Source organism: Streptomyces platensis (assembly GCF_008704855.1).
Lineage (GTDB): Bacteria > Actinomycetota > Actinomycetes > Streptomycetales > Streptomycetaceae > Streptomyces > Streptomyces platensis.
Genome location: NZ_CP023691.1, coordinates 1,203,684 through 1,319,026, shown reverse-complemented (window position 1 = coordinate 1,319,026; position 115,343 = coordinate 1,203,684). Strand labels below are relative to the sequence as shown.

General features: G+C 73.1%; 91 protein-coding genes and 1 pseudogene (2 of these 92 cut by a window edge). 46 read left to right on the top strand and 46 right to left on the bottom strand.

What is annotated here, in order from left to right; genetic code table 11:
* Positions 1-634: the 5' portion of a hypothetical protein gene (locus CP981_RS05420; protein ID WP_085924066.1), read on the bottom strand. It extends 203 nt beyond the left edge of the window; the window shows 634 of its 837 coding nt (coding positions 1-634); the start codon lies at positions 632-634; the stop codon falls past the left edge of the window.
* 662 nt (positions 635-1,296) lie between these two features.
* Between CP981_RS05420 and ligD the strand changes: the two genes are divergently transcribed.
* Entirely contained in the window at positions 1,297-2,229 is a 933-nt protein-coding gene (gene ligD / locus CP981_RS05410; RefSeq protein ID WP_085923991.1) for a non-homologous end-joining DNA ligase, read from the top strand.
* 40 nt (positions 2,230-2,269) lie between these two features.
* Here the strand turns inward: ligD and CP981_RS05405 are convergent, their stop codons facing one another.
* The gene (locus CP981_RS05405) at positions 2,270-3,358 is read right to left on the bottom strand and encodes a cation diffusion facilitator family transporter (protein ID WP_244329563.1); all 1,089 of its coding nucleotides are present in this window, start codon (positions 3,356-3,358) and stop codon (positions 2,270-2,272) included.
* Positions 3,359-3,575: 217 nt separating this feature from the next.
* On the opposite strand from CP981_RS05405, the gene CP981_RS05400 reads away from it, so the two are divergent.
* Positions 3,576-4,235: an endonuclease gene (locus CP981_RS05400; protein WP_085923989.1), complete on the top strand. Its 660-nt coding sequence runs from the start codon at positions 3,576-3,578 to the stop codon at positions 4,233-4,235.
* A gap of 101 nt (positions 4,236-4,336) precedes the next feature.
* Here the strand turns inward: CP981_RS05400 and CP981_RS05395 are convergent, their stop codons facing one another.
* The 19 genes from CP981_RS05395 to CP981_RS05310 all read right to left on the bottom strand — a co-directional run bounded on the left by CP981_RS05395 (position 4,337) and on the right by CP981_RS05310 (position 28,207).
* Positions 4,337-6,184: a complex I subunit 5 family protein gene (locus CP981_RS05395; protein ID WP_085923988.1), complete on the bottom strand. Its 1,848-nt coding sequence runs from the start codon at positions 6,182-6,184 to the stop codon at positions 4,337-4,339.
* Positions 6,181-6,528 (bottom strand): sodium:proton antiporter, encoded by a 348-nt coding sequence (locus CP981_RS05390; RefSeq protein ID WP_042160297.1) that lies wholly within the window; start codon positions 6,526-6,528, stop codon positions 6,181-6,183. The genes CP981_RS05395 and CP981_RS05390 overlap by 4 nt, the downstream gene beginning before the upstream one ends.
* Positions 6,525-7,283 carry an MnhB domain-containing protein gene (locus CP981_RS05385; RefSeq protein ID WP_085923987.1) on the bottom strand — a complete coding sequence of 253 codons (759 nt, stop codon included), beginning with the start codon at positions 7,281-7,283 and terminating at the stop codon, positions 6,525-6,527. Before CP981_RS05385 ends, CP981_RS05390 begins: the two co-directional genes overlap by 4 nt.
* The gene (locus CP981_RS05380; protein ID WP_085923986.1) at positions 7,280-7,549 is read right to left on the bottom strand and encodes a Na(+)/H(+) antiporter subunit B; all 270 of its coding nucleotides are present in this window, start codon (positions 7,547-7,549) and stop codon (positions 7,280-7,282) included. The genes CP981_RS05385 and CP981_RS05380 overlap by 4 nt, the downstream gene beginning before the upstream one ends.
* Entirely contained in the window at positions 7,542-8,033 is a 492-nt protein-coding gene (locus CP981_RS05375; protein ID WP_085923985.1) for a monovalent cation/H+ antiporter complex subunit F, read from the bottom strand. The genes CP981_RS05380 and CP981_RS05375 overlap by 8 nt, the downstream gene beginning before the upstream one ends.
* A complete protein-coding gene (locus tag CP981_RS37555) occupies positions 8,030-8,206 on the bottom strand; it encodes a hypothetical protein (protein ID WP_167536058.1) in 177 nt (58 codons plus the stop codon). Before CP981_RS37555 ends, CP981_RS05375 begins: the two co-directional genes overlap by 4 nt.
* 118 nt (positions 8,207-8,324) lie before the next feature.
* Positions 8,325-10,733, bottom strand: coding sequence for a phosphoketolase family protein (locus CP981_RS05370; protein WP_085923984.1), 2,409 nt, complete (start codon positions 10,731-10,733; stop codon positions 8,325-8,327).
* A 36-nt stretch (positions 10,734-10,769) separates the two neighbouring features.
* Positions 10,770-10,964 carry a hypothetical protein gene (locus CP981_RS05365; protein ID WP_085923983.1) on the bottom strand — a complete coding sequence of 65 codons (195 nt, stop codon included), beginning with the start codon at positions 10,962-10,964 and terminating at the stop codon, positions 10,770-10,772.
* 136 nt (positions 10,965-11,100) lie between these two features.
* Complete coding sequence (locus CP981_RS05360) at positions 11,101-15,357, bottom strand: bifunctional nitrate reductase/sulfite reductase flavoprotein subunit alpha (protein ID WP_085923982.1); 4,257 nt, start codon at positions 15,355-15,357, stop codon at positions 11,101-11,103.
* A gap of 144 nt (positions 15,358-15,501) precedes the next feature.
* Entirely contained in the window at positions 15,502-16,734 is a 1,233-nt protein-coding gene (locus tag CP981_RS05355; protein ID WP_085923981.1) for an NAD(P)/FAD-dependent oxidoreductase, read from the bottom strand.
* 116 nt (positions 16,735-16,850) lie between these two features.
* On the bottom strand, positions 16,851-18,098 hold the full coding sequence (locus CP981_RS05350; protein WP_085923980.1) for a type III PLP-dependent enzyme: 1,248 nt from the start codon (positions 18,096-18,098) through the stop codon (positions 16,851-16,853).
* Positions 18,095-19,876, bottom strand: a complete 1,782-nt coding sequence (locus CP981_RS05345; RefSeq protein WP_085923979.1) for an IucA/IucC family protein — start codon at positions 19,874-19,876, stop codon at positions 18,095-18,097. Before CP981_RS05345 ends, CP981_RS05350 begins: the two co-directional genes overlap by 4 nt.
* Positions 19,864-21,174, bottom strand: coding sequence for an MFS transporter (locus CP981_RS05340; protein WP_085923978.1), 1,311 nt, complete (start codon positions 21,172-21,174; stop codon positions 19,864-19,866). The genes CP981_RS05345 and CP981_RS05340 overlap by 13 nt, the downstream gene beginning before the upstream one ends.
* Entirely contained in the window at positions 21,171-22,967 is a 1,797-nt protein-coding gene (locus CP981_RS05335) for an IucA/IucC family protein (protein ID WP_085923977.1), read from the bottom strand. The genes CP981_RS05340 and CP981_RS05335 overlap by 4 nt, the downstream gene beginning before the upstream one ends.
* Positions 22,964-24,154 carry an ATP-grasp domain-containing protein gene (locus CP981_RS05330; protein WP_085923976.1) on the bottom strand — a complete coding sequence of 397 codons (1,191 nt, stop codon included), beginning with the start codon at positions 24,152-24,154 and terminating at the stop codon, positions 22,964-22,966. The genes CP981_RS05335 and CP981_RS05330 overlap by 4 nt, the downstream gene beginning before the upstream one ends.
* Before the next feature lie 91 nt (positions 24,155-24,245).
* Entirely contained in the window at positions 24,246-25,256 is a 1,011-nt protein-coding gene (locus tag CP981_RS05325; RefSeq protein ID WP_085923975.1) for an ABC transporter substrate-binding protein, read from the bottom strand.
* 64 nt (positions 25,257-25,320) lie between these two features.
* A complete protein-coding gene (locus tag CP981_RS05320) occupies positions 25,321-26,133 on the bottom strand; it encodes an ABC transporter ATP-binding protein (protein WP_085923974.1) in 813 nt (270 codons plus the stop codon).
* Positions 26,130-27,200 carry a FecCD family ABC transporter permease gene (locus CP981_RS05315; RefSeq protein WP_085923973.1) on the bottom strand — a complete coding sequence of 357 codons (1,071 nt, stop codon included), beginning with the start codon at positions 27,198-27,200 and terminating at the stop codon, positions 26,130-26,132. Before CP981_RS05315 ends, CP981_RS05320 begins: the two co-directional genes overlap by 4 nt.
* Positions 27,197-28,207: a FecCD family ABC transporter permease gene (locus CP981_RS05310; protein WP_085923972.1), complete on the bottom strand. Its 1,011-nt coding sequence runs from the start codon at positions 28,205-28,207 to the stop codon at positions 27,197-27,199. Before CP981_RS05310 ends, CP981_RS05315 begins: the two co-directional genes overlap by 4 nt.
* 327 nt (positions 28,208-28,534) lie before the next feature.
* On the opposite strand from CP981_RS05310, the gene CP981_RS05305 reads away from it, so the two are divergent.
* The 6 genes from CP981_RS05305 (at position 28,535) to CP981_RS05280 (ending at position 35,810) form a co-directional block, all read left to right on the top strand.
* Positions 28,535-29,683: an FAD-dependent oxidoreductase gene (locus CP981_RS05305; RefSeq protein ID WP_085923971.1), complete on the top strand. Its 1,149-nt coding sequence runs from the start codon at positions 28,535-28,537 to the stop codon at positions 29,681-29,683.
* 201 nt (positions 29,684-29,884) lie between these two features.
* The gene (locus tag CP981_RS05300) at positions 29,885-30,649 is read left to right on the top strand and encodes a VOC family protein (protein WP_085924065.1); all 765 of its coding nucleotides are present in this window, start codon (positions 29,885-29,887) and stop codon (positions 30,647-30,649) included.
* A gap of 176 nt (positions 30,650-30,825) precedes the next feature.
* A complete protein-coding gene (locus CP981_RS05295; RefSeq protein WP_085923970.1) occupies positions 30,826-31,245 on the top strand; it encodes a hypothetical protein in 420 nt (139 codons plus the stop codon).
* 213 nt (positions 31,246-31,458) lie between these two features.
* Positions 31,459-32,673, top strand: a complete 1,215-nt coding sequence (locus CP981_RS05290) for an acyl-CoA dehydrogenase family protein (RefSeq protein ID WP_085923969.1) — start codon at positions 31,459-31,461, stop codon at positions 32,671-32,673.
* Positions 32,674-32,692: 19 nt separating this feature from the next.
* Positions 32,693-33,610: an oxygenase MpaB family protein gene (locus tag CP981_RS05285; RefSeq protein WP_085923968.1), complete on the top strand. Its 918-nt coding sequence runs from the start codon at positions 32,693-32,695 to the stop codon at positions 33,608-33,610.
* A gap of 34 nt (positions 33,611-33,644) precedes the next feature.
* Positions 33,645-35,810: a serine/threonine-protein kinase gene (locus CP981_RS05280; RefSeq protein ID WP_085924064.1), complete on the top strand. Its 2,166-nt coding sequence runs from the start codon at positions 33,645-33,647 to the stop codon at positions 35,808-35,810.
* Here the strand turns inward: CP981_RS05280 and CP981_RS05275 are convergent.
* Positions 35,797-37,104, bottom strand: a complete 1,308-nt coding sequence (locus tag CP981_RS05275; protein ID WP_085923967.1) for a glycoside hydrolase family 27 protein — start codon at positions 37,102-37,104, stop codon at positions 35,797-35,799. The two genes, CP981_RS05280 and CP981_RS05275, sit on opposite strands and share 14 nt — an antisense overlap.
* Positions 37,105-37,284: 180 nt before the next feature.
* On the opposite strand from CP981_RS05275, the gene CP981_RS05270 reads away from it, so the two are divergent.
* The 5 genes from CP981_RS05270 (at position 37,285) to CP981_RS05250 (ending at position 44,224) form a co-directional block, all read left to right on the top strand.
* Positions 37,285-38,871, top strand: coding sequence for a phytoene desaturase family protein (locus CP981_RS05270; RefSeq protein ID WP_085923966.1), 1,587 nt, complete (start codon positions 37,285-37,287; stop codon positions 38,869-38,871).
* Positions 38,872-38,958: 87 nt separating this feature from the next.
* Positions 38,959-40,062 (top strand): NAD(P)H-dependent flavin oxidoreductase, encoded by a 1,104-nt coding sequence (locus CP981_RS05265; RefSeq protein WP_085923965.1) that lies wholly within the window; start codon positions 38,959-38,961, stop codon positions 40,060-40,062.
* Positions 40,063-40,081: 19 nt separating this feature from the next.
* Positions 40,082-41,641, top strand: a complete 1,560-nt coding sequence (locus CP981_RS05260) for an acyl-CoA synthetase (RefSeq protein WP_085923964.1) — start codon at positions 40,082-40,084, stop codon at positions 41,639-41,641.
* A 106-nt stretch (positions 41,642-41,747) separates the two neighbouring features.
* Positions 41,748-43,301 carry an acyl-CoA synthetase gene (locus CP981_RS05255; protein ID WP_085923963.1) on the top strand — a complete coding sequence of 518 codons (1,554 nt, stop codon included), beginning with the start codon at positions 41,748-41,750 and terminating at the stop codon, positions 43,299-43,301.
* A gap of 122 nt (positions 43,302-43,423) precedes the next feature.
* A complete protein-coding gene (locus CP981_RS05250; protein ID WP_085923962.1) occupies positions 43,424-44,224 on the top strand; it encodes a VOC family protein in 801 nt (266 codons plus the stop codon).
* Between the two features lie 110 nt (positions 44,225-44,334).
* On the opposite strand, the gene paaK is transcribed toward CP981_RS05250, so the two are convergent.
* Positions 44,335-45,651: a phenylacetate--CoA ligase PaaK gene (paaK, locus tag CP981_RS05240; RefSeq protein WP_085924063.1), complete on the bottom strand. Its 1,317-nt coding sequence runs from the start codon at positions 45,649-45,651 to the stop codon at positions 44,335-44,337.
* A gap of 122 nt (positions 45,652-45,773) precedes the next feature.
* Between paaK and CP981_RS05235 the strand changes: the two genes are divergently transcribed.
* Positions 45,774-46,472 carry an alpha/beta fold hydrolase gene (locus CP981_RS05235; RefSeq protein WP_085923961.1) on the top strand — a complete coding sequence of 233 codons (699 nt, stop codon included), beginning with the start codon at positions 45,774-45,776 and terminating at the stop codon, positions 46,470-46,472.
* A 211-nt stretch (positions 46,473-46,683) separates the two neighbouring features.
* Positions 46,684-47,310: a chorismate mutase gene (locus CP981_RS05230; RefSeq protein ID WP_085923960.1), complete on the top strand. Its 627-nt coding sequence runs from the start codon at positions 46,684-46,686 to the stop codon at positions 47,308-47,310.
* Positions 47,311-47,375: 65 nt separating this feature from the next.
* Here CP981_RS05230 and CP981_RS05225 read toward each other — a convergent pair whose 3' ends face one another.
* The gene (locus CP981_RS05225) at positions 47,376-49,004 is read right to left on the bottom strand and encodes an acyl-CoA synthetase (protein ID WP_085923959.1); all 1,629 of its coding nucleotides are present in this window, start codon (positions 49,002-49,004) and stop codon (positions 47,376-47,378) included.
* Positions 49,005-49,166: 162 nt separating this feature from the next.
* On the opposite strand from CP981_RS05225, the gene CP981_RS05220 reads away from it, so the two are divergent.
* The 5 genes from CP981_RS05220 to CP981_RS05200 all read left to right on the top strand — a co-directional run bounded on the left by CP981_RS05220 (position 49,167) and on the right by CP981_RS05200 (position 53,547).
* Positions 49,167-49,967: a crotonase/enoyl-CoA hydratase family protein gene (locus tag CP981_RS05220; RefSeq protein WP_085923958.1), complete on the top strand. Its 801-nt coding sequence runs from the start codon at positions 49,167-49,169 to the stop codon at positions 49,965-49,967.
* A 15-nt stretch (positions 49,968-49,982) separates the two neighbouring features.
* Positions 49,983-50,954, top strand: a complete 972-nt coding sequence (locus CP981_RS05215; RefSeq protein ID WP_085923957.1) for a Zn-ribbon domain-containing OB-fold protein — start codon at positions 49,983-49,985, stop codon at positions 50,952-50,954.
* Positions 50,954-52,003, top strand: coding sequence for a thiolase domain-containing protein (locus tag CP981_RS05210; RefSeq protein ID WP_085923956.1), 1,050 nt, complete (start codon positions 50,954-50,956; stop codon positions 52,001-52,003). The genes CP981_RS05215 and CP981_RS05210 overlap by 1 nt, the downstream gene beginning before the upstream one ends.
* Entirely contained in the window at positions 52,003-53,169 is a 1,167-nt protein-coding gene (locus tag CP981_RS05205) for a thiolase domain-containing protein (protein ID WP_085923955.1), read from the top strand. Before CP981_RS05210 ends, CP981_RS05205 begins: the two co-directional genes overlap by 1 nt.
* 138 nt (positions 53,170-53,307) lie before the next feature.
* Positions 53,308-53,547 (top strand): DUF397 domain-containing protein, encoded by a 240-nt coding sequence (locus tag CP981_RS05200; protein ID WP_085923954.1) that lies wholly within the window; start codon positions 53,308-53,310, stop codon positions 53,545-53,547.
* A 57-nt stretch (positions 53,548-53,604) separates the two neighbouring features.
* Here the strand turns inward: CP981_RS05200 and CP981_RS05195 are convergent, their stop codons facing one another.
* Together CP981_RS05195 and CP981_RS05190 are read right to left on the bottom strand one after the other, a co-directional pair.
* Positions 53,605-54,345, bottom strand: coding sequence for a leucine-rich repeat domain-containing protein (locus CP981_RS05195; RefSeq protein WP_208852896.1), 741 nt, complete (start codon positions 54,343-54,345; stop codon positions 53,605-53,607).
* A gap of 31 nt (positions 54,346-54,376) precedes the next feature.
* Positions 54,377-55,105 (bottom strand): maleylpyruvate isomerase family mycothiol-dependent enzyme, encoded by a 729-nt coding sequence (locus tag CP981_RS05190; protein ID WP_085923953.1) that lies wholly within the window; start codon positions 55,103-55,105, stop codon positions 54,377-54,379.
* Between the two features lie 219 nt (positions 55,106-55,324).
* Between CP981_RS05190 and CP981_RS05185 the strand changes: the two genes are divergently transcribed.
* From CP981_RS05185 to CP981_RS05175, 3 genes are all read left to right on the top strand, one after another.
* Entirely contained in the window at positions 55,325-55,933 is a 609-nt protein-coding gene (locus CP981_RS05185; RefSeq protein WP_085923952.1) for a CGNR zinc finger domain-containing protein, read from the top strand.
* A 9-nt stretch (positions 55,934-55,942) separates the two neighbouring features.
* Positions 55,943-56,338 (top strand): ACT domain-containing protein, encoded by a 396-nt coding sequence (locus CP981_RS05180; RefSeq protein WP_085923951.1) that lies wholly within the window; start codon positions 55,943-55,945, stop codon positions 56,336-56,338.
* 98 nt (positions 56,339-56,436) lie between these two features.
* The gene (locus CP981_RS05175) at positions 56,437-56,937 is read left to right on the top strand and encodes a hypothetical protein (RefSeq protein WP_042160224.1); all 501 of its coding nucleotides are present in this window, start codon (positions 56,437-56,439) and stop codon (positions 56,935-56,937) included.
* A gap of 87 nt (positions 56,938-57,024) precedes the next feature.
* Here the strand turns inward: CP981_RS05175 and CP981_RS05170 are convergent, their stop codons facing one another.
* Together CP981_RS05170 and CP981_RS05165 are read right to left on the bottom strand one after the other, a co-directional pair.
* On the bottom strand, positions 57,025-59,031 hold the full coding sequence (locus CP981_RS05170) for an N-acetylmuramoyl-L-alanine amidase (protein ID WP_085923950.1): 2,007 nt from the start codon (positions 59,029-59,031) through the stop codon (positions 57,025-57,027).
* A 336-nt stretch (positions 59,032-59,367) separates the two neighbouring features.
* Positions 59,368-60,501, bottom strand: a complete 1,134-nt coding sequence (locus CP981_RS05165) for an aminoglycoside phosphotransferase family protein (RefSeq protein ID WP_085923949.1) — start codon at positions 60,499-60,501, stop codon at positions 59,368-59,370.
* A gap of 285 nt (positions 60,502-60,786) precedes the next feature.
* Here CP981_RS05165 and CP981_RS05160 point away from each other — a divergent pair, with 285 nt between their 5' ends.
* Positions 60,787-62,316 carry a DNA-binding protein NsdB gene (locus CP981_RS05160; protein ID WP_085923948.1) on the top strand — a complete coding sequence of 510 codons (1,530 nt, stop codon included), beginning with the start codon at positions 60,787-60,789 and terminating at the stop codon, positions 62,314-62,316.
* Positions 62,317-62,480: 164 nt separating this feature from the next.
* Here CP981_RS05160 and CP981_RS05155 read toward each other — a convergent pair whose 3' ends face one another.
* Positions 62,481-63,947: a PP2C family protein-serine/threonine phosphatase gene (locus tag CP981_RS05155; RefSeq protein ID WP_085923947.1), complete on the bottom strand. Its 1,467-nt coding sequence runs from the start codon at positions 63,945-63,947 to the stop codon at positions 62,481-62,483.
* 311 nt (positions 63,948-64,258) lie between these two features.
* Between CP981_RS05155 and CP981_RS05150 the strand changes: the two genes are divergently transcribed.
* The 5 genes from CP981_RS05150 to CP981_RS05130 all read left to right on the top strand — a co-directional run bounded on the left by CP981_RS05150 (position 64,259) and on the right by CP981_RS05130 (position 73,201).
* Complete coding sequence (locus CP981_RS05150; RefSeq protein WP_085923946.1) at positions 64,259-65,674, top strand: HEAT repeat domain-containing protein; 1,416 nt, start codon at positions 64,259-64,261, stop codon at positions 65,672-65,674.
* A gap of 606 nt (positions 65,675-66,280) precedes the next feature.
* Entirely contained in the window at positions 66,281-67,408 is a 1,128-nt protein-coding gene (locus tag CP981_RS05145; RefSeq protein WP_085923945.1) for a glycosyltransferase family 4 protein, read from the top strand.
* Positions 67,405-68,634, top strand: coding sequence for a glycosyltransferase (locus CP981_RS05140; protein ID WP_085923944.1), 1,230 nt, complete (start codon positions 67,405-67,407; stop codon positions 68,632-68,634). Before CP981_RS05145 ends, CP981_RS05140 begins: the two co-directional genes overlap by 4 nt.
* Complete coding sequence (locus CP981_RS05135; protein ID WP_244329562.1) at positions 68,631-69,590, top strand: SGNH/GDSL hydrolase family protein; 960 nt, start codon at positions 68,631-68,633, stop codon at positions 69,588-69,590. The genes CP981_RS05140 and CP981_RS05135 overlap by 4 nt, the downstream gene beginning before the upstream one ends.
* Positions 69,587-73,201 (top strand): hydantoinase B/oxoprolinase family protein, encoded by a 3,615-nt coding sequence (locus CP981_RS05130; protein WP_085923942.1) that lies wholly within the window; start codon positions 69,587-69,589, stop codon positions 73,199-73,201. Before CP981_RS05135 ends, CP981_RS05130 begins: the two co-directional genes overlap by 4 nt.
* A 47-nt stretch (positions 73,202-73,248) precedes the next feature.
* On the opposite strand, the gene CP981_RS05125 is transcribed toward CP981_RS05130, so the two are convergent.
* On the bottom strand, positions 73,249-74,121 hold the full coding sequence (locus CP981_RS05125) for a helix-turn-helix transcriptional regulator (protein WP_085923941.1): 873 nt from the start codon (positions 74,119-74,121) through the stop codon (positions 73,249-73,251).
* A 156-nt stretch (positions 74,122-74,277) separates the two neighbouring features.
* Here CP981_RS05125 and CP981_RS05120 point away from each other — a divergent pair, with 156 nt between their 5' ends.
* The gene (locus CP981_RS05120) at positions 74,278-75,678 is read left to right on the top strand and encodes an MFS transporter (protein WP_085923940.1); all 1,401 of its coding nucleotides are present in this window, start codon (positions 74,278-74,280) and stop codon (positions 75,676-75,678) included.
* 29 nt (positions 75,679-75,707) lie between these two features.
* Here CP981_RS05120 and CP981_RS05115 read toward each other — a convergent pair whose 3' ends face one another.
* Genes CP981_RS05115 through CP981_RS05105 form a run of 3 tightly spaced genes read right to left on the bottom strand, consistent with a single transcriptional unit; the run spans position 75,708 to position 78,054 of the window.
* Complete coding sequence (locus CP981_RS05115; protein WP_244329561.1) at positions 75,708-76,637, bottom strand: 5-oxoprolinase subunit C family protein; 930 nt, start codon at positions 76,635-76,637, stop codon at positions 75,708-75,710.
* On the bottom strand, positions 76,634-77,257 hold the full coding sequence (gene pxpB, locus CP981_RS05110) for a 5-oxoprolinase subunit PxpB (RefSeq protein WP_085923939.1): 624 nt from the start codon (positions 77,255-77,257) through the stop codon (positions 76,634-76,636). Before pxpB ends, CP981_RS05115 begins: the two co-directional genes overlap by 4 nt.
* Complete coding sequence (locus tag CP981_RS05105; protein WP_085923938.1) at positions 77,254-78,054, bottom strand: LamB/YcsF family protein; 801 nt, start codon at positions 78,052-78,054, stop codon at positions 77,254-77,256. Before CP981_RS05105 ends, pxpB begins: the two co-directional genes overlap by 4 nt.
* A 351-nt stretch (positions 78,055-78,405) precedes the next feature.
* On the opposite strand from CP981_RS05105, the gene CP981_RS05100 reads away from it, so the two are divergent.
* The 7 genes from CP981_RS05100 to CP981_RS05070 all read left to right on the top strand — a co-directional run bounded on the left by CP981_RS05100 (position 78,406) and on the right by CP981_RS05070 (position 89,670).
* A complete protein-coding gene (locus CP981_RS05100) occupies positions 78,406-79,149 on the top strand; it encodes a GntR family transcriptional regulator (RefSeq protein ID WP_085923937.1) in 744 nt (247 codons plus the stop codon).
* A 158-nt stretch (positions 79,150-79,307) separates the two neighbouring features.
* Complete coding sequence (locus CP981_RS05095; protein WP_085923936.1) at positions 79,308-80,018, top strand: DUF969 domain-containing protein; 711 nt, start codon at positions 79,308-79,310, stop codon at positions 80,016-80,018.
* The gene (locus tag CP981_RS05090; protein ID WP_085923935.1) at positions 80,015-80,983 is read left to right on the top strand and encodes a DUF979 domain-containing protein; all 969 of its coding nucleotides are present in this window, start codon (positions 80,015-80,017) and stop codon (positions 80,981-80,983) included. Before CP981_RS05095 ends, CP981_RS05090 begins: the two co-directional genes overlap by 4 nt.
* Before the next feature lie 93 nt (positions 80,984-81,076).
* The gene (pcp, locus tag CP981_RS05085; RefSeq protein WP_085923934.1) at positions 81,077-81,721 is read left to right on the top strand and encodes a pyroglutamyl-peptidase I; all 645 of its coding nucleotides are present in this window, start codon (positions 81,077-81,079) and stop codon (positions 81,719-81,721) included.
* A 179-nt stretch (positions 81,722-81,900) separates the two neighbouring features.
* Positions 81,901-83,424: a hypothetical protein gene (locus CP981_RS05080; RefSeq protein ID WP_208852895.1), complete on the top strand. Its 1,524-nt coding sequence runs from the start codon at positions 81,901-81,903 to the stop codon at positions 83,422-83,424.
* A gap of 136 nt (positions 83,425-83,560) precedes the next feature.
* On the top strand, positions 83,561-84,607 hold the full coding sequence (locus CP981_RS05075) for a hypothetical protein (RefSeq protein WP_085923932.1): 1,047 nt from the start codon (positions 83,561-83,563) through the stop codon (positions 84,605-84,607).
* Positions 84,608-84,993: 386 nt separating this feature from the next.
* Positions 84,994-89,670 (top strand): coiled-coil domain-containing protein, encoded by a 4,677-nt coding sequence (locus CP981_RS05070; RefSeq protein ID WP_085928515.1) that lies wholly within the window; start codon positions 84,994-84,996, stop codon positions 89,668-89,670.
* A 28-nt stretch (positions 89,671-89,698) separates the two neighbouring features.
* Here the strand turns inward: CP981_RS05070 and CP981_RS05065 are convergent, their stop codons facing one another.
* The gene (locus CP981_RS05065; RefSeq protein WP_085928516.1) at positions 89,699-90,784 is read right to left on the bottom strand and encodes an S-(hydroxymethyl)mycothiol dehydrogenase; all 1,086 of its coding nucleotides are present in this window, start codon (positions 90,782-90,784) and stop codon (positions 89,699-89,701) included.
* A 225-nt stretch (positions 90,785-91,009) separates the two neighbouring features.
* Entirely contained in the window at positions 91,010-91,816 is an 807-nt protein-coding gene (locus CP981_RS05060; RefSeq protein ID WP_085928517.1) for an IclR family transcriptional regulator, read from the bottom strand.
* Positions 91,817-91,976: 160 nt separating this feature from the next.
* Here CP981_RS05060 and CP981_RS05055 point away from each other — a divergent pair, with 160 nt between their 5' ends.
* Positions 91,977-92,306, top strand: a complete 330-nt coding sequence (locus tag CP981_RS05055) for a bifunctional 3-phenylpropionate/cinnamic acid dioxygenase ferredoxin subunit (RefSeq protein WP_085928518.1) — start codon at positions 91,977-91,979, stop codon at positions 92,304-92,306.
* A 10-nt stretch (positions 92,307-92,316) separates the two neighbouring features.
* On the opposite strand, the gene CP981_RS05050 is transcribed toward CP981_RS05055, so the two are convergent.
* Positions 92,317-92,760 carry a hypothetical protein gene (locus CP981_RS05050; RefSeq protein ID WP_229894227.1) on the bottom strand — a complete coding sequence of 148 codons (444 nt, stop codon included), beginning with the start codon at positions 92,758-92,760 and terminating at the stop codon, positions 92,317-92,319.
* 313 nt (positions 92,761-93,073) lie between these two features.
* Here CP981_RS05050 and CP981_RS05045 point away from each other — a divergent pair, with 313 nt between their 5' ends.
* The 3 genes from CP981_RS05045 to CP981_RS05035 all read left to right on the top strand — a co-directional run bounded on the left by CP981_RS05045 (position 93,074) and on the right by CP981_RS05035 (position 96,828).
* Positions 93,074-95,893: a sensor histidine kinase gene (locus CP981_RS05045; protein WP_085928520.1), complete on the top strand. Its 2,820-nt coding sequence runs from the start codon at positions 93,074-93,076 to the stop codon at positions 95,891-95,893.
* Positions 95,890-96,330, top strand: coding sequence for a roadblock/LC7 domain-containing protein (locus CP981_RS05040; RefSeq protein WP_085928521.1), 441 nt, complete (start codon positions 95,890-95,892; stop codon positions 96,328-96,330). The genes CP981_RS05045 and CP981_RS05040 overlap by 4 nt, the downstream gene beginning before the upstream one ends.
* A gap of 84 nt (positions 96,331-96,414) precedes the next feature.
* On the top strand, positions 96,415-96,828 hold the full coding sequence (locus tag CP981_RS05035) for a DUF742 domain-containing protein (RefSeq protein WP_085928522.1): 414 nt from the start codon (positions 96,415-96,417) through the stop codon (positions 96,826-96,828).
* Positions 96,829-96,841: 13 nt separating this feature from the next.
* Here the strand turns inward: CP981_RS05035 and CP981_RS05030 are convergent, their stop codons facing one another.
* Together CP981_RS05030 and CP981_RS05025 are read right to left on the bottom strand one after the other, a co-directional pair.
* On the bottom strand, positions 96,842-97,843 hold the full coding sequence (locus CP981_RS05030; protein ID WP_085928523.1) for an MASE1 domain-containing protein: 1,002 nt from the start codon (positions 97,841-97,843) through the stop codon (positions 96,842-96,844).
* Positions 97,844-97,879: 36 nt separating this feature from the next.
* A complete protein-coding gene (locus tag CP981_RS05025) occupies positions 97,880-98,707 on the bottom strand; it encodes a PP2C family protein-serine/threonine phosphatase (protein ID WP_085928524.1) in 828 nt (275 codons plus the stop codon).
* Positions 98,708-98,921: 214 nt separating this feature from the next.
* Here CP981_RS05025 and CP981_RS05020 point away from each other — a divergent pair, with 214 nt between their 5' ends.
* The 3 genes from CP981_RS05020 to CP981_RS05010 all read left to right on the top strand — a co-directional run bounded on the left by CP981_RS05020 (position 98,922) and on the right by CP981_RS05010 (position 101,295).
* A complete protein-coding gene (locus CP981_RS05020; protein WP_085928525.1) occupies positions 98,922-99,791 on the top strand; it encodes an alpha/beta fold hydrolase in 870 nt (289 codons plus the stop codon).
* Between the two features lie 60 nt (positions 99,792-99,851).
* The gene (locus CP981_RS05015; protein ID WP_085928526.1) at positions 99,852-100,463 is read left to right on the top strand and encodes a TetR/AcrR family transcriptional regulator; all 612 of its coding nucleotides are present in this window, start codon (positions 99,852-99,854) and stop codon (positions 100,461-100,463) included.
* Positions 100,464-100,683: 220 nt separating this feature from the next.
* The gene (locus CP981_RS05010; protein ID WP_085928527.1) at positions 100,684-101,295 is read left to right on the top strand and encodes a GTP-binding protein; all 612 of its coding nucleotides are present in this window, start codon (positions 100,684-100,686) and stop codon (positions 101,293-101,295) included.
* A 65-nt stretch (positions 101,296-101,360) separates the two neighbouring features.
* Here the strand turns inward: CP981_RS05010 and glpK are convergent, their stop codons facing one another.
* From glpK to CP981_RS04985, 6 genes and pseudogenes are all read right to left on the bottom strand, one after another.
* Positions 101,361-102,899: a glycerol kinase GlpK gene (glpK, locus tag CP981_RS05005; RefSeq protein WP_085928528.1), complete on the bottom strand. Its 1,539-nt coding sequence runs from the start codon at positions 102,897-102,899 to the stop codon at positions 101,361-101,363.
* A 79-nt stretch (positions 102,900-102,978) separates the two neighbouring features.
* A complete protein-coding gene (locus tag CP981_RS05000) occupies positions 102,979-103,746 on the bottom strand; it encodes an MIP/aquaporin family protein (RefSeq protein ID WP_085928529.1) in 768 nt (255 codons plus the stop codon).
* A 267-nt stretch (positions 103,747-104,013) separates the two neighbouring features.
* Positions 104,014-105,192 (bottom strand): lipid-transfer protein, encoded by a 1,179-nt coding sequence (locus CP981_RS38095; RefSeq protein ID WP_280117066.1) that lies wholly within the window; start codon positions 105,190-105,192, stop codon positions 104,014-104,016.
* Between the two features lie 306 nt (positions 105,193-105,498).
* Positions 105,499-105,912 (bottom strand): annotated as a pseudogene (locus CP981_RS38090) (Zn-ribbon domain-containing OB-fold protein); the annotation flags it as partial.
* Between the two features lie 518 nt (positions 105,913-106,430).
* Positions 106,431-107,270 (bottom strand): M15 family metallopeptidase, encoded by an 840-nt coding sequence (locus tag CP981_RS04990; protein ID WP_150522312.1) that lies wholly within the window; start codon positions 107,268-107,270, stop codon positions 106,431-106,433.
* Positions 107,271-107,496: 226 nt separating this feature from the next.
* Positions 107,497-109,902, bottom strand: a complete 2,406-nt coding sequence (locus CP981_RS04985) for a glycoside hydrolase family 31 protein (protein ID WP_085928678.1) — start codon at positions 109,900-109,902, stop codon at positions 107,497-107,499.
* Between the two features lie 387 nt (positions 109,903-110,289).
* Between CP981_RS04985 and CP981_RS04980 the strand changes: the two genes are divergently transcribed.
* Both CP981_RS04980 and CP981_RS04975 read left to right on the top strand, forming a co-directional pair.
* Positions 110,290-112,320: an acetoacetate--CoA ligase gene (locus CP981_RS04980; RefSeq protein ID WP_085928677.1), complete on the top strand. Its 2,031-nt coding sequence runs from the start codon at positions 110,290-110,292 to the stop codon at positions 112,318-112,320.
* 146 nt (positions 112,321-112,466) lie between these two features.
* On the top strand, positions 112,467-113,384 hold the full coding sequence (locus CP981_RS04975; protein WP_085928676.1) for a hypothetical protein: 918 nt from the start codon (positions 112,467-112,469) through the stop codon (positions 113,382-113,384).
* 87 nt (positions 113,385-113,471) lie between these two features.
* Here the strand turns inward: CP981_RS04975 and ptsP are convergent, their stop codons facing one another.
* Both ptsP and CP981_RS04965 read right to left on the bottom strand, forming a co-directional pair.
* Positions 113,472-115,142 (bottom strand): phosphoenolpyruvate--protein phosphotransferase, encoded by a 1,671-nt coding sequence (gene ptsP / locus CP981_RS04970; protein ID WP_085928675.1) that lies wholly within the window; start codon positions 115,140-115,142, stop codon positions 113,472-113,474.
* A 77-nt stretch (positions 115,143-115,219) separates the two neighbouring features.
* A protein-coding gene (locus tag CP981_RS04965) for a PTS sugar transporter subunit IIA (RefSeq protein WP_018090628.1) crosses the window boundary here: on the bottom strand, positions 115,220-115,343 show its 3' end. It continues 326 nt past the right edge of the window; only the last 124 of its 450 coding nucleotides appear in the window; its start codon lies off the right edge, out of view; its stop codon occupies positions 115,220-115,222.

The window sequence follows — 115,343 nt, the reverse complement described above, 5'->3', positions numbered from 1 at the left end:
ACGGCCGGCCGTGGCAGATCTCGGCGATCGCCAGATGACCCGAGATCAGGAACAGCAGACAGCCGATCATGTCGGGCGCCCAGACCAGCCGGTCCAGCTGGCGGCTCGTGAGCCCCTGGAGAAAGGAATCCAGCAGATTGACGCCGAACACCAGCGTCCCTGCGAACAGCACGAACGTACTGAGCCAGTCGATCCGGCCCGGCTCGTAGCTCCACCACCGGAAGCGGTGCGTGGTCAGCGAACCGGCCATGCTCTCCCGCCGCGGCGCGTTGATGGCCTGAACGAGTGAGGCATAGCCGCCCAGGGTGAAGAACACCCCGCCGGTGAAGTAGATCGTGGCGCTGGTGGCCGGGCCCGAACTCCACTGGGCGAGCGCCGCGCCGAGGGCGAAGAGGGCCCCGCCGATCGTGAAGGAGACCGCGGCCACGCCGTTGAGCCGGCGCAGCCGGTCGAGCGCCGGGGCGCCGGCGCGCTGCGCACTGGTCTCGGCGGCGCCCTCGGGCCGTACGGCGAGCGTCCCGCGCTTACGGGCCGCCCGCGACTCCCAGACGGCGGTGCCGCCCTCTTCGAGGCGCCAGGTCAGCCGGGTGATGAACGGTCCCGCGCCCTCGGCACGCTCCTCGGAATTCCGCACCCGCCGAGCGTAGAACCTGTCCGCCGGGTCGGCGCGGGCCACACCGACCCATGGGCAGGCCCTGGCGATCCGCCGTGGGATGGCCAGGGCCTGCCTTGTCAGCGTGGTGCGGGTGTACCCCGCAGCTCCGGGGCCGGCGGTCCGGAGCTGCCCGGTGGCGCGGCCCGTCCCACGCCCGGGGCCGGGAGCGGATCGGGCGCGGGGCCGGGCTCCGGCCCCGGCGGCGCCGGATGGGGCGGGACCGGGTCCGGCTCGGGACGTGGTGGCTGCGGGGGCACCGGATCGGGGCCCGGTGCGGGGATCGGGCCGGGGACCGGCCCCGGCGTGGGTCCTGGTGGCCCGGGGCCCGGGCCCGGGGTGGGCGGGACCGGGTCCGGATGGGTGATGCCCGGCGGTCGTGATGGCTGTCGCACCGTCATGAGCTCCTCACACGTCGCTCCTCCGCGGCCGGACGCCCGGCGCCCGCTCCGCGCGGCATGCTGGTTCTCCTTGCCGATCCCGCGCCGGCCATGCGGCATACGGCGTACGGACTCCGCGAGGTACCTCCTCACTGTGCGGCGCCCCGGATCGCCCGGCGACACGGACGGCGAACGGCCGCGCCGCGCCCCGCACCACCCGGACGCGCGAGCGTACGGCGGCCCGGAGCGGGTACCCCCGCCCGCATGAACGCCACAGACAGCGGCACCGGCACGGACACGGTGCGCGCCGGCCGCCGCACCGTGCGGATCCACCGGCCGGAGAAGGTCCTGTTCCCCGACGACGGGCTGACCAAGGCCGAGGTCGTCGGCTACTACCGCCGGGTGGCCGCGGCGATGGTTCCGCAGCTCCGGGGGCGGCCGCTGATGCTGGAACGGCTTCCGGAGGGCCTCGGCGGCCCGCAGTTCATGCAGAAGGACACCCCCGGCCACTACCCCGACTGGATCCGCCGGGCGGAGGTCACCAAGGAGGGCGGCACCGTCACCCACACCGTCTGCGACGACAAGGCGACCCTGCTGTTCCTCGCCGACCAGGCCTGTCTCACCTTCCACCGCTGGCTGTCCCGGGCCGGCCGGCCCGACCACCCCGACCGGCTGGTGTTCGATCTCGACCCGCCCGGCCCGGACTTCGAAGCCGTACGGGAGGCCGCCCGGCAGCTCTGCGGACTGCTCGGTGAACTCGGGCTGCCGGCCGCCCTGATGACCACGGGGTCCAAGGGCCTGCACGTCATCGTGCCGCTGGACGGCAAGAGCGACTTCGACACGGTCCGCGGCTTCGCCCAGGACGCCGCCGAGGTGCTGGCGGCGCGTCACCCGGACCGCCTCACCACCGCCGTACGCAAGAAGTCCCGCGGCGACCGGCTCTACCTCGATGTGCAGCGCAACGCCTACGCCCAGACGGCCGTCGCGCCCTGGTCGATGCGGGCGAAACCGGGCGGGCCGGTCGCCACGCCGATCACCCGTCAGCAGCTCGACGATCCCCAACTCACCGCGCAGAGCTGGACGGTGAGGGATGTCGAGGGTGTGCTGGAGCAGATGGCGGCGCGGCCGTGGTCCGGGGCGCCGGCCCGTGGGCGGTCCCTGCGTACGGCGCGCCGGCGGCTCGACGCACTGCGGTGAGCGGTGCGGCGGCCGTCGGGAGCAGACCTCCGGCGCCACCTCACCCCTGATCCTCCTGCGGCGTCGCCTCGCGCCCGTCGCCGCCCGCGGTCACCGCTTCGTCGAGCTGCCGCCGCTCCCGCCGCGCCCGCGCCCGGTCCCTGGGCGTCGCCTCCGTGACGTCCAGGAAGACCTGGTCGGCGATCGGCCACTGCTCACGGACGGCCGACTTCACCCGCACCAGGACCTCTTCGACCTCCTCGCTGTCCAGCCCGGCGACGAGATCGACCCGGGCCGCGATCAGCGTGGAGCGGGTGCCCAGCCGCATGGTCAGCAGGGTGGTCACCGTGTCGATCTCCGGCTGCTCCTCCAGGAACGTCCTAAGGGCCCGGCGCAGCGCCGGGTGGGCCGCCTCGCCGATGATCTGGCCACGGGACTCCTTGGCGAGCTGATAGGCGACGAACACCAGCAGCGCGCCGATGAGCATGGAGGCCCAGGCCTCCCACTGCACCTCGCCGGTGATCATGTGAAGTCCCACGCCGGCCATGGCGACCAGCACACCGAAACACGCGGTGGAATCCTCGGCCAGCACCGTCCGCAGCGCCGGGTCGTCGGCCGTCCGGACGGCCTTCCGCATGCTGAGCCCTGCTTGCCGTGCCTGGCCACGGACCTGGAGCAGGGCGCGGACCAGCGAGGATCCCTCGGCGAACAGCGCGACGGCCAGCACGACGAGGCCCGCGACATAGCCCGCGAAGGTCTCCGAGTGGTGCGAGCGCAGCGCCTCGATGCCCTGGAAGAAGGAGAAACAGCCGCCCATGACGAAAATGCCGACCGCGGCGAGCAGGGACCAGAAGTACCGCTCCTTGCCGTAGCCGAAAGGGTGCCGGCTGTCGGGCGCGCGGGTGCTGCGCTTGAGCGAGGCGAGCAGGAACAGCTCGTTGAGGCTGTCGGCGACCGAATGCGCCGCCTCGGACAACAGCGCGGGCGAGCCCGCGAACAGCCCGCCGGCCAGCTTGGCCACGGCGATCACCAGATTGGCGCCGAGCGCCACGAAAACCGTGACCGCCGTCCTGGCGTCCTCCGCGTCCTTCCCGTCCTGCCGGTCCGGCCGGCCGGTGGAGTGCGGTGCAGCGTCTGCGTGCCGGGACAAGCGTGGCCTCCCCGTCGTCGGTCGGACCGCCGTCGCGAGCGTAGCCGCCCGGACCTGGGCGCGCATACGGTGCGGTGCCGTTGCGCCCCTCGGAGCAGTGGCTGTTTCCCGCCGTGCGGACCGGGGAGGGTGACTGCGGACCCCACCGGAACAACGGAGGACAGGACGTGGCCGACACTTCCCGCAAGGACGTGGTCCGCCGGTACGGGCGCGCGCGATGAGCCCCCGCGGCGGGCAGCGGGCGCTGGCCCGCACCCTGCTGGAGCGGCACGGCGAAACGTTCGCCGCGGAGAGCGGCATCCGGCTCGCGAACACCCCGCAGCCGCTGTACCAGACGCTGGTGCTGGCCGGGCTGCTCAGTGCGCGGATCCGCGCCTCGGTGGCGGTGGCGGCCGCCCGGGCGCTGTTCGGCGCGGGACTGCGCACTCCCCGGCGGATGGCGGACGCGACCTGGCAGCAAAGGGTCGACGCCCTGGGCGAGGGCGGCTACCGGCGCTACGACGAGCGCACCGCCACCCAGCTCGGGGACGGTGCCACGCTGCTGCTGGACCGGTACGGCGGCGATCTGCGGCGGATGCGGGACGCGGCCGACGGCGACCTCGGGGCGCTGCGCAGTGCCCTGCGGGAGGTGCCCGGCCTGGGGCCCGCGGGCTGCGACATCTTTCTGCGCGAGGTCCAGGGCGTCTGGCCCGAACTCGCCCCGTATCTCGACGCCAAGGCGGTCCAGGGGGCGGAGCGGCTGGGCCTGCCGGGCGACAGCGGGAAGCTGGCCCGGCTGGTCGGTGCGGACGAGACCGCGGCGTTCGCCTCGGGGCTGGTGCGCGCGGCGCTGGACCGGTCCGTCGCCGAGGAGGTACGGGAGGCCGCGGGAGCCTGAAACGGGCGGGGCACGGCCCGGAGACGCGGCCGCGGGCACGGCCGCCGCGGGCACGGCCCGGCACGTGGCCGTGGGCAGCGCCGGGCCCGCGGCCCCGCCCGTCACACGACCAGCACCCCCAGCAGGGTGATACCCGCCAGGAACCAGGCGACATAGTCGCCGACATGGCCGGAGTGCAGCCGGCGCAGCGGTGTGGTCCAGCGGGCGGGTTCGGCGCCCAGGGGACGGCGCACGGCGAGCAGGGCGAGTCCCACGGCCAGCGCGGTGGCCAGCAGGTCCCACAGCACCCCGGCCGTGGACCAGTGCGGCGGGGGAGTGGCCGCGGGCTCCGTCGCCCGGCCGTGCAGCACGGCCGCGAGGTAACCGGACTGGTCGGTGAAGGCGTCGGCGGCCTGGCCGGTGCCGGTGCGCAGGCCCGGGACCAGTCCGACCGCCAGAGCCGCGGCGAGCAGCACGGCGGGCACCGCGAGCATGCTGCCCGGGACCCGGATGAGCCGTCCGCCGCGGGTCTCCGGCTCCTCCGCCTTCCCTGTGGTCTCCTCGACGGACTCGTCCTCGGCGGCGTCGCCCTGTTGGGACGTGGCGGCGCCGCTGCCCGCGACCGGCCCCAGGCCCAGGAACACCCGCGCCCCGGCCCGCAGCACCGCGCCCCCGGTGGCCGCCGAGACCACCACGAACAGCGCGGTCGCCCAGCCGCCCGCCGCCTCCTCGGTCACGGCCTTGCCCAGCGCGGTGCCGAACGGCGGCAGCCCGGCCAGCGCCAGCCCGCCGATCCCGAACAGCGCGCCCACCCACGGCAGTTCCCGCCCCTTGCCGTGCAGCTCGGGCTCGTCGACGCTGCCGAACCGGTCCAGCAGAATCCCCACACAGGCGAAGAGCGCCGCCTTCACCCCGGCATGCGCCAGCACGTACAGCGCGACACCGCCGAGCCCCTCCGGGGTGAGCACCGCGAGACCGATGAGGAACAGGCCGGTGTGCGCGACCGTGGAATAGGCCAGCAGCCGCTTGAGATGGCGCTGGAGCCCGCACATCACCGCACCGAGCACCGCCGTCAGCGTCCCCAGGGCCAGCAGCGCCCGCTGCGCGTCGGGCGCCGGGATGCCGCCGGGGCCCGTGAAGACCGTCCAGTAGACCCGGGCGATGCCGTACACGCCCAGCTCGACCATGACCCCGGACATCAGCATGCACACCGGTGTGGGGGCCACCGCATGCGCGTCGGCCAGCCAGAAGTGGAACGGCACCGCCGCGGCCTTGACGAGCAGTCCGGTGGCGATGAGGACGAAGGCGGCGATCACCAGCGCGTCCGGGCCGCCGGGGTGCGCGTCGAGGGCGCTGCCGATCTGGGCGAGGCCGAGTTCGCCGGTGCGGGCGTAGAGCAGAGCGATGCCGGACAACGTGGTGTAGGCACCGAGAGAGTTGACGACGCCGAACACCAAGGCCCCCTGGACGGCGCGGGCCTCCTCGACGCGGTAGCCGGTCAGGGCGTAGGCGACGACCCCCATCAGCTCGAAGAAGACAAAGGCGTTGAACAGGTCCCCGGCCAGTGCGAAGCCGCACATGCCCGCCTGGAAGAGCAGCACCAGGGCGGGGAAGGAGGCCGCGTGGCGCCGTGGGGGCTCGTCGAAGTACCGCCAGGCGTAGGCGAGTGCGGCCACCACCAGCAGCGAGACCAGGGTGGCCAGACCGAGGCCGATACGGTCGCCGACCAGCACGATGCCCACCCCCGCCCCGCCGTGCGGCCGCCAGCCGCCCAGCCATTCGAGGGGCCGGGCGGTGGACGAGGGGGTACCGGCCGACGCGGCCAGCGCGAGTGCCGCCGTGGCCGCGGCGAAGAGACACCCCAGCACCTCGGCGGCGGACCGCGGCAGCCGCCGGCCCGCGCCCACCAGCAGCGCCGCCCCGAACAGCGGGACGGCCACGATCAGCGGAAGCATCCGGTCGACGCTCACCCCCGCAGCTCCGAGAGCTCGTCCGGGTCCACCGTCCGGTGCCGTTTGGCGACCTGGATGACCAGGGAGAGCAGCAGCGCGGTGACGGTCGCCCCGATGACGATGTCCGTGAGGGTGAGGGCCTGCACGACGGGGTCGACGACGGGGCGGGAGCCCGGCGCGATGTCGGAGAAGACCGGGGCGGTGCCGCCGTCCCGGTAGCCGATGGCGAGCAGCAGGACATAGGTCGAGGACTGGCAGACGGCGAGACAGCCCACCGCGTGGATGAGGTTGCGGCTGGTGGCCAGCCCGTAACAGCCGATCAGGAACAGCCACCCGGCGATCAGATACGGCAGCACACTCATGTCCCGGCCTCCGCCCCGTCGTCCCGGTCCCCGCTCTCGATCTCCACGGCCTGGTCCAGGAAACGGGCCAGCAGAACGACCACCCCGCAGGCCACCTCCACGCCGATGGCGGCGTTGAGCAGCGGGACGGTGCCGCCGGAGGAGAGCGTGTTGAAGGTGCCGTAGGGAAGGAAGTTGGTCAAAAACGCCGCCCCCGTCACCAGCGCGGCCGTGCCCACCAGCAGATAGGCGGCCTCCCCGGCGGCATCCGCCACCTCGTACAGGCCGACCGGCCGGATCCGCTCCAGCGCCCGGTAGTCCACCGCGATATAGAGCAGATGCAGCGCGGTGGCGGCGACGATACCGCCCTGGAATCCGCCGCCGGGGCTGAGCTGGCCGTGCGCGATGACGTACAGGCCGATGAGCAGGGTGACGGGCAGCGCGATCAGTGCATAGCGGCGGACCGGCGGCGCGACCGTGGCCGGCTCCGGCGGCAGCCGGCCCTCGTCCCGGGTCTGGCGGAGCAGGACGACGGTGCCCACCACCGCGCCGAACAGGAGGGACTCCTCGCCCAGGGTGTCGAAGGCGCGCTGGTCGAAGTTGACCGAGGAGACGGTGTTGGCGGCGTGCCGGTCCAGCGCGGCATGCACGGCCCGGTCGCCGTACGGGTGCCGGAGCCCGCCGAACGCCGGCAGGTCGAAGCACGCCAGCACGAACAGAACGGCCACCCCCAGTCCGCCGACGGCCAGCACCCACCGCCGCAGCCCGCTGCTCATTCGTGCTCCTCCCGGCGCTCGCTGCGCGCCTTGCGCCGCACCTTGCGTACCGACAGCAGCACCATCAGCGGGGTCAGCGCGGAGCCCACCGCCAGCTGGGAGAGCGCGACATCGGGGGCCTGAAGCAGCAGGAAGACCAGGGCCAGCGCCAGGCCGAGCAGGGACAGCAGAAAGGACTGCCGCACCGGATCGCGCACCAGGACGGTGGCGGTTCCGGCGGCGGCCACCAGGAGCAGGCCGAGCAGCAGCGGCAGATCGTCAGCCATCGGACATTCCCTCCGCCGGTCCGGTCCGGCCGTGCCCCGCGGTGACGGCGGCGGTCACCGCACGGGCCGCCACCCGGCTTCCCAGCACCAACAGCACGCCGATGACCAGCAGTTTCACCGTGGCCCTGCCGGGGCCGGTGGCCACACACAGCGGCAGCACCACCGCGGGCACGGCCGTATAGCTCAGCGCCGTCACCGCGAGCAGCGAGCGCGGCCGCGGCGGACGGGCCGCCAACTGGTCGGCGAGCAGCCGCACATACAGCAGGGTGCCGGCCGGCCCCAGCACCGCGAGCACCAGCGCCGGATCGGTGTACGCCGGGCGGCCGTAGCCCTGGGCCAGCAGCAGGATCACCAGGCTGAGCAGGGTGGTCGCCAGGTTCTGGGCGGGCACCCGCCGCCGGACCGGACCGGTGGCGGCGCCGATGGCGGCCGGGGCGACCCCGCACAGCAGCAGCGCCGTGGCCGCGGCGGTCCACCCGCTCATCGGCCGTCGACCGCACGCCGCGCACCGCAGGCAGCAGCGGCGGCGAGCAGCGCGGCGCCGGCGCCGACCGCCCACTCCAGCGTGTCGACCGTACCGATCAGCACGATCCACAGTCCGGTCAACACCGCCCACCAGCCGATGAGTTCGGCGCCCGTCGTCAGCCATCGCGCCATCCGCGCACCTCCTGAGGCCCCGGGTACCCGGGCCTCAGGCTCACATGCGGGGACCGGGCCGCCCCGTCACCGCGCCGCGCGTTACTCCGTCGGAGGCGGGGCCGCCACCGGGCCCCCGTCAGCCCGCCCAGGTCCAGTCGGCGACCTCCGGCAGATCGGTGCCGTGCTCCCGGATCCAGGCGTGGTGGCGGGTACGGGCGTCCGCCATCTCCTGCCGCAGCGCGACGGCGCGCACCCCGAGGCCGGGCACCCGGTCCACCACGTCCATCACCAGCCGGAACCGGTCGAGATCATTGCGGACGACCATGTCGAAGGGCGTGGTCGTGGTGCCCTCCTCCTTGTAGCCGCGGACATGCAGATTCCGGTGTCCGGCGCGGCGGTAGCAGAGCCGGTGGATCAGCCACGGGTAGCCGTGGTAGGCGAAGATGACCGGCTTGTCGCGGGTGAACAGTGCGTCGTACTCGGGGTCCGGCATACCGTGCGGATGCTCCCCCGACGGCAGCAGCCGCGCCATGTCGACGACATTGACCACCCGCACCGCCAGCTCCGGCAGATGCCGGCGCAGCAGAGCGGCGGCGGCCAGCGTCTCCTGGGTGGGGACGTCCCCCGCGCAGGCCAGCACCACATCGGGGTCGCCGCTGCCGTCCTCGGTGCCCGCCCACTGCCAGGCGCCGGCGCCGCGTGCGCAGTGGGTGCGGGCCTCGTCGAGGGTGAGCCAGTCGAAGCCGGGCTGTTTGCCGGCCACGATCACATTGACGTAGTCACGGCTGCGCAGCGCATGATCGGCCACCGAGAGCAGGGTGTTGGCGTCCGGCGGCAGATAGACCCGGACCACCTCCGGGCTCTTGTTGAGGATGTGGTCGACGAAGCCCGGGTCCTGGTGCGAGAAGCCGTTGTGGTCCTGCCGCCAGACATGTGAGGTGAGCAGGTAGTTCAGCGAGGCGAGGGGCCGCCGCCAGGGGATCCGGCGCGCGGTCCGCAGCCATTTGATGTGCTGGTTGACCATCGAGTCGACGATATGAGCGAACGCCTCGTAGCTGGAGAAGAGCCCGTGCCGGCCGGTGAGGAGATAGCCCTCCAGCCAGCCCTGGCACAGATGCTCGGAGAGCACCTCCATGACCCGGCCGTCGTGGGCCAGATGCTCATCGGTGTCCAGTGTCTGTGCCTGCCAGGCCTTTCCGGTGGCGTCGTAGAGCGCCTCCAGACGGTTGGACGCGGTCTCGTCGGGGCCCACGACACGGAAGTCGCGGCGCTCCGCGGTGGCGTCCATGACCGCTTGCAGCAGCCCGCCCAGCACCCGGGTCGGCTCGTGCAGCACGGTGCCGCGCTTGTCGACCTCCACGGCGTACCGCTCCAGCGGCGGCAGCGGCAGGTCCCGCACCAGCAGACCGCCGTTGGCGTGCGGTGAGGCACCGAGCCGGCGCGACCCCTCGGGCACACACGCCAGCACCTCGGGGCGCGGCCGGCCCTCCGCGTCGAACAGCTCGTCCGGCCGGTACGAGCGCAGCCACTCCTCCAGCTGCCGCAGATGCCCGGCGTCGTCCCGTACGCCGGGCAGCGGGACCTGGTGGGAGCGCCAGGTGCCCTCGACGGGCTGCCCGTCGACCTCGTGCGGACCGGTCCAGCCCTTGGGGGTGCGCAGCACGATCATGGGCCAGCGGGGGCGCTCGGTGACCCCCTCGTTGCGGGCCCGGTGCTGGATGGCGGCGATCCGGTCCAGGGCGTGGTCCATGGCGGCGGCCAGTTCCTGATGGACCGTCGCCGGATCGTCGCCGGTGACATGGATCGGGTCATGGCCGTAGCCGCGCAGCAGCGCGTCCAGTTCGTCCTGCGGGATCCGGGCCAGCACCGTCGGGTTGGCGATCTTGTAGCCGTTGAGATGCAGCAGGGGCAGCACCGCGCCGTCGTGCACCGGGTCCAGGAACTTCGTGGCGTGCCAGGACGCGGCCAGCGGGCCGGTCTCCGCCTCGCCGTCGCCGACCACACAGGCGACCAGCAGCTCCGGATTGTCGAATGCCGCGCCATAGGCATGGGTGAGGGAGTAGCCCAGCTCGCCGCCCTCATGGATCGAGCCCGGGGTCTCCGGCGCGACATGGCTGGGGATGCCGCCGGGGAACGAGAACTGCCGGAACAGCCGGGCCATGCCCGCGGCGTCCCGGCTGACATCGGGATAGGTCTCGGAGTAGGTGCCGTCCAGCCAGGAGTTGGCCACCACGGCGGGACCGCCGTGCCCCGGCCCCCATACGCACAGGGCGTCCAGGTCCCGGGCCTTGATGACGCGGTTGAGGTGGGTGTGCACCAGGTTCAGGCCGGGCGAGGTGCCCCAGTGGCCCAGCAGCCGCGGCTTGATGTGCTCGGGGCGCAGCGGCGCCTCCAGCAGCGGATTGGCCATCAGATAGATCTGCCCGACGGCCAGATAGTTGGCGGCCCGCCAGTGGGCGTCGAGCCGTCGCAGCTCGGCGGTGTCGAGGGGCCCCGGCGCCGCCGGGGCCCCCGTCGTCCCTGCCGGGGTTTCCGCGTCGTGCATCTCAGCTCCTCCTCAGGGTGGCGTGTGCCGGGTGGGTCAGTCGGGTGGCTCCGGCGCCGGGTGGACGTCCGGCTTCGTGCCGGGCGGCTCCTGCGGGGCCGGGCCCGGCTCGTCCGGTTCCGGCTCGGCTGGGACCGGGTCCCGTGGCAGCGGTTCGGGCTCGCTCGGCACCGGCCCCGGCCCCTTGGGCTCCGGCTCGGTGTTCATGGCGTCAGCGGTCATCAGGGTCATAGCGCTCTCCTTCCTCTCCATCGTCCGTCCAATGCCCGCGGTCGGCCCGTTCAAGAAATCAACCGAAGGGCGCGCGAACGGCAGGGGCGGAAGGGAGCGTTACGGGGAGGGGCCACGGCCCACGGGCCGGTACGTCTCAGTACACGTCGCGGACGTAGCGCTTGTCGGCGGCGAGCTGTTTGACGTAACCGGCGGCCGTCTCCTCCGCCAGGCCGCCGTGCGCGACGGCGATGTCCCGCAGCGCGCGGTCGACATCCTTGGCCATCCGGGACGCGTCACCGCACACATAGAAATGCGCGCCGTCCTGGAGCCAGGACCACAGCTGGGCGCCGTGTTCGCGCATCCGGTCCTGGACATAGACCTTGGCCCGCTGATCGCGGGAGAACGCGGTGTCCAGCCGGGTGAGCAGCCCGTCGTGGCGCAGCCGGCCGAGCGCGTCCTCGTAGTAGAAGTCCGTGGCGCGCCGCTGCTCCCCGAAGAAGAGCCAGTTGGGGGCGCGGTGGCCGCGGGCCCGCCGCTCGTCGAGGAAGCCGAGGAAGGGCGCGACGCCGGTGCCGGGGCCCACCATCACCATCGGGGTGGCCGGATCGGCCGGCGGACGGAAGTGGGCGGTGCGCTGGACGAAGACCGGTACCGGGCTGCCGGGCTCGGCATCGGCCAGAAAGGTGGAGGCCACGCCCTTGCGCGGGCGGCCGGCGCGGTTCTCGTAGCGGACCACGGAGACCGTCAGCCGGAGCAGCCCGGGATCGGTCAGCGGGCTCGACGATATGGAGTACAGCCGGGGCTGGAGACGGGGGAGCAGACCGGCCCACTCCGCTGCACCGGCCCGGACCGGGAATTCCGCGAGCACGTCGACGGCCTGCCGGCTCCAGGTCCACTGGGCCAGCTCACCCTTGTTGTCGGGCCGCAGCAGCTTCTTGAGGACCCGGTCACCGGTGCGTTCGGCGACGAGCCGGAGCAGTGCGGGGGTGATCCTGGCGATGTCCAGATGGCGGTGCAGCGCTTCGCCCAGCGGCACCGTGCCCGGCCCCGGGAGCTCTACGGGGGCGGCGGGATCGAGCCCGGTGACGGCCAGCCATTCCGCGACGAGGTCCGGGCAGTTCCGCGGCAGCACGCCGAGCGCGTCGCCCACCTCGTAGTCCAGCGGGGTGCCGTCGCCGTCCCGGGTGTCGAGGGTGAACTGGCGCACCTCCTTGGTGGCCCCGGCCCGGCTCAGCAGTTCGTTGCCGACGAGGCGGGCGGTGGCGGGCGCGGCCTTGGAGGGCCGGGCGGGGCCGCCGGGCGCCCGGCCCGGAGCGGCGGGAGCCGGGACCGTCCCCGGTGGCGCGCCGGCCGCGGCCCCCGTCCCGGCACCGCCGTCCGCCGCCCCGCCGCCGTCCGGCTCCGCACCGCCCTCCGGCTCCGCGTCGGCCTCCAGGGCCGTGAGGACCTGGTCGAGCCACTGCCCCGCCGGCTGCTCATAGTCCGGTTCGCAGTCCGTACGGGGCACCAGCCGCTTCGCGCCCAGCTCGGCGAGGCGGGCGTCGAGGCGGCGGCCGTGGCCGCAGAAGTCGTCGTAGGAGGAGTCTCCCAGGGCGAGGACGGAGTAGCGCATCCCGTCCAGCCGGGGCGTGTCCGGCGCGTTCAGGGTCTCCCAGAAGCCGGTCCCGTTGTCGGGGGCGTCGCCGTCGCCGAAGGTGCTGGTGACGATGAGCAGATCGGCGCCGCGCGGCAGGGCGGCCGGTGCGCTGTCGTCCATGCTGAGCAGCGTCGCCGCCCGTCCGCTGCCGGTCAGCCGCCGGGCCGTGTCGGCCGCGACCTCCTCCGCATTGCCCGTCTGGGAGGCCCACAGGACGACGACCGTACGGGCGGCCGGGGCGTCGGCCGCTTCGGCGGGAGCCTCCGCCGGGTCCGCGGCCGTCGACGGCCGGGTGTCCGCCGTGCGGGAGAACATTCCGGCCAGGACGCCGTTGACCCACAGCGCGCTCTCCGGGCTGAACGGGGCGTGGGACGGCAGCACGGGAGTGCCGACGGCGGTGGCGGGTCCGGAGCTCAGCCCGGCGAGAAAGCCGGAGAGATAGCGCCGTTCGTGCGCGGCCAGCGTCGGCGGGGCGGGTTCGCCGAGCCCGAACACCCCGGCCAGCACCGCCGTCGCCGCCTCGCGGCCCTGGTCCGCCGCGGCTCCGGACCCGCCGCCGGTCCGCCCGGCACCCGCCCCGCCCGCGACCCTGGCCAGCGACACCGCGCAGACCTTGAACTCGGGCTGGAAGGAGATCGGGTCGACCGCGTCATGGGTCACCGCGTTGACGCTGAGGTACTCGCCGAACAGGTCGTTCCAGTGGAACGGCGCGAAGCAGTTGCCGGGCCGTACCCGGTCGGTCACCACGGCGGGCAGCACCGCCCGGCCGCGCCGCGAGGCGACCTCCACCGTGTCACCGTCCGCGAGGCCCAGCGCCGCCGCGTCCTGCGGATGCAGCTCCACGAACGGGCCGGGGTTGAGCTTGTTCAGCTTGGCGACCTTGCCGGTCTTGGTCAGGGTGTGCCACTGGTGGGGCAGCCGCCCGGTGTTCAGCACGTACGGGAAGTCGTCGTCGGGCATCTCGGCCGGCGGGAGGTGCGGCCGGGCGAAGAACACGGCCCGGCCGGTCGCGGTGGGAAAGGACAGCCGGGGCCGGGTGCCGTCGGGCCGCTCGTCCAGGGTCTGGCTGACGCCGTCGTTGAGGTAGCGCACCGGGTTGCGGTCGGGCCCGTCGATGGCCGCGCTGGGCCACTGGACCGGGGTGTCCCGCAGCCGCTCATAGGTCACTCCGCGCAGGTCATAGCCGGTCCGCGGGTTCCAGGCGCGTTTGATCTCCTCGAATATCTCCTCCGCGCTGTGGTAGGTGAAGGCGTCCTCGTAGCCCATCGCACAGGCGATCCCCGCGATGATCCGCCAGTCCGGCCAGGCCTCGCCCGGCGGGTCAGCGGCCGGTTGCACCAGCGTGAGGTTGCGCTCCGAGTTGACCATCACGCCCTCGGCCTCGGCCCACATGGCCGCGGGCAGTACGACATCGGCGTAGGCGTTGGTCTCGGTCTCCGCGAAGACGTCCTGGGCGACCACGAACTCCGCGGCCTCCAGCCCCTCGATGACCGTCCGGCGGTTGGCGACCGAGGCGACAGGGTTGGTGCAGATGATCCAGCACGCCTTGATGTCGCCGTCCGCCATCTGCCGGAACATCTCGACGGTGCCCTGCCCGGGCCCGTCCGCCCGTACCGTCCCCGGTTCCAGGCCCCACAACTCCTCGGCGAAGGCACGGTCCCCGTCCACCAGCGTCGACCGCTGGCCGGGCAGCCCCGGCCCCATGTAGCCCATCTCGCGGCCGCCCATCGCATTGGGCTGGCCGGTGAGCGAGAACGGGCCGCTGCCGGGCCGGCAGATCGCTCCGGTCGCCAGATGCAGGTTGACCAGGGCATTGGTGTTCCAGGTGCCATGGGTGCTCTGGTTCAGGCCCATGGTCCAGCAGCTCATCCAGTCATCCGCCTCGCCGATCCACTCGGCGGCCCGGTGCAGGTCCGCCTCCGGAATCCCGGTGAGCTCCGCGACCCGCGCGGGCGGATAGTCCTGGAGGAAGGCCGGCATGGCCTCCCAGCCCTCGGTGTGCTCGGCGATGAACTCCGCGTCCACGTGGCCGTTCTCGACCAGCAGATGCAGCAGACCGTTCAGCAGCGCCAGATCCGTACCCGGCGCGATCTGGAGAAACAGATCGGCCTTGGCCGCGGTGGCGGTACGGCGGGGATCGACCACGATCAGCTTGGCGCCCGCCTTCACCCGTTCCATCATCCGCAGGAAGAGGATCGGGTGGCAGTCGGCCATGTTGGAGCCGATGACGAAGAAGACGTCGGCATGCTCGAAGTCCTGGTACGAGCCGGGCGGGCCATCCGCGCCCAGCGACAGCTTGTAGCCGCTGCCCGCGCTCGCCATGCACAGCCGGGAGTTGGACTCGATGTGCCGGGTGCGGACAAAGCCCTTGGCGAGCTTGTTCGCCAAGTACTGGGCCTCCAGTGTCATCTGGCCGGACACGTACAGCGCCAGGGCGTCCGGGCCGTGCTCGTCGACGATCTCGCGCAGCCGCCCGGCGGTCTGTTTGACCGCCGCCGTCATCGGCTCGGCCACCGGCTCGGCGCCGCGGTCCGCGCGCACCAGGGCGGCCGACAGCCGCCCCGGCGCGGCGAGCAGCTCGGCGCTGGTCGCGCCCTTGGTGCACAGCCGGCCGCCGTTCGCCGGGTGGGCCTTGTCCCCGGCCGCCTTGCGGACCGTCCGCCGTCCCTCTTCGTCCGTCGCGACATCCAGCACGATCCCGCAGCCGACCCCGCAGTACGAGCACGCCGTCCGCACCTGCGTGAGGTGCTCTGCCAGCGGTTCCGGTGCGGTCACGGACGGTCCCCTTCGTGGTCGGAAGCTTGTTCCGACCCTACGAACGGCCCGTTAACCGGGTGTCACGGCAAGCGATCATCCGTCGTTACGGCGACCACACAGTCCCCCTTAGCGCCCCGTGAGAACCGGCCGGGGGGCCGCCTTTCAGGGCACGAGGGTGTCCAGCGGCACGCCCGGATCGGCCAGCTGCCCGGGGTCGACGGCCTGCCCGCTCAGCACCAGCGCCTTGATCGGATCGGTGACGTCCCAGACGTTTACATTCATCCCGGCCAGCACCCGTCCCCCGGAGCACCAGAAGGCGATGAACTCACGGGCATCGACGTCCCCGCGGAAGACGACCCGGTCATAGCCCTCCGGTTCGGCATAGCCGGTGTACTCCATGCCCAGGTCGTACTGGTCGGTGAAGAAGTACGGCAGCCGGTCGTAGCGGACGTCCTGGCCCAGCATGGCCCGGGCGGCGGTCTGCGGCTGGTGGAGGGCGTTGGCCCAGTGCTCGACGCGCAGATGCCGGCCCAGGACCGGGTGGTAGGCGTTGGCGACATCGCCGGCGGCGAAGACATCGGGGTGCGAGGAGCACAGCCGCTCGTCCACCACGACCCCGTTGTCGACCTTGAGCCCCGCCGCGGCGGCCTGGCTGGTGTTGGGGGTGATCCCGACTCCGACGATCACCGCATCGGCCCCGATACGGCTGCCGTCGGCCAGCAGGACGCCGTCCACCGCACCGTTTGTGCCGGTGATCTCCGCGACCTGGACGCCACAGCGCAGCTCGACCCCGTGATCGGTGTGCAGCTTGGCGAAGACCCGGGCGGCCTCGGGGCCCAGGACCCGCAGCAGCGGCAGCGCCGCGGACTCCAGCACGGTCACCTCGACGCCGGCCGTGCGGGCGGCGGCAGTGGTCTCCAGGCCGATCCAGCCGGCGCCGATCACCACGATCCGGGACGCGGACCGGAAGAGCTCCTTGAGGCGGTCGCTGTCCGGCAGCCGCCGCAGCGAGTGGACCCCGTCCAGGTCCGCGCCGGGCACCGGCAGCGGGCGCGGGGTGGAGCCGGTGGCCAGCAGCAGCTTGGCGTAGCCGAGCCGGCTGCCGTCCGCGAGGGTCACCTCGTGGCCGGCCGGGTCCAGGGCGGTGACGGCCTGGCCCAGCCGCAGGTCGACCTCGTGCTCGGCGTACCACTCGGGCGGATGGACATAGGCCGACTCCCGCTCGGCGGTGCCCAGCAGATAGCCCTTGGACAGCGGCGGCCGCTCATACGGCCGCTCGTGCTCGTCGCCCACCAGCACGAGCGGGCCGTCGAAGCCCTCCTTGCGCAGTGTCTCCGCGGCCTTGGCGCCGGCCAGCCCCGCTCCCGCGATCAAGAATGCCGTGTTCCGGCCCATGTCCCGCTCAGCTCCTTCGGACGATCGGTTTCCCCGTCATCCGTTCCCGCCCGGAGCGCCGGCAGGCACCGCCGATGGTGTTGCCGTCACCCCGGGGGCGTAGCGGGCGGCCCGGATCAGGCCCCCGCTGCCGCGCCGGGCTCCGCCGCGCCGAGGAAGTGGAAGCCGGGGTGCGGATGCATCAGGAAGTCATGGTGCGAGATGTTCCAGGCGTACGCCCCGGCCACTCCGAACACCACCCGGTCACCGGCCCGCAGCCCCGGCGCCGGGACCGCGCGGGCCAGTACGTCCTTCGGGGTGCACAGCTGCCCGGTGACGGTGACCCGGTCCCCCTGGGCCACCGACCGCGGCCAGGGGTGCGGCCAGGGCGCGTCGGACGGCAGCACCGTGCAGGGCTGGTCGTGGCCCTTGGTCGCGGGGGTCCGCAGATGGTGGGTGCCGCCGCGCACCACGGCGAACTCCTCGCCGTGGCTGTGCTTCACATCCAGCACCTCGGTGGCGTACCAGCCGCAGTACGCGGTCAGCGCCCGCCCCGGCTCGATCCGCAGGGTGAGACCGGGGTGGGCCGCGGCGAGCCGGTCCAGGCCCGCGCCGTAGGCCGCCCAGTCGAAGCGGCGCTCCGGCGCGGCGTAGTCGACCGCCATCCCGCCGCCGATGGTCACCTCGGAGAGCGGAATCCGGTGCCGCGCGGCCAGCGCGGCGGCCCAGGTCACGATCGCCTCCGCCACGCCCAGCTGCTCCGGCGCCTCCAGGCCGCTGGCCAAGTGGGCGTGGATTCCGCGGAGTTCGAGGTGCGGGTAGGTGCCGTCGGTGAGCAGCGCGACGACCTCAGCGGCCTGGTCGGGGTCCAGTCCGAAGGGGGTCGGGCGGCCGCCCATGGCGAGCGAACTGCCGTCCAGACAGCCGTCGTCGACCGGCAGATTGAAGCGCGCCAGCACCGCGATCCGGCGCTCCGGGGCGAGCCGGGCGGCCAGGTTCGCGAGCATATGGATCTCGTACACGCTCTCCACATGGAAGCGCCGCACCCCGCACTCCAGCGCCTGGGCGACCTCCGCGGGGGTCTTGCCCGGTCCGCCGAAGGCGAGCGGGGCGCCGGGCACGGCCTTGCCGGTGTGCGCCAGTTCGCCGCCCGAGGAGACCTCGTAGCCGTCGACGTACGGGCGCAGGGCGCCCAGGATCTCCGGCTCCGGGTTGGCCTTGGCCGCGTAGTAGAGCTCCACGCGCTCGGGCAGCGCGGCCCGGACCCCGGCCACATGCGCGCGCAGCGCCGTCAGGTCGTAGAGGTAGGCGGGCAGTTCCTCGGGTGCGAGGCCGTGGACGCGGTCGCGGACCGCGGCGGTGGGGGCGAGGCCGGGGGTGGTCATCGGGCGCTCCAGGGGGTGGTGTCGTCGGCGCGCACGGCACCGGACAGAACGGCCTCGGCCAGCGGCGAGGGCAGCAGGACATAGCCGGCCTCACGGTCGGCCTTGCGCTCCCAGCGGGTGAGCAGATTGGCCTTGGCGGGCAGCGGGACACCGGCCAGCAGGGCGGCCAGCCGGGGCGGGCAGCCGTAGCGGTCCGCGTGGGTCTGAAGGGTGCGGCGCACCTGCGCCCACAGCTCCGCCTCGGTGCCCGGGTGCAGATCGGCGAGCGCGGCGAGCATCTCGGCGACGTGGTTGACCAGCAGGCAGTACACGACCCGGTCCCAGCCGCGCTGGGCGTCGTAGGTCATCGGGGCCGCGACCTGCTCGGGCAGCGACGCCAGCAGCTCGGCGTGGTGCTCGGGGACCAGCTTGGTGCCCTCCAGGTCACGGAAGAGGACCTGGGCGGGCATCCCGTCGCCGTCGACGCAGACCAGCACGTTCTGGAGGTGCGGTTCCAGCACCAGACCGTGGTCGAAGTAGGCGGCGAGCACCGGCGGGAGCAGCAGATTGAGGTAGGCGGCCCACCAGTCCAGTGCGGCCTGCGGTCCGGCGCCGTCCAGGAGCCGGGAGACATGGGCCGGGCTGGTGGGGTACTCATCGGCGACGGCGGCCGCCAGCAGCGGGGTGGTGCCGGGCAGCAGCCGCTGGGAAAGGCCCTCGCGGACGATGACGCCGAACCCTTCGAGCAGGCCGGTGTCCGGGCGGCCGTCGGCGCCGGGCAGCGCCAGGCTGCGATAGGCGGGTTCGCGCAGCACCGCGCTGCCGGGGAACCGGGTGGCGAGATCGGCGAGCGCCGGCGCCAGCAGCCGGGTGAGGGCCACCGCCCCGGACAGCTCGTAACTGGCGTTCTTCCGCAGGCAGTTGGTGATCCGGACGTTCAGGCTGAACTTGAGGAACGCCTCGCCGTCGTAGAGCGTGCGCACGGACGCGGTGGCGGCGAACGGCGCCCCGCCGGTACCCAGGACACGGATGTCGTCGCGGTCCAGCGCCTCCCGCAGACCGGCGTGGTCGCGCAGCAGCTCGTACTGCCAGGGGTGGACCGGCAGCAGCCGGTAGCCGTCCGGCACCTCGGAGTGCAGCGCGTCCAGCGGGGCGGTGGCGCCCTCCTCGGCCGCTTCCTCGGCGATCAGTTCCTCGCGCACGGCGAGCAGCAGCAGCGGGAAGGCGGCCCCGGTCTCGGGCGCGTACGACTGCCAGGCGGCGGGATCGCCGGTGCGGGCCTTGGGGGTCGGGTGGAAGCGGTGGCCGAGGATCAGCGACTGCTCGGAGGTGACATAGGCGGCCTGCCAGTCCTCCGCGTCGTGCTCCCCGGTGCCCGGCTGCCGCTCCGTACGGGCGGCCAGCGCAGTGGAGACGGCCTGGTGGCTGGAGGCGATCTGGGCCAGGAACTCCTCGTTGTCCACGCCGGTCCGCAACGACAGCTCGGCGTGCACGTACTCGGCCAGCCGGCGCCAGCCGACCTCGGCCCAGCCGCCGTCGGTCTGTGCGGACACCGGGCCGGTGAACCGGTGCGCGCCCAGCAGCGAGGTACGGCGCAGCGCGACCCGCAGCAGCACCCCGCGGCGCGGCAGCCGGATCAGCAGCCGCCCGTTGTCGACTGCGGTCTGGTGCTCGGGTCCGGACACCTCGCGCAGCAGGCAGTTGAGCAGGGTGTGCGCCACGGCCTGGTCGGCGGTGGGCAGCCCGGCGGGGGCGGCGGGTGCCACGGTGGGGCCGGGGGAATTGGTCAGCGGAGGCATCGCGGGCTCCTGCGGGTGCGGGGGAGGCGGGAGAGCAGAACAGGGGCGGCGGTCGCGAGGACGGTGACCAGGGCGATCGCGGTGCCGGTCAGGACGGGCGCGGCCGGGCCGAACCAGTCGTTGCCGACCGCGGCGGCCACACCGGCCGCGACCGCGCCGGCCTTGGAGAAGAATTCGATCGAGCCGAACAGCCCGCCTGGGGCCCGGCCCTTGGCACAGTCCGCGGCCAGCACGGACAGACAGACCAGACCGAGGGTGAGTCCGGCACCGAGTACCAGGCGGACCGCGACGAAGCCGGTGAGCGAGTCCACCAGGCCGTGTCCGGCCAGACCGAGCGCGATACAGCCGAAGCCGATACCGATACCGAGCCGGGGGCGGGTGCGGAAGACGGTGTGCACCGCCATCGCCGCGACCAGGTAGCACATGTGGGGCAGGGCGAACAGCACGCCGGACACCATGGGGCCGGTGCCGGGAATCCGTTCCTTGATGAGGGAGATCAGGTAGGGGAAGGAGATGACGGTGGAGAAGACGAAGGCGAACTCCAGGGCGTAGAGGGCGCGCAGGGACGCGACCGGGGCAGGCCCGGCCGGCTCCGCCGCCGTCCCCGTCCCGGCCACCGTCTCCGGCGTCTGCACGGCATCGGCCTCCGCCACCGCCTCGGCCTGCCGCGCCGCGGCGGCCGGGGCTCTCGGCGGCTCCGGCAGCGCCGCGAGCATCACGGCCGCGGTCAGCGGCAGCACGGCCAGCAGGGCGTACTGGCGGTGCGGCGACAGCCACGGCGTCAGCGAGCCGACCACGATCGGGGCGAAGACCAGGGCCGCACGGGCACTGCCCTGCATCAGGGTGAGCGCCCGGGACAGCGCATGGCCTTCGAGCGCCGCTCCCAGATAGCCGTTCGACGCGGCGAAGGTGCCGCCGAGGATGCCCTGGAGGACCAGCGCCGCGACGAACGTGCCCATCGAGTCGGCCCAGCCGGCCAGCAGGAATGCCAACGCCAGTCCCAACTGCGCCCGCAGTAGCAGCCGTTTGCGTCCGAAGCGGTCCGCGAGCCGCCCCCACAGCGGTGCGCCGATGGCACCGAAGATGGTGGGGACGATGTAGAGCAGTCCGGCCCAGCGGGCGGCTCCGTCGCCCAGCTCGGGCAGGATCTCGGTGAGGTACGGCGGCAGGCCGAGGGCGGCGAACGACGCCACGAAGTAGCAGCCGGCCACGGCGTGCACCTGGCGGCGGCCCAGGCCCGGGCGGTCCTTGGTTTCGACGACGGCCGGTTCGACCTGGCGAGAAGAGATGGTCCTCATCGGGAAGTCCCCGTCGGAAGCAGGTAGTTGGGGCCGGTGGTGTAGTGCTTGTTGATGTCGGCCGCGCCCGAACGCTCCTTGGAGAGCAGCGTCCCGGCGCTCACCATCGCCTTGATGGGGAGGTGCGGGGCGTCCAGGACGTGGGCGCGCAGCGCGGCGCCCGGCTCGCCCGGGGCGGTGCCCAGCCGTTCGACGGCCTCGGCGAGCCGGTCGCGGACCAGCCCCAGCAGCCGCGCGAGCGGCGCCCGTCCGTGCCGGGCGAGTCCGAAGGCGTACGAACCGGCGCACAGGTGGACGGTGATGGTGGTGAACAGGTCCAGCACCGGCCGGTCGCTCTCGGCGAAGATGCGTGGGTCGGCGAAGACCGCGGGGTCCGGGGCGTCGGCTCCCAGCGTGTCCCGCAGCCGGGCGGCGTTGATCCGCGGCCCGTCGTTGTCCTTGAACAGCAGCCGCAGCCGGGCGCCGTCCGCCGTGCGGTCCCACACCAGCGAGATGTTCTGCTGGTGGGACTCCAGCGCGATGCCGTAGCCGAAGAGCGTGGTCTGCCAGTCGAAGAGCAGGGTGAGGCAGGCGTCCAGCAGGGCGAGCGGATCGCCGCCGTAGAAGCGGTCGGCGAGGTGGTCGATCACCAGCCGCCCGCCGGGCGCCCGGCTCAGCAGTGCGGCCATCGGCACCACGGCACTGTCGTCCAGTCCTGCGGGGTAGCGGCGGCACAGCACGGTCAGCAGCTCGTGGTCGGCGTGCGCGTAAACGGTCTCGTCGGCCAGCAGGACCGACTCCCGGAAGCGCGGCTCGTGGGCGATCACGGTCTCCAGCAGCCGCTGCCCCTCCGCGCCGTCGATGAGCGTACGGGGCTTGATGGTGCGCCGGTTCCGCAGGCCCAGCGTGGCGGTGGCCAGCGGCAGCTTCAGATGGAGCCGTGGATCGGCGTCCAGTGCCACGGTGCGCATCGACAGGGTGGGGACGACGCCGACCACGGCGCGCTCGGACAGCACCGCGTCGCCCGCCAGGCCCGATTCGCGCAGCGCACCGTCCAGCGGGTCGCCGAGCGTCAGCGGGTGGACGGGGAGGGCGAGATGGCTGTCGTCGAGGTGGGCGAGGCCCAGCTCGGCAGGCGTCGGCCAACAGGCCGGCAGCCTCGCCTCGCCGCCCTGAAGGGTGACCGCGGCGCGCGGCAGGGCGAGCCAGCGCAGCGCGAAGTCCGGGCGGAACTCGGGTGCGTAGGCGCGCAGTTGGGCCTCGGTCAGTCCGGACCGGCCGCGGGCGGTCGGGTAGACGGGGTGGTCGAGCCGGGCGGCGAGCGTGTCGTGGGCCAGACCGTCCTTCAGCCCCAGCCAGCCGGCCGGGTCCGCACCATGACGAACCGTCAGCTCGTCCTCGGCCGCGTCCCGGGTCCGGGTGTGCAGCCGCATCGTCGCCAGGGTCTGGCGGCACTCCTCGGCGAAGGCGTCGAAGCCCTCGTGGTCGGCCGGATCGGCCGGCGCGCGGAGCGCCGTGAGAACCTCGTCGACCGTGGTCAGCCGGGCGCCGTCGGACTCCCGTACGAGGAGCGGCAGCCGCGCCGTGTACGCGCTCTGGTAGCCGTCCTCACCGAGGGGCAGCAGCAGCGCCCCGGCGGTCTCGTCGGCGGGCAGCCGCAGCCAGGGGCCGTCCGGCCGCTCCAGCAGCGTGCCGCGGGTGCGCAGGCCGACCACGTCCTCACGCAGCAGCGCGCCCAGGACGCGCAGCAGCAGTCCGGATTCCTCCGCGTCCGCCGCGGCCCGGCCGGTTGCGGTGTCGAGCGCGGCGGTCACGACGATATCTCCCAGCGCTCGGCCGCGAAGAACGCGTCCGACACCCGGTCCACGGCGCCCCGGTCGGTGCCGGTGGCCCGCAGTACGCCCAGGTAGTCGCGGTTGGTGCGGTAGTGGGGGTGCTCGGTGCCGGTCTCGCGCAGCGGCCGGTAGGTGAGCCGTACGCCGTCCACCGTCCGGTCCGCGGCGGCGGGCGCCGCGGTGAGCGTCCCGGCCCGGTCGGCGCAGGCGTAGTCCACCCGGCCCGCCCCGTCGCGCCGCGCGCCGAGGTCGGCGGGCAGCGGCTCGCCCATATGGGTCCGCAGGATGTGTTCGAACAGGGGGATGTCCAGGACCTGCGCGAGCATCAGGTCGCACTGGTCCCCGATGACGCGGTAGTTCACCTCGATGAGCCGCGCGCGGCCCTCGTGGACCACGAATTCCGTGTGGCAGGCGCCGAACCCGACGCCCAGCGCGTCCAGTTGGGCCAGCACCTGCGCCACCACGGGCTCGGGGTGGGCGGCGACGAAGTCGAGCCGCTCCTCGATGAAGGCCGGCGGGGCGGAGACCGTGGTGTGAAAACCGCCCAGGACATGCCGTACGCGGCCGTCGCCCAGGGTCTCCAGGGTGTAGAGCTCACCGGCCAGGAACTCCTCGGCGACCAGCGCCGCCTGCGGGCGCCGCGCCTGGATCTCCTTGGCGAGCATCACCAGCTCCTCCGGTCCTTCGGCGAGCACCACATCCTCGCTCGCCACGCCCTCGCGGGGCTTGACGACGCAGGGGTAGGGCAGGCCGGCCGCGGTGAGCGTGGACGGGTCCTCGCCGGGGGCGAGCTCAGCGGACCGTACGGTGTCGACTCCGGACGCGGCGAGATGGCGGCGCATCTCGGCCTTGTTCTTGGCGCGCAGTGCGGCCCGCCAGTCCTTGCCGGGCAGCCCGAAGTACTCGGCGGCCAGGGCCGCCTGGGTCTGGAGGTGGTCGCTGTTGGTGAAGACCGCGGCGGCCGGGTGGTGGGTGGCTATTCGGGTGATGACGGCGCGGAAGTCATGGACGTCGCACTCCAGGACCTCGGTCTGCGGGGAGACCCGCCGGTGCGCTTCGGGCTGGTCCGTCAGGACCGTGAGATCGAGGCCGAGGCGGGCGGCGGCGGGCAGGAATCCATCGGTGACCGAGTCGGTGGGGTTGAGGGCGAGCAGGTACATCCGCATGAGCGGGGCCCCTTCGGGGTCGAGGTGGTGCGGGACATCAGGGCGGGGGCGGGCCGGGGGACGGCGGCCCACCCCCGGGTGGACGGCCGGCTCAGCCCTTGGGCAGCGCCACGCCGGCGGCCTTCGCCACATCGGCGAGCATGTGCTCGGCGGCCTGGATGCCGATACCGGACATCCAGGTCTCGTCCGGCACGTTGAAGACCTTGTGGTCCTTGACGGCCTTGAGGTCCTTCCAGACCGGGTTGGACGTGACGTCCTTCTGCTGGGTCTTGTCCGGGTCGTCCGCGACGGTCACGAACACCAGGTCGGCGTCGGCCTTGTCGATCTGCTCCGGGCTGACGTCCAGCATCGTCTTGACCGGGTCGGTGGAGCTCTGGGACTTCGGCCGGGCCAGGCCGATGTCGTTGAGGACCACGCCGCTGTAGGAGGACTTCTGGTAGAGGCGGGTCGGGCCGGCCACGAAGCGGACCACGGAGGCCGACGGCATCTTGCCGTGGTTCTTCTTCTTGATGGCCTCGCCCAGCGCCTTGGCCCGGTTCTCGTAGGCCTTCAGCTTCTGGTCGGCCTCCTTCTCCAGACCCAGGGCCTTGGCGTGGACCTTCAGATTGGCCTTCCAGGGGCCGCCGGTGGTCTCGGTGAAGACCGTCGGCGCGATGGCCTTGAGCTTGTCGTAGATCTTCTCGTGCCGGACCTTGGAGGACAGGATCAGATCGGGCTTCAGCATCGCGATCTTCTCAAGGTTCGGCTCCAGCAGCGGGCCGACGTCCTTGACGCCGCCGATCTCGTCCTTGAGGTACGTGGGGAAGCCGCCCTCGGTCTTCATGTGCGGGGAGACCGCGCCCACGGGCTTGATGCCGAGGGTGGCGACATCGTCCAGCTCACCGGTGTCCAGGACGACCACGCGCTTGGGCTTGGCCGGGATCTTCACCGAGCCGCCGATGACGCTCTTGACCGTGCGCGGGAAGCCGGCGCCGCCCTTCGCCGCGTCGTCGCCGTCCGAGGACGCGCCGCCGCCGCATGCGGTCAGGGTCGCGGCGCCCACGGTGGCGGCGAGCAGGGCGGCCGGCAGCCGGCGGCCGGCAACAGCAGATCTCATGAGCATGAGGGTTCGACTTCCTTCAGGGGGAGCGGAAAGGGAAGTGCTCGTGGGGGAGAGCGGGTTCGGGTCAGGCGGAGACGGCGGTGTGCCGTTTCGCGCTGCCCTTGGGGACGACCAGCGGGGTGCCGGTCTCGGGGTCGGGGATCACCCGGCAGTCCACGTCGAACACGGACTTGACCAGCTCCGCGTCGAGTACGTCCGCCGGGGCGCCGGCCGCCGCCAGCTGCCCGTCCTTGAGGACCACGAGATGATCCGCGTAGCGGGCGGCCTGTCCGAGGTCGTGCAGCACCATCACCACGGTGCGGCCCGCCTCGGAGTGCAGCGCGGCGACCAGGTCGAGGACATCGAGCTGATGCCGCAGGTCCAGGAAGGTGGTGGGCTCGTCGAGCAGCAGCAGATCGGTGTCCTGGGCCAGCGCGAGCGCGATCCAGGCGCGCTGCCGCTGACCGCCGGACAGCTGGTCGACGGGCTGGTGGCGCAGTTCCTCGGTGCCGGTGCGCCGCAGCGCCTCCTCCACCGCCTGCTGGTCCGCCGCCGACCAGGGGCTCAGCAGCCGCTGGTGCGGGTAGCGGCCGAGCCGGACCAGCGCCTCGACGGTGATCGCGTCGGGGGTGACCGGCTGCTGCGGCAGCAGCCCCATCCGCAGCGCCAGTGCACGGGCCGGCATCCGGTGGATATCGGCGCCGTCCAGCGCGACGGTGCCGGCGGCCGGCGCCAGCAGCCGGGTCAGCCCGCGCAACAGGGTCGACTTTCCACAGGCGTTGGGGCCGACGACGGCGGTGACGGCGCCGCCGGGCAGCACCAGGTCGAGGCCGCCGACGATCAGCCGGTCGCCGTAGCGCAGGTCGAGTCCGTGGGTGGAGAGCTGGTTGGCGGTCATCGGACACTCCTGTTCACGGAACTGCTCTGACGGATCATCAGCACCAGCAGCCAGGGCGCGCCCAGAGTGGCGGTGACCACTCCGACCGGCAGACCGCTGACGGGCAGCAGATACTGCGCCACCAGATCGGAGGCGAGCAGCAGTACGGCACCGGCGAGGGCGGACAGCGCCAGCGTCCCGGCGGTCGGCGGCCCGGCGAGGAACCGCACCATGTGCGGGACGGCCAGCGCCACGAAGGCGACCGGTCCGGTCAGCGCGGCGGCCAGCGAGGCCAGCACGATGGCGATGACCAGGATCTGGAGCCGGGCGGTGTGGGTGTTGAGGCCCAGCGTGCCGGCCGAGTCGTCGCCCAGGTCGAGGACGGCGAGCCGGCGGTGCAGGACGAAGGCGAGGGCGAGGCCCACGGCCACCGCTCCGCCCGCGGACCACACCTCGGTCCAGGTCCGCCCGTACACCGAACCCGTGGTCCACTGAAGCGCCGAACCGGCCAGCTCGGTGGGGAAGCTGACGACCATGAAGCTCACCGCCGCCGACAGCCCGGCCTGTACGGCGAGCCCGACCAGCACCAGACGGGTCACGCTGGTGCCGGAGCGCCAGCCGAAGACCCCCAGCAGCACCGCGGCCAGCAGCCCGCCGCCGAGCGCGGCCAGCGGCATCATCGCCTGCGAGGCCCCGGCGGCCAGCATCGCCACCGCGCCGAACGAGGCGCCGCCGGTCACCCCCATCACATCGGGGGAGGCGAGCGGATTGCGGAACAACCGCTGCAACAGCGCACCGCCCACGGCCAGGCCCGCGCCCGCGACGATCGCCGCGACCATCCGCGGCGCCCGGAACTCCTGGACCACCAGCACCGTGCCCGGCTCACCGGCACCGAACAGCCCCTTGACCGCCTCGACGGGCGGCAGCGGCATCTCCCCGTTGGCCACGGACACCGTCACCAGTGCGCAGAGCACCACCAGACCGGCGAGCCCGACCAGCGGAATCCGGCCGCGTCCGGCCCGGCGCCCGGTGGCCGGGGCCGGCGTGGGGGAGCCGAGCGGCTTCGCGCTCCGTACGACGTCGTTCATCGGGCCACCTTCCGGGCCAGCAGCGCCAGCAGCGGCGCGCCGAGGAACGCGCTGATGATGCCGACCTGTAGCTCGGACGGCCGGATGACGAGCCGTCCGAGGATGTCGGCGCTGAGCAGCAGCAGCGGTCCGGCGATCAGACAGCCGGGCACCAGCACCCGGTGGTCGGAGGTACGCAGCAGCTGGCGGACCAGATGCGGTGCGGCCAGCCCGATGAAGGCCAGCGGACCGGCCACGGCCACCGCGGACCCGGCGAGCAGCACGACGGCCAGACCGCCGACGGTGCGGATCCGGGACACCGGCACGCCCAGCGCCTGCGCCGAATCGTCGCCCAGCGCCAGGGCGTTGAGGGCGGGGGTCAGGGCCAGCGCGACGACCAGGCCGATCACCAGGGTCGGCAGCACCGGGTAGAGCACCGACAGCGGGCGCTCGGCCAGCGAACCGGCCAGCCAGAACCGGGCCTCGTCCAGCGACCGCTTGCTGGCCAGCATGACCGTCGACGTCCAGGACAGCAGGACGAGTTGCAGCACGGTGCCGCCCAGCGCGAGGCGCACCGGGTCGAGGTCACCGGCCCGCCGGGCCAGCGCCTGGGCGAACAGCGCGGCGGCCGCGGCGCCCGCGAAGGCGAACCAGACGTACTGCACGGGCCGGGTCAGATGGAGTGCGTAGATCGAAGTGACCACCGCGAAGCCCGCGCCCGCGTTGATGCCGAGCGTGGTCGGGGAGGCGAGCGGATTGCGGGTGATGCCCTGCACGACCGCTCCGGCGACCCCGAGCGCGGCGCCGACCGCGAGCGCCACCACGGTCCGCGGTACCCGAAGCCCCGTCACCACCAGGGCGTCCGGCCCGTGGGCGGCGCCGGTCAGCGCCTCCCATACGGTGGACAGCGGTACGGATCGGGCGCCGAGGGCAAGGCTGAGGGCGGCGCAGACCGCCAGTGCGCCGAGCCCGGCCACGAACAGCGGGACGCGCCGCAGGACGTGCGCGGCGGGACGCGGATCGGGCACAGGGGGTGCGGTGGCAGGAGGTTTGGTCGTCGACACGCGTCGTTACATTAGGTTAGGCATACCTAATACTGCAAGCGCGTGTTCGGTAAACGGTCAACTATCCCTTTTGTCGGGCAGTCGACCTCCCCGCTGCGGCGATCAGCGCCCCGACCTGGGGTGACCTACCCCTCCCTGCCTCCGCCCACCCTTCCCCGATGAGGGCGCGTCAAGAGCCGATGCGGCCCGTGGGGTTGATGTCGCCCCGCCAGTGCCTCCATTGCAGGTGCGCAGGCACCGTGTTTCTCTGGTGGGTGGATCTTGTGGTTCCGCACCCGGCCGAGGAGCGCCATGCACTCCACCACTCCGCGCATCGCGATCATCGGTGCCGGACCCGGCGGACTGACCTGTGCCCGGGTGCTCCAGCGGAGCGGCGTACCCGTCACGGTCTTCGCCCATGAGGCGCCGGCCGCCGCCGACCCGCAAGGCAGCGCTCTGGAACTGCGGATGACCACTGCTCGGACCGCACTGCGGGCGGCCGGACTGTACGAGGAGTTCACCGCCATCGCCCGCCCCGCCGGGCAGGAACTGCGGCTGCTCGACCACACCGCGACCGTGCTCCTCCAGGACGCCCCCGCCCCCGGCGGTCCCGACCGCACCGAGGTCGACCGGGCCGCACTGCGCCGTCTGCTGCTGGCCTCCCTCACCGCCGGAACCGTGCACTGGGGCAGCTATCTGCGCACCCTGCACCCGCTCGGAGACGGCCGCCACCGGGCCGAGTTCGACGACGGCCACACCGAGACCTTCGACCTGGTCATCGGTGCCGACGGAGCCTGGTCCCGGGTGCGGCCGATGCTCTCCGAGGACACCCCGCACTACTCCGGTGTCACCTTCGTCGAGACCGGGATCGAGGATGCCGACGGCCGCCACCCGGACCTCGCCCGTCTCGTGGGCGACGGCGGCCTGCTGGCGCTGTCCGCCGGCAAGGGGCTGCTCGCCCGGCGGCACGGCCGGGGCCGCCTCCTGGTGTACGCCGGGTTCCGCGGCTCCCAGGACTGGGCGTCGGCGGCCGGTGTGCGGATGGCGGACACCGAGGCCGTGCGCGCCGTACTGCTCGACGGGTTCGCCGGGTGGGACGACCGGCTGCTGGCGCTGCTGCGGGACAGCGACGGCGGGTTCGTCAACCGGCCGCTGTTCGCGCTGCCGGTGCCGCACACCTGGACCCACACCCCGGGCCTGACCCTGCTCGGCGACGCCGCGCATCTGATGACGCCGTTCGCCGGCGGGGGCGCCGGCCTCGCCATGCTCGACGGCTGCGAACTCGCCCAGGCGCTGGCCGAGGGCGGCGACCCGGACGCGGCGGTACGCGCCTACGAATCCGCCCTGCTGCCCCGCGCCGCACAGGCCGCCGACCACGCCGCCCGCGCCCTGTCCGAGGCCTTCGCCCCCGACGCCCCGGAGAGCGCGCTGCGCTTTCTGTGTAACGACCGCGAACGGTGACAGCGGCCGGACTGCCCCCTGACCGCGCACCGTGACGGCGGCCGGACTGTCGCCCCCGGCCGCACACCGCGGCCGCCCTCCGGTTGCGGCCCCGCCGTGCCCATCGGACGATCGGCAGCGTACGGAGACCGGATCCGCGGCGAACGGGCATGAGTGCGGCACCGCCCGGCCATCGCCCGGCGCGGAGGGACGGAACACACCGTGAAGATGACTGAGCCCACGCCCGGCGCGCCCTGCTGGGTGGAGCTGGGGACCTCGGACGTGGCTGCCGCCAAGGTGTACTACCGCCAGGTCTTCGGCTGGTGCGCCGAGACCGATCCGCGCCAGGAGGCGGGCGGCTACACCACGCTGCATCTGGGGGAGGACCCCGTCGCCGCACTGACCCCGCTCTACGCCCCCGGCCAGCCGACCGCCTGGACCGTCTCGTTCGCGGTCCGGGACGCCGATGCGGTGTCCGCGGCGGTCACCGGGGCGGGCGGTCGGCTGCTGACCGGGCCGATGGATGTCTTCGACGCGGGCCGCTTCGCCGTACTGGCCGACCCGGAGGGTGCCGTCTTCTCGGTGTGGCAGGCCCGTTCGTTCGCCGGCGCCGCGGTGTTCAACGCGCCGGGCTCCCTCGGCTGGGTCGAGCTGGCCACGCGGGACCCCGAGGCCGCCAAGGCGTTCTACACGACGGTCTTCGGCTGGACCGTGGGTACCCACGAGGACTATCCGCAGTGGGGCGTCGACGGCGCCGACTTCGGTGGCCTGAGCGCGCTGGACGAGTTCTACCCGGAGGACATCAGGGCGCACTGGCTCCCGTACTTCGCGGTGGCCGACGTCGACGGGACGGCCGCCCGGGCCGCCGAGTCCGGCGGGATGCTGCTGGTGCCCCCGACAGAGGTCCCGCACGGGCCGAAGGTCGCGGTGATCCGGGATCCGCAGGGGGCCTCGTTCGGCATTCACCGCGTCGGTACCGAGGGCTGACGCCCGGTCTCCCCGGTGCGCGCGCCGGGCGGCGACGGCCCGTGAGCCGGGCGCACCCGCGCTGTCACACGATCGGCGGCCTGTTCGTCGTTGCACCACATTCCCCAGGTGGTTTGCGCGTAATGTCCACTTCCCACCAGCGGGTGGCATCGCGCGTCAAGAACAGGAGACCCCCTATGTCCACGACCGACATCCTCGCGGCCCGAGGCAGGCAGCTCGCCGCCGGCACGGGCGCACTGGCCACCGCCGTCGCCCTCGGCGCGACGCTGTTCGCCGCGGCCCCGGCGCAGGCGACGCCCGGCCCCCCGAAGCCCTTCGGCGTGGTCACCGCCAAGGCGGGCCTGAGCGAGCGTCAGTACCCCAGCACGGACTCGTCGGTACGGGGCTACCTCCGCCACCGCGCGCACGTCGGCCTGGTGTGCAAGGTGCGTACCCAGAGCGTGGGCGGCAACTCCGTCTGGTACCTGACCCGCGAGGAGCGGGCGACCTGGGTCTCGGCGAAGTACGTGACCAACAGCGGCCGCGTCAAGTACTGCAAGGACGTCCACCGCACCCGGGTGCAGCCGAAGCACACGGCGAAGCACCTCGTGGGCTGATGGAGTCCCGGGGAGGCCCGGTCCGGTGCCACAGCGGTACCGGACCGGGCCTTCGTGTGTGTGCGGCAGTGGCACGGCCCGCCGCCCGCCCACTCCGCGCCCTTCCGTATTACTGGAACAAGTTCTACTGTGCCCTCGATCCGGCAGCCGACGGCCCGTCAGCTTCGCGGGCCCCTCGCACCGGACGACCGGACCGGACGAACTGGAGGGGCCGTGCACCTCGAATACACCCCCGAGCAGCAGCAGTTGCGCGCCGAACTGCGCACGTACTTCGCCGCGCTGGTGCCGGACAACACCTACGGCCGGGACCCCGGGGGCACCAGAGGTGATCTCGCCGACCCCGCCGCCCAGAAGCGCTTCTACCGCGAGACGGTGCGCCGGCTGGGCGCCGACGGCTGGCTCGGCGTCGGCTGGCCCAAGGAGTTCGGCGGCCGCGGCCTCTCCCCGATGGAACAATTCATCTTCTTCGACGAGGCCGCCCAGGCGGGGGTGCCGCTGCCGCTGATGGCGCTGAACACCGTCGGCCCGACGATCATGCAGTTCGGCACCGACGAGCAGAAGGCCTACTTCCTGCCCAGGATCCTCTCCGGTGAGATCGACTTCGCCATCGGCTACAGCGAACCGGACGCCGGCACCGACCTCGCCGCCCTCAAGACCCGCGCCGTGCGGGAGGGCGACGAGGAGACCGGCCACTACGTCGTCAACGGGCAGAAGATCTGGACGACCAACGGGGACACCGCGGAGTGGGTGTGGCTCGCGGTGCGCACCGATCCGGCCGCCCCGCCCCACAAGGGCATCACCATGCTCCTCGTCCCCACCAGCGACCCCGGCTACTCCTGCACTCTGATCAACACCCTCGCCTCACACGACACCACCGCCAGCTACTACGAGAACATCACCGTCCCGGCCTCCCGCCGCGTCGGCCAGGAGAACAAGGGCTGGCGGATCATCACCAACCAGCTCAACCACGAACGGGTCACCCTCGCCGCCCACGGCACCATGGCCATCCGCGCCCTGCACAACGTCCAGCGCTGGGCCGCCGACACCAAGCTCTCCGACGGCCGCCGGGTCATCGACCTGGGCTGGGTACGCGGCCGGCTGGCCCGTACCCACACCAGACTGGATGCCATGAAGCTGCTCAACTGGCAGATGGTCGACGCCCTCCAGCACGGCACGCTCACCCCGCAGGACGCCTCCGCGGTCAAGGTCTACGGCTCCGAGGCCAGACGGGACGCCTACGCCTGGCTGATGGAGGTCGTCGCCGCCGCGGGCCCGCTCAAGGAGCGCTCGGCCGGCGCCGTCCTGCACGGCGAACTCGAACGCGGCTACCGCTCCGCCGTCATCTTCACCTTCGGCGGCGGCAACAATGAGATCCAGCGCGAGATCATCTCGTGGATCGGCCTGGGAATGCCGCGGGTACGGCGCTGAACCGGCAGCAGGAGGCGTGGTGCGCACAGACGACCCGGGGCTCTTCGGGCCCCGTTCCGTGACCTGGCAGCTGCATGCGGATCCGATGATGTGGATCGCGGGCGTCCGGGCGCTGTACCTCCAGGCGCTGCACCCCCGGGCGGTGCGCGGGGTGTTCCAGAACTCCGCCGCGTTCCGGATGAGCGGGCAGGGGAGACGGGACGCCTGGGGGCGGCTGATGCGGACCGCGGACTTCGTCGGCACCCTCACCTACGGCACCACCGACGCCGCCGAACAGGCCGGCGCCGCGGTCCGTGGCATCCACCGCCGGCTGTCGGCCACCGATCCGGACACCGGTGAGCGCTATGGCGTCGACGAACCGGACCTGCTGCTGTGGGTGCACTGCGCCGAGGTGGACTCCTACCTGGAGGTACTGCGCCGCTCCGGATACCCCGTCGGCGATGCCCAGGCCGACGCCTACCTCCGCGAGCAGCGCGCGAGCGCCCGGCTCGTCGGCCTCGACCCGGCCGGGGTGCCCGGCAGCCGGGCCGCGCTCGCCGCCTACTTCGCCCGCGTACGGCCCGAGTTGGCGCTGACCCCCGAGGCCCGCGAGGTGGACGGCTTCCTGCGCCGGCCACCGACCCCGCCCGCGCTCGTCCCGGCCCGCGCGCTGGTCTGGCGGCAGGTGGCACAGCTCGCCTACGGCGCACTCCCGGCGTACGCGCACGAGATCTACGGGCGTCCCGTGCGCCCGGCCGCCGTCAGCCGCCGGCTGCGCGCCACCGGCCGCCTCCTTCGCGCCATTCCGCCCACGGTCCGCTGGCAGCTCCCGCCCCGGCACATCCTGCGCGCCGTCGCGCGACTCGGCCCGGACAGCCGCCCAGCGCCCTACAAGCTCCGCCGATCCGCCGCCATACTGGACGGGCAGGAGGGCGCGCAGGGGGAGCTGCGCGGCTGACCGGGGGAAACGGGGACGGGGGCGGCAAATCATGGTGGCGGAGAACAGACTGATTCAACGGCGGTACCGGCTGCTCGACACCATCGGGCGCGGCGGGATGGGGGAGGTGTGGCGGGCCCTCGACGAGTCGCTGGGCCGGCAGGTCGCGGTCAAATGCCTCAAGCCGCTGGGGCCGCGGCACGAACCCTCGTTCCTCCAGGTTCTGCGCGAACGTTTCCGCCGTGAGGCCCGGGTCGCGGCCGCGCTCCAGCACCGCGGGGTCACCGTCGTCCATGACTTCGGTGAGGACGACGGCACCCTCTTCATCGTGATGGAGCTGCTCAGCGGCCGGAACCTCAGCCAGCTGCTGGACGACAACCGCCGCCAGCCGCTGCCCGTACCGGACGTCATCGAGATCGCCGAACAGGTCACCGCCGCGCTGGCCTACACCCATGAACAGGCGATCGTGCACCGCGATCTGAAACCGGCGAACATCGTCCGGACCGCCGACGGCACGGTCAAGATCTGCGACTTCGGCATCGCCCGGCTCGGCCATGACATCGGCTTCACCGCCCGCCTCACCGGCACCGGTGTCGCCATGGGCAGCCCGCACTACATGTCGCCCGAACAGATCGGCGGGCACGGCGTCGACCACCGCAGCGATCTCTACTCGCTGGGCTGTGTGCTCTACGAGATCGCCACCGGTGTGCCGCCGTTCGACCTGGGGGACGCCTGGGCGGTGCTCGTCGGGCACCGCGACCAGGCGCCGCAGCCGCCCCGTACGCTCCGCCCCGACCTGCCCGAGGCCTACGAGCGGATCGTGCTCGAACTCCTCGCCAAGGACCCCGACGACCGGCCCCGGGACGCCGACGAGCTGGGCAAACGCCTCACCGACGCCCGCCACCCGCACCCCGTCCGGGCCACCGTCGCCGCCGGTTTCGCGGACGTGACGGTTCCCGTCCCGCCGCTGCCTTTCTGGACCCAGGGGAGGACGTTCGGCTCCCCGGTAAATGCCACCCGGGGGCCGCAGCGGTATCCCGTCGACGGCACCGCCACGGTCCTCACCGGCAGCTGGACCGGCGGCATCGCCCCGCAGGACAGCGGCGCGTCCCCGGCCGCCGTCATCGCCAGCCCCGCGCCGCCGGACGACCGCCGCGCCGCCCTCGCCGAGCTCGCCGGACGGCACACCGCCGCGCTGGACCTCGGCCGGCTGGGCCGCTGGGAGGAGGCCGGTGAGGCGCACCGCGCGCTCGCCGCGGCCCGTGAGCGGCTCCTCGGCCCCGACCACCCCGACACCCTCACCAGCCGCCTGGAAGCCGGCCATGCGCTGGGCCGTCTCGGCCGGCACTTCGAGGCGCACCAGATCTACGCCGAGGTGCTGGCGGGCCGCGAACGGGCGCTGGGCCCGGACCATCCCGACGCGCTGAGCTGCCGCCACCATGTCGCCCGCAACCTCGGCCGGCTGGGACGGCTGGAGGACTGCCGGGCCATGGCCCAGGAGGTGGCCGCGGCCCGCGTCCGGGTGCTCGGCGCCCAGCACCCCGACACCCTCGCCACCTACTGCGAACTCGCCCATGTCCTGGGCAAGTTGGGTATGTGGACCGAAGCGCTGCACACCTACCAGGAGATCGCGGCGGCGCGCGCCGCCACGCTCGGACCCGACCACGAGGACACCCTCACCGCCCGCTACGAGGTCGGCATCGGCCTGGGCCGGCTCGGCCGCGGCGCGGAGGCCCTGGCGCTCTACCGCGACCTGGTCGTGGACCGTACCCGCGCCCAGGGCGCCGACGACCCGGAGACGCTGCGCGCCCGGCACGGTCTCGGGGTCAGCCTCGGGCGGCAGAACCGCTGGCAGGAGGCGCTGGTGGAGGCCCGTGAGGTGGCCGCGGCCCGGGCCCGGGTGCTCGGCCCCGAGCACCCCGACACCCTGGTCAGCCGCCGGGAGACCGCGGTGGCGCTCGGCTGGCTCGGCCGCTGGAGCGAGGCGCTGGACGTCTACCGCCAGGTCGCCGACGCCCGCGAACGGGTGCTGGGCGCCGCCCATTTCGACGCGCTGGCCAGCCAGGGCGACCTGGCCCAGTGCCTGGAGCAACTGGGCCGCCGGGACGAGGCGGCCGCGCGCCGGCGCCGGGTCGCGGCGCTGCACCAGGAACGCGCCGTCCGCCGCGCCCGGAAGCGGGACGGCACCTGGTCCGCCGGCCCCCGGGTCAGTTCGGGGTGACCCGGTAGAGCACGGTGCCGTGCGGCGGCACCTCCCGCGCCACGATGTCCTTCCCGCCGTGCGTACGGCGGCCGGTGACCAGATCGTGCAGCCGGTAGGAGCCGGCCTCCGGCAGCCCGGCCGCGCGGGCCGTGACGGACAGGGTGCGCGGTGTGCTGCCGGAGTTGAACAGGGCGATCGCCCGGTCGCCGTTCTTCAGCGGCTTCGACAGCACCGCGGAGTCGTCGTCCTGCGCGACGACGCGCCCCTGGACACCGAGCGCGTCCTGGTCGACGGCGATGATCCGCTCGTTCCCGAGCACCTTCCGCGCCGCCGCGGGCAGATCGGCCAGATCCGTACTGGAGATCAGGGGTGCGGCCATCATCGCCCACAGCGACAGCTGGCTCTGCATCTCCTGCCGGTTCAGGCCCGCCGCCCCGGCCAGCAGAAAGTCCGGATCGTTCCAGCGTCCGGGCCGCTGGAAGGCCGCCAGACGGGAGTTGTAGCGGAAGTTGTAGACGATGGAGGCCCACTTCGCGGCCGGAGTGCTCTTCTGGAGGGCGATGTCCCGGCCGCCCCGCCACAGATTGCCGACGTCGGACGACCATTGGATGACCCGGTGCCAGACGCTGTCCCCGTCGAACTGGAAATAGGCCGGCGCCGACACGGAGAACGTCATCGGGCGGCCGGTGTCGCGGAGCGCACGGCTCAGCTGCCCGTACAGATCCCGGAAGGTCGCCTCCTTGCCGCGCCCCGGCGTGACCGGCACATTGCAGCCGTCCGCCTTGACGTAGTCCACCTTCCAGCGCGCGAACTGCTCGGCGTCCTGCTGGAAGTGCCCCAGGCTGCCCGGGAACTTCTCGCAGGTCAGCGTGCCGACGTCGGTATAGATCCCGAACTTCAGCCCCATCTCGTGCAGCTGCTTCCCGAGGTGCGCCATCCCGTGCGGGAACTTCACCGGGTCCGCCACCAGCCGGCCCCTGGCGTCGCGCTGTCGGCTCATCCAGCAGTCGTCGAGGGTGACGGTGCGGTAGCCCTTCCGGGCCAGTCCCGTACGGACCAGTGCCCGCGCGTTGTCAAGGACGACCTTCTCGTCGAGGTCGCACATGTAGTAGGACCAGTTGTTCCAGCCCATCGGGGGGCGCGGGGCCAGATTCGGATACGTCCCCGAGGCGCGCGAGGCGCCGGGGGCGCGGGCCGGGTCGGGGGCGGCGGCGGCCGGTGCGGGGGCCGCGAGCAGCCCGGCGGAGCAGGCGGCGACGGCGGTCAGTCCGGCTAGCGAGCGGCCGATGCGGGGTACCGGCGGACGGGACACGGGTCACCTCACGGAGGGGCGGTACGGCCCGCGGAGCGGACGGCGGGAGCGGTGCCGGGGCGGAGCACGGCCGGGACGCTAGGAGCAGGCCCCCGCCCGGTCAAGAAGCCGCACCGACCCGGGTGCAGGTTTCAGCCGCCTGCACCTGGCGACCCGGATCACCGCGTGCTACCAAGGGGCATGCCGGAACGGACTTCGTATGACGCGGTCATCGTCGGTGGCGGGCACAACGGACTGGTGGCCGCCGCCTATCTCGCACGCGCCGGGCGCAGCGTGCTGGTGCTGGAGCGGCTGGACCACACGGGTGGTGCGGCCGTGTCGACCCGGGCGTTCGCCGGGACCGACGCCCGGCTGTCCCGCTACTCCTACCTCGTCAGCCTGCTGCCGCCGAAGATCGTGCAGGACCTCGGGCTGCGGTTCGCGGTCCGCAAACGCACCGTCTCCTCCTACACCCCCGCCGTACGCGACGGCCGCCCCACCGGGCTCCTGGTCGGCGGCGGGGACGCCCGGACCCGTACCGCGTTCGCCGAACTCACCGGATCCGACCGCGAGTTCACCGCCTGGCAGGACTTCTACGGCCGCACCCGGCGGCTGGCCGAACGGGTCTTCCCGACCCTGACCGAACCGCTTCCCTCCCGCGACGCACTGCGCGCCCGTATCGACGACGACGCCCTCTGGCACGCGCTGTTCGAACGCCCCCTGGGCGAGCTGGTCGAGGAGACCTTCACCGATGACCTGGTCCGCGGGGTGGTGCTCACCGACGCGCTGATCGGCACCTTCGCCACCGCGCACGACCCGTCGCTGCGCCAGAACCGCTGCTTCCTCTACCACGTCATCGGTGGCGGCACCGGTGACTGGGACGTGCCCATCGGCGGGATGGGCGCCCTCACCGACGCGCTGGCGGACGCCGCCCGCGGGGCCGGGGCGGAGATCGTCACCGGCTGCGAGGTGACCGGCATCGCGACCGACGGCCGGACCGCGGAGGTGACCTGCGACCGGGGCACCGTCGGCGCCCGCCGGGTCCTGGTCAACGCCGCCCCGCGGGAGCTGGCCCGCCTCCTGGGCGAGGAGCCGCCGCCACCCGCCGAGGGCGCCCAGCTCAAGGTCAATATGCTGCTCACCCGGCTGCCGCGGCTACGGGACACCCGGGTGGACCCACGGGAGGCCTTCTCCGGCACCTTCCACATCGCCGAGGGGTACCGCCAGCTGGAGGACGCCTACCAGCAGGCCGCGTCCGGCGCTCTGCCCGCCGCCCCGCCCTCCGAGATCTACTGCCACTCGCTCACCGACCCCTCGATCCTCGGCGCCGACCTGGTCCGGCAGGGCTACCAGACGCTCACCCTGTTCGGTCTGCACGCCCCCGCGCGCCTGTTCACCGCCGACACCGCCGAGAAAGCCCCCACCCGCGACCGTCTCCTGGCGGCCACCCTCGCCGAACTCGACACCCACCTCGCCGAGCCGCTCGCCGACTGCCTCGCCCACGACGCCGACGGCCGCCCCTGCACCGAGGCCAGATCCCCCCTCGACCTGGACCGCGAACTGGGCCTGCCCGGCGGCAACATCTTCCACCGGGACCTGGCCTTCCCGTACGCGGAGCCGGCGGACGATCCCGCCGGGGACACCGTCGCGGCCCGCTGGGGTGTGGCCACCAGCCGTCCCACCGTCCTCCTGTGCGGCGCGGGCGCGCCACGCGGCGGGGGAGTGAGCGGCATCCCGGGCCACAACGCGGCGATGGCGGTGCTGGAGGAGGGCCGAGTGGCTCACTGAGAGCCAAGTCGCCCCGCCCCTGGAAGTTTCTGACGCTGCATCAGAAAATCTCTTCCCTCGTACCGTCCGCTGCGGCATCCTTCGCCCATGCAGACGGAGCTGAGCAACACGCTGGGAGCCGAGCACGCCGTCTTCGGGTTCACGCCCTTTCCCGCGGTCGCCGCGGCGATCACCCGGGCCGGCGGGTTCGGGGTGCTCGGGGCGGTCCGCTACACCGCGCCGGACGAACTGGCGCGTGACCTGGACTGGATGCAGCAGCACACCGACGGGCTGCCGTACGGGCTCGATGTGGTGATGCCCGCCAAGCAGGTGGCGGACGTCAGCGAGGCCGAGGTCGAAGCGATGATCCCCGAGGAGCACCGCCGCTTCGTCGCCGAACTGCTGGAGAAACACCAGGTACCGCGGCTCGCGGAGGGCGAGGCGTCCGGCTGGCGGATCACCGGCTGGATGGAGCAGGTCGCCCGCACCCAGCTCGATGTGGCCTTCGACTATCCGATCAAGCTGCTGGCCAACGCCCTCGGCTCGCCGCCCGCCGACGTCGTGCGGCGCGCCCACGAGCACGGCGTCCTGGTCGCCGCGCTGGCCGGCAGCCCCCGGCACGCCCTGCACCACAAGGCCGCCGGTATCGACATCGTCGTCGCCCAGGGATACGAGGCGGGCGGGCACACCGGCGAGATCGCCACCATGGTGCTCACCCCGGAGGTCGTGGCCGCCGTCGACCCGCTGCCGGTGCTCGCCGCGGGCGGTATCGGCACCGGGGAGCAGATCGCCGCCGGGCTCGCCCTCGGCGCGCAGGGCGTCTGGCTGGGCTCCCTCTGGCTGACCACCGAGGAGGCCCAGCTGCACTCCCGGCGGCTGACCGCCAAACTGCTCGCCGCCGGCCCCGGGGACACCGTCCGCTCCCGCGCCCTGACCGGCAAACCCGCCCGCCAGCTGCGCACCGCGTGGACCGATGCCTGGGACGACCCCAGCGGCCCCGGCCCCCTCCCCATGCCGCTCCAGGGCCTGCTGGTCGCCGAGGCCAACTCCCGTATCCAGCGGCACGAGATCGAGCCGCTGCTGGGCACCCCGGTCGGCCAGATCGTCGGCCGGATGAACAGCGAGCGCAGCGTACAGGCCGTCTTCGACGAGCTGACCCGCGGTTTCGAGCGGGCCATCGACCGGATCAACCGCATCGCCGGACGCGCGTGAACCCGAGGAGGACAGCCAAATGAGCAAGGACTCCCCACCGCCCAACGGCTTCTGGGCGCAGGCCGCCGCCGACCCGGACCGTAGGGTCCTGATCGCCCCGGACGGCGAGGAGTGGACCGCGGGCCGGCTGCACGCCGCGAGCAACCAGCTGGTCCACGGGCTGCGCGCGGCGGGCCTGGAGCGCGGCGACGCCTTCGCCGCGGTCCTCCCCAACGGCGTCGAGTTCCTCACCGCCTACCTGGCCGCGTCCCAGGCCGGGTTCTATCTCGTCCCCGTCAACCACCACCTGGTCGGCCCGGAGATCGCCTGGATCGTGGCCGACTCCGGGGCGAAGGTGCTGATCGCGCACGAACGGTTCGCGCAGCCGGCCCGGCACGCCGCGGACGAGGCGAAGCTGCCCGCGTCCCGGCGCTATGCCGTGGGGGCGGTCGACGGCTTCCGGCCGTACGGCCAACTCCTCGACGGACAGCCGGACTCCGCGCCCGCCGACCGCACCCTGGGCTGGGTCATGAACTACACCTCGGGTACCACGGGTCGCCCGCGCGGTATCCGCCGCCCGCTGCCCGGCACCCCGCCCGAGGACTCCTACCTCGGCGGCTTCCTGGGCATCTTCGGCATCAAGCCGTTCGACGACAACGTCCATCTGGTCTGCTCACCGCTCTACCACACGGCCGTGCTGCAATTCGCCGGTGCCGCACTGCACATCGGCCATCGTCTCGTCCTGATGGACAAGTGGACTCCGCAGCGCATGCTGGCCCTGATCGACACCCACCGCTGCACCCACACCCATATGGTGCCCACCCAGTTCCACCGGCTGCTCGCGCTGCCGCCCAAGACCCGTGCGGCGTACGACGTGAGCTCGATGCGGCACGCCATCCATGGCGCCGCGCCCTGCCCCGACCACGTCAAACGCGCGATGATCGAGTGGTGGGGTGACTGCGTCGAGGAGTACTACGCGGCGAGCGAGGGCGGCGGTGCCTTCGCGACCGCCGAGGACTGGCTGAAGAAGCCCGGTACGGTCGGCAAGGCCTGGCCGATCAGCGAACTGGCCGTCTTCGACGACGACGGCAACCGGCTGCCCCCGGGCGAACTCGGCACCGTCTACCTGAAGATGACCACCGGCGGTTTCCGCTACCACAAGGACGAGGGCAAGACCCGGCAGAACCGGATCGGGGACTTCTTCACCGTCGGCGACCTCGGCTATCTCGACGAGGACGGGTATCTCTTCCTCCGGGACCGCAAGATCGACATGATCATCTCGGGCGGGGTGAACATCTACCCCGCCGAGATCGAATCCGCCCTGCTCAGCCACCCCGCGGTCGCCGACGCGGCCGCCTTCGGCATCCCGCACGACGACTGGGGCGAGGAGGTCAAGGCCGTCGTGGAGCCCGCCGAGGGCCACCCGCCGTCGCCTGAACTCGCCGCGGAGATCCTGGATCACTGTGCGCGGCACCTGGCCGGCTACAAGCGGCCCAAGTCCCTCGACTTCATCGCCGTCATGCCCCGCGACCCCAACGGCAAGCTCTACAAGCGCCGGCTGCGTGACCCGTACTGGGAGGGCCGGGAGCGCGCCCTGTAACCCGGCAGGCCGAGAGCCCGCACGGCGGCCGGTCCCCCCGGGCCGGCCGCGGTCGCCGTCCGCCCGGTGCCTTGACCCGGAAGGGGACGCGGCCCAGGATCGCGCCATGACGCAAGCGCGGAGCAATACGGTCGACGGAGTCCTGCGACGCAGCGCCCGCCGGGTGCCCGGACGGACCGCGGTGCGGTACGCGGACCGGTCCTGGACCTATCGCGAACTGGACGACGCGGTGACCGCCGCGGCCCGGATGCTGCTGGCGGATGGCCTGGAGCCCGGCGACCGGGTCGCCTCCTACGGACACAACTCCGACGCGTATCTGATCGGGTTTCTGGCCTGCGCCCGCGCCGGACTGGTGCACGTACCGGTCAACCACGGCCTGACCGGCGAGGATCTGCGCTACCTCCTGGACCAGTCGGGCAGCGCGCTGGTGCTCACCGACGCCGCGCTCGCACACCGGCTGCCCGATTCCGTCCGCACCCTGCCCTTCCACGGGGCGCCCGGCGGGCTGCTGGAGCGGCTCGCGGCCCGGGAGGCGCCCACGGGCACCGAGCCGGGGACCACGGATGACGGTGCCGCGGACCCGGTGACCGAAGTGCCCGACGACGCCCTCGTCCAGCTCCTCTACACCTCGGGAACCACCGCGCTGCCCAAGGGCGCGATGATGACGCACCGCGCCCTGGTGCACGAGTACACCAGCGCCGTCGTCGCCCTCGACCTGAAGGAGACGGACCGGCCGGTGCACTCGCTGCCGCTCTACCACTCCGCGCAGCTGCATGTGTTCCTGCTGCCGTATCTGGCGGTCGGCGCGGAGAACACCATCCTGGACGGGCCCGACCCCGGACGGATCTTCGACCTGGTGGAAGCGGGGCTGGCGGACAGCCTGTTCGCGCCGCCGACCGTGTGGATCGCGCTGGCGAACCACCCCGACTTCCCCACCCGGGAGCTGAGCGGACTGCGCAAGGCCTACTACGGAGCCTCGATCATGCCGGTGCCGGTCCTGGAGCGGCTCGGCGCCCGGCTGCCCGGCCTCGCCTTCTACAACTGCTTCGGACAGAGCGAGATCGGGCCGCTGGCCACCGTGCTCGGCCCCGAAGAGCACGAGGGCCGGATGGACTCCTGCGGACGCCCGGTGCTGTTCGTCGAGGCGCGGGTGGTGGACGAGACGGGCCGGGAGGTACCCGACGGCACCCGGGGCGAGGTCGTCTACCGGTCGCCCCAGCTGTGCACCGGCTACTGGGACAAGCCGGCGGAGACCGCCGAGGCGTTCCGGGACGGCTGGTTCCACTCCGGGGACCTCGCCGTCCGCGACGCGGAGGGCTATTTCACGGTGGTCGACCGGGTCAAGGACGTCATCAACTCCGGTGGCGTCCTGGTCGCCTCGCGCCAGGTGGAGGACGTGCTCTACGAGCATCCGCAGGTGGCCGAGGTCGCGGTGATCGGGCTGCCGGACGAGCGCTGGATCGAGGCGGTGACCGCGGTGGTCGTACGGCGTGCGGACGGCGGCGCCGCGGTGGGGGAGCGGGAGCTGATCGAGGCGGCCCGCGCCCGGCTGGCAGCGTTCAAGGCGCCCAAACGGGTGATGTTCGTGGACGCGCTGCCGCGTAACGCCAGCGGCAAGGTCCTCAAGCGGGAACTGCGGGCCCGGTTCGGCGCGCCCTGAGCCGGGCCGGGCCGGGCCGGGCGCGGTGTGCGTGCAGGGCGGCTGTCAGTGCCCCCTGCCATGCTGAGAAACGACGCGCACACCGCCGTGCACGTCACGATCCGTGCAACGGAGGTCCTGCCATGCTGACCACCAACTTCGTCCCGGGCACCCCGAACTGGCTCGACCTGGGAACCCCCGATATCGACGCCGCGGTCTCCTTCTACTCCGCGGTGTTCGGCTGGAGCTTCCAGTCGGCCGGCCCGGATGCCGGCGGGTACGGCTTCTTTCAGCTCGGCGGCAAGACGGTCGCTGCGATCGGCCCGCTGACGGAGGAGGGCGCCGGCTCCGCCTGGACCGTGTACTTCCAGACCCCCGACGCGGACGCCACCGTCAAGGCGGTGGAGCAGGCCGGCGGCGCGGTGCGCGTCCCGCCGATGGAGGTCTTCACCGCCGGCCGGCTGGCCGCCTTCACCGACCCGGCGGGCGCCGACTTCGCCGTATGGCAGCCGGGCGATGTGCAGGGCCTGGAACGGGTGATGGAGCCGAACACGCTCTGCTGGACGGAGCTGTACACCACCGACGCGGCGGCGGCGAAGGACTTCTACCGCTCCGTCTTCTCCTGGGACCACCAGGACATGCCGATGGGCGGCGACCTCATCTACTCCGTCGTGTCCGCCCCGGGCGGCGGCCAGGGCGACGACACCGGGCAGGGCGGCATCATGCAGCTGCCGGAGGAGAACCTGAAGGCCGGTTCGACCCCGGAGTGGCACCCGTATTTCGGTGTGACCGACTGTGACGCCACCTTCGCCGCGGCCACCGGCCAGGGCGCCACGGTCCTGATCCCGCCCACCGATGCCCCCGGCGTCGGCCGGCTGGCCGTGGTCAGGGACCCGGCCGGGGCCCCGTTCGCACTGATCAAGGGGGACCCGACGATGACCTGAGCGGACCTCCCGCGGACGGTTGCCGCCAGCCGCCAGCCGCCAGCCGCCAGCCGCCAGCCGCCAGCCGCCAGCCGCCAGCCGCCAGCCGCCAGCCGCCAGCCGCCCAGCCGTCAGGCGGTGTCCCGCGGCCGGGCGTCGACGATGCGCTTGATCTTGCCGACCGAACGCTCCAGGGTCTCCGGATCGACGATCTCGACCGCGACCGAGACCCCGATGCCTTCCTTGACGCTGTGCGCGATCAGCCCGACGGCTGCCGTCCGCTCGTCAGAGGTCGCCTCCGGCCGGGCCTCGGCACGCACGGTCAGCCGGTCCATCCGGCCTTCCCGGGTCAGCCTGAGCTGGAAGTGCGGGGCGATGCCGGGGGTGCGCAGCACGATCTCCTCGATCTGCGCGGGGAAGAGATTGACCCCCCGCAGAATGATCATGTCGTCGCTGCGTCCGGTGATCTTCTCCATCCGGCGGAAGGCGGGGCGGGCGGTGCCGGGCAGCAGCCGGGTCAGATCCCGGGTGCGGTAGCGGATCACCGGCATCGCCTCCTTGGTGAGCGAGGTGAACACCAGCTCGCCGTGCGCCCCGTCCGGCAGCACCTCGCCGGTGATCGGGTCGACCACCTCCGGATAGAAGTGGTCCTCCCAGATGTGCAGCCCGTCCTTGGTCTCCACACACTCCTGGGCGACGCCCGGACCCATGACCTCCGACAGGCCGTATATGTCCACGGCGTCGATCGCGAACCGCTCCTCGATCTCGCGGCGCATCGCCTGCGTCCAGGGCTCGGCGCCGAAGACACCCACCCGGAGCGAGGTCGTACGGGGATCGATGCCCTGCCGCTCGAACTCGTCCAGCAGGGTGAGCATGTACGACGGCGTGACCATGATGATCTCGGGGCGGAAGTCCTGGATGATCTGCACCTGGCGGGCGGTCATTCCGCCGGACGCCGGGACGACCGTGCAGCCGAGCCGCTCCGCGCCGTAGTGAGCGCCCAGTCCGCCGGTGAACAGCCCGTATCCGTACGCGATATGGACGGTGTGCCCGGGCCGGCCGCCGGCCGCGTGGAGGGAACGGGCGACCACATCCGCCCAGTGCGACAGATCGCGCTCGGTGTAGCCGACGACCGTCGGGCGGCCGGTGGTGCCGCTGGAGGCATGGATACGGCGCACCTCCGCCTTGGGGACGGCGAACATCCCGAAGGGGTACTGGGCGCGCAGATCGTCCTTGACGGTGAACGGGAAGAGCCCGAGATCGCCGAGCGAGCGGCAGTCCCGCGGATGCACCCCGGCCCGGTCGAAGGACTCCCGGTAGAACGGGACGTGGTCGTAGGCATGCTGCAACGAGGCGCGCAGCCGGGTCAGTTGCAGCGCGCGCAACGCGTCCCCGGAGAGCCGTTCCACCTCGTCGAACGTCTCACTGCCCGTAGCCGCTTCCGGCATGGAGTTCACCGCCTCGATTTCCCTACCGATCATTCGGTAGCTGCATGCTGATCCAAGTAATCAGCGCGCGGCGAACACGTCAAGGGGCGTGCCGCAGCCGGCTCACGGGTAGCGTCCCGCGCATGAGTGACGTCCAGAAAGTGCAGGTCGGTGAGGTCCAGCTGGCATACCGGGTGTGGGGAGAGGAGGATGCGCCCCCGGCCGTGCTGCTGCATTGCCTCGGAGAGGACGGCGAGGACTGGCGCGGAGTGGTCGGCCGGCTCGCCGGCACCCACCAGGTCTTCGCCCTCGACCAGCGCGGCCACGGCCACAGCGACTGGCCGGGCGAGTACGGCTTCGCGCGATGGCGGGACGATGTCATCGGCTTCCTCCAGGCGCTCGGTCTGGAGCGGGTGGCCCTCATCGGGCACTCGCTCGGTGCGCTGGCCGCCCTGCTGGTGGCCGCGGAGCGCCCGGATCTGGTGGACCGGCTGATCCTGGAAGAGGTGCCCCCGCCGCTGCCCGCCGACCCGCCGCAGGAGGTGCCGGAGCAGCCGGCCGGCCCGCAGCCGTTCGACTGGCAGGCCCAAGCCGCGGTGGTGGCGGAGCGCAATGCGCCCGACCCCGCGTGGTGGGACGCGCCGGCGAAGGTCACCGCACCGACCCTGGTCATCGGCGGTGGCGAGTCCAGCCATATCCCGCAGGAGCACCTCGCCGGCCTGGCCGAGCGGATCCCCGATGCCCGTCTGGTGACGATCGAGGGCGCCGGCCATCTCGTCCACGAGGAGCGCCCCGGAGAGTTCCTCGCCGCGGTCAACTCGTTTCTCGCGCCGCGCCCGTAGCCGTGCCGCAGGGCCGTGCGGACCACGGCCCTGCGGCCGCACGGCCCACGGCCCGTGGTCCGCGCCTGTCCGGTTCCCGGTTCCCTGTCGCCGCACTTCCGCCTGTCCTTCGGGCGGGCGGCGGTAGTTTGACGGCAGGGCCCGGGCTCGTCGCCGTGCGTCCTCCCCGTCATCCCCCTTCCGGGGGCCTGAGGTTCGAGAGAGGCCGACCGTGCAGCTGACCACCTCGATACGGAGTGCCCTGATCGCCGGCGCCGCCGCGACCGTCCTGTTCACCGGCGCCACGGGGGCCGTCGCGGCGCCGGTCGCCCCGTCGGCCGCGGCCACCGCACCGGCTCTCGCCACCGCGCACTCCCCGTACGGGCAGCTCCGGCCGCTCGCCGTGCTGTCCGCGGAGCGGCTGGCCACCGCCGATCTGGTGGCCGCGGCGAAATGGGGCACCGGCGGGCCGGTCGACGACCCGGCCCGGGAGCAGGAGGTGCTGCGGGCGGTGGCGGAACAGGCCCGGCAGCTGGGCGCCGATCCAGAGGCCACCGTGCGGTTCTTCCGGGACCAGATCGAGGCCAACAAGATCGTGCAGCGTGGTCTGCACCGCGCATGGGAAGCGGACCCCGGCCGGGCGCCGACCGAGCGGCCCGACCTCGGTCAGGTGCGGAAGGAGATCAACCGCATCAACCACGAGCTGGTGCAGGCGCTCGCGGACTCCCCACAGGCCCGCTCGGCGCCGTACTGCGCTCCGCTGCTGACCGCGGCCGCCGTGCGGGTCCGTCACGAACGGCATCTGGACGCGCTGCACACCGGCGCACTGGCCCGCTCGCTGCGGTCGGTCTGCGGCTGAGGCTGAGCGCCCAGGCCCGGGCGCGGACCCGCCCGGGTGTGGCCCACCCCGGGCTCACCCGCCCCTCAGACCGTCCGTTCCCCCGCCGCCACCGCCTTCGCCCAGCGATAGTCCGCCTTCCCGCTGGGCGAACGCCGGATGTGGTCGGTGAAGACGACGGCGCGCGGGATTTTGTAGCCCGCCAGCCGCGTCCGGCAGTGCCGCTGGATGTCCGGCAGGGTCAACTCCGATGCGTCCGGGCGGAGTTGCACCACGGCGGCGACCCGCTGGCCCCACCGCTCGTCCGGCACGCCCGCCACCAGCGCGTCATAGATGTCCGGATGGGCCTTCAGTGCCTGCTCGATCTCCTCCGGATAGATCTTCTCGCCACCGGAGTTGATGCACTGCGAGCCCCGGCCGAGGACGGTGACGATGCCCCCGTCGTCGACGGTGGCCATATCGCCCAGCAGTACCCATCGGTCACCGCGTGCCTCGAAGAAGGTCTCGGCGGTCTTCACGGGGTCGTTGTAGTAGCCCAGCGGTACATGCCCGCGGAGGGCGATCCGGCCCACCTCGCCGACCGGGACCGGCTCGTACGTCGCCGGATTCACCACTGCCGTACGGGAGTTGACCTGGAGCCGGAAGCCCTTGTCCGGGCCGGAGTCCTCGGTGGCGGTGCCGTTGAAGCCGGATTCGGAGGAGCCGAAGTTGTTGAGCAGCATGACGTGCGGGACCAGCGCGCTGAACTGGGCGCGTACCGTCTCGGAGAGGATCGCGCCGGAGCTGCTGACGCTGAACAGCGAGGAGCAGGCGGTGCCCTTGAGCGGCCCGCCGAGCGCGTCGACGAGCGGGCGCAGCATCGCGTCGCCGACCAGGGAGACGCTGGTGACCCGCTCCCGTTCGATGGTCCGCAGCACCTCCTCGGGCACGTACTTGCGGTGGATGACGACCTTCTGGCCGAAGTGGAAGGCGATGAACGCGGTGAGGGTGGAGGTGCCGTGCATCAGCGGGGGAGTGGGGAAGAAGACCAGGCCGTCGCCCCCGGCCGCGACCCGCTCGGCCAGTTCCTGCGGCCGCTTGACCGGTTCACCGGTCGGTGCCCCGCCGCCCATTCCGGAGAAGAAGATGTCCTCGTGGCGCCACATCACGCCCTTGGGCAGGCCGGTGGTCCCGCCGGTGTAGATGATGATCCGGTCGTCGGCGGAGCGCGGGCCGAAGCCGCGGGCGGGGGAAGCGGCGGCCTCGGCGTCCGCGAGGGCGACGGGTGCGATCCGTGGTTCGGGGGCGCCGGCCGGCGGGGTGCCGACCCGGACGAGATGCCGTAACCCGGGGGCCTGGGGGAGGGCGGCGGCCACCCGCGCGGTGAACTCCGCGTCGAAGACCAGCGCCGCCAGGTCGGCGTCCCGGTAGAGGTAGGCCAACTCCTCTTCCACGTAGCGGTAGTTGACGTTGACCGGGACGGCGCGGATCTTCAGGCAGGCGTAGGCGGCCTGGAGATATTCGATGCCGTTGTAGAGGTGCAGCCCGACGTGCCGGCCGGGGCCGATGCCGTGAGCGGCGAGGTGGTGGGCCAGGCGGTTGGCCGCACGGTCCAGCTCCGCGTACGTCAGCCGCCGCTCCGCACCGGTCCCGGGATGGTCGACGTACACCAGTGCCTCGCGGTCGGGCACCGTGTCGACGATCGACTCGAAGAGGTCGGCAAGGTTGTACTCCATGTCTCCTCCAGACCGGGCGGGTCGGCTTGGCGGTCATTAGAGCGCCGCCGCGAGGAGCTGGGAAGGGCCACGGCGAAGAAATCTGACTACCTGTCAGAAAGGTCTTGAAGTCGGTGTGCGGCTACTGCAACCTGTTCTCGTCGTGAGACGGGAGGACGGAACATGGGTGGTACGGAACATCTGTCGGTGGAGCGCGTCGGCGCGGCACTGGTGCTCACCCTCAACCGGCCGGAGGCGAAGAACGCGCTCTCGCTGCCGATGCTCGTGGGCCTGTACGACGCCTGGCTCGCCGCTGACGAGGACGACGAGATCCGCTCCATCGTCCTCACCGGCGCCGGTGGCACCTTCTGTGCCGGTATGGACCTCAAGGCCCTCGCGGGCGACGGAATGGCCGGTGAGCAGTACCGCGACCGGCTGCGCGCCGACCCGGACCTGCACTGGAAGGCGATGCTGCGCCACCACCGCCCCCGCAAGCCGGTGATCGCCGCAGTCGAGGGGTACTGCGTCGCGGGCGGCACGGAGATCCTCCAGGGCACCGACATCCGGGTCGCCGGCGAGGGCGCCACCTTCGGGCTCTTCGAGGTCCGCCGTGGACTGTTCCCGATCGGCGGCTCCACCGTCCGCCTCGCCCGCCAGATCCCCCGCACCCACGCCCTGGAGATGCTGCTCACCGGCCGGCCCTACCCCGCGCGGGAGGCCGAAGGCATCGGTCTGATCGGCCATGTCGTGCCCGACGGGACCGCCCGGGACAAGGCCCTGGAGCTCGCCGAACTGATCAACGCCTGTGGCCCGCTGGCCGTCGAAGCCGTCAAGGCCTCCGTCTACGAGACCGCCGGGATGACCGAGACCGACGGGCTGGCGGCCGAACTCGCCCGCGGCTGGCCGGTCTTCGACACCGCCGACGCCAAAGAGGGCTCCCGGGCCTTCGCGGAGAAGCGCCCGCCCGTCTACCGGCGGGCCTGACGCAAGGAGTCCCGTATGTCCGAGGTCCTCACGGCGCCCCTCGTCGTGGAATTCCCCTTCACCCGCTCGCTCGGCCCCGTCCAGAGCGCCTTTCTCACCGGGCTGCGTGAGCGCACCGTCCTCGGCGTCACGGCGAGCGACGGCCGGGTGGTCGTACCGCCCACCGAGTACGACCCGGTCACCGCCGAGGAGATCCGCGACCTGGTCGAGGTGGGCAGTGCCGGCACCGTCACCACCTGGGCCTGGAACCCGTCCCCGCGCCGCGGCCAGCCGCTCGCCACCCCCTTCGCCTGGGTCCTGGTCCGGCTCGACGGCGCCGACACCGCGCTGCTGCACGCCCTGGACGCACCCGGCCCCGACGCCGTACGCACCGGAATGCGGGTCCGGATCCGCTGGGCCGCGCAGCGCACCGGCGCGATCACCGACATCGCCTGCTTCGAGCCGGACGGCAGCCCCGGCGGCGAGGGCGGAGCGAGGCCGCAGGGCGACGCCCAACCCGCCCCGCACGACGGGGAGTTCGCCGACCCCGTCACCGGCATCACCGCCCCCGCCCGGCTCGACTACACCTACGCCCCCGGCCGCGCCCAGTCCCGCTACCTCCGGGCGCTCGCGGACCACAAGACCATCGGCGAACGCTGCCCTTCCTGCCGCAAGGTCTATGTCCCGCCCCGCGGCGCCTGCCCCACCTGCGGCGTCGCCACCGACACTCAGGTCGAGGTCGGCCCGCGCGGCACCGTCACCACCTTCTGCATCGTCAACATCAAGGCCAAGAACCTCGACATCGAGGTGCCCTACGTCTACGCCCATATCGCCCTGGACGGCGCCGACCTGGCCCTGCACGCCCGGATCGGCGGCATCCCGTACGACCGGGTCCGCATGGGGCTGCGGGTGGAACCCGTGTGGACCGAGGACGGTCGCTTCCCCGACCGCTACCGCCCCACCGGCGAACCCGATGCCGACTACGACAGCTACAAGGAGCTGGTGTGATGCGCGAGGTCGCCATCGTCGCCTTCGGGCAGAGCGTGCACGTCCGCGACAGCGCGGAGACCTCCGAGGTCGAGATGCTGATGCCGGTGCTCCACGACGTGCTGGAGCAGACCGGCCTGGCGGCCCGGGACATCGACTTCACCTGCTCCGGCTCCTCCGACTACCTCGCCGGCCGCGCCTTCTCCTTCACCATGGCCCTGGACGGCGTCGGCGCCTGGCCGCCGATCTCGGAATCCCATGTCGAGATGGACGGCGCCTGGGCGCTGTACGAGGCCTGGGTGAAGCTCCTCACCGGCGAGGCGGAGACCGCGCTGGTCTACGCGTACGGCAAGTCCTCGCCCGGTGACGTCCGCGAGGTCCTCACCCGCCAGCTCGACCCCTACTACGTGGCCCCGCTGTGGCCCGACTCGGTCGCCCTCGCCGCCCTCCAGGCCCAGGCCCTGATCGACGCGGGACTGACCGACGAGCGGGTACTGGCCGGTATCGCGGCCCGCAGCCGCACGGCCGCCGAGTCCAATCCGCACGCCCAGCTGCGCGGCGTCGTGCCCGCCGGCGAACACCTCGTCGCCCCGCTGCGTACCGGCGACTGCCCGCCCATCGGCGACGGCGCGGCCGCCGTCGTCCTCGCCGCCGGTGACACCGCCCGCCGGCTGACCGACCGCCCCGCCTGGATACGCGGCCTCGACCACCGCATCGAGGCACACGCCCTGGGCGTCCGTGACCTCACCGACTCACCGTCCACCCGGCTCGCCGCCGAGCGCGCCGGAGCCTTCGCAAGGCCCGTGGACACCGCCGAGTTGCACGCCCCCTTCACCTCCCAGGAAGTCGTGCTGCGCCGCGCCCTGAAGCTCGACGCGCCGGACAGCACGGTCCGGATCAACCCGTCCGGCGGCGCGCTCGCCACCAACCCGGTCATGGCCGCCGGGCTGATCCGCCTGGGCGAGGCCGCCGCCCGCATCCACCGGGGAGAGTCCGACCGCGCACTCGCTCATGCGACATCGGGGCCGTGTCTGCAACAGAACCTGGTCGCCGTCCTGGAGGGTGAATGATGAGCAAGGAGCCCGTGGCCGTCGTCGGCATCGGCCAGACCCGGCATGTCGCCGCCCGCCGGGATGTCTCCCTCGCCGGACTCGTCCGCGAGGCCGCCCGGCGCGCCCTGGACGACGCCCAGTTGACCTGGGCGGACATCGACGCGGTGGTGATCGGCAAGGCCCCCGACTTCTTCGAGGGCGTGATGATGCCCGAGCTGTACCTCGCCGACGCCCTGGGCGCCGTCGGCAAACCGATGCTGCGGGTGCACACCGCCGGCTCGGTCGGCGGCTCCACCGCCCTGGTCGCCACCAACCTGGTCGCCGCCCGGGTCCACCGCACCGTCCTCACGCTCGCCTTCGAGAAGCAGTCCGAGTCCAACGCCATGTGGGGCCTGTCCCTGCCGATCCCCTTCCAGCAGCCGCTGCTCGCCGGCGCCGGCGGCTTCTTCGCCCCGCACGTGCGCGCGTACATGCGGCGCACCGGTGCCCCGGACACCATCGGCTCCCTCGTCGCCTACAAGGACCGCCGCAACGCGCTCAAGAACCCCTACGCCCACCTCCACGAGAAGGACCTCACCCTCGAAAAGGTCCAGGCCTCCCCGATGCTCTGGGACCCGATCCGCTACTCCGAGACCTGTCCGTCCTCCGACGGGGCCTGCGCCATGATCCTCACCGACCGCACCGGGGCCGCCCGCGCCCCGCACCCGGCGGCCTGGGTGCACGGCGGGGCGATGCGCAGCGAGCCCACCCTCTTCGCCGGCAAGGACTTCGTCTCGCCGCAGGCCGGCAAGGACTGCGCCGCCGATGTCTACCGGCAGGCCGGCATCACCGATCCGCGCCGGGAGATCGACGCGGTGGAGATGTACGTCCCCTTCAGCTGGTACGAGCCGATGTGGCTGGAGAACCTGGGCTTCGCCGAGGAGGGCGAGGGCTGGAAGCTCACCGAGTCGGGCGTCACCGAACTCGACGGCGCGCTCCCCGTCAACCCCTCCGGCGGGGTGCTGTCCACCAACCCGATCGGCGCCTCCGGCATGATCCGCTTCGCGGAGGCCACCCTCCAGGTACGGGGCACGGCGGGCGACCACCAAGTCGACGGCGCCCGCACAGCGTTGGGACACGCCTACGGCGGTGGCTCCCAGTTCTTCGCGATGTGGCTGGTGGGCGCCGACACGCCGGGCGGCTGACCGCCGCCGGGGGCGGGCGCGCCCGGCCGGTGCGCCCGCCCGCGGATCACCACTCCACCGCCTCGCCACGTCCCCTGTCCGTCCCCGGACACAGTGGTTAGGCTGACCGCGGACGACGAACCGGGAGGTGCGGGACACGTGACCGACAGCATCACGGAGCAGCGGCTCGTGGGCGGGCCCAGGCCCGATCTCGACCTGACGCAGGCCGAGTGGCAGTCGAGCCCCCAGGGCGTGGGCGGCGTCCAGATCGCCTTCGTCGAGGGCTATATCGCGATGCGCAACCGCCGCAGCCCCGAGATCCCCGCGGTGATCTTCACCCCCGCCGAGTGGCGCGCCTTCGTCCTCGACGCGCGCGAGGGCGAGTTCGACCTCACGTAGGGCGTGTCGCCCGGAGCGCAGGACACGCCCGGGCGACGGGCCGGGGAGCGGCCGTGGTCAGGTGAGCACCACGCAGCCGCGCTCCCGGAGCGCCCGGACCGGCCCCGCCTCGTCCGCCACGGTGTTCCAGCGCAGATCGAGCTTCTCCAGCGACGGCAGCCGGGCGATCCAGGGCGGCAGCTCCGCGATCCGGTTGCCGCGCAGATCGATCCGGCGCAGCAACGGCAGTGTGCGCAGCGCCTCGGGGACGTGGGGGAGCGCGTTGTCCCGCAGCTCCAGCACCCGCAGTTCGCGCAGCGCCGCGAGGCTCCCGGGCAGTGCCGTCAGCGTATTGCCGCCCAGCCACAGCTCCCGGAGCCGGCCGAGCCGTCCCAGCGACTCCGGGAGCTCGGCCAACTCCGCCTGCTGCGAGCGGAGTTCGACCAGCCCGGCCATCTCCCCGAGCGTGTCCGGCAGCCGGCCGAGCGGATTCCCGCCGACATTGAGATAGCCGAGCCGGTCCAGTCCGCCGAGGGTGTCCGGCAGTGCGGTGAGCCGGTTGTCGTGCAGATAGAGGAATCGGGTCAGCCCGGCCAGCTCGCCGATCTCGTCGGGGACCGCGGTCAGCGAGTTGTGGCCGAGGTCGAGGGTGTGCAGCGCGCGCAGCCGGCCGAGCACCGCCGGGACCTCGGTCAGGGCGTTGTCGGCCAGGATCAGCACCTCCCAGTCCGCGCGCCGCCAGACCTCGGGTGGTACGGCATCCAGGCCCGCCTTCCAGAGGTTCAGCACGGGCGCGCTGCCGGACTCGGGCAGGAGCATGAGATTCCTTCCAGGAAGTGACGCCGGATCGCTACGGCCAGCCGAGCAGTTCGGGCAGCGGGGCCACCGCCCCCGACCGGCGGCAGTCGAGCGGTTGTTGCGGGCGGCGGCCGCTCAGCCAGGCCGTGAGATCGCCGAGCGGGCCTCTCACGGTCACCGCCGGCGCGTCCCCGGAACCGTACCGCCGTGACCGCGTGCCGTCCGTGGCCGTCAGGACGAGGTGCAGGTTCTCGGGGACGCGGGGCGCCAAATGGTCCAGCAGGTGCAGGCACAGTTCCCGTGGCCAGTCCCGCGGGCCGTAACCGATCCGGGCGTCCGCCGTGTGGATCTCCAACTCCCGCCACCAGGCCGCCAAAGCGGAGCGCAGATCGCCGTCGCGATGCCGCACCGGCCGCGACCAGTCGGCCGGGCCGACCGCCGCCCAGGCCGCCGACGCCTCGGCCAGCGCGGCCCGTACGGCCTCCCGCAGCGCCGCCGCGTCCCGCAGCGCGCCGGCCTCGATCGCGGCGGCGCGCGCCGGGCGTCCCCCGTCATACGGCTCGATCAGCTCACCGCGCAGCGCATAACGGGCCTGCCGGGCCAGCGCCAGCCCGACGCCCTCGATGTGCGAGAGGACATGCGCACGGGACCAGCCGGGCAACTCGCTGGGCTCCCGCATCTCTTCGTCGGCCAGGGCGGGCAGCAGGGCGCGCAGCCGCTCCTGACCCGCCTCGATCGCGGCCCGTATCGCCTCGGCCGTCATCGTGTGCTCCGTCGTCATCGCCACAGCAGCTCCTTCGTCCTGGCATACGGCTCGGGGGTCTGCGCTCGCCCGGTGCCGGGGAGCCGTGCGGTGCACCGGCCCGCCGGGCGCCGTCGGCGGGCCGCATACGGGCAGCTCGCCCGCCAAGGTCCGGAGATCACACAGCAGTTGACGTATGCCGGCCACCCCGCCCCCCTCAGCCAGCTAATGGTTGTCGGCGACGTTACCATTAGCCGCATGACCGCAACGCAGCTCGCCCTCGACCTCGCCGTCACCATCCGCCACGACGGGCACGGCGGCGTCGCCGACGACCTGGCTGATCCGGAAGGGCTCGCGGCCTGGGTGCACGAGCGGGCCGCGCTGCTGGACTGCGACGGGCAGCCGGTCACCGTGGACGAGGCGCTGCACAGAGCCGTACAGGAGCTGCGGGCCGCGGTGCGGTCGCTGTTCGCCCGCGCCGTCCGGCCGGGACCGCCCAGCTCCGCCGACGCCCACCGGCTCCTCCCGGAAGCGGAGGCGATCCACCGGCTGAACGCCGCCGCGGCCCTGGTCCCCACGGTGCCCCGGCTCAGCTGGGAGCCGGACGCCCGGCCCACGCTGCGGCTGCGGCCGGCCGGGAGCCCCCCGGCCGCCGACCGGATCATCGCCGCGCTGGCCCGCGCCGCCCTCACCTTCCTCGACGGACCGGACCGCGCCAAGCTCCGGGCCTGCCCCGCCCCGCGCTGTGTGCGCTACTTCGTCAAGGACCACGCCCGCCAGGAGTGGTGCGCCCCCTCCTGCGGCAACCGCGCCCGGGTCGCCCGCCACCACGAGCGGCGCCGGGAAGGCCGGGACGGCGCCCCGTAGGCTGGTGACATGACGGGTGAACGCGATCTCCGGGCCCTGCTGAGCGGGATGCGTCCCGAGCGCAACGAGGGCCGTTACGTCTTCGCCAGCGTCCCCGGCGCGGTCCCCGAGGGGCTGACACCGGTGGTCACCGTCTCCGAACCCGAAGGCCGCACCCTCGTCGTCCACCAGGAAGAGGCCGACCGCGCGGGCCTGGCGTACGACTATGTCGCCGCCTGGATCACCCTGCGGGTGCACTCCGCGCTGGACGCCGTCGGACTGACCGCCGCCGTCGCCACCGCTCTCGCCCAGGCGGGCCTCAGCTGCAATGTCGTCGCGGGCTTCCACCACGATCACCTCTTCGTGCCGTATGCCGCCGCCGACGAGGCGCTGCGCCGGCTGCGCGCCCTGGCCGACCAGACCTGAGACCACCGGCCACGGAGCGGGCGGCGGCGCCGGGCACGGAGTGCCGCCGACCCCGACGTCCGCGCGGCGCGCCCGGCCGGGCCACGTACGATGGCGGCATGTCCTTCCTCCGCCGCCGCAGCGCAGCTACGCCCGCCGGGCCTGACTTCGACGTCCTCGCCATGGACCCCGGGGACTGGCCGGGCAACCTCGGAGCCGGGCTGCTGCCCGCGCCCGACGGGAGCTGCCAGGGTGTCTTCCTCCGCTACGACCTGTTCGGCGGCCGCGGCCCCGCGATGATCATCGGCAATCTGCCGGAAGGCTCCCCGGCCCGGGAGCTGGAGGACGACCAGGTGCCTTTCGAGGTGGCCCAGCTGCTCGCGGCGCTCGGCAACGACGAACCGGTGACGGTCGTCGAGAGCGAGGACACCCCCGTGATGCACGACGACAACCTGCTGATCGTCAAGCGCATCAAGTGCTCCGAGAGCCGGATCTCCTGCGCCCAGTTCGACCGCAGCGACGGTGTGCTGGTCACCATCGCCAGCTGGGACCGGCCGATCACCGACGACCTCTACGCGCTGCTCAAGCCACTGCCGGCGGAGCTCTTCCAGCAGGGCTGAGCCCCGGCGCAGCCCCGGAGCGGACAGTGTCGCGCCCGGTGGACGGTTCCCCCGTCCACCGGGCGCGACGCGCTCACCCGACAGCCGCTACGAACCCGAGCGCCGTACGTCCACATCGGCCGCCCGCACATAGCCGACCCGGTGCCCGAGCTGGATCTCGTAGTACACGTCCTCACCCTGCACGACCGCGTGCTTGGTGACATCGAAGGTCGGGGAGTAGAAGTACTCGCCCCGCATCCGGCCCCCGACGGCGTACTTCTGGCCCGCGGCGAGCTTGTACGGCAGCGGGGAGACCGCCTGGTAGGGCACGCCGGCCGGGTAGGCCTCCTTCTCCGGGTACGCGCGTCCGTAGACCGGGATCTCCTGCCGCCCGTCCTTCGGCGTGGCGATCAGCCCCTTGGCGTGCACCGCCACCGGCTCGTCCTGCGGATTGTGGAACCACGCCTTCTGCCCGAGGTACCAGATCGCCGTCCAGTCGCCGGACCGGCCGGCCACCGCGAACCGCTGCCCCGTCGTGGCGCGGGCGCCTGTGTCATTCACTCCGGTCGTCGAGTCTTTGCCGTCCGGGTGCAGTCCGATGTCCTTGACCAGCGGCGCGTCCTCGTCCGGCGCGCTGTACAGCCGGACCGCCGTGGAGCCGTGCGGGGCACAGGTGTCACCGGCCTTCGCGCAGCCGGTGTACACCGGCTCGTTCTCGTCGTAGTCGGGGCGGATGGTGACCAGCCCGCCGCGCGGACCCGCGGTGGCCTTGAACGGCTTGCCCAGCAGGGTGAAGTAGTGCGCCCAGTCCCAATACGGGCCGGGGTCGGTGTGCATCCCCGGGATGGTGGCCGTCGTCGTGCCGGGCACATTGTCGTGCCCCAGGATGTGCTGCCGGTCGAGCGGTACGTCGTACTTGCGGCTCAGATACTTCACCAGCCGGGCCGAGGCGCGGTACATCGCCTCCGTGTACCAGGCGTCCGGCGCGGCCAGGAAGCCTTCGTGTTCGATGCCGACGGAGTGCGAGTTGATGTACCAGTTGCCCGCATGCCAGGCGACGTCCTTGGTGGGCACATGCTGGGCGATCAGACCGTCCGCGGAGCGGATCGTGTAGTTCCAGGACACATACGCCGGGTCCTTGATCAGCTTGAGCGTGGTCTCCCAGGACCCCTCGGTGTCATGGATGACGATGGCGCTGACCCGCTGGTCCGCGGGGCGGTCCGCCTTGTCGTGGTTGCCGTAGTCACCGTCACCGAACTCCTCGTACGGTGCCGGCACGGACTCACAGGCGACACTGCGCGGGCACTCCGGTCTGCGGGCGGCGGACGCCGTCGACGCCTTGGTGGCCGACGCGCTGAGACGTTTCTGCTGCCCGGCGTCAGGAGCCAGCCCCGGCGCGGCGGCCAGCGCGACCCGCTGTCCCGCGTCGGTGGTGCGGGCCTGGCCCTGGCGCAGCACCGCGTACACCTCGTCCGCGAAGGCCTTCCCGCTGTACGCGCTGTCCTGGCCGCCGTAGCGCGCCACCGCCGCATACCACCGCGCCGGGTCACTGCCGGCGGCCGTGCCCAGCTTGCGCTGCTCCGCGGCGAGCAGCGCCGCACCGCCGAGCACATTCGCCGCGGGGTCGGTGCGCAGCTTCTCGGCCGGAATCCCGGTCAGCTCGGCGGCCGCCGGCAACGTACGCAGCCGGGCGGGGAGTTCGGCGGGCAGCGCCGCTCGCTGCGCCGCACCGGCCGGCACCCTCTTACGGGCCCGCGCCCCGTCGCCCCGCGCGTCCTCGTCGCCCTCGCTGAACTCGGGCGTGCGGGTCAGGGCCGTACGGGCGTCGGTCAGATGCATCGGCCCGTAGCCCCCGGAGACGCTGGGCGCGCCGCCGTGCCCGTCCCAGCGGGACTCCAGATACGAGACACCGAGCAGCACACTGCGCGGCACGTGGAAGCGGTCGGCGGCCTCGGTGAAGGCCCGTTGCAGTGTGTCCGTCCGAGGCTGTCCGGCCTGTGCGGACGGCGCTCCCGCGAGCGGCAGCAGCAGCACCGCGGCCGCGACGGCGGTGGCGGATCTCCGCAGGGCGGGGCGGGGGACTCTCTTCTCGTCTTCCGGGGCGGATCCTTGCAAAGCAACCTCCTCGAGCCGGCCCGAGCCGGGGCGGTGTGACGGTGGGTGCGCAAACGGCCGCACGGGCGGGACCCGAGACTAGAGCCCCCTGTCGGCTTAGAGCTATACGTTTGCCGACGGTCCGTCAATCACCCTGCCGGTTCGGGATTCCGCATGTCAGGGCCTCTCCAGAGGAGCCTTCCCGGACCGGTGCCGGGCCTGCGGAGCGTCAGTGGAATGGACCAATGAACCGGCCCCGCGGGCAGCGGAAGAGAAGCGCCGGTGGACGGGCCGGCGCACATGGGTGAGCGGCGCACCCCGTGCCCGGGCGCGCCGCTCACAGTCCCCCCTCGGCGGTCAGCGGGTGCCGACCGCCGCCCTTACCGCACGCCGCGCCATCTGGCAGTCGTCGTGCAGTCGGCGCAGGAGCAGCCGCTGCTCCTCGCCCGCCGCGGGCACGCCGGGGTGTCCCGGCCCCGGTGCCCCCGTCGGCGCGGGCTCGCGCATGGTCCGCTGGACCGCGGTTTCATAGCGCCGGATCTCGCGGGTGAGCACCAGCATCAGATTCACCAGGAAGGCGTCCCGCGAGGCCGGTCCGGCGTTCTGGGCGAGCTGGCTGATGTGGCGGCGGGCCACCGGCGCGTCACCGAGCACCGACCACAGCGTCGCCAGGTCGTAGCCCGGCAGATACCAGCCCGCGTTGTCCCAGTCCAGCAGCACCGGGCCGACGGGGGACAGCAGCACGTTGTTCAGCAGCGCATCGCCGTGACAGAACTGGCCCTGGGTGTGCGACAGGCCGTGCATCAGCTTCTGAAGATCCCCCAGGTCCCGGTCGGTGAGCAGCCCCAGGTCGTGGTAGCGGCCGATCCGGCCCGCGTAGTCCAGCGGGGTGTCGAACAGCCCGCCCGGCGGACGCCAGAGGTTGATCCGGCAGATCGCACCCAGCGCGGACCGGACGTCCGCGCGGGGCGGGGCCTCGGACGGGTGCCGGGTCAGGGCCGCGACCCGGCCGGGCATCCGCTCCATGATGAGCGTGCAGTTGTCGGGGTCGGCCGCCACCAGCCGCGGCACCCGAACCGGCGGACGATGCCGGACGAATGCGCGGTATGCACTTATTTCCTGCCGGAACCTGTCCGCCCAGGCCGGCGAATGGTCCAGTAAACACTTCGCGACCGCGGTCATCCGGCCCGTCGTCCCCACGAGGAGGACGGATCTGCCGCTGCGGCGCAGCACCTGCACCGGATTGAACTCCGGGCAGATGCGGTGCACCGAGGCAACGGCGGCGCGCAACTGGGCGCCCTGGGGGCCGGACAAGTCGAGCCTCCCGCTGAGCGGTTGGGCGCCTGTCCCCTGCGCCCGCCGGGTACGGCCGCCGGGAAGACCGGGAACCGCCCCCGCGGAAGGGGCGGGGTCGAGATACGGCCCCCCTCCGGTGGGGTGCGGGCGGTGCGGCCGGGTGGGGACGGTCACGGCGGACGATGCTGCATACATGGGTGAGACAGATCCCTTCGTGCGCCGGCGAGTTGCGTGCGCTCCCCGGCCCGGTGGTGGGAACCCGTGAACGGGCCCCGTGCAGGAGGCCGATCCAGGGTCCCTGTGAAGGGCGCGCACCCTGGGGAATGCGGTCCCGCCACCAGGCCGGGGGCGGCATGTCTACAGAACACGTGGCTGCGGGTGGCAGACCATCTGGCGCAGGGTGGCGAACCCTGGCGAATGGACCCAGTGCATGTCAGTGGCCGTTACTGTCAACTCAGTCGAGGAACCTGGGGGCTTGACGTGGACAGGCAGCCGAACACCCGTCTCGCGGACCTTTTCGGCCTGGCCGGCTGGTCCAAGGGAGAGCTGGCGAGACTGGTCAACCGGCAGGCGGCGGCCATGGGCCATCCGCAGCTGGCGACCGACACCTCACGAGTGCGGCGCTGGATCGACATGGGGGAGACCCCGCGTGATCCGGTGCCCAAGGTTCTGGCTTCCCTGTTCACCGAGCGCCTCGGCCGTGTCGTAACCATCGAGGACCTCGGGTTCGCAAGAACCGGCCGCTCGGGGAAGCGGCAGGCCATGGACGGTCTGCCGTGGGCTCCCGAACGGACCGCCGCGGTCCTCACGGAATTCACGGGAATGGACCTCATGCTCAACCGACGCGGCTTGGTGGGTGCGGGCGCTGCGCTCGCCGCGGGTTCCGCACTCACCGGCGCCATGCACGACTGGCTGCACACCGATCCGACACCGGCCGGCGCCCCACGCCACGACGCCCCGTTCGCTTCCCACTCCTTCGACGAACTCGACCAGATCGGCCTCGACCGCTACGAGGCGGCCCCCGTGGGGTCACAGGAGATCGATGCGCTGGAGCGCTCGGTCGAGGTGTTCCGCGCCTGGGACGCGGCCCGCGGTGGCGGGCTTCAGCGCAAGGCCGTGGTGGGCCAGCTCAACGAGGTCGGCGGCATGCTCGCCTACCGCCACCCCGAGCATCTCCAGCGCAGGCTGTGGGGGGTGGCCGCCAATCTGGCGGTGCTGGCCGGCTGGATGTCCCACGACGTGGGCCTGGAGCCCACCGCCCAGAAGTACTTCATCATCGCTGCCCATGCGGCCCGCGAGGGCGGCGACCGGCCCCGCGCCGGTGAGGCGCTCTCCCGTGCCGCCCGCCAGATGGTCCATCTGGGCCGTCCGGACGACGCGCTGGATCTGATGAAGCTGGCCAAGTCCGGCTCCGGCGCGGAAACCCTGCCGCGCACCCGCGCCATGCTGCACACCATCGAGGCGTGGGCCCAGGCGTCCAAGGGGAACGGCCAGGCGATGCGCCGCACTTTGGGCGAGGCGGAGGAACTGTTCGTCTCGGACAAGGGCGATGTACCGCCGCCGAGCTGGATGCAGATGTTCGACGAGGCGGATCTGCACGGTATGCAGGCGCTGGCGTTCCGTACCCTCGCCGACCACGATCCCTCGGTCGCCAGGGTCGCCCAGCACCACGCCAAGCGGGCACTGACACTGCGGGAGAACGGCCGCCAGCGGTCGCAGATCTTCGACTACCTCTCGATGGCGTCGGCCTGCTTCATCGGCAACGACCCCGAACAGGCCGACCGTTACGCGAGGCTGGCGCTGGTGTCCATCGGGGAGAACTCCTCGCACCGGACCTGGGACCGGCTCCGTGAGATGTTCCGGCTCACGGGGCAGTACGCGAACTACGCCAAGATCCAGGACCTGCGCGAGGAGATCCAGCATGTCCTGCCGAAGCCGAAGCCGAAGACCAAGGGGTCGGGCCTGGGCCCCGGTATCGGAGCGGCGCTGGGAAAGAACTTCTCGGCCTGAGGCGGGCGGCGACGCGGGGGGTGACGGTGCGTCACCTGTGGTTCCGGGTGGCGACACGTCCTCCGCGCCCCTGCCGCCTCAGCCGTACACCGACGGTCCGCCGACCGGCGTCACCCACTGGTCGTCGGAAGCGCCGGTCAGCCCTCGGCCTGCCCTCAGATGTGTCAGCCGCCCACCCGGGCGATCAGCACACAGGCGTCGTCCTCGCGCTCGGCCGTGCCGAACTCCTCGACGACGATGCGGACGCAGTCCTGGGCACTGCGCGTCCCGGCGAACCGCGGCGCCAGGGCGAGGAGCCGCTCGGCACCCTCATGGGTGGCATCCGCGCCCTGCGCACGGCGCGGGACGAGGCCGTCGGTGTGCAGGACGAGGAGGTCGCCGGGCTCCAGTTGCTCGGTGTGCTGGGTGTAGGACGCGCCCGAGGTCGCGCCGAGGAGTACGCCCTCGGGCGGGTCCAGCGCGCGCCCCGTGCCGTCGCGGAACAGCAGCGGCGCGGGGTGCCCCGCCTGAGCCCACTCCAGGGTTCGCGCGGCGGGGTCGAACCGGCCGCACACCGCGCTGCCCAGCGCCGGCTGGGCGGCGGTGTCCAGCAGTTGGTTGACGAAGCCCATCAGAGGTCCCGGCCGGTGTCCGGCGACCGCCATACCGCGCAGGGCGCCCAGCACCATGGCCATTCCGGACGTGGCGGTGACGCCGTGCCCGGTGAGGTCGCCGACGCTCATCAGGGTGGTGCCGTCCGGGAGTTGCAGTGCGTCGTACCAGTCCCCGCCGATCAGATCGCGGGTGCCGGACGGCAGATAGCGCCCGGCGAGGTCGAGAGCCACCGGGCCGCCGTGCGGGAACCTCAGGGAGCCGCGCCACGGCGGCAGCACGGCCTCCTGAAGCTCGACCGCAAGCCGGTGCTCGGTCTGCGCGATCTGCCGCTCGCGGTGCAGCGAGTCACGGGTCTCGCGTACCGCCTGCTGGCTGCGGCGCAGCTCGCTGACGTCCCGCAGCACGGCCCACATACAGGCGGTACCGCCGTCGGCGTCGAGCACCGGCTCGCCCACCATGTGCACCGTGCGCAGTGTCTCGTCCGGGCGCACGATGCGGAATTCGCCGTCGATCGGCCGGCCGTCCACCAGACAGTCCGTGACCATCGTGGCCAGCCCGTCCTGATCCTCGGGGTGCACCAGGGACGGCAGCTCGTCGAGGGTGAGCGGGCCGTCGGACGGGGCCCGGCCGAACATCGCGAACAGTTCGTCGGACCAGCTGACCTCGTCGGTGAGCAGATTCCACTCGGCGCTGCCCACCCGGCGCAGCAGCGCGCCGCGCTCATGGGGCTCGGGCTCGGGCTCCGGCGGGGCGGCCGGCGGCTCGGCCTCTGCCAGGTCGTCCGCACTCTCGGCGGGCAGGCCCTCTCTCAGCTGGTCGAGATGGCCCCCGAGGTCGTCGAGGTGGTGCACCGCGAGATCGCACAGGGCCCGCTGCCAGCGCAGCTGCGGGTCGGTGGCGAGGCTGGTGTCCACCGTGGACTCCCGGACGGCGTCGAGGCCACCGCGCAGGCGGCGGGCCTGCGTGATGAGTGCCTCGACCGTTTCGCGCTCGGGGGGCCGGTCGGCTGAGTGATCCGCGAAGAGAGGGGACGGCATGACGTACTCCGTGATCAGGCGGCGCCGGGCTGAAGGGCCGGTAACGACTGTTGCACAGGCGGCGACAGTCCGTAAGGGATTTGGCACTACCCGATACGGTGGTGCATCTGGCATATGCCGCCGGCCTTCCTGGGGCAACCCCAGGGCGAATCGGCGGAATAACAGCTTCCACGCTAGGCTTCGGCCGCCGTACGCAGGCGTTCCCGTCGATCCATGAGGGGAACGACGCATACGGCCCGCAGTCACCGGCAAGAATGCCGGTCAGCGGAAATCCCGTTGCCAGCCAGTCCCCCGCACCGGATGCTGACCTCATGTTCGATCCAGACATAGCGCCCAGTGGCACCCTGCTCGGCCTCCTTCAGCGAGGCCGCGGCGACGGGACCCTGCATGCCCTCGCGGCGCCGCGGGCCGAGGCGCTCGCGGCACTCAACGACAGCGTGCTGCGCGACCCCCGCCGCGACTGGCAGGTCGAGAACCGCTCGCTCTACTACGCACGCCTCTACATGCAGCTCGACGGCGGGCTCGAGCAGATCGAACGCCACCTCTTCCACCCGGACGACCTGGTCGACACCGGCGAGGAGCGCACCGGCCTGGCCCTCGCCGTCCTCGGCCACCTCGCCGCGTACGGCAGGGACGCCGCCCGTCTGCTGCTGCGCAGCTATGCCGCGGCCGGCAGCAACTGGCGCTGGGCCCTGGACGAGCTCGCGCTGCGTGACGACGACGCCGGGCTGATGACCCTCGCGCCCGCCGTCCTCGCCCGCTTCCCCGGGACCGAGCAGGGCGAGGCCGAGCTGGCCGCCGCCGTGCGCGACGCCTTCGAGCCCCGGCCCTGGCGGCTGTGGGCCGAGGACCCCCGTTACGCCGCGCGGCTGGCCGCCGCCGGGGAACAGGGCTCCTTCGACCGCTGGCAGCGACAGCTTCAGCCCAGCGGGCCGCGCCCCGGCTGGAGCGTGACCGAGGTCCTGGCCTGGGCCCAGCAGGACCTGGACCCGGCGCCCACGGAACACCGGCAGTACGCCGCCGCCCGCTGCCTGGGCGCCGTCGCCGGCCCCCAGGACCGCCCCGAGCTGCTGCGCGCCGCGCGCAGTGCCCCGGACGTGGCGCGCGCCGCCGTGCTCCACCACCTCGCCGAGCGCGGCGACCCCGAGACCCTCGATCTGATCGAGGCCGCGGTTGCCGACCCCTTCTCCTCCGAGCAGCTGGCCTCCGCCGCCCTCGCCGCCTTCACGCGGATGCGCAGTGTGGCCGCGGTCGAGCGGGCCCGTATCTGGGCGGCGCGCACGGACCGGCTGGGCGCAGCCGCCGCCGCGGTGCTCGCCCAGCGTGGCGGGCGGCGCGACGCCGAGCTGGTGCTGGCCGCGCTGCGCCGGACCGTACGCGAAGAGGGGCCGGACGCGGACGGCCTGTGGGAGCTGGTCGACGGCACCGGACGCCTCGGCGTCGCCTGCGCCGCCCCCGTCCTCCGCCACATCTACCGCGAAACCTCCTCCTCCCACCTCCGCGGCCGGGCCGCCGGGGCACTCGCCGCCACCGACCCCGGATTCGCGGCCGGCTTCGCCGTCGAGTGCCTGTGGGACTGCGAGGAAACCACCCGCGAACTAGCCGCTCGGCACGCCGCCACCGGCGACGACCGCGTCGTCGAACAGTTGCGGCGCCTGGCCGCCGACCCGGCCGAGGAGGACGAGGTCCAAACGGCCGTCCGTAGCCGAATCGGCCCTGAGGCCTAGGTTTTTCCCACGTTGCTGTCTTGTTCGCCGTTGCGCCTGCGGCGGGCGGGTGGTTGTTGGGTGCGGTGACGGGCCTCCGGGGCCTGGTGTGTGGACTGCTTCGCTTTACGTCCACACACCAGGCCCCTCCGGCCCGTCCCCTCCCGTTGGGGGAGTGAGTGACGGTGGGTGGGGGCTGGCCACCCGTGCCCGTGCCCGTGCTTATGCCGATGCCCACACCTGTGCTCGTGCTCGTGCCCACATCCGTCCCCATGGCATGTGATCGACAAGGCGCACCGGACCACCGAGGGGTCCCCGACCAACGTTTTTCCCATCCCTCCCACGGGAGGGGACGGGTCGGAGCGGGTGGGGGTTTCCGGACGTAAAGCGAAGCAGTCCGGAAACCCCCACCCGCGGAGGCCCGTCACCGCACCCCGACAGCCCCGCGCAGCGGACCCCGCCCGCCGCAGGCGCAACGGCGGGAAAGCCGCAGACGTCGGCGGAGGCGAAGCGCAGCGGAACGGCGAGCAACCACCACGGCGGGAAAGCCAAAAACGTGGGCCACAATTTTCCGACAGGAAAGATCCCTTTGGCTCCCCCCACGCACGGTGCGCCGACAACAGCCGTATGCGTGTCGTCCTCGTCACCGAATCCTTCCCGCCCGATGTCAACGGCGTCTCCCACTGCGCCCTGCAAACCGCCCGGCACCTCGTCCGGCGCGGTCACGATCCGCTCGTCATCGCGCCGCTGGGTGGCGCTTCGGCGGCCACCGATACGGACGAGAGTCCCTGCCCCGTCGTCCGGGTGCCCTCCATGCCGCTGCCCGGTTATCCGCAGGTGCGGATCGCGCTTCCCGGGCGACGGCTGTCCGCGGCGCTCGACGGGCACCGTCCTGACCTGGTGCATCTCGCCAGTCCCTTCGTCCTCGGCGCCCGCGGGATGGCGGCCGCCGCCCGTCGGCAGGTGCCCGCGATCGCCGTCTACCAGACCGATCTGGGCCGCTACGCCCGTACCTACCTCGGCGGGGGCGCGGCCACGGCCTGGCGGCGTATCCGGGCGGTGCATGCCGCCGCCGACCGCACTCTGGCGCCGTCCAGCGCGGCGCTGCTGGACCTGACCGAGCACGGGGTGCCGCGGGTCCACCTCTGGCCGCGCGGTGTCGACTCCGAGCGGTTCCACCCGGGGCGGCGTGACGCGGTGCTGCGCAGTTCGCTGACCGCGGGGCGGGAGCTGCTGGTGGGGTACGTGGGGCGGCTCGCGCCGGAGAAGGACGTCCGGCTGCTGGCCGAGACCTCGCGGCTGCCGGGGGTCCGCACCGTCGTCATCGGCGACGGTCCCAGTGCCGCCGGGCTGCGTACCGCGCTGCCGGAGGTCCGCTTCCTCGGCCGTCGCACCGGGGACGAACTCGCGCGGCTTTATGCGTCGTTGGATGTTTTCGTCCATACGGGGCCGTATGAGACGTTCTGCCAGACCGTGCAGGAGGCGATGGCCTCGGGTGTGCCGGTGGTGGCGCCACGGGCGGGCGGCCCGCTGGACCTGGTGGACCACGGCCGTACGGGGCTGCTGGTGACGCCCGGTGACGGCGGCGCGTTCCGGGACGCGGTGCGCTTCCTCGCGGGCGGTGCCGAGCTGCGTGCCCGGTTCGGCACCGCGGCCCGCCGCGCCGTTGAGGACCGCTCCTGGGAAGCGGTCGGCGATCAGCTGCTGGGGCACTACGAGGCCGTGCTCAGCGACCGGCCGGCGGTGGCGGCATGAGCGCGCGACGCACCACCGGGGCGGGTCTGCGGATCGTCCGGATCGCCAACTTCGTCACGCCGGCTTCCGGCGGGCTGCGCACGGCGCTGCGCGAACTCGGTGCGGGCTACCGGGCCGCGGGGCACGAGCCGGTGCTGATCGTGCCCGGACCGCCGGGAGCGGACGGGGCGGCCGGTGTCCGCGACGAGCTCACCGGACAGGGACGGGTGATCACCGTGCCGGGGCCGGAGCTGCCGGGCAGCGGTGGCTACCGCATGCTGACCGACCGCCGCCGGCTGGAGCGGCTGCTGCACTCGCTGGCCCCCGACCGGCTGGAGGTCTCCGACCGTACGACGCTGCGCTGGACGGGGGAGTGGGCGCGCCGGGCACGGGTGCCCGCGGTGATGGTCTCCCACGAGAGCGTGGACGGGGTGCTGCGCACCTGGGGCGTGCCGCAGCCGCTCGCCCGTGCCGCCGCGGACCGGCTCAACCGCCGTACGGCGCACGCCTACAGCCGGGTCGTGTGCACCACCGAGTGGGCGTCGGCGGAGTTCGTCCGGGCCGGTGCGCGCAATGTGGTGCGGGCGCCGCTCGGTGTCGATCTCGCCGCCTGGCACCCGGACTGCCGCAGCGCCGAGCTGCGGCGGCAGTGCGCGGGCCGGGCGGAGGTCCTGCTGCTGCTCTGCTCCCGGCTGTCGCAGGAGAAGCGGCCGGGCCGGGCCCTGGACGCGCTGGCGGAGCTGCGGCGGCGCGGGGTCGACGCGGCGCTGGTGGTCGCCGGTGACGGGCCGCTGCGGGCGCGCCTGGAGGCCCGGGGGCGGGCCGAGCGGCTGCCCGTGGCGTTCCTCGGGCATGTCGCCGACCGTTCCCGGCTCGCCGCGCTCCAGGCCGGCGCCGACGTCCTGCTGGCGCCCGGCCCGGCGGAGACCTTCGGTCTGGCGGCCCTGGAGGCGCTGGCCTGTGGCACCCCGGTGGTCGCCAGTGCGGCATCCGCGCTGGCGAGTCTGGTCGGCGGCGGCGGGGACACGGCGCTCGATGACGGGTCGTCCTTCGCCGACGCGGTCCAGCGAGTGCTGGCCCGGCCGGAGCCCGCCCGGCGCGCCGCGGCCCGCCGGCGTGCCGAGGGCTATGGCTGGCAGCCCGCCATCGATGCGTTCCTGGCGGCGCACGACGCGCCCGCACCGGTCGGCAGGGCGCTCGCCGCCGCGGCCGTACCGCACCCGGCGCGGCCGTTGGGCGGGCGGTGACGATGGCCTCCGAGGGGGTGGTGATACCGGCGCAGGCGCCGGGCGGTGGGCGTTCCCCGGCCCCGGGCTGTTTTGTCGCGCTCGGTGATTCGCTGACCGAGGGGCTCGGCGACCCGGTACCGGGCGGCGGCTGGCGTGGCTGGGCCGCCCTGCTGGCCGAGGCGCTGGGTGAGCGGCCCGGGAGCGTCCCGCTGGTGAATCTGGCGCGGAGCGGGGCGCAGGCCGCCGATGTCGCCGAACGGCAGCTGCCCGCGGCCCGGGCGCTCCGGCCGCGCTTCGCCTCACTGCTCGTCGGGGCGAACGACACCTTGCGTGCCGCGTTCGCCATCGAGCGGGTGGCGGCCGCGCTGGACCGGGCGCACGGCGCGCTGAGCGCCGACGGGGCCGTGGTGCTGACGGCCTGTCTGCCCGATCCGGGCCGGATGCTGGGGCTGCCCGCGCCGCTGGCCCGCCCGCTGGGGCGCCGGATGCGCGCCGTGAACACCGTCGTCCACGCGGTGGCCGCCCGCTACGAGGGCGTGCATCTGCACCTCGCCGAGTACCCGTGGGTCGCCGAACGCGCCTCCTGGAGCGTGGACCGGCTGCACCCCAGCGAGCGCGGCCACCGGCTGCTGGCCCGCGGTTTCCACACGGCGCTCGCCACCGTCGGCCTGCCCGTCGGGCCGCCGCCCGCGCTCACCCTCGACGGGCCCGCGCCGACCCGTGCCGGAGCCGCGCTGTGGATGGCGACCCGGGGCACCCGCTGGGTCGCCGACCGGTGCACGGATCTGCTGCCAGGGCTGCTCGGTCTGGCGGTCCAGGAGTGCCGGCACGGCCTGGCCGGCTCCGGGCGTCTGCTGGACGCCGCGGCCGACCATGCCACCCGCTCCGCACTCGCCGCGCTGACCCGGCCGGACGGCGCGGGCACCGTCAAAGACACCGGTACGGCGAGGGGCGCTGCGACAATGGCGGGGTGACCGGACGCTGGGAGTTCTGGATCGACCGCGGTGGCACGTTCACGGACGTCGTCGGCAGGCGGCCGGACGGGCAGCTGGCCACCACCAAGCTGCTCTCGCACCATCCGGAGCGCTATCGGGACGCCGCAGTGGCCGGCATCCGGCTGATGCTGGGGCTCGGCCCGGACGAACCGGTGCCCGCCGACCGGGTGTCGGTCGTCAAGATGGGCACCACCGTCGCCACCAACGCCCTGCTGGAGCGTAAGGGCGAACCGACGGTGCTGCTGATCACCGAGGGCTTCCGGGACGCGCTGCGGATCGCCTACCAGAACCGGCCGCGGATCTTCGACCGGCGGATCGTGCTGCCCGAGGCGCTCTACGACCGGGTGATCGAGGTACCGGAGCGGATCGACGCCCAGGGCGGCCTGGTCCGGCCGCTGGACGTGGACGAGGTCCGCCGGGCGCTGGTCCGGGCCCGTGCGGACGGTCTGCGCAGCGCCGCCGTCGTCCTGCTGCACGGCTACCGCCACGCCGAGCACGAGCGGGCGGTCGCCGAGCTGGCCCGGCGCGCCGGTTTCGCCCAGGTCAGCTGCTCGCACGAGGTCAGCCCGCTGATGAAGCTGGTGCCGCGCGGCGACACCACCGTCGTCGACGCCTATCTCTCGCCGATCCTGGGCCGCTATGTCGATGAGATCGCCGACCGGCTCCCCGGTATCCGGCTGATGTTCATGCAGTCCAACGGGGGGCTGCGGCAGGCCGCGCACTTCCGCGGCAAGGACGCGGTGCTGTCCGGGCCCGCGGGCGGTGTGGTCGGCATGGTCCGTACGTCCGCCGAGGCGGGCGACGGCTACGACCGGGTGATCGGCTTCGACATGGGCGGCACCTCCACCGATGTGTCGCACTACGCCGGTGAGTTCGAGCGGGTCTTCGGCAACGAGGTCGCGGGCGTGCGAATGCGCGCGCCCATGATGAACATCCACACCGTCGCGGCCGGCGGCGGCTCCGTCCTCCACTTCGACGGCCGCCGCTACCGGGTCGGCCCCGACTCCGCCGGTGCGGACCCGGGACCGGCCTGCTACCGGCGCGGCGGCCCGCTCACCGTCACCGACGCCAATGTCATGCTCGGCCGGATCCAGCCCGCGCACTTCCCGGCGGTGTTCGGGCCGGACGGTGACCAGCCGCTGGACGCCGAGGTGGTCCGTACCCGCTTCGCGGAACTGGCCGCGCGGGCCGCCGCCGAGGCCGGGGACGACCGCGGACCCGAGGAGGTCGCGGCCGGCTTCCTGGACATCGCGGTGCTCAACATGGCCAACGCCGTCAAGAAGATCTCCGTCCAGCGCGGCCGCGACATCACCCGCTACGCGCTCACCAGCTTCGGCGGCGCCGGCGGCCAGCACGCCTGCGCGGTCGCCGACGCGCTGGGCATCGACACGGTGCTCGTCCCGCCGCTGGCCGGGGTGCTCTCCGCGTACGGCATCGGGGTCGCCGACGCCACCGCGATGCGCGAGCAGGCCGTCGAGGCGGAGTTCACCGACCCCGGGGCCGCCGGCCGGGTCCAGGAGGTGTGTGACACCCTCGCCGCGCAGACCCGGCGCGAACTCCTCGACGACGGGGTGCCGGACGCCTCCGTCACCACCCGGGCCCGGGTGCTGATCCGCTACGCCGGGACCGACTCCACCATCGGCGTCCCGCTGGCCGACGCCGACACCATGGCCGCGGAGTTCGTCCGGGCACACCGTGAGCGCTACGCCTTCACCATGGACAAACCCCTGGTGGCCGAGGCGGTGTCGGTCGAGGCGCGGGGAGCGGCCGGCGGCGCCGGTGACCATGAGACGCAACCCGGCAGCAGAGAAGGGGAGTTGACGCCTGCCGCGACGATCCGGATGTACACCGGCGGCCGCTGGCAGGACACCGGCCTCTACCGGCGTACCGACCTGCGCCCGGGTGACACCCTCACCGGCCCGGCCGTCATCGCCGAGGAGGACGCGACCACGGTCCTCGACCCGGACTGGCAGGCCGCCATGGGCGAGCGCGGACATCTCACGCTGACCCGCACCCGGCCGCGCACCGGCCGGGCGGCGGTCGGCACGGCGGCCGACCCGGTGATGCTGGAGGTCTTCAACAGCCTCTTCATGGCGATCGCCGAGCAGATGGGCGTGCGCCTGGAGAACACCGCGCACTCCGTCAACATCAAGGAGCGCCTCGACTTCTCCTGTGCGCTCTTCGACGCCGACGGCAATCTGATCGCCAACGCCCCGCACATTCCGGTGCACCTGGGATCGATGGGGGAGTCCATCAAGGAGGTGCTGCGGCGCCGCGGCGACGAGATGCGGCCCGGCGATGTGTATGCGATCAACGATCCGTACCACGGGGGCACCCATCTCCCCGACGTCACCGTCGTCACTCCCGTCTTCGACGCCGACGGGGACACCCTGCTGTTCCTGGTGGCCTCCCGCGGCCACCACGCCGAGATCGGCGGCATCACCCCGGGCTCGATGCCGGCCTTCAGCAGCACCATCCAGGAGGAGGGCATCCTCTTCGACAACTGGCTGCTGGTGCGCGACGGCGAACTGCGCGAGCGCGCGACCCGCGATCTGCTCGCCGCCGGCCCGTACCCCTCCCGCGCACCGGACGCCAACCTCGCCGATCTCCGTGCCCAGATCGCCGCCAACGAGAAGGGCATCCAGGAACTCCGGCGGATGACCGAGCAGTTCGGCCTGGACGTCGTACGGGCCTATATGGGGCACGTCCAGGACAACGCCGAGGAATCGGTCCGGCGGATCATCGCCGGGCTGTCGGACGGCAGCTACCGTTACGAAACCGACAGCGGGGCCGAGATCCATGTGGCACTGACCGTCGACCGCGCCGCACGCAGCGCCGTACTGGACTTCGCCGGCACCTCACCCCAGCAGCCCGGCAACGCCAACGCCCCCAGCTCGGTGGTGATGGCGGCCGTGCTGTACGTCTTCCGCACCCTGGTCGCCGACGACATCCCGCTCAACAGCGGCTGTCTCAAGCCCGTGGAGGTCCGTATCCCGGAGGGCTCGATGCTCGCTCCCGTCTTCCCGGCGGCCACCGTCGCGGGCAATGTGGAGACCTCCCAGGCCGTCACCGGCGCCCTCTACGCCGCGCTCGGTGTCCAGGCCGAGGGCTCGGGCACCATGAACAACGTCACCTTCGGCAATGACCGGGTGCAGTATTACGAGACCGTCGCCAGCGGTGCGGGCGCCGGTGACGGCTTCGACGGCGCGGATGCCGTACAGACCCATATGACCAACTCCCGGCTGACCGACCCCGAAGTACTGGAGTGGCGCTACCCCGTCCGCGTCGACAGCTTCGCCATCCGCTCCGGCAGCGGCGGCAGGGGCCGCTGGCACGGCGGCTGCGGCGTCGAGCGCCGGCTGCGCTTCCTGGAGCCGATGACCATCGCCGTGCTGACCAACCACCGCCGGGTCGCGCCGTACGGCATGGCGGGCGGCGCCCCCGGTGCGCTGGGCGCCAACTCCATCGAGCGGGCGGACGGCGCGCACGAGGACCTGGCGGGCTGTGACGCGGCGGACGTCGGCGTGGACGATGTCCTGGTGCTGCGCACCCCGGGCGGCGGGGGATACGGGACGCCGGACGGCGGCTGAGCGGATGGCTGTCCGGCGACGCCGGCCTCCGCGTTCTGCGCGCCCGGCTACCGCTCGGCTCCGTCGACGAGCGCTGCCTCCTCGGGGCTGGCCATGTCCAGCAGCAGCATCGCGTCGTGGTCGGCAGTGCCGGTGGGCGCCTGGTAGACGACGAGGCGCTGGCCGTCGGTGCGGAAGATCGCCATCACCTCGAAGGTGAGGGACATCGAGCCGACCTCCGGGTGCTGGAAGTGCTTGTGGCCGCCGCCACGTGCCCGGACCTCGTACCGCTCCCACAGCCGGGCGAACTCCGGACTCTTCACCACGAGTTCGCCGACGAGCTGGGCCAGCTCCGGCATGTCCGGGTCGGCCCCCGCAATCGCACGCAGGTGAGCCACGCTGTGCGCCGCCATCTCCTCCCAGTCGCGGTACAGCCTGCGGCCCATGGGGTGCAGGAACATATAGCGGGTGATGTTGCGGCGCTCCCGCGGCCAGTCCGTGATGCCGGAGTGGAGGCGCAGGCCGGGCCGGTTGGCGGCCAGCAGGTCGTTGGTGCGGCTGACGACGTACGCCGGTGAGGGGCGCAGCGTCTCCAGCAAGGCGCGAACCGGCTCCCGCACCGCACGCGCCGGGCCCGGCGACGGCGGCGGTGCCTGGCCTGCGGCGAGCGCCACCAGCTCGTGCAGCCGGTGCAGCGCGTCATCGGACAGCCGGAGCACTTCGCCGAGCGCGGCGACGACGGCGGGCGAGGGCCGGGTCTCGCGGCCGCGCTCCAGCCGTGTGTAGTAGTCGACGCTGACCCCGGCCAGCGTCGCCAGTTCCTCGCGGCGCAGCCCCGGCGTGCGGCGGATGCCTGTGCCGACGGGCAGGCCCACGTCCTGCGGGCGGATCTGCCCGCGGCGGGCGCGGAGGAAGCGGCCCAGTTCCGTACCGTCGCTCATCCGGCCATTGTCGCAAAGAGCCAGGCGTGCAGGGGGGCCGTATCAGGGCCAGGAACAGCGCTCCCCCGCACGGCCCGGTCTGCCGGGGGCCGCACATGCCGGGCAGGCTGATTTCCGTATTCGCCAGGGACGGCAACGTGGGGAGCGCGGAGGACGATGAGCGTGGGGCAGGCCGGGACAGGCACGGGAGCCGAGACGCGGAGGACGGGTACCCGGGGTGAAGGGGAGCGGCCGGGCGCTGCCGTCGCGGCGCTGATCGCGGCCGTGCTCGGTTTCTTCGTGATCACGCTGGACGTTTCCGGAGTCAATGTCGCGCTGCCCGCCGTGCGCGGTGAACTCGGCGGTTCGATGTCCGGGCTCCAGTGGACCGTTGACAGCTACACGCTGATGTTCGCGGCGCTGCTGCTCTCCGCCGGTGCGCTCTCGGACGCGGTGGGCGCGCGGCGTGCGTTCGGCTGGGGGCTCGGTGTGTTCACCCTCGCCTCGCTGGCCTGTGGGGCGGCGCCGACGCTCGGAGCGCTGACGGCGGCGCGCGTGGTGCAGGGGAGCGCGGCAGCGCTGATGGTGCCCGCCTCGCTGGCGCTGATCCGGCAGGCGTTCCCCGAGCCGGGCGTGCGGGCGCGCGCCGTCGCCCTGTGGACGGTTGGCGGCGCGGTGGCCGTCGCCGCGGGGCCCGTTCTGGGCGGGCTGCTCACCACAACGTGGAGCTGGCGCGCCGTGTTCTGTCTCAATGTGCCTGCCGGGCTCATCGGCTTCCTGGCCCTGCTGCGGGCGGCGCGCTCCCCACGCCGCCCTGCTGCGTTCGATCTGCCCGGGCAGCTGACGGCGGTACTGGCGCTGGCCGGACTGACCTTCGCCGTGATCGAGGGCGGGCACGGCGGGCTGACCGGCACTGTGCTCGTCGCGGCAGGGGTCGCGGTGGTGTCCGGGGCCGGTTTCGTGGTCGCTGAGGCACGGCGGCGCACGCCGATGCTGCCGTTGGAGCTGTTCCGGCAGCGCGGTGTCACCGTGCCGGTCATCGCGGGCTTCGCCCTCAACGCCGCTTTCTACGGCGAGGTGTTCGTCCTGAGTCTCTTCTTCCAGGAGCAGCGAGGGCAGACGGCACTCTCGGCCGGGCTGATGTTCGTGCCGATGGCGGTGGTCACCGCCATCGGCAACTACCTCTCGCCGCGAGCGGTTTCCGGCTACGGCCCGCGGACGGTGGTCGTCTCAGGAATGCTGACCTGCGCGCTGGGCTGCGGCGGTCTGCTCGCCGTCGACACCGGCACGCCCTCGTGGGTGACCGCCCTGCTGATGATCCCGCTGGGCGTCGGCGGCGCCCTCGCGATGCCGGCGCTGACCTCCCTGATGCTCGACAGCGTCGCCGCCGAGCGGGCCGGCACGGCAGCGGCGCTGCTCAACACCAGCCGCCAGACGGGCGGAGCGCTCAGCATCGCCGTCTTCGGTGCGCTCCTCGCAGACGACTTCGCATGGGGCATGGGGGAGAGCCTGCTGCTCGCCGCCTGCCTGTTGGTGGCCACAGCGCTGGGCGCGGCGGCGCTGCTGCCGCGACGGTGAGGACCGCGGCGACGGCAGGACGTCTGCGGTCAGGCCCGCCGTCCGTCGGCATCTCCGGCGGTCGGATTCCACCGGCCGCTGGGAACCCGGCCCCAGGGGCGCATGCGCAGGAACCGGACCGGCGTACCCGGTACCGCCTGAGCCGCGCTCGCCAGGAAGCGTTCGGGCACCACACCGACGACCGGGTAGCCGCCGGTCGTGGGGTGGTCGTGGAGGAAGAGGACCGGCAGGCCGTTGGGCGGGACCTGGAGGGCGCCCAGGGGCATGCCCTCGCTGGGGAGTTCGCCGGTGCGGGCGCGCTCCAGGGGTGGCCCTTCGGTGCGCAGGCCGATGCGGTTGCTGGCAGGGGAGACCCGGAAGCGGCCGGTGGTGAGGGTGCGCAGACCGGCCTCGGTGAACCAGGCGTCGCGCGGGCCGGGCAGGAACGGCAGCAGGAGTTCCGGCACCGGGCCGGGGTGCGGGACGGCATCGGCGCGGGCCGGCGGGCCGTGCGGGTCACCCAGGGGGAGGACCGCACCGTCGCCGAGCGGGTCCGGGCCGAGGCCGGAGAGCAGATCGGCGGCGCGGCTGCCGAGGACCGGTTCGGTGTCGACGCCCCCGGCGAAGGCGAGATACGAGCGCAGACCGTGGGTGGCCGGTCCCGCGTCCAGGACGGCGCCCGCCGGTACCCGGACCGGGGCGCCCCAGGGGGCGGGGCGGCCGTCGACGGTCACCGGGCACGGGGCGCCCGTCACGGCGACGGTGGTGGCGGTACGCATCCGCAGGGCGCAGCCCGTGAGCGTGGTCTCCAGGGTGGCGGCGGATCCGGGGTTGCCCACCAGGCGGTTGGCGAGCCGGTGCGCGGGCGCGTCGAGGGCGCCGGCCCGCGGCACCCCCAGGTGAGCGTGTCCGGGCCTGCCGAGGTCCTGGACGGTGGTGAGCGCACCGGCCCGGACGACCGAGAAGGCGCGGTCGGTCATCGGGCGGTCTCCTGCGGGACGAAGCGGACGCGGGTGCCGGGCGAGAGCAGCGCCGCCGGTTCGCGGCGCGGGTCCCACAGCACGGTGTCGGCGGTGCCGATCAGCTGCCAGCCGCCGGGGGAGGAGCGCGGATAGACCCCGGTGTACGGGCCGGCGAGGGCGACCGAGCCGACCGGGACCTTGGTACGGGGGGTGTCCCGGCGCGGTACGTGCAGCGGCTCGGGCAGGCCGGTCAGATAGCCGAAGCCGGGCGCGAAACCGCAGAAAGCGACATGGAACTCCGTGGCGGAGTGCCGCCGTACGACCTCGTCGGGGGTGACGTCCCACAGGGCGGCGACATCGGCGAGGTCGGGGCCGTCGTAGCGGACCGGGATCTCCACCGCGGGCCGGTGGCCGGCGGTGAGCGGCGGAATGTCCCACGCGGCCAGTTCGGCGAGGAGGCCCCGCGGGTCGGCGAGGCCGTCGAGGAGCACCGTACGGGCGGCCGGCACGATCTCGCGCAGCGGCGGCAGCGCGCCGTCGGCGGCCCGGCGCAGCAGCTCGGCGTGGAGTGCCTCGACTTCCTCGGCGCTGTCCAGCTCGATGAGCAGCCCGTGTTCACCGACCGGCAGCGGCCTCATACGAAGCTCCGCACGTGGACGCCGGCCGCGGTCAGCTCGGACCGGACCCGCCGGGCGAGGTCCGCGGCCCCCGGGGTGTCGCCGTGCAGACACAGCGAACGGGCCGGGACGGCCACCCGCCGGCCGTCGCGGGCGGTGACGGCCTGGTCCCGGGCCATGCCGAGGGCGCGCTTGACGACCTCGTCGGGGTCATGGATCACCGCGCCCGGCTCACGGCGCGGAACCAGGGTGCCCTCGGGGGTATAGGCGCGGTCGGCGAACGCCTCGCCGATGACCGGGAGTTGGGCCCGTGCGGCGGCCTCGTGCAGCCGGGAGCCGGGCAGTCCGAGGACCGGCAGCCCGCCGCCCGCGGCGCGGATGCCGTCCACGACGGCGCGGGCCTGCTCCTCGTCGTGCACACAGCGGTTGTAGAGCGCGCCATGCGGTTTGACATAGCCGACGCGGGCACCGGCGGCGCGCGCGAAGACCTCCAGGGCGCCGATCTGGTAGGTGATCTCGGCGGCCAGCTCGTCCGGCGGAACGTCCATCGCGCGGCGGCCGAAGCCGGCCAGATCGCGGTAGGAGACCTGGGCGCCGATGACCACCCCGCGCTCGGCGGCCAGTTCGCACACCCGGCGCATCGTGGCCGGGTCGCCGGCGTGGAAGCCGCAGGCGACATTGGCACTGGTGACGACGGAGAGCAGCGCCTCGTCGTCGGTGAGCTGCCAGCGGCCGAAGCCCTCGCCGAGATCGGCGTTGAGGTCGATGACGGGAGGAACGCCCACGCTTGCGGTGACTCCCTCGCTGCGCTCGCTCATGCCGAAACCTCGCTTCGCTCGGCCCCGCATACGCGCGGCGCGCACCTTTGGATGACTCCCTCGCTGCGCTCGCTCATGCCGAAACCTCGCTTCGCTCGGCCCCGCATACGCGTGGCGCGCACCTTTGGATGACTCCCTCGCTGCGCTCGCTCATGTATGTCCGTTCCAGAGGTGCTCGGGGCCGGCGGCGTCGGGGACAACGTAAGGGATTGTTCAACGATCCGACAAGAGGTGGATGCATACCGGTCGAAGGTGCGTTGTTTCGTCCCCTCATCTGGGATTGACTTTCGCTCCAGGACACCGGGACGGCTCGAACCCGCCGCCTGGTACAGCGCGAGAGCGGGGAGCGTCATGGCCGGCGGAGTGGCGAAGAACGATCAGGGGCGGCTCACCGAGGTCGCGGGCCTGGAGCGGGACCGCCCCCTGCTGGGCCGCTCCAGTACGGCCGAGCGGGTCGCCGACATCCTGCGGGACCGGATCGCCGAGGGCTACTTCCCGCCCGGCGCCCGCCTCTCGGAGGAGAGCATCGGCGGCGCGCTGGGCGTCTCGCGCAACACCCTGCGGGAGGCGTTCCGGCTGCTGACCCATGAGCGGCTGCTGGTGCACGAACTCAACCGCGGGGTCTTCGTCCGGGTGGTGACGGTCGAGGACCTGGAGGACATCTACCGGGTGCGCCTCCTCGTGGAGTGCGCGGCGGTACGGGGGCTGGGACAGGGGCCGTACGACGCCGGGGTGACCGAAGCCGTCGCGGCGATCGAGGCCGCCGTACAGGCCGGTGAGGCCGCCTCGGCGGACCGCGAGTGGCAGGCGCTCTCGACCGCCAACATCCGCTTTCACCAGGGCGTCGTGGCCCTGGCGGGCAGTCCGCGCACGGACGAGCTGATGCGGGGTGTGCTCGCGGAACTCCGGCTCGTCTTCCACGTCATGGCCGACCCCCGGCGCTTCCATGCGCCCTACTTGACCCGTAATCGCCAGATTGCCGAGGCGCTCCAGGCGGGCGACGCCGTCGAGGCCGAACGGCTGCTGCGGTCCTACCTGGAGGACTCGCGCAGCCAGCTGTCGGGGGCGTACGCGCAGCGCATCGCGGAGGGGTGAGCGGCGGGGGAGCCGCCCCTGAGGTCCGCTCCGGGGAGCTCCGCAGATCCGTTGCCGCACAACCCTTGTCGGATCGTTGAACAATCGCCTAGCCTCCGCTGCAATCTGTTCATCTCCTCACGGGCCCTGTGGGGTCCCCGTACGCGGAAGGCGGACCCATGATCGTGCTCCTCGGCGTGCTCGTGGTCGTGATCGGCTTCGCCACGAAGCGCAATCCCTTGCTGGTCGTAGGGGTGGCCGGTATCGCGACCGGCCTCCTCGGAGGGCTGTCACCGGGCAAGGTGCTCGCGGCGTTCGGCAACGGCTTCGCCGGCAGCCGGGCGGTGACGATCTTCGCGATCACCCTCCCGGTCATCGGCCTCCTGGAGCGCTACGGCCTCCAGGAGCAGGCCCGTAACCTCATCGCCCGGTTCGCCAAACTCACCACGGGCCGCTTCCTCGCGCTCTACCTCGGTCTGCGGCAGATCGGTGCGGCGGTCGGACTGACCAACGTCTTCGGCCATGCCCAGACCGTCCGCCCGCTCGCCGTCCCGATGGCCGAGGGTGCGGCCGAGCGCAAATACGGCCAACTCCCGCACCGGACAAGGGAGAAGGTCCGGTCGTTCTCCGCGAGCGCCGACAACGTCGGTCTCTTCTTCGGAGAGGACGTCTTCCTCGCCGTCGGCTCGATCCTGCTGATCACCGGCTTCGTCAACACCACCTACGGCACCCACCTCGAACCGCTTCAGCTCGCCCTGTGGGCGATCCCCACCGCGGTGTGCGCCTTCGTGGTCCACGGCTGGCGACTGCTGCGCCTGGATCGCCAGTTGGAACGCGAACTGCTCACCGCCCACGTGCACGACACCGCCGTAGTGGAGGCCGCCAAGTGATCAAGGCAGAGTGGTTCTACTGGCTGGTGGGCCTCATCTTCCTGGTGATGGCCGTCCAGATGGCCGCCGACCGCAGCAACCCCAAGCGCTTCGGCACCGGCGCCTTCTGGGGCCTGATCGGTGCCGGCTTCATCTACAGCAGCTGGGTCGTCACCAAGCAGGCACCCGCCGAGCCTCTGGGCGTCGCGGTGCTGGCCATGGCTTGTTTGGCCGGCTTCGGGTTCACCGGACGCGGCACCCCGCGCACCACCACCACCGAGCAGCGCGTCGCGAGCGCCGCCAAGCTCGGCAACCGGCTGTTCATCCCGGCGCTCACCATCCCGGTCGTCGCCATGGCCTGCGCCATCGGCGTCAAGCACCTGTCCTTCGGGGGCGAGCCGGTCCTCGAAGAGGGCAGCGAGACCATCCTGGGCCTCGGCATCGGAGCCGTCGTCGCCCTCGCCGTCGGCATGATCATCCTCCGGGAGAAGCGGATCTCGGTGCCCGTGCAGTCCGGCCGTTCCATGCTGGAGGCGATGGGCTGGGCCATGCTGCTGCCGCAGATGCTGGCCACACTGGGCGCCATCTTCCAGGTCTCCGGCGTCGGCGACCAGGTCGGCAAGCTCACCACCTCCGTCCTGCCCAAGGACTCGCTCTACATCGCGGTCGTCGTCTACTGCGTGGGCATGTTCGCCTTCACCATGATCATGGGCAACGCCTTCGCCGCCTTCCCCGTGATGACCGCGGCCGTCGGCTGGCCCGTGCTGGTCGGGCACTTCGACGGCAACGCCCCCGCCGTGCTGGCCATCGGCATGCTCGCCGGATTCTGCGGCACCCTCGTGACCCCCATGGCCGCCAACTTCAATATCGTCCCGGCGGCGCTGCTGGAGCTGAAGGACCAGTACGGGCCCATCAAGGCGCAGCTGCCCACCGCGGGTGTGCTGCTGGGCTGCAACATCGTGATCATGGCGCTGTTCGCCTTCTGAGCAGGTGCCAGGGGTACCGCCGCTCGCCGGGCGGTACCCCTGGCACCTGGTCCGCTCCGTCCCCGCTCCGCCCGTCGCACCAAGGATGACCGTATGACCCGGGTTCTGCTGACCGGATTTGCCCCGTTCGAGGGTGAATCGCTCAACCCCTCCTGGCAGGCCGTCCGCGCCGCCGCGGCCGAACCGCCCGCCGGCATCGAGGCATCCGCCATCGAACTGCCCTGCGTCTACGGAGCCTCGATCGCGGTGCTGCGCGCCGCGATCGAGGAGGCCCGCCCCGAGATAGTGGTGTGCGTCGGCCAGGCGGGCGGCCGGCCCGACATCACCGTCGAACGCCTCGCCGTCAACGTCGACGACGCCCGGATCCCCGATGCCTCCGGAGCCGAACCGATCGACGAGGCGATCGTGCCCGGCGGCCCCGCCGCGTACTTCTCCACCCTGCCGATCAAGGCCTGTGTGGCGGCCGTCCGCGCCGCCGGGCTCCCCGCCTCCGTCTCCAACACCGCCGGCACCTTCGTCTGCAACCACGTGTTCTACGGCCTCGCCCACCTCATCGCCACAGAACTGCCTGGCGTACGCGGCGGATTCGTGCACGTCCCCTACGCACCGGAACAGGTCGTCGACCGCTCCCAGCCGTCGCTCCCGTCCGAGGCCGTCACCCGGGCCCTGCACGAGATCGCCCTCACCACCGCGCGCACCCACACCGACATCCGGGTCGCCGGCGGCGCCACCCACTGAGACCGGCACCGGCACCCACGGGACCTGGCGACCGGCTCTCGCGGGCCACGCCGTAGACTGTCGCGTCGGTCCGTGAGCGGCCCGTGAGCGGTTCGTCAACGGATTCACCTGCGGTTCCACCCATGAACGGATCCGCGCCGTTTCGTCCGTTGTCAGTGCGAGCGCCTACTCTGTGCGACGTGACTTTTTCCGCCCCGGGGACTGCTGCGCCCCAGCTCAACGGCCCTCACCGGCCTGCGCCGGGCCCGGCCGCCGACGAAGGCCTGGCCCGTCGGCTGCGCGCCCTGGCATGCACCGCGCCGCTGCACGACCTCGATGTGCGCAAGGCCAACCTCGCGGGCGAGTACGGCATCTACGCGATGGCGGAGGTGGCGCTCGCCGTCATCGATCTCGTCACCCTCAACATGGACTTCGACACCGGCGCCGACCACGAGGAAATAGTGGCGAAGGTGCTCCCCCGGGTCGCCGCCCAGGCCCCCCGCCGTCCAGCGGGCGAGCATGAGCGGGTCGCCCGCTGGGTGCTGGAGAATCTGATCAACGTCGGCAGCGTGGACCGCGGCTTCCGCGCCGTCTACGGCACCTTCACCACCGAGGGCGAGTACGTCCGCCGCGACTACGACTTCAAGCTCATCGAGGAGGTCCCCGGCGGCGGTGGCAGCGTCTACCTCCGGGCCACCGACGAAGCGGTCAACGTCCTGGTCGGCGCGCTCGACACGGACGTCACCAGCGCCCAGATCGCCGCGGAGGTCAAGCTGGAGGTGCTGATCAACCGCGGCCGGCTGGCCGATGCCCAGCTCGCCGCCGAACAGGCCCGCTACCGCACCGTGCAGTATGCGGAGACGCTCCGCAGGACCCTGGACGCCACCCGCCGCAACGTCCGCGCCGTGGACTGGCTGGAGACCGTCCCCGACATGATCACCGAGGCGCTGGACCACGTCGCGGACCGCTACCGCCACGAGAACGCCATCCTGACGAACATCCGCAAGGCCCGGGACGAGACCGAGGAGCCCGAGCACAAGCGGCGGGCCGCCGAGCTCGTCGACATCGTCAAGGACTGCATCCGCCGCCACACCCAGCTCCAGTCCCGGCTGCTGGAGGCCGGGCCGCTGTTCCGCGCCGAACAGGACCGGCAGGCCTTCGCGACCCCCGTCGCCCGCGCCGGACTCGACCTCTACGGCCAGTTGGTCGCCCCGCTGCTGCCGCTCCCCGCCGAGCAGGCCATCCGTGTCACCGACGCCTTCTTCGCCAAGGGCACGGGGCTGCGCACCCCGTCGGCCGCGCGCATAGGGGACCTCGTCGAGATGCTGCTCACCCCGCCCATGGAGCGGGAGCACCTCGGCGCCGAGATGCCCGAGCCCGACCTGGTGGCCACCCCCGACGACAGCCGCTTCAGCGAGGCCCAGCTCGACGCCGCGATGGCGCTGCTCGACCTGCCCGCCGACGCGCCCCGCAGGCTCTCCGGCCTGCTCGCCGAGGCGCGCCGCAGCGATCCCGAACTCCCCTACCTCGTCGCCCTGCTGGCCGTGCACGCCGCCAGCCCGCCCGTCGGCACGGCCTACCGCCAGGGCGAACAACAGCTGCTGTTCGCCGTCGACGACGGCACGGAGCTGATAGACCCCGAGTTCGGCGGCGCCGACCTCATCGTCGGCACGGCGCTGCTGGACTCCGCCGGAATGGCCGCGGACCGCTCGGAGGTGGCCTGATGCCCCGCGCCCAGGAGGAGCGGGCGGCGAACGGCGGGGCGCGGCCGGTCCGGCAGGGCCGTGGCGCGCCCGGCGGCCGCCCGCCGTCGCAACGGCCCGAGATGTTCCCGACCGTCCCTCGCAAGGAGCTTGTTCCGTGACCCAGTACGACGAGACGCCGCAGCCGGACCCGGCGTCCGGGGCCGGTGAGCCGGGCTGGGGTGCGCCCACGGCCGACGCCGATACGGGCGCGGCGGGACCCTCCCCCAAGCTCTCGGCTTCGCTCGAGCAGGGGGGACCCCCATCCAAGCCCTCGGCCGCGTTCCCGTTCCCGGCTTCGGCCGAGCGGGGGGACCGCCAGGAGCAGCCGGGCCCCCACCCCCTGACCCCCGCTGATGCCGCCGACGCCGCCCGGTTGGTCTCCTTCGGCCTCCAGCCCAAGCTGCTGCCCGCCCGCGACGCCGAATACGGCGAACTCCTGCGCCGCTACCGGGACGAGCCCGCCTTCGCCCGGCTCGCCGACGCCGTCGCCACCGGCCTCGGTCTGGTCGTCCTGGAGGTGTCCACCCGCGCCGGGATGGCCGTCACCGCCGACGAGGACTCCGTCTTCGCCGTACGAATGGGTGACTATGCCCGCCGTGCCTCCGCCGACTCCGCCGACCGCTTCCTGCACGGCCTGGCCCATCTGGCCGTCGCCGCGCTGGCCTTCCCGCGTCCCGAGGACCTCGCCGACGACGGCTACATCGGCCGGATCACGGTCAACGGCGTCGACGCCTTCGTCCGGCAGGCCTGCCGCCGGCTGGAGGAGCGCGCCGAGCAGGAGGGCGAGAACACCGACCCGGCCACCGATGCCCCCGGCCTGGAGTCCGCCTGGCGTATCTACGCCCGGCGCAGTGCGACCGGCGCCACCAAGGACGCCCGCCGGCTCGCCGGTTCGACCACCGGCATCATCGCCAAGGCCGTCACCTTCCTCGTCGACTCCGGCTTCCTCCAGCGCACCGGTGACGACGCCGGCGGCGCCTACCGCACCACCGCCCGCTATCAGCTCCAGGTCCGCGACATGGCCGGCAGCGCCGCCATGGCCGAACTCCTGGAGCTGGGCATCGTCCCCGTCACCGACGGCAGCGCCGCCCTGCTGCCGGGCGAGGACACCGACGACCTCGCCCTGGTCGCGGACGCCGGACTGCCGTTCCATTCGGGCTGAGGGGGCATGTCGACTGCTGGTGCCCTGACGGCGTTCCGACTGCCGGGTGACCGTCCGACCGACCGGCTGGACCGATCCGTCCGACAGACTGGCTGGGCCGATCCGTTCGACCGACCGGCCGGACTGATCCTTCCGACCGACCGGCCCGACTGATCCTTCCGACCGACCGGCTGGACGGATCCATCCGACCGTCGCACGACCGAGGCTCCCCCCCACCCCCGAACCCACCCCCGCCCCCTCCCCCGAAGGGGGAGGGGGGGAGGGGGCGGGGGAGCGCCGCCGCCCCCTCCCGACCTGCCCGCCCCGCCCGACCCGCCCCACCTGCCAGCCCCGCCCGACCTCCCCACCCCTCCCGCCCCTCCCGACCACGACAACGAGAGTCCGCCATGTACGAGCTGTCCCGGGTCCGCCTCTACTCCATCGGGCCCGCCGGTGCGCGCTATGCCAACACCGTCATGGACCTGCGCGGAGTCGGTGCGCCCGTACCCCAACCGGCCCCGGCCCAGGCGGACTTCTTCGAGGACGAACCGGTCGGCCCGCCGCGCCGCCCGGCGCCCGCGGGTGTGCTCTTCCTGGAGAACGGCGGCGGCAAGTCCGTCCTGCTCAAGCTGATCTTCTCGGTGATGCTGCCCGGCCACCGCAACACCCTCGGCGGCGCCAGCTCCGGCGTGCTGCGCAAGTTCCTGCTCGCCGACGACTGCGGCCATGTCGCCCTGGAGTGGCAGCACGTCCTCACCGGCGAGAGCGTGGTCGTCGGCAAGGTCAGCGAGTGGCGCGGGCGGCAGGTCTCCAACGACCCACGGAAGTTCGCCGAGGCCTGGTACAGCTTCCGGCCCGGCCCCGGTATGAGCCTGGACTCGCTTCCGGTCGCCGAGGCCACCGTCGTCCGCCCGCGTCAGGAGAGCGGCGAGGGCAGCTCCGGCGCCCAGGGCCGCCGCCGTACGATGAAGGGCTTCCGCGACATCCTCACCGAGGCGGGGAAGAACTACCCCAATCTGGACGTCGTCTGGGAAGAGATCCACGAGCGCTGGAACGAGCACCTCGGCGAGCTGGGTCTGGACCCGGAGCTCTTCCGCTACCAGCGGGAGATGAACGCCGACGAGGGTGAGGCGGCCGGCCTCTTCGCGGTCAAGAACGACTCGGACTTCACCGACCTGCTGCTGCGCGCCGTCACGGACACCCGCGACACCGACGGCCTCGCCGATCTGGTGCACGGCTTCGCCCACAAGCTCGGCCGGCGCGCCGAACTCACCGCCGAACGGGACTTCACGGCCGGTTCCCTCGATCTGCTCTCGCGTATCGCCGACGCCGCCGAGCAGCGCGAACGCGCCCGCGAGGTGCATGCCGGGGCCGAGCGCCGCACCCGCGGCCTGGCCCAGCGGCTGCACGCCCGGGGCACCGAGGAGCGCGGCCGCGCCGCCGAACTCGCCGAGCAGGTCGCCGCCGCCGCGCACCGCGTCACCGACGCCGAGCGGGTACGCGAGCGCCGCTCCCTGGTCTCCGCCGAACTCGCCTACCGGCATGCCTCGCTGGCGCTGGCCGCCGCGGAGAAGGGCGCCGCCGCCCAGCGCCGGGAGCTCAACGACGCCCGTACGCTGCACAGCGCCTGGCAGGCCGCCGAGACCGCACTGCGGCACCGGGCCGCCGCGGACCGCTCCGCGCGGGTCGCCGCCGCCATCCGCGAGGCCGAGCGGGACGCCGCGCCCGCGCTCGCCGCCCGTGCCACGGCCGCCGCCGACCTGGTCCGCGCCCTGCACACGGCGGCCGAGGCCGGTGAGCGGATCGCCAATGAGGAGGAGGAACGCTCCGCCGCCCTCCAGGAGGCCGGTGAGTCGGCGCACCGCGACGCCACCAGCGCCGCCACCCACGCCCAGCGCGCCCGCAGTGAGTCCGAGCACCTCAAGCAGCGGCTCTCCGAGGTCGCCGAGGAGACCGCCGAGGCCGTCCGGGCCGGCTGGCTGGATGACAGTGCCCCCGACGCCGACCCGGCCCGTGCCGCGCTCGCCGCCGCGGACGCCGAGAAGACCGCCGTCGAGGCCTGGGACTCGGCCCGTGAAACCGCCCGGCAGGCCACCGACCGCGCCCGTGCGGCCACCGCCCGGCACTCCACCGCCGAGCTGGCGGCGGCCCGCGCCGAGGACGCCGCCGAGGCCGCCGAGCGCGCCTACGAGGCCGAGCGCCGGGCCGCCGAGTCCATCGGCGCCGAGCAGCGGCTCGCCGACCTCCTCGGCCTCCCGCAGTCCGAGGCCAAGTCCGTGCCCGGTCCCCGTACGGCCACGTCCGGTGCGGACCCGGGCGTCGCGCGCCGTCCCACCGCGGGCCCGCTGACGGCCGAGGAGCTGGACCGCAACGCCGACGAGCTGCGCGAGCTGCTGGAGGAGGGCGTTGCCGGCGCCGAGCGGCAGCTGTTCGACCTGCGGACGGCCGCCGCCGACGATGCGCGGATCCTGGGCGCGCTGGGCGACGGCGGTCTGCTGCCCCCGGGGCCCGATGTGCTGGCCGCCGTGGAGTATCTCGGCGAGCACGGCGTTCCCGCGCTGCCGGGCTGGCGCTATCTCGCCCAGTCCGTCGACCCCGCCGACCACACCCGGGTGCTGGCCGCCCGTCCCGAGCTGGTCGACGGCGTGATCATCACGGACCCGGAGACCCATGCGCGGGCCCGCGAGGTGCTCGCCCAGGCCGCGCTGCTGCCCCGCTCGGCCGTCGCGGTCGGCACCGCCGCCGCACTGCTCGCCCCCACCCCCGCGCCCGACGAGCGGGAATCCGGCGTCTTCCTCGTCCCGCCGAACCCGGCGATGCACGACGAGTCCGCCGCCGACGAGGAGCGCCAGGCGCTGCGGGCGCGCGCCATAGAGCGTGACGAGGAGATCCGTGCGCTGGCCGCCCGGCTCGCCGGGGACCGTGCGCTGGCCGCCCGGCTCGGCTCCTGGCGTACGGGCTGCCCGGCCGGCCGGCTCGCTGAACTGGCCGCCGCCGCGGACGAGACCCGTACGGCAGCCGACGAGGCCGCCGCGGAGCTGGCCGAGGCCCGTGCGGCGCGCGCCGAGACCGACGAGGCCGCGGCCGAGGCCACCCAGGTGCGCGATGAGCGCCAGGAGGCCGCGCAGCGGGCCCGCCGCGCCGCCGACCTGCTGGCCGGGCTCGCCCACCGGCTGCGCGAGCGCGCCTCCTGGCAGTCCCGGATGCGGGAACTCGCCGACGAGGCGGCCGAGTTCGAGGCCCGTGCCGAGGAGTGTGTGGACCGCGCGCGGGCCGCCGACGAGGACCGCCGGGCCGCCCAGCGCGCCGCCGACGACGCCCGTCGTACCGCCCGCGCGCTGCGCGCCGAGCGCGCCGAGATCGCGGGTGTACCGGACGACCTGGGGGAGGCCCCCGAGGGGGCGAGCACCTCGCTGCCCGCGCTGCGTGAGGCCTACCGCGCCGCCTCCCAGCTCTACGAGAAGGTCGGCGTCGGCGCCGATCTGCGCGCTGAACAGGCCCGCGCCGAGGGCGACGAGAGCGCCGCGCTGGCCGAGCTGAACCGTCTCACCAACAAGGTCCGTACCCGCGCCGAGGCGCTCCTGGAGAGCCCGGACGCCGCCGACGGCCCGTCCCGGCAGGCCGCCGCCGCCCGCGCCGAGTCGCTGGTGCACATGCTGGAGACCCGTGCCTCGGCCGCCAGTGAGCAGCTCGGCCGGCTGCGCGGTGAGGCCGAGCGGCTCGCCCCCACGGACGGCGAGGCGCACACCGAGCTGCCCGAGGAGCTGGTGCCCGCGGACGCCGACCGCGCCAAGGAGCTGCTGCGCACCGCGGCGGGCGAACTGGCCACCGCCAGCGAGGCGTTGACGGCGGCCCGCGACCGGCACGAGGAGCTGCTGCGCGGCCACCGCGCCGCCGAGGACGCGGCCGGCGGCTTCGACGAGACCGCCGCTCTGCTGCGCGATCTGCTCCGTGACCACCAGGATGCCGAGGAACCGGCGGACGGGATCGAGGCGTACGCCGGACAGCTGGCGGACGCCCGGCAGGCCGCCGCCGAGTCCCGCCGCTCGCTGCGCGGCTGCGCCGCCGATCTGTCCACCGCCGATTCCGCGGTGCGCGAGGCGAGCGACATCCTCGTACGACACGCCAACTCCACCCGCTACGAACAGGTCCGCACCCCCGCCCGGCAGCAGATCCGCGAACTGCCCGCCTCGGCCCTCCCGGACCACGCCGCCAAGTGGGCGGAGGCCTTCGCGCCCCGGCTGCGGGTGCTCACCGACGAGCTGGAGCAGCTGGAGCGCAACCGCGACTCCATCGTCGACCGGCTGCGCGGCCTGGTCGAGTCGTCGCTGACGACGCTGCGCTCCGCCCAGCGGCTGTCGCGGCTGCCCGAGGGGCTGGGGGAGTGGTCCGGGCAGGAGTTCCTGCGGATCCGGTTCGAGGACCCCGACCAGGTCACGCTCACCGAGCGGCTCGGCGAGGTGATCGACGAGGCGACCCGGTCGGCCGTGAAGAAGAACAGCGATCTGCGGCGGGACGGGATGTCCCTGTTGCTGCGCGGGGTCAGCGCGGCGCTCCAGCCGCGCGGGGTGGCCGTGGAGATCCTCAAGCCGGACGCGGTGCTGCGCGCCGAGCGGGTGCCGGTGGGGCAGATGGGCGATGTCTTCTCCGGCGGCCAGCTGCTGACCGCCGCCATCGCGCTGTACTGCACGATGGCGGCGCTGCGCAGCAACGACCGGGGCCGCGACAAGCAGCGGCACGCCGGCACGCTGTTCCTGGACAACCCCATCGGCCGCGCCAACGCGACCTATCTGCTGGAGCTCCAGCGCGCCGTCGCCGATGCGCTGGGCGTCCAGCTGCTTTACACCACCGGCCTGTTCGACACCACCGCGCTCGCCGAGTTCCCGCTGGTCATCCGGCTGCGCAATGACGCGGATCTGCGGGCCGGGCTGAAGTACATCAGCGTCGAGGAGCATCTGCGGCCGGGCCTGCCGCAGCCGGACCCGTCCGGCGAGGCGGTGCACGGACAGATCACGGCGACGCGGATGTACCGCCGTCCGGAGGACCCGGCCCCCGAGGAGCCGGCGGACCCGGCCGGCGGCTGACCGGCGGCGCGAGAGGTCCTGCGGGCGGTCAGACCACCACCACCGACCGCAGGACCTCCCCGCGCTGCATCTTGGCGAAGGCCGGTTCGATGTCGTCGAGGGCGATGGTCTCGCTGATGAACCGTTCCAGATCGAGCTTGCCGCTCAGGAACAGATCGATCAGTACCGGGAAGTCGCGGCTGGGCAGACAGTCCCCGTACCAGGACGACTTCAGTGCGCCGCCGCGCGAGAAGAGATCGATGAGCGGCAGCTCGATCCGCATGTCCGGCTCGGGCACGCCGACCTGGACCAGCGTGCCGGCCAGGTCACGCATGTAGAACGCCTGCCGGTAGGTCTCCGGGCGGCCCACCGCGTCGATCACCACATCGGCGCCGTGCCCGCCGGTGAGCGCCCGGACCGCCTCGACCGGGTCCGTACCACGGGAGTTGACGGTGTCGGTGGCCCCGAACCGCTCGGCGGCGTCCAGCTTGCCGTCGTCGAGGTCCACGGCGATGACCCGCCGCGCCCCGGCCCGGGAGGCGCCCGCGATGGCGGCGTTGCCGACGCCGCCGCAGCCGATGACGGCGACGGTGTCCCCGCTGCCCACGCCGCCGGTGTGCACCGCCGCGCCGTACCCGGCCATCACCCCGCAGCCGATCAGCCCGGCGGCCTCCGGGCGCGCCGACGGATCGACCTTCACCGCCTGCCCGGCGGCCACCAGCGTCTTCTCGGCGAACGCGCCGATGCCCAGGGCCGCGGTCAGCTCGGTGCCTTCCAGCAGGGTCATGGGCTGGGTGGCGTTGCGGGAGGCGAAGCAGTACCAGGGGCGGGCACGACGGCAGGCCCGGCACTGGCCACAGGGTGCCCGCCAGGCGAGCACCACGTAGTCGCCGGGCGCGAGTTCGGTGACACCGGGGCCGACGGCCTCGATGACGCCGGCCGCCTCGTGGCCGAGCAGATAGGGGAAGTCGTCGCCGATCGCGCCGTCGCGATAGTGCAGATCGGTGTGGCACACCCCGCAGGCCTGGACGGTCACGAGCACTTCGCCCGGACCGGGGTCGGGCACGAGGATCGGCAGCACCTCGACGGGGGCGCCCTTCTTGAGGGCGACGACGGCGCGGGCTTCGTGCGGCATGTCTCACTCCTAAAACAGCGCCTGCGGCGGCGGCAGGGCGGGTAGCACGCGTGAGGTGGCACGGATGCGGGTGAGGGGGAGTGGTGCGCTGTGCTGAGGACGGGGACGGTGGTGGAGGACGGTCCGCCTCCGTCGCCGTGTTGCCTATAGTGCGCTCGGTTGCGCTATAGGAGACATGCTGGAAGTCCGCCAGGGATCCGTCAAGAGGGATTTTCCGCTACCCGCTCAACCCGGGTACCCCATCCGGCGGGAGAGGTCGGCGGCCGCCTTCGCGGCCCGCTCCGCGAGCTCCGGCAGCAGCTGACGCTCCATCCGGTACGCCGGTCCCGAGACGCCGATCGCGCCGATCACGGCGCCGTCGTGGGCCCGCACCGGCGCCGCCACCGCGTTCAGCCCGATCTCCAACTCCTCGCTGGTGCAGGCGAATCCGTCCTCCAGCGCCGCGGTCAGCTGCTCGCGCAGACCGGCGGCCGTGGTCAGGGTGTGCTCGGTGAACCGCGGCAGCTTGCGGGTCACCAGGGTCTCCCGGCGCGGGGCGGGCAGATATGCCAGCAGGACCTTGCCGCTGGCGGTGGCGTGCAGTGGGGTCCGGCGGCCCAGCCAGTTGTACGCGGTGACCGCCGCGGAGCCCCTGGCCTGCATGATGTTGACCGCGGCATCGCCGTCCAGCACCGCGATGTTGGCGGTCTCCCCGGTGTCCTCGGCGAGCGCCCGGCACACCGGCTGGCCCTCCTGGGAGATGTCCAGCCGGATCGCCGCGGCACCCGCCAGCCGCAAAACGCCGGCGCCCAGGTAGTACTTCCCGCGCTCCCTCTCCTGCTCCACCAGCCCGCGGTGCTCCAGCACCCCGAGGATCCGGAACGCGGTCGACTTGTGGACGCCCAACTCCTCGCTGATCTCGGTCACCCCGGCCTCGCCCAGCTTGGCCAGGATCTCCAGCACACTCACCGCGCGGTCCACGGACTGGACGGATCCCGCTCCGCCGCGCCGTTCCTCGGACCGGTCGTCTGCCGTATCGGAAGTCTTCGACATGGGTCTTTGTGTCACCACCCGGTGGCCCCGCGGGGCACGTCTGAAGGCATCTGCCGGGAAGCCCTTGACGGCCCGCTCCCCGGCTTGGATTCTGTTGCGCATCGCGCTTTGCGATGCGTTATTCAGAACACATGATACCGATCAGCGAGAGGGGGGCCAGATGATTCCCGTCTGCCGTATCGAGGACCTGCCCGAGGGCGAGTCCGTCCGGATCGAGATCGATGACGCCACACCGGCCATCGCCGTCTTCCGCGCCGAGGGCGGCTACTACGCCGTCGATGACACCTGTAGCCACCAGGACGCCTCGCTCTCCGAGGGCTGGGTCGAGGGCTGCTTCGTCGAATGCCCGCTGCATGCGGCCCTGTTCGACCTGCGCACCGGGGCCCCGACCTGTCTGCCCGCCCGCCGGCCGGTGCGCACGCACCAGGTCGACGTCCTGGACGGCATCATTCATGTACGGCCCGCCGTGCGGGAAGAGGCGGTGGCGTAAAACCCGTCGGTCACGCGGCCGCGCGATCGATCCCCGACGAAGCCTTCCGGGACTCCCGGCGCTGCTGCCGCCGGGCCCGGCGCCGCTCGCGGCGCAGCTCCCGGGCCGTACTGCTCGGCTGCGAGCGCACCCCGTTGCGCTGCACCCACACCTGGCGGGTCACCCAGACGTCCAGCACGCCCCAGGTGGCGACCACGGTGCTGGCGACCGTGCTGAGCACCGCGGGAAACGCGAGCCAGGAGCCCGCCAGCGTGCTCAGGAACGCCACCATGGCCTGGATCAGCGTGAGCGCCACGATGATCACGGCACGCACGGCGGCGGTGCGTACCGGCTCCGCCATCCGGGGCCGGGCCGCCGGTTCCTCCTGCCACAAAGGCTGTCTGCCGGTGTCCATGACCGCGTCACTCTCCCCGCACTCTCCCCGCGTGTCCGGTTCCCTGGTGGCTGCCCGGATTTCACCGGTACACGCCCCTGGTGCCGCACCCCGTCCCTTCCCATGGTCACGTACCGAGCGCGCACAGGGTTACCCCGGGGTAGAGCAGAACCGGCCAACCGACCGGCTTCCCGCCGGACACCGATGACCTCGGCCGGTCCCGGAAACACGGGCGGGTTGTCCGGGAATCACCGGACAACTCATGACGATCCCTCCCCGGCACCCGCCCCCACCTCCGAAGTGGCCTTCGGCTCGGTCACCCGAGAGTAGTAGGCTCACGCCGTTTGTTGACGGAACACCACCCCCGTGCGCCGGGGTTGACGTAGGGGAGGCCATGCGCTTTCGCGGGAAGTCGGTCCGCCGGAAGATCGTGGCGTTGCTGCTCGTACCGTTGGTGTCCCTGACGTCCATGTGGGCGTTCATGACCTACCTCACCGGGCGGGAGGCCGACCAGCTGCTGGACGTCGGCAACGTCGTACAGAAGCTGGGGTATCCGGTCGAGGACGTCGTCCAGGCCCTGCAACGCGAGCGCCGGCAAAGCCTGCTGTACCTCGCCGACCGGCGCGGCGCCGACGCGCTCGGCGAACTGCGGGCACGGTCCCGGGCCACCGACGAGGCCGTCACCCGGCTCCGCACCGACGCCGGCACCCGCGACGTCCGCGAGGACCTCACCGGCGACACCGGCCACCGGATGCGCGGCATCCTCAAGGGCCTGTCCGGACTCGGCTCGCTGCGCGCCCAGGTCGAGGACAACACCGTCTCCCGCGACGAGGCCCTGGAGGGCTACAACTCCCTCGTCGACCCCAGCTATGACTTCCTCGCCGCGCTCCACGCCCTGGAGAACGTGGAGATGGACAAGCAGGGCCGGGCGCTGGTCATCGTCACCCGCGCCCGGGAGGCCGTCGCCCGCGAGGACGCCCTGATGTCCGCGGTGCTCGCCTCCGGCAGTATGAGCAAGCGCGATCTGCGGGCGTTGTCCGACCTGGTCGCCGAGCGCCGGGTCCTCTACGAGACCAGCCTGCCCATGCTGCCCGCGAAGGACCGCGGCCTCTACGCGGACTACTGGCGCTCCGCACCGGCCCGCGAGCTGACGTCCTACGAGGACCGGGTGATCGCCGCCGGTGCCCAGGGCGGACCGGGAAGGGTCAACGCCGAACGCTGGAACACCGCGGCGAAGAAGGTCCTCGGCGACCTCCAGCGGATGGGCAAGGCCGCCGGTGACCGCTACCAGGAGCGGGTCGCCCCGGTCGCCACCAACATCCTGCTCAAGGCCGCCATCGCCGGTGTCCTCGGCTTTGTCGCGGTGCTGGTCTCGATCATCGTCTCGTTCCGGATCGGCCGCCGCCATGTGCGCGACCTCATCCGGCTGCGCAAGGCCGCCCATGACGTCTCCGGCGTCCGGCTGCCGAGCGTCATGCGGCGGCTCGCGGCGGGCGAACAGATCGATGTGGAGACCGAGGCGCCCCGGCTCGTGTTCGGCCAGGACGAGACCGGCCAGGTCGGCCAGGCGCTCAACACCCTTCAGCGGGCCGCGATCGAGGCCGCGGTCAAGCAGTCCGAGATGCGCCGCGGCGTCTCCGAGGTGTTCGTCAACCTCGCCCGCCGCAGCCAGGTCCTGCTGCACCGCCAGCTGACCCTCCTGGACGCCATGGAACGGCGTACCGAGGACACCGACGAACTCGCCGACCTCTTCCGGATCGACCACCTGACCACCCGCATGCGCCGGCACGCGGAGGGTCTGGTCATCCTCTCCGGCGCGGCCCCCTCCCGGCAGTGGCGCAAACCGATCCAGCTGATGGACGTGGTGCGCGCGGCGGTCGCCGAGGTGGAGGACTACGAGCGGATCGAGGTGCGCCGGATGCCGCGGCTCGCGGTGGACGGCCCCGCGGTGTCCGACCTCACGCACCTGATCGCCGAACTCCTGGAGAACGCCACCGTCTTCTCCCCGCCGCACACCGCCGTCCAGGTGCTGGGCGAGCGGGTCGCCAACGGCTACACCCTGGAGATCCACGACCGCGGCCTGGGCATGGCGCCCGACCTGCTGCTGGAGGCCAATCTCCGGCTCGCCGAGACCCCCGAGTTCGAGCTGTCCGACACCGACCGGCTCGGGCTGTTCGTGGTCAGCCGGCTCGCTCAGCGGCAGAACGTACGGGTCTCCCTTCAGCCCTCGCCGTACGGCGGCACCACCGCCGTGGTCTTCCTCCCCGGGACGCTCCTCACCGAGACCGCCGACGGCGGCCGGGACGACGACGAGCCGGCCCCCGGCGCCTCCGTCGGCAACGAACTGGAGCACGCGGCCGGCAAGTTGGCCGCGCTGGCGCAGCGGCCGGTGCCGCGGCCCGAGCGCGAGCGGGACCCGGCCGTCATCGACGGACCGGTCGAACTCGAGGCACCGCTCGGCCCGGACGAGCCGGCCCCCGACGAGGAGGACGGCCTCTTCCGGAAGCGGGAACGCGGCCGCGACCCGAAGGGCCCCGCCGCACCGGCCGGATCGTCCTCGGCGCCGCGCGGTATCGCCCCCGTGCCGCCCGCCCCGGAGGGCGAACAGCACCAGCAGACCCGGGATCAGGCGCCCGGCGGGCCGGCCCCGTTGCCGCGCCGCCGGCGCCCGCCGGTGCTGGTCTCCGACCACGGCCGTACGGTCGACGACCGCGACGCCCGGCGCAGGCGGGACACCGAACGCCCCGGCCCCGACGGCTCCGGGCGTGCCGCGGACCGGCCGTCGTCGTCCGCCGCGCCCCAGGACCCGGCACCCGACGCCCCGCAGCGCGCCGGGGGACCGGACACGCCCGCGCCGACCACGTCCACCGGCCTGCCCCGCCGGGTACGGCAGGCCAGCCTCGCGCCCCAGCTCAAGGCCGACGCCGCCGAACCGGCCGAGGCGCGCGGCACCGTGCCGGCCGCGGACGACCGGGACGCCGAGGCGGTACGCGCCAAGATGGCCTCGCTCCAGCGCGGCTGGCAGCGCGGCCGGCGCGACAACGGCGAGGAGCCGCGCGCGACCGGTACGCCACCGCGGGGCGAGGACCCGGCCGCGGACACCACAGGCCCGGACCGCACAGGCCCGGACGCCCGTGACACCGTTGACCACGACGGCGACGTCACGGGCAGCACAGCACCACCAGGAACCACATCGGGAGGGGACGGTCCATGACCGCACCGAAGGCAGCAGCTTCCACCGCACCGGTCTCGGCGAAGGGAGTCGGCGAGCTGAGCTGGCTGCTGGACGAACTGGTCGAGCGGGTCGGCTCCATCCGCAAGGCACTCATCCTCTCCAGCGACGGCCTGGCCACCGGCGCCTCCAAGGACCTGACCCGCGAGGACGGCGAGCATCTGGCCGCGGTCGCGTCCGGCTTCCACAGCCTGGCCAAGGGCGTCGGCCGGCACTTCGACGCGGGCCAGGTCCGGCAGACCATGGTCGAGCTGGACGACGCGTTCCTGTTCGTCAGCGCGGCCGGCGACGGCAGCTGCCTGGCCGTACTGGCCGATGCGGACTCCGATGTCGGGCTGATCGCGTACGAGATGACGCTGCTGGTCAAGCGCGTGGGCACGCACCTGGCCACCGCGCCCCGGGCCGGCCTGACCCCCTGAGGACGACGAGGGTGACGCCATGAGCGCGGGTAGCCGGCTCCTCGTGCAGAGATGCGCGCCCCGCGGGCGCGGCGAGGTTGCGGCATGAGTGAGCAGGACGGCCGGACGGCGCGGGACCGGGAGACCGCGCGCTGGTTCGACGACGACGCGGGCCCGGTCGTCCGGCCGTATGCCATGACGCGCGGGCGCACCCGTACGGCGGCGGAGGGGCGCCTCGATCTGATCGCGCTGGTGATCGCCGAGAGCCGCACGGAGGAGGCCGTCGACGATCAGATGCTCTCGCCCGAGCATGTCGAGATCGTCGCGCTGTGCCGGCAGGAGCCGCTGTCGGTCGCCGAGCTGGCGGCCGAACTCGATCTGCCGGTCGGCGTCGTACGGGTCCTGATCGGGGATCTGCTGGACGCGGAGCTGGTCCACGTCAGCAGGCCGGTGCCGCCCGCCGAGCTGCCCGACGAGAAGGTGCTGCGCGAGGTGATCGAGGGCCTGCGCGCGCTGTGATCCGCCGGGCGGCTCAGCCGTCGTCGTCCGGGTTCTGCTTCCGCGGCGGCGGCCACTGCTCGACGGCGGCGCCCGGATCCAGCCGGGAGATCGCCTCCGCCAGCTGGGCGCAGACCCGGCGGATCTCCTCATGGGTGTTGCGCCGCTCGGTGACGACCGCGGCGAGCAGCAGCGCGGTCAGCGCGGTGATCCCGTTGAAGGCCTGGAGAGTGGCCATGTTCGTGAGCAGCTCGTGCCGGGCGAACGGCCCCCATGACTCGGCGGCCGCGACGATCGCGATCGTCGAGACGAGCAGCGCACACGGGGCGGCGCCCGCCCGCTGGAAGCGGAACGCGGCCCAGATCAGACACGGTGAGACGAGATAGAGCAGGTTCACCGGACTGCTCACGGCCAGCAGGGTGACCGCGCAGGTGCAGGCCACCAGCAGCGCCGCCTCCAGCCACCGGAGCGGACGGATCTGCTCTCTCGTCGGCCATCGGGCGGCGCTGAGGAGCAGCAGCACCGGCGTGATCACCAGTACGCCCATCGCGTCGCCGGTCCACCACACCGCCCACGTCGGCCAGAATTCCGCCGCCGGCAGCGCCCCGGAGAGCACCAGGGCGCCGCTGCCGATGGTCGCGCTCACCAGCATCCCGGTCAGCGCGCCGAGGAACACCAGCGCGACGGCGTCCCGCAGCCGGTCCAGCTCGACGCGGAACCCCGCGCGGCGGAGCAGCCGGTAGGCGAGCAGCGGACCGAGCGTGTTGCCCGCGACGATCGCGAGCACCACGGCCGGCGATGGGCCCAGCGACACATTGACCAGGAAGGCGCCGAGCGCGATCCCCGGCCAGATGCGCGGCCCGAGCAGCAGCAGCGCGGTCAGCGCGATACCGGTCGGCGGCCACAGCGGGGTGACCTGCCCGCGGACCAGTTCCTGGAGCAGCCCGAGCTCGGCGCTGCCGTAGTAGACGGCGGCGACAGCCAGGCTCCACGCGGCGGTGGCGCCATGACGCCCGAGCCACTCCGTGTGCCGCACCGGACCTCCACTCGTTGCCGTGCCGCCGGGCCGCCGCTAGGGGGTGTAGGGCCCGCCGCTGTGGCGGAGGACGAGCACGGCGGCGTCATCGCGGTGCCCGGTCAGATCGGCCACCGCGATCACCTCGCCGGCCAGCTCGTCGGCGTCCGCGTCGTACGCCGCGCCGACCAGTGCGGCCACCCGCGCCAGCCCCTTCTCGATCGGGTAGGTCGGCCCTTCCACCACCCCGTCGGTGATCAGCACGAACGCTCCCGCCCGGGACAGCCGGCGGCGGGTGACCGGGTATGTCGCGCCGGGAAAGAGACCCAGCGGCAGTCCCCCCGGGTCCTGGAGCACCTGCGTGCCCTCGGCGGTGCCCCAGATCGCCGGCACATGTCCGGCGCGGGCGGCGGCCAGCTCCGCGGCGACCGGGTCGAAGCGCAGAAAGGTGCAGGTCGTCAGCAGATCGGAGCTCATCGACACCAGCAGGTCGTTGGCCCGGCTCAGCACGTCGCCGGGGTCGGTGGTGGCGCCCGCTATGGCGCGCAGACCGGTGCGGACCATGCCCATGAAGGCGGCGGCCTCGACGTCATGGCCCTGGACGTCGCCGATGGCGAAGCCGAGCGAGCCGTCCGGCAGCACGAAGGCGTCGTACCAGTCGCCTCCGATGTCCAGACCTGTCTGGGCCGGTACGTAGCGGGCCGCGGTCTGGAGGCCGGGCAGCCCCGGGAGCTCGGGCGGGAGCATGTGCCGCTGGAGTTCCACGGCCAGCGCCACCCGTGCCTGCTGGAGCTTGATCCGTGCCATCACCTGGCCGGTGAGGTGGCCGAGGCGGCGCAGCAGCTCGTCGGGCGGCGGGGTCGGGGTGGTGTGGCGTTGCTCCATCCAGCACTTCCGCTCCGGATCGGCCCCCCGGTACGGCGACACGCTGCTGGGTTTCAGATTACCGCCGACGGGTGGGCTCTTGACGGCCGAGCCGCGGCCCGGGGGAGGGGCGCCCGGCCTGCCCAGGGCACGACGTGCGGGCTTTGTTGAGCAACGCTCAATGGCGCGGTACGGTGCCTATTGAGCAGCTGTCAACAGAAGGAGATCCGCCGCCATGGCCCCGGACGCGACCCCGGCACCCTTCGACCACCTGGAGATCCAGGTCGGCCAGCACACCTACGACGCCCTGGCCTGCGGGCCCACCGACGGAGAGTTCGTCCTGCTGCTGCACGGCTGGCCCGAATTCGCCGACTCCTGGAGCGACGTGCTCACCGCCCTCGGCGCGGCCGGCTACCGCGCCGTCGCCGTCGACCAGCGAGGCTACTCCCCGCGCGCCCGCCCGCCCCGGATCGCCGACTACGCGGTGCCCGAACTCGTCGCCGACGCCCTTGCCTTCGCTGATTCCCAGGGCGCGGGCCGCTTCCACCTGGTCTCGCACGACTGGGGCGGCATGGTCGCCTGGGCGGTGGCCGGCGCCCACCCCGAGCGGCTGAAGTCCCTGACCGTGCTGGCCACTCCGCACCCGGACGCACTCAACCGCGCGGCCGCCGAGGACTCCGCCCAGCACCACATGCTCGACTACGTCCGCTTCTTCCGCCGCGACGACGGCGCCGCGGAGGCCGCCCTGCTCGCCGACGACGCCGCCCGGCTGCGCGCCGCGTACGGCGGCAAGGTGCCCGCCGCCCTGGTGGACGACAACGTCCGCCGGCTCTCCGCACCGGGCGCCCTCACCGCCACGCTGAACTGGTACCGCGCCCCGGAGTCGGTCATCTCCGTACCGGCCGGCCGGATCACCGTCCCCACCCTCTTCCTGTGGGGCAGCGAGGACGTCGCCCTGGGCCGGGGCGCGGCCGAGTCGACGGGGGAGTGGGTGGACGGCCCGTACCGCTTCGAAGCCCTGGAGGGGGCCAGCCACTGGCTGCCCGAAGAGGCCCCCGGCCTCGTCATGCCGCCGATCCTGGCGCACCTCGGACAGTACGTCTGACGCCGTGGCGGGCCGGGACATCGCGGCCGTCCCGGCCTCCCGCCGCCGTAAACTGCGGGCATGTCCGGCAAGCGAACCACCCGCCTCACGCCCGACCAGCGCAGGGAGCAGCTGGTCGGCATCGGTCTGGAGATGCTCGCCGACCGTTCCCTGGACGAGCTGTCCACCGATGAGGTCGCCCGCCGGGCCGGGATCTCCCGCGGACTGCTCTTCCACTACTTCGACTCCAAGCGCGACTTCTACCGCGCGGTGGTCAGCGCCGCCTGCGACCGCTTCACCGCCGCGACGGAACCGGACGGCTCACTGGAGCCGGTCGCCTGGATGCGGTCCTTCATCGCCGGCTTCGTGTCCTACGTCCTGGAACACCGTCAGGTGTATCTCGCCCTGGTACGGGGCGCCGCCGGCAGCCACCCCGCCGTCACCGACATCGTCGGCGCGACCCGGGAGACCCTCGCCCGGCGGGTGTGCGACGGCCAGCGGCGGCTCGGCATGCCGGACGCCCCGCGGCTCGCACTGGCCTCCCGCGCCTGGATGGCGTTCGCCGAGGAGGCGGTCATCAGCTGGCCCGCCGAGGAGCCCGGCGCCCAGGACGAGCTCTGCGCCTTCATCGAATCCAGCCTCGTGAGCGTGCTGGGCCTGCTCGACCGGCCCGGCGCCCTCACCCCGCGCTGACCGCATACGGCTCCGCGCCCCCACCACCAACCATCGCCCACTGCCCATTTGGGCAGGTTGGCGACCTCTGCCCCACGGCGTGTCCCGAGCGTGACACATCTCAAGTGGGCGCCGTGCTGAGCACGTTGTACCGTTCCCTTGCACCTGCTGCCCGTGCGCCGAGGCTCGGGATCAAGCGTGAGCTCCACCCGTTTACCCGGCAATTCAGGAGAAGAATCCCATGGCCTTCGGGCGTTCCGATCGCCGCCGACGGTCCGCCGCCGTCGAACCGGTGACGCTCAAGATCCTGGTCGCGGGCGGCTTCGGGGTCGGTAAGACCACCCTGGTCGGCGCCGTCAGCGAGATCAAACCGCTGCGTACCGAGGAACGGCTCACCGAGGCGGGCCGGCCGGTCGACGACCTCGACGGGGTGGAGGCCAAGACCACCACCACCGTCGCGATGGACTTCGGACGGATCACCGTCAACGAGGAACTGGTCCTCTATCTCTTCGGCACCCCGGGCCAGGACCGCTTCTGGTTCCTGTGGGACGAGCTGGCGCGCGGGGCGCTCGGCGCGGTGGTGCTCGCCGACACCCGCCGGCTCGCCGACAGCTTCGCCGCGATCGACTACTTCGAGCGGCGCGGACTGCCCTTCACCGTCGCCGTCAACTGCTTCGACGGCGCCGACCGCTACCCGCCGCAGGCCGTACGGGACGCCCTGGACCTCGACCCCCAGGTGCCGGTGATGCTGTGCGACGCCCGGCTGAAGGACTCCGCACGGGATGTGCTGATCTCCGTCGTCGAGCACGCGATGCGGACCAGCGCCCGCCGGCGGGAGCCCGCGGTGCCCTGACGGGCAGGAAGGTACGGCCGGTACCCGCCGTCCGGGCACCGGCCGTACGTCTCTGTCCCGCCGCGCTACGAGCCTGCCGAGCCGTCCTCGGCCAGCCAGCCGAAGCTCCGCTCCACGGCCTTGCGCCAGTTGGCGAACTCGCGGTCGCGGGCCGCCGCGTCCATCCGCGGCGTCCACTCCGTGTCCCGCTGCCAGTGGCTCCGCAGCTCGTCCAGGTCCTGCCAGACACCGGTCGCCAGCCCGGCCGCGTACGCCGCCCCCAGACAGGTGGTCTCCGAGATCACCGGACGGATCACCGGCACCCCCAGCACATCCGCCTGATGCTGCATCAGCAGCTGGTTCGCGGTCATTCCGCCGTCGACCTTCAGCTGGGTGATCTGCACACCCGAGTCCTGGTACATGGCGTCCACCACTTCCCGGGTCTGCCAGCTGGTCGCCTCCAGGACGGCACGCGCCAGATGCGCCTTGGTGACGAAGCCGGTCAGACCCGTGATGACGCCACGGGCGTCGGAGCGCCAATACGGTGCGAACAGACCGGAGAACGCCGGCACGACATACGCCCCGCCGTTGTCCGGGACGCTCGCCGCCAGCGGCTCGATCTCGTCGGCCGAGGCGATGAGGCCCAGCTGATCGCGGAACCACTGCACCAGGGCTCCGGTGATGGCGATGGACCCCTCCAGGCAGTAGACGGGAGCCTCCCCGCCGAGCTGGTAGCCCATGGTCGTCAGCAGCCCGTTCTTTGACGGGACCGGGCGGTTGCCGGTGTTCAGCAGCAGGAACGAGCCGGTGCCGTAGGTGTTCTTGGCCTCGCCGACGCCGTAGCAGGTCTGGCCGAAGACGGCCGCCTGCTGGTCGCCGAGCGCGGACGCCACCGGCACTCCGTGCAGCTGCCCCACGGCCGTGCCGTACACCTCCGCCGACGACCTGATCTCCGGCAGGATCGCGGCCGGCACATTCATCGCCGACAGGATCGCCGGATCCCACTGGAGAGTGGACAGGTTCATCAGCATCGTGCGGCCCGCGTTGGTCACATCCGTGACATGCACTCCGCCGTCGGTGCCGCCGGTCAGATTCCAGATCAGCCAGGAGTCGATGGTGCCGAAGGCGATCTCCCCGCGCTCGGCACGGGCCCGCAGCCCCGGCACCTCATCCAGCAGCCAGGCGGCCTTCGGCCCGGAGAAGTAGCTGGCCAGCGGCAGTCCGGTGGCCTCCCGGAAGCGGTCCTGACCGTCCGCGCCGCCCAGCTCCGCGCACAGCTGAGACGTACGGGTGTCCTGCCAGACGATCGCATGGTGCACCGGCCGGCCGGTGGCCCGGTCCCACAGGACCGTGGTCTCCCGCTGGTTGGTGATGCCCAGCGCACTGAGCTGGTCCGCGCGCAGCCCCGCCTTCGCGAGCGCGCCCGCCACCACCGCCTGCACCTTCGACCAGATCTCGGTGGCGTCATGCTCCACCCAGCCCGGCTTGGGGAAGATCTGCCGGTGCTCGCGCTGGTCGACGGCGACGATCGCCCCGCCGTGGTCGAAGATGATGCAGCGGCTCGACGTGGTGCCCTGATCGATCGCGGCGACGTACTTCTCGCTCTTCCCGGTTCGCTCCGTCATGCCGTCACGCCTCCTGAAGTCCTGGTGAGTGGGTGCAGCGGGGCCACGAGGCGGGCCTGGTGGCCCCGCCCCGGCAGGGTCAGAACGCCGCGTTGAAGACCAGACCGGACAGCACCGCGCCGATCAGCGGCCCGGCCACCGGAATCCAGGAGTAACTCCAGTCGGAGGAACCCTTGTTGGGTATCGGCAGCAGGGCGTGCACCAAGCGCGGGCCGAGGTCCCGGGCGGGATTGATGGCATAGCCGGTGGGCCCGCCCAGTGACAGCCCGATGCCGACGACCAGCAGCGCGACGAGCAGCACATTGATCCCGGAGCCGTAGATCCCGGCATGCTCGCCGGGGACCTGGCCGATGCCGATACCCTTGTTCTGACCGAAGAACAGCAGCGGCAGCACCAGACCGATGGTCGCGATGATCTCGGTCACCAGGTTGGCAGCCGGCTTGCGGATCTCCGGGGCGGTGGAGAAGATCCCCAGCGTCGGCTGGGCCTTGCTCTGCTCGGCGTTGGCGGCGAACTGCGCGTAATACAGCGCCCAGGCCAGTACGGCGCCGATCACCGCGCCGGCCATCTGTGCCAGGACGTACAGCGGCACCTTCGACCACTCGGTACCGCCCGCGACCGCCGAGCCCAGCGTCACCGCGGGGTTGAGATGCCCGCCGGACAGCGGCGCCGCGGTGTAGGCCCCGGCCAGTACGGCCATGCCCCACCCGAAGGCGATCACGACCCAGCCGGCGCTCTTCGCCTTCGAATAGTGCAGGGTGACGGCGGCGCAGACACCGGCGCCGAAAAGAGTGAGTATCGCGGTGCCGATCACTTCACCGACGACGATGTCCCCATTGGAATACATGGCGGCTCCTTGTCCCTCGCCCGGGGACGTCCCCCGGTCCTCCGTGCAGGGTGCGTGCCACCGGCGGGCAGCGGACAGCCGCTGCCACCCGGCCGGGGTGCCTGAGTACGGCGATGCCGACTGGCATCCGGAAGTGTTCACCGGTGGTGAGGGGGCGTCAAGGTCGCGTACCGGGGCGGGTGTTGGGGGACTGGGCTTGGTGCCTTGGCCCGTTGGCCCGTCCCTCCGCCCGTCCGCCCGTCCGCTCGCCCGTCGGCCCGCCCGCCCTCACCGCACCGCGACTACGGCTGACCCGTGTCCGAACAGCCCCTGATTGGCGGTCACCCCCACCCGGGCAGCCGGCACCTGCCGTGCACCCGCCTGGCCCCGCAGCTGCCAGGTCAGTTCGCAGACCTGGGCGATGGCCTGGGCCGGCACCGCCTCGCCGAAGGAGGCCAGACCGCCGCTGGTATTGACCGGCAGCCGCCCGCCCAGCGCCGTCGCACCGTCCCGCAGCAGCTTGGCGCCCTCACCGGCGCCGCACAGCCCCAGATCCTCGTACCACTCCAGCTCCAGGGCGGTGGAGAGGTCGTAGACCTCGGCCAGCGAGAGGTCTTCGGGGCCGATCCCGGCCTCCTCGTAGGCGGTGCGCGCGATCGATGCCCGGAAGCCGGTCTCCGGCTCCGGTACGGCGGCCGCGGAGTCGGTGGCGATATCCGGCAGGTCCAGTACGGTCCGCGGATAGTGCGGGGTGGCCGTGGAGACCGCGCGAATCCGGACCGGGTCCGTGGCGCCGTGCCGGCGCGCGAACTCCATGCTGGTGAGGACCAGTGCCGCGGCGCCGTCGGAGGTGGCGCAGATGTCCAGCAGCCGCAGCGGATCGGCGACCACGGCGGATGCCGCGACCTCCTGCGCGGTGACCGCCTTGCGGTAGCGGGCGTACGGATTGGCCGCGCCCGCCGCCGAGTTCTTCACCTTCACCTGCGCGAAGTCGTCGGTGGTGTCGCCGTACAGGGCCATCCGGCGGCGCGCGTACAGCCCGAAGTACGCCGGGTTGGTGGCCCCCAGCACCCGGAACCGCAACCAGTCCGGGTCGTCGGGCCGTTCGCCGCCCGCCGGGGTGAAGAACCCCTTGGGCGCGGCGTCGGCGCCCACCACCAGGGCGACGTCCGCCATCCCTGAGAGAATCTGCGCCCGTGCGGTGTTGATGGCCTGGGCGCCCGACGCACAGGCCGCGTAGACGCTGGTCACCCGGGCGCCCTGCCAGCCCAGCGCCTTGGCGAAAGTCGCCCCGGCCACATACCCGGGGTAGCCGCCGCGTACCGTGTCCGCACCGACCACGCTCTGCACGGCGCGCCAGTCGAGCCCGGCATCCGCGAGCGCGGCCCGGGCCGCCTTCGTCCCGTACTCGACGAAGCTGTGCCCCCACTTGCCCCAGGGATGCATACCGGCACCGAGCACGGCCACATCGCCACTCGCGCTGCTTCCGCCGGCGGGGCCTGGGGCGAGGCGCGCTTGGGGGCGCCTATCTACCCGCCGCCCACCCACGGCGCTATTTTTTTCCCCGCCGCCCACCCCCCTTCGGGGGGTGGGCGGGTGTAGAGACGCGGGTACCGCATCCGCGGGTACCGCATCCGCAGGTACCGCTTCCGGGGCAGCGGGCACTGGTCCCCGGGCGGCGGGTACCGCCCCGGGCGTACCCGGCCTCCGCGACGCGGATATCGACTCGCCCCCGCCCCCGCCCCCGCCCCCACGCCCGCCCCCACGCCCGCCCCCCGCCAACCGCCACTGCCAGGTCGTCCAGACGTGTTCCGCGTCCTCGTGGAGCACCCCCGGCACCAGCTCGACCTCCGTGCCCATGGTGAGATCCGCGGCGCGGACGCCGGGCGCGGCCTGGCCGAGGACCACCATCCGCTCCTCCGCCAGTTCCACCGCGACCAGCAGGTACGGCTCCCATACGGCGTCGGGGTCGGAGACGTAGGGGGCGGGCGGGCGATAGCGGCTGTCGGTGTACGACCAGACCGTGCCGCGCCGGGACAGCGGCACCTCCGCCAGCTCGCCGCCCCCGCACACGGGGTTGCGGCAAAAGGTGTCCTCCCGGGGGAAGAACACCGCGCCACAGTCCCGGCACCGGGTCCCCAGCAGCCGGAAGTCCGCCGCGTCCTGGTCGAACCACCCCGGCACCACCGGCTTCCGCGTACGCGCCACAGAACCTCCTCAACCGCAGACCGAGAACAGCAGAACTGACGGAACGTCAGAAATTCTGGCACGCCACCGCCCGGCGCGGAACCCCGGTCCAGCACGGCCTCCGGGTGATCAAGCTGCTCGCGAGGGGGAGCGGCCACAGGGTGAGGCGAGAGGGAGCGCCCGCAGGATGGGGGGCGTCCGCCGGGCATCGCCGGCCGCGTTCCTTCATGCCACGGCCCCACCTCGTCCGCAGCCTGGCCCCCGGCATCCGGCCCTCCCGGCCCCCGCGCCCTCGGCGGCCGACGCGACGGCCGCCCGGAGGAATCAACGCCCGAACGAAATGCCGCTCCGGATTTCGCCGAACCGGACGCGCCCCGGCGGCGTCCCCCACAACAGGGTCCGGGGCACGGGATCGACGGGGGTGATGCCGTGCCCCGGCCCGCAGGTGACCAGCCCGCAGACACTCCGGCTCCGGCTCCGGCACCGGACCCGGATGGCCCGGCGCTCGCCCGCCGCTCCTACCGCCCCACCGCCCGCCCCCCTATCGGAAAGTCGAAATACGTGTCCGGGAAGGTCTCTGGCGTGAAGGTGTAGTGCCACCACTCGTTCGGGTAGTTGACGAATCCGGCGCGCTCCAGGCCGTCCTTCAGCAGCAGGCGGTGGGCCCGTCGGGCGCCCGTGATCCGTGGGTCGAGGGTGTGCGCCAGGGTGTCGAAGCAGTCGAAGCCGGTGCCCATGTCCACCGAATTGTCCGGGAAGCGGACCGCCTTCGGGCCGTAACAGGGCGCCAGTGGCTCCCCGGGGACGTACGGCCGGGTCGGCAGCGCGGGCAGCCGCACCAGCGTCAGATCGACGGTGCTGCCCCGGCTGTGCCCGGACTTCTCCGCGATATAGCCGTCCCGGAAGAGCGTCGACTTATCGACCCGCGGATAGAACTCGCCCTTCATCCGCTGGTCGCCGAGGTCCTTGGCCCAGGACACGAAGTGGTCCACGGCGCGCTGCGGGCGGTAGCAGTCATAGACCTTGAGGGAGTATCCGCGGCGCAGGAACGACACCTGCGCCCGGTGCAGTGCCCGCGCCGCGTCCCGCGTCAGCAGGCACATCGGAGCCCGGTAGCCGGTCACCGGGACCCCCATGAAGTTGTGCGGGGTGAAGTAGCGCATCTCCTGAATGATCGTGGGGTCCACGCTGCGCAGCGATACGAACTCCCGTGGCGCCTTGGGGTCGTGGGCGGGCGGCGACGCCGACTCCGGGCGGACGGCGGTGCCCGCCGTCGCGTTCGGCGAGAGCGCGGTGACAGCGATCAACGCAGCGGCAGTGGCAGCAAGGCCGCGCAGCGCGGCAGCAAGTCTCGGCATGGCCCTCGTCTACCAGCCCGGCAGCCGCAGAGGAAGCCCCACCACGCACGCCTCCCACCACGCACCCGGCCCACCACGCAGGCCTCCCACCACACCGCCGACCCACCACACACCGCGGCCACCGCCCCTGCGAAGCCTCCCCTGCCCGCCTGCCCGCCTGCCCGCCTGCCCGCCTGCCCGCGCAGCCACGCACCCCGCCCGCGCGCCCACCCACACCCCCGCCCCGCTACCCCTCCACCCCGTCATCCAGCCCCCGCACCCGCACCGGATACCCCACCGCGCCCCCGTCCCGCCGCTCCACGACCACCCGGCCGCCCGAGCGCCGCGAGGTGAAGCGCTCCACCGTCGGCCGCTGCCAGCCGTCCCCGGCGTCCGGCACCACCAGCCCGCTGCCTCCGCGCCCGGCGACCGGCGCCCACACCTCCAGCTCGGTCCCGCCGTCCGCCCCGGCCACCGGCAGCACCGCACCGGCCCGCGCCAGCACCGGAATCCGCGACAGCGGCGCCTCCACCCACACCTGCCCGGGACCGTCGTACGCCTGCCCGGTGGCGGTGTCGTACCACCGGCCGCGCGGCAGCCGCACCGGCCGCCGGGTCACCCCCGCCGCCAGCGCCGGCGCCACCAGCAGCGCATCCCCCAACAGGAAGGCGTCCTCGCAGTCCCGTAGGGCCCGGTCCCCTGGCGCGCTCCACCACAGCGGCCGGACATACGGCGCCCCGGTCAGCCGCGCCAACTGCCCCAGCGTCTCGAAGTACGGCAGCAGCCGCTGCCGCTCACGCAGCGCCGTACGGGCATGACCGAGCACCTCGCTCCCGTATTCCCAGGGCTCCCGCCGCCCCGCCCCGAGCGCCGAATGGGTGCGGAACAGCGGCAGGTAGGCGCCCAGTTGGAACCACCGCAGATACAGCTCGGGGCACGGCACCCCGGAGTACCCGCCGATATCGGGGCCGCTGTACGGGACCCCGCACAGCCCCAGCCCCAACACCAGCGACAGCGACGCCCGCAGCCCCGGCCAGCCCGTTGCCACATCGCCCGACCAGCTGCCGCCGTAGCGCTGCATCCCGGCCCAGCCCGAACGCGAGAAGAGGAACGGCCGCTCGTCCGGCCGCAGTTCACACAGCCCCTCGAAGCCGGCCCGGGCCATCGCCAGGCCGTAGATGTTGTGCGCCTCCCGGTGGTCGCCGCCCCGCCCCTCCAGCGCATGCCGTGCCGAGCGCGGCAGGGTCCGTTCCCCGAACGCGGCGAAGGAGACCGGCTCGTTCATGTCGTGCCAGAACCCCGCGAAGCCCTGCGACAGCCGCTCCGCGTACAGCGCACCCCACCACTTGCGCACCCGCGCATCGGTGAAGTCGGGGTACACCGACTCACCCGGCCACACCACCCCGCGCACCTCGCGCCCCCTCGCGTCCCGTACGAAGGCGTCCGCCACCGCCCCGCCCTCGTACACCGCGTCCCCCGGCTCGGCCTTCACCGCCGGATCCACGATCGACACCAGCCGCACCCCGTCCGCGCGCAACTCCCGAGCCAGCCCCGGAAGGTCCGGATAGCGCTGCCGGTCGACCGTGAACACCCGGTGCCGGTCGTAATGGTCGATGTCCAAATGGACGGCGGACAGCGGCAGTTCCCGCTCCTGGTAGCCGGCCACCACCCGGCGCACCTCCGCCTCTCCGCCGAAGCCCCAACGGGCGTGCTGATACCCGAGCGCCCACTGGGGTGGCAGCGCGGGCGCACCGGTCAGCGCCGTCCAGACCTGAAGCACCCGGGCCGGGGACCCGGCCAGCACCCAGTAGCGCAGCGGCCCGCCGTCCATCCGCAGCTCACAGGTGCCCGGCCGGTCATGCCCCGAGCCCGCGCCCTCCGCGCCCTCGCGCAGGGTGACCCGGCCGTCCCAGGAATTGTCGTGAAAGACCAGATGCGTACCGGCGTCCGCCACCACCAGCTGCACCGGCATCGTCAGCGACAGCGGATCGTCGCCCGGCCCGAAGGTGCCGCCCGGATCGGTGTTCCACAGCCGGTACGCCCCGTCCCGCAGCCGCGGCCCGTGCGCCCGGCCGCCCAGCCCGAAGAACCGGGCGTCGGCCGCCACCTCCGAGCGCTGCACCCAGCGCGAGCCGCCGCACCCCTCCGCCCGCCCGGCGCGCCCGTCCGCGCCCTCGTCACCAGTACGGTCCCACCAGCGCGGCGGCAACTCCCGCCGCAGCACCGCCCCGCCGGGCGTCCGCACCTCCACCGCGCCGTGCCGGGACACCACCACCAGCACCCGCTCGGAGACCACCCGCCAGCCGCCCTCCGTATCGGGCTCCAGCACCGCCCGCGCATCCACTTCGGGACACGCCCCGGCCAGTGCGTACGAGGGCTCCGGCTCGGCACCGTCCCAGCCGCAGAACACCGCACCGCCCGAGGCAACCCGCACCCGCAGCGACGACCGCGCGAAATGGATCATCCCGCCGCCCGGTTGGGGCTCCGCGCTCAGCGCCGCCCCCGGGACCCGCGCCCGTTCCGCGCCGCGCCCCGGCAGCGCCCGTGCATCCGCTCTCCGTGCCCGCCACGCCGAGCGCACGGACCGCAGCCCCTGCGCCGGCCCGACCGCCCTGATCATCCGTACCGACCGCACCAGATCCCGCCCGTCCATGCCGGTCAGCCTGCCATTGACGGGCAGGTGCAGGGGAACCGTTCAACTGCCGTTCACCTGCGCCGGGTCACGCTCGGACACCCTCAGCCCAAGGCGTGTCCGCAAAGTCCCGCCGTCCCCTGGAGGACCGGGCTCACGGCGCCCGCCCCAGGGCACGCCCCTCAATGGCCGAATCCTGCCGTGGGCCCGCCGCCCGCCCCGCGCTCACCTGGCGGCACCACATCCGCCACCCCCCGAATGTGGGGAGTCCACCCTGGTGCACAAGTCGATCACATGGCATCGTCCAGGCAAGCCGTGTCACGCGCACACGCCCACCCACTGGGCCGGGGGACCCCCATCGCTGTGCGCGCCCGACGCCCACCACGCGTATCGCCCGGGAGCCGCATGATGACCACCGCACCGCAGTCCGCCCACCAGCCGGAACCGCTCTGGCAACCAGGCCAGGACCGCATTGCCGGCGCACAGGTCACCCGCTTCCACACCTGGGCGGCCGCGCACCACGGCGCACCCGCCCCCACCCCCGGCGACCCCGCGCGGAGCTACGCCGACCTGCACCAGTGGTCCGTCCGCGACCTCCCCGCCTTCTGGCAGGCCACCGCCGAGTGGTTCGACGTCCGCTTCGCCACCCCGTACGAGACCGTCCTCGCCGACCGCACGATGCCCGGCGCCCGCTGGTTCCCCGGCGCCACCCTCAACTACGCCGAGCACGCCCTGCGCGCCGCCGAGGACCCGGCCCGCGCGGATGCGCCCGCGCTGCTGTACGTCGATGAGACCCATGAGCCCACCCCCGTCACCTGGACGGATCTGCGCGCCCAGGTCGGCTCGCTGGCCGCCGAACTCCGCCGCCTCGGCGTCCGCCCCGGCGACCGCGTCAGCGCCTACGTCCCCAACATCCCGCAGGCCGTCGTCGCTCTCCTCGCCACCGCCGCGGTCGGCGCCGTGTGGACCTCCTGCGCCCCCGATTTCGGCGCCCGCAGCGTGCTGGACCGCTTCCAGCAGATCGAACCGGTCGTGCTGTTCACCGTCGACGGTTACCACTACGGCGGCAAGGAACACGACCGCCGCGACACCGTCGCCGAGCTCCGCAACGAACTGCCCACCCTGCGCGCCGTCGTCCACATCCCGCTGCTCGGCACCCCCGCCCCCGAAGGCGCCGTGAACTGGTCGGACCTGACCTCGAACGACACCGAACCGGTCTTCGAACAGGTCCCCTTCGACCACCCGCTGTGGGTCCTGTACTCCTCCGGCACCACCGGCCTGCCCAAGGCCATCGTCCAGTCCCAGGGCGGCATCCTGCTCGAACACCTCAAGCAGACCGGCCTGCACTGCGACCTCGGCCCCGACGACCGGTTCTTCTGGTACACCTCCACCGGCTGGATGATGTGGAACTTCCTCGTCGCCGGCCTCCTGGTGGGCTCCACGATCGTGCTCTACGACGGCAGCCCCGGCCACCCCGACATCTCGGCCCAGTGGCGGGTCGCCGAAACCACCCGCGCCACCGTCTTCGGCACCTCGGCCGCCTATGTCATGGCCTGTCGCAAGGCAGGCATCCACCCGGCCCGCGACCTGGACCTCTCCGCCATCACCTGCGTCGCGACGACCGGCTCCCCGCTCCCGCCGGACGGCTTCCGCTGGCTGCACGACTCCTTCACGGAGGGCGGCACCGACCTGTGGACCGCCTCCGTCAGCGGCGGCACCGACGTCTGTAGCTGCTTCGCCGGCGCCGTCCCCACCCTCCCCGTACACATCGGCGAACTCCAGGCCCCCTGCCTCGGCACCGACCTACAGGCCTGGGACCCGCAGGGCAAACCGGTCATCGACGAAGTCGGCGAACTCGTCGTCACCAACCCCATGCCGTCCATGCCCACCCGCTTCTGGAACGACCCCGAGGGCACCCGCTACCACGACAGCTACTTCGACATGTACCCCGGAGTCTGGCGGCACGGCGACTGGATCACCGTCACCCCCCGCGGCAGCGTCATCATCCACGGCCGCTCCGACTCCACCCTCAACCGCCAGGGCGTCCGGATGGGCTCCGCCGACATCTACGAGGCGGTCGAACGGCTCCCCGAGATCCGTGAGTCCCTCGTCATCGGCCTGGAACTCCCCGACGGCGGCTACTGGATGCCGCTCTTCGTCCACCTCGCCCCCGGCGCCACCCTCGACGACGCCCTCCGCGACCGCATCAAGCGCACCATCCGCGAACAGCTCTCCCCGCGGCACGTCCCCGACGACATCATCGAAGCCCCCGGCGTCCCGCACACCCTCACCGGCAAGCGCATCGAGGTCCCGGTCAAACGCCTCCTCCAGGGCACCCCCCTCGACAAGGCCGTCAACCCCGGCTCCGTCGACAACCTCGAACTGCTCCGCTTCTACGAGCGGGTGGCCCGCGACCGCGCCACCGACCGCACGCAATAGGCCCGCCCGGCGCCGGACCGCCGAAGGCCCGCACGGCCTCCGGTCCGGCGCCCGGCCGCATTGTCAGACCCCTCGATTACTCTCAGTGACAAGTGGCGTCCGGCCGGCCCACGCCCAGCGCCGGACGCATCTCACCAGGGGGAGTCATGACATCCACAGCCAAGTACACCGACCAGTCCGCCCGCCGCAGGCTCCGCCGCGAAGTCCCCAGCGCCGCCGCCGTCCTGGCCGACGAGCAGGACTTCCGCGCCATGAGCCGCTACCGCACCTTCCCGTTCGACGACCACCGCAGCTACCTCCAGCAGATGGAGAACCTGCTGCGCACCCTCGCCTCCCAGGGCGTGCTCACGACCCTCAGCCTCTTCGACCCGGTCGCCTTCGAGAAATACTGCGCCGACCTCACCCTCGACCCCGACCGCCCCGACAGCCGCAGCCGCTACACCGCCGAAGTCGCCCGCACCGGCGCGACGTTGACCTACCAGGGCGAACCGCTCAACCGGCTGCTCCCGCTGCTCGTCGAGGAAGCCGACCGCCAGGCCACCTGGGATCACGCCTCCGCCGTCCTGGCCCGCGCCGGCGACTGCCCGGAGTGCGGCGAAGACCTCGCCCACGCCGCGTTCGCCCGCGCCACCCAAGCCCTCCAACAGCTCCTCGAAGCCCTCGGCAGCGGCACCCACCACCTCGTCTGCTCCGTCGCGGCCGGAGACCCGTCCCTGCTGGCGGTGCTGCATGCCACCGCCCAGGAGGGCGCCCGCCGCCGGCTCGCCGAATCGGACACCCTCGTCTTCTGCACGGTCCTCGCCGCCGGCTTCGCCCTGCGCACCCCCGGCGGCATCGTCTCCCGCACCACCACCGGCCACGACACCACCGGCGGCCCCGCCCACGACACGGTCCGCGGCTGGTCCTTCCGCGACGCCTGGCCCCGCGCCCTCAGCGCCGCCGAGGTCTTCACCGCCTATTGCACCGACGCCGACACCGGCGAGCCGATCCCACCCGAGCACGGCGTCGACTACGCCCCCGGCCTTCCCCTCACACCCCCACCCGACCCCCACCACCACAGCTGACCGCCCCGCACACAGCAACATGGCCGCCCCGCCACAAAGGGCGGGACGGCCATCAACACTCCTGAGCGACGCACGCGCCGCGCGAGGTCACTCCCCGGAGAGCACCGCCTGCGCGGCGGCCCGCGCATCGTCGGCGGTATCCGCGGCACGCGCCGCGGCCGCCGCCCGCTCACACTGCGCCAGCGTGTGCTTCGACAGCGTCGAGCGCACATACGGAATCGACGCCGCACCCATCGAAAGGCTGGTGACACCGAGCCCCGTCAGCACACACGCCAACAGCGGATCGGAGGCCGCCTCACCACAGACACCACAGCTCTTGCCCTCGGCCTTCGCGGCCTCGGCGGACGCCGCCACGAGGTCCAGCAGCGCCGGCTGCCAGGGGTCCTGGAGCCGCGAGACGGCCCCGACCTGACGGTCAGCGGCGAAGGTGTACTGCGCCAGGTCATTGGTCCCCAGCGAAAGGAACTCGACCTCTTGCAGAATCGACCGCGCCCGCAGCGCCGCCGACGGAATCTCCACCATCGCCCCGAACTTCGCCCGAAGCCCGGCCTCCCGGCAGGCATCCGCGAATGCCTTGGCGTCGATGCGGTCCGCCACCATCGGCGCCATGACCTCGAGGTAGACCGGCAGCCCCTCGGCGGCCTTCGCCAGCGCCGTCAGCTGGGTACGCAGCACGTCGGGGTGGTCGAGCAGCGTCCGCAGACCCCGCACACCCAGCGCGGGGTTCGGCTCATCGGCCGGCGTCAGGAAGTCCAGCGGCTTGTCGGCCCCGGCGTCGAGCACCCGCACCACGACCCGCCCCTCGGGGAAGGCCTCCAGCACCTTGCGGTACGCATCGACCTGCTTCTCCTCGGACGGCGCATTCTTGCTGTCGTCCAGGAAGAGGAACTCGGTACGGAACAGGCCCACACCCTCGGCCCCGGCCTCGACCGCGGCGGCCACATCACCGGGCCCGCCGACATTCGCCAGCAGCGGCACTTTGTGCCCGTCGGAGGTGGCACCCGGACCGGACGACGCCGCCAGCGCCGCCTTCCGCTCCGCCGCGGCCTGCTCCAGCGCCGCCCGCTTCTCGGCGTCCGGCTCGACAAAGACCTCACCGGTGCTGCCGTCGACGGCGATGACCGTGCCCTCGACGAGCTCACCCGCACCGGGCAGCGCCACGATGGCCGGCACCCCCAGCGCCCGCGCGAGAATCGCGCTGTGGCTGGTCGGCCCGCCCTCCTCGGTCACGAACCCGAGCACCAGCGTCGGGTCGAGCAGCGCGGTGTCGGCCGGCGCCAGATCCCGCGCGATCAGCACATACGGCTCATCGCTGTCCGGCACGCCCGGCATCGGCACACCCAGCAGCCGCGCGACAATCCGGTTCCGTACGTCATCGAGGTCGGCCACCCGGCCCGCGAGGTACTCACCGGCACCCGCCAGCAGCGCCCGGTAGGCGGCGAACGCGTCATACACACCGCGCTCGGCGGTGCTGCCCACGGCGATCCGCCGCTCGACATCCGCCATCAGCTCGGGGTCCTGCGCCATCATGGCCTGTGCCTCCAGCACGGCCTGCGCCTCACCGCCCGCCAGGTTTCCCCGCGCCATCAGATCAGCAGCGACAGCCTCCACGGCCTGACGGGCACGCCCCTGTTCGCGCTCCGCCTCGTCCGCCGGAATCTGCTTGGCCGGCGGCTCGAGAACCGCCGTACCCATATGCCGCACCTCGCCGATCGCCACACCGTGGCTGACGCCGACGCCTCGCAGCGTTGTCTCCATTGAACCCGTCTCCGGTTGATGCGACGACTGCGGCCGCCGCGATGGATGTCGTACCTGCCGTGGGGCCGAGCCTCCGGCTACTGCCAGGAGAAGAGCTGGTCGCCCGCCTTGACGTCGCCGTCCTCACGCACCTCGCCGAGCGAGTCCGCAGTGGCCTCCAGCGCGACGACCGGGCACACCGGCGACTTCCCGGCCTGCTCC

What these genes read in the sequence shown, in the direction of transcription:
- ligD (WP_085923991.1), top strand. Translation starts at nt 1,297, where the DNA reads ATGAACGCCACAGACAGCGGCACCGGCACGGACACGGTGCGCGCCGGC.
- CP981_RS05400 (WP_085923989.1), top strand. Translation starts at nt 3,576, where the DNA reads ATGAGCCCCCGCGGCGGGCAGCGGGCGCTGGCCCGCACCCTGCTGGAG.
- CP981_RS05390 (WP_042160297.1), bottom strand. Translation starts at nt 6,528, where the DNA reads ATGAGTGTGCTGCCGTATCTGATCGCCGGGTGGCTGTTCCTGATCGGC.
- CP981_RS05385 (WP_085923987.1), bottom strand. Translation starts at nt 7,283, where the DNA reads ATGAGCAGCGGGCTGCGGCGGTGGGTGCTGGCCGTCGGCGGACTGGGG.
- CP981_RS05380 (WP_085923986.1), bottom strand. Translation starts at nt 7,549, where the DNA reads ATGGCTGACGATCTGCCGCTGCTGCTCGGCCTGCTCCTGGTGGCCGCC.
- CP981_RS05375 (WP_085923985.1), bottom strand. Translation starts at nt 8,033, where the DNA reads ATGAGCGGGTGGACCGCCGCGGCCACGGCGCTGCTGCTGTGCGGGGTC.
- CP981_RS37555 (WP_167536058.1), bottom strand. Translation starts at nt 8,206, where the DNA reads ATGGCGCGATGGCTGACGACGGGCGCCGAACTCATCGGCTGGTGGGCG.
- CP981_RS05370 (WP_085923984.1), bottom strand. Translation starts at nt 10,733, where the DNA reads ATGCACGACGCGGAAACCCCGGCAGGGACGACGGGGGCCCCGGCGGCG.
- CP981_RS05365 (WP_085923983.1), bottom strand. Translation starts at nt 10,964, where the DNA reads ATGACCCTGATGACCGCTGACGCCATGAACACCGAGCCGGAGCCCAAG.
- CP981_RS05355 (WP_085923981.1), bottom strand. Translation starts at nt 16,734, where the DNA reads ATGGGCCGGAACACGGCATTCTTGATCGCGGGAGCGGGGCTGGCCGGC.
- CP981_RS05350 (WP_085923980.1), bottom strand. Translation starts at nt 18,098, where the DNA reads ATGACCACCCCCGGCCTCGCCCCCACCGCCGCGGTCCGCGACCGCGTC.
- CP981_RS05345 (WP_085923979.1), bottom strand. Translation starts at nt 19,876, where the DNA reads ATGCCTCCGCTGACCAATTCCCCCGGCCCCACCGTGGCACCCGCCGCC.
- CP981_RS05340 (WP_085923978.1), bottom strand. Translation starts at nt 21,174, where the DNA reads ATGAGGACCATCTCTTCTCGCCAGGTCGAACCGGCCGTCGTCGAAACC.
- CP981_RS05330 (WP_085923976.1), bottom strand. Translation starts at nt 24,154, where the DNA reads ATGCGGATGTACCTGCTCGCCCTCAACCCCACCGACTCGGTCACCGAT.
- CP981_RS05325 (WP_085923975.1), bottom strand. Translation starts at nt 25,256, where the DNA reads ATGCTCATGAGATCTGCTGTTGCCGGCCGCCGGCTGCCGGCCGCCCTG.
- CP981_RS05320 (WP_085923974.1), bottom strand. Translation starts at nt 26,133, where the DNA reads ATGACCGCCAACCAGCTCTCCACCCACGGACTCGACCTGCGCTACGGC.
- CP981_RS05315 (WP_085923973.1), bottom strand. Translation starts at nt 27,200, where the DNA reads ATGAACGACGTCGTACGGAGCGCGAAGCCGCTCGGCTCCCCCACGCCG.
- CP981_RS05305 (WP_085923971.1), top strand. Translation starts at nt 28,535, where the DNA reads ATGCACTCCACCACTCCGCGCATCGCGATCATCGGTGCCGGACCCGGC.
- CP981_RS05295 (WP_085923970.1), top strand. Translation starts at nt 30,826, where the DNA reads ATGTCCACGACCGACATCCTCGCGGCCCGAGGCAGGCAGCTCGCCGCC.
- CP981_RS05270 (WP_085923966.1), top strand. Translation starts at nt 37,285, where the DNA reads ATGCCGGAACGGACTTCGTATGACGCGGTCATCGTCGGTGGCGGGCAC.
- CP981_RS05265 (WP_085923965.1), top strand. Translation starts at nt 38,959, where the DNA reads ATGCAGACGGAGCTGAGCAACACGCTGGGAGCCGAGCACGCCGTCTTC.
- CP981_RS05260 (WP_085923964.1), top strand. Translation starts at nt 40,082, where the DNA reads ATGAGCAAGGACTCCCCACCGCCCAACGGCTTCTGGGCGCAGGCCGCC.
- CP981_RS05255 (WP_085923963.1), top strand. Translation starts at nt 41,748, where the DNA reads ATGACGCAAGCGCGGAGCAATACGGTCGACGGAGTCCTGCGACGCAGC.
- CP981_RS05250 (WP_085923962.1), top strand. Translation starts at nt 43,424, where the DNA reads ATGCTGACCACCAACTTCGTCCCGGGCACCCCGAACTGGCTCGACCTG.
- paaK (WP_085924063.1), bottom strand. Translation starts at nt 45,651, where the DNA reads ATGCCGGAAGCGGCTACGGGCAGTGAGACGTTCGACGAGGTGGAACGG.
- CP981_RS05235 (WP_085923961.1), top strand. Translation starts at nt 45,774, where the DNA reads ATGAGTGACGTCCAGAAAGTGCAGGTCGGTGAGGTCCAGCTGGCATAC.
- CP981_RS05225 (WP_085923959.1), bottom strand. Translation starts at nt 49,004, where the DNA reads ATGGAGTACAACCTTGCCGACCTCTTCGAGTCGATCGTCGACACGGTG.
- CP981_RS05220 (WP_085923958.1), top strand. Translation starts at nt 49,167, where the DNA reads ATGGGTGGTACGGAACATCTGTCGGTGGAGCGCGTCGGCGCGGCACTG.
- CP981_RS05215 (WP_085923957.1), top strand. Translation starts at nt 49,983, where the DNA reads ATGTCCGAGGTCCTCACGGCGCCCCTCGTCGTGGAATTCCCCTTCACC.
- CP981_RS05210 (WP_085923956.1), top strand. Translation starts at nt 50,954, where the DNA reads ATGCGCGAGGTCGCCATCGTCGCCTTCGGGCAGAGCGTGCACGTCCGC.
- CP981_RS05205 (WP_085923955.1), top strand. Translation starts at nt 52,003, where the DNA reads ATGAGCAAGGAGCCCGTGGCCGTCGTCGGCATCGGCCAGACCCGGCAT.
- CP981_RS05195 (WP_208852896.1), bottom strand. Translation starts at nt 54,345, where the DNA reads ATGCTCCTGCCCGAGTCCGGCAGCGCGCCCGTGCTGAACCTCTGGAAG.
- CP981_RS05190 (WP_085923953.1), bottom strand. Translation starts at nt 55,105, where the DNA reads ATGACGACGGAGCACACGATGACGGCCGAGGCGATACGGGCCGCGATC.
- CP981_RS05185 (WP_085923952.1), top strand. Translation starts at nt 55,325, where the DNA reads ATGACCGCAACGCAGCTCGCCCTCGACCTCGCCGTCACCATCCGCCAC.
- CP981_RS05180 (WP_085923951.1), top strand. Translation starts at nt 55,943, where the DNA reads ATGACGGGTGAACGCGATCTCCGGGCCCTGCTGAGCGGGATGCGTCCC.
- CP981_RS05175 (WP_042160224.1), top strand. Translation starts at nt 56,437, where the DNA reads ATGTCCTTCCTCCGCCGCCGCAGCGCAGCTACGCCCGCCGGGCCTGAC.
- CP981_RS05165 (WP_085923949.1), bottom strand. Translation starts at nt 60,501, where the DNA reads ATGTATGCAGCATCGTCCGCCGTGACCGTCCCCACCCGGCCGCACCGC.
- CP981_RS05155 (WP_085923947.1), bottom strand. Translation starts at nt 63,947, where the DNA reads ATGCCGTCCCCTCTCTTCGCGGATCACTCAGCCGACCGGCCCCCCGAG.
- CP981_RS05150 (WP_085923946.1), top strand. Translation starts at nt 64,259, where the DNA reads ATGTTCGATCCAGACATAGCGCCCAGTGGCACCCTGCTCGGCCTCCTT.
- CP981_RS05145 (WP_085923945.1), top strand. Translation starts at nt 66,281, where the DNA reads ATGCGTGTCGTCCTCGTCACCGAATCCTTCCCGCCCGATGTCAACGGC.
- CP981_RS05140 (WP_085923944.1), top strand. Translation starts at nt 67,405, where the DNA reads ATGAGCGCGCGACGCACCACCGGGGCGGGTCTGCGGATCGTCCGGATC.
- CP981_RS05125 (WP_085923941.1), bottom strand. Translation starts at nt 74,121, where the DNA reads ATGAGCGACGGTACGGAACTGGGCCGCTTCCTCCGCGCCCGCCGCGGG.
- CP981_RS05120 (WP_085923940.1), top strand. Translation starts at nt 74,278, where the DNA reads ATGAGCGTGGGGCAGGCCGGGACAGGCACGGGAGCCGAGACGCGGAGG.
- CP981_RS05115 (WP_244329561.1), bottom strand. Translation starts at nt 76,637, where the DNA reads ATGACCGACCGCGCCTTCTCGGTCGTCCGGGCCGGTGCGCTCACCACC.
- pxpB (WP_085923939.1), bottom strand. Translation starts at nt 77,257, where the DNA reads ATGAGGCCGCTGCCGGTCGGTGAACACGGGCTGCTCATCGAGCTGGAC.
- CP981_RS05105 (WP_085923938.1), bottom strand. Translation starts at nt 78,054, where the DNA reads ATGAGCGAGCGCAGCGAGGGAGTCACCGCAAGCGTGGGCGTTCCTCCC.
- CP981_RS05100 (WP_085923937.1), top strand. Translation starts at nt 78,406, where the DNA reads ATGGCCGGCGGAGTGGCGAAGAACGATCAGGGGCGGCTCACCGAGGTC.
- CP981_RS05095 (WP_085923936.1), top strand. Translation starts at nt 79,308, where the DNA reads ATGATCGTGCTCCTCGGCGTGCTCGTGGTCGTGATCGGCTTCGCCACG.
- pcp (WP_085923934.1), top strand. Translation starts at nt 81,077, where the DNA reads ATGACCCGGGTTCTGCTGACCGGATTTGCCCCGTTCGAGGGTGAATCG.
- CP981_RS05070 (WP_085928515.1), top strand. Translation starts at nt 84,994, where the DNA reads ATGTACGAGCTGTCCCGGGTCCGCCTCTACTCCATCGGGCCCGCCGGT.
- CP981_RS05065 (WP_085928516.1), bottom strand. Translation starts at nt 90,784, where the DNA reads ATGCCGCACGAAGCCCGCGCCGTCGTCGCCCTCAAGAAGGGCGCCCCC.
- CP981_RS05060 (WP_085928517.1), bottom strand. Translation starts at nt 91,816, where the DNA reads ATGTCGAAGACTTCCGATACGGCAGACGACCGGTCCGAGGAACGGCGC.
- CP981_RS05055 (WP_085928518.1), top strand. Translation starts at nt 91,977, where the DNA reads ATGATTCCCGTCTGCCGTATCGAGGACCTGCCCGAGGGCGAGTCCGTC.
- CP981_RS05045 (WP_085928520.1), top strand. Translation starts at nt 93,074, where the DNA reads ATGCGCTTTCGCGGGAAGTCGGTCCGCCGGAAGATCGTGGCGTTGCTG.
- CP981_RS05040 (WP_085928521.1), top strand. Translation starts at nt 95,890, where the DNA reads ATGACCGCACCGAAGGCAGCAGCTTCCACCGCACCGGTCTCGGCGAAG.
- CP981_RS05035 (WP_085928522.1), top strand. Translation starts at nt 96,415, where the DNA reads ATGAGTGAGCAGGACGGCCGGACGGCGCGGGACCGGGAGACCGCGCGC.
- CP981_RS05025 (WP_085928524.1), bottom strand. Translation starts at nt 98,707, where the DNA reads ATGGAGCAACGCCACACCACCCCGACCCCGCCGCCCGACGAGCTGCTG.
- CP981_RS05020 (WP_085928525.1), top strand. Translation starts at nt 98,922, where the DNA reads ATGGCCCCGGACGCGACCCCGGCACCCTTCGACCACCTGGAGATCCAG.
- CP981_RS05015 (WP_085928526.1), top strand. Translation starts at nt 99,852, where the DNA reads ATGTCCGGCAAGCGAACCACCCGCCTCACGCCCGACCAGCGCAGGGAG.
- CP981_RS05010 (WP_085928527.1), top strand. Translation starts at nt 100,684, where the DNA reads ATGGCCTTCGGGCGTTCCGATCGCCGCCGACGGTCCGCCGCCGTCGAA.
- glpK (WP_085928528.1), bottom strand. Translation starts at nt 102,899, where the DNA reads ATGACGGAGCGAACCGGGAAGAGCGAGAAGTACGTCGCCGCGATCGAT.
- CP981_RS05000 (WP_085928529.1), bottom strand. Translation starts at nt 103,746, where the DNA reads ATGTATTCCAATGGGGACATCGTCGTCGGTGAAGTGATCGGCACCGCG.
- CP981_RS04990 (WP_150522312.1), bottom strand. Translation starts at nt 107,270, where the DNA reads ATGCCGAGACTTGCTGCCGCGCTGCGCGGCCTTGCTGCCACTGCCGCT.
- CP981_RS04985 (WP_085928678.1), bottom strand. Translation starts at nt 109,902, where the DNA reads ATGGACGGGCGGGATCTGGTGCGGTCGGTACGGATGATCAGGGCGGTC.
- CP981_RS04980 (WP_085928677.1), top strand. Translation starts at nt 110,290, where the DNA reads ATGACCACCGCACCGCAGTCCGCCCACCAGCCGGAACCGCTCTGGCAA.
- CP981_RS04975 (WP_085928676.1), top strand. Translation starts at nt 112,467, where the DNA reads ATGACATCCACAGCCAAGTACACCGACCAGTCCGCCCGCCGCAGGCTC.
- ptsP (WP_085928675.1), bottom strand. Translation starts at nt 115,142, where the DNA reads ATGGAGACAACGCTGCGAGGCGTCGGCGTCAGCCACGGTGTGGCGATC.